Source organism: Candidatus Merdisoma sp. JLR.KK006 (assembly GCF_036941035.1).
Lineage (GTDB): Bacteria > Bacillota > Clostridia > Lachnospirales > Lachnospiraceae > Laedolimicola.
The window spans coordinates 1-115,343 of record NZ_JAYMNS010000009.1 but is presented as its reverse complement, the minus strand read 5'-3'; the positions used below and the strand labels follow the sequence as shown (position 1 = coordinate 115,343).

Sequence of the window (115,343 nt, the reverse complement as noted above, 5' to 3'; positions counted from 1 at the left end):
CTGTCTCCCCACAGGTCGTCCAGGATCTGGGAACGGGTAAGCACCAGCCCCTTATGCTCCACAAGCATCTTTAAAAGCTCTATCTCCTTTGGAGTAATATCAATTTTTCCGTTGTGGTCTTTTGCCGTATAGCCGGGAAAATTCACCGTCACATCCCCAAAGGTCATAATATCCGATGCCGCCCCTTTCCCGCTCCGCCGCAAAAGGGCCGTAATTCTCCGTCCCAGCAGGACCATGGAAAATGGCTTTGTAATGTAATCATCCGCCTGTTCATCAAAGCTTGCCACCTGTGTATATTCATCTTCAACTGCCGTAAGCATAAGGACGGGGACCGAACTTTTTTGCCGTATCTCATGCAGGATGGAAAGCCCTGATACTTTTGGGAGCATAATGTCCAGTACAACAAGATCCACATTTCCTCTGCCAAATAGCCCCAATGCCTCAGCGCCGTCATAGGCAGGAATGATATCATGCCCTGCCAAGCTTAAGTATTCACAGATTGCTTCATTTGTTTTTCTGTCGTCTTCCACGATAAGTAAAACTGCCATATAATAAATCCCCTTATCTCCCAATGTCATTAAGTTAAGCACCAAAAGGCTTGTGAAGGCTTCGGGCAAGAACCGCCACCCCTTAAAGGGGCGGCCCTCCTCCCCTACGCCGGTCAATTTTTGAAGCTTAACTTAATGACATTGCTTATCTCCTGCTTTTTTCACATCTTCTTTCCTTATAACTCCCGCAGCACCAACTCCGTAATCCCAGGGTTGTCCCCCATTGTAATGCGTTTTATTTTCGGCTCCCTTTCATATCCAAATTCTTCCCGAATGCCATCACGGATTCTGGTACCTCCGTGATATCCATGTATAACCCGAATCCGATATACACTTGCATTTGCCCTGTTCAACTGTTTTCTTATTTCCTTAAATGCTTCCTCAACATTTTTTCCATGAACATCAATTTCAATAATTCCTGACAGCATATGAACCATTCTCCTTAAAAAAGCTTCGCAGACTTTTTCTGCAACCCCATGCTTACTCTAAACCATGCAGATAAATCTGCCATGCCATACTGTTCTTTCAAATCAGTTCTCTCCCAGAATAATCCCTATTAATTCCTTATCCAGCATAATAGTCCGATTAAAGGGATTGATGATGATACCATTGATTCCATCGGTCCTTAGAGCTATCTCAAACAGTTGTTTCATGCTTCCCAAAAAAGCAGACATCACACGGCTGTTTCCTCTCATTTCCTCCTCAAAGCTGGTAAAGGCAGACCACCAGACGCCTCCATCCTCTGTTTTAATGGCCTGTGCATTCATCTGAGCATTCCCTTTTGACACATCCACCGCAACAACCAACTGGCCTCCATCATTCATCCGTCGGCGAATAACCGTCAGCACATGTGCCAGCATCTCCTGTGTTGGTTCCTGCTGCAAATCTGCGATTGCTCTTTCTATTTTCTCATTTTTCTGTAAATGTTCATCCAGTATCTGACTCATGTTTCCCCCTTATTCTGTCTTGTATTATCCGCCTTAAGCGGCGGCATGACCCCTGAATTGTTCGCCGCTCAATTTCCCGCACAGCAGCAATTCCGGTTTTCTCGTTCCACCCACAAGATTATATCATAGATATTGCAAATAATCTTTACTCTTTTTATATTTAATAATGAGAACTACAAAGTATTGATAAATATGAATGCCAGCCTGAACGTAACAAAATCACATCCCGGCTGGCTTCCCTGTAATATTCCCTAATTTTTGCTGATGCCTGCTGCAATACCTCCCACAAGCAAAATGAAAAAAGCTGCATAAAGCATCCCACTGACAGCCATTATAATTAATATCAGCGGCAGCAGCACAATGGTCACCAAAAACTTCGTTATTCCCCAAGTCGCTTTAAGACCAAACAAAAATAATTTTCCAAAAAACCAAATCATACATATTGCAAATAACAACGATAACATCTTTAACCTCCATCTGCCAGCCCGCACCGCTGGCTCACTAAAATGAGCTAAGTATTCCGGAAACGCTCTCTCAGCTCTTATCCTGCCTGAAATCCGATTTATTTCTGATTCCTATTTTTTTGCTGAATTCCGGATTCTGCTCCATTTTTTCAAGTATCCGAATTAACCGCATCCGTTTTTCCGTACCCATTCGCTCATCCCATTTCATATTTACTTGCCGTTTCCGCATGTTTTCAGTATAATGGGGAATAGGGTAAAAATACACACCGGGTAAAGGGATATAGCCTGGTATATTTCCCAACTTTCGAGAGATAAGGGAGTAATTTCTTATGGGCAAACAATCCGTACGGGAAAATAAAAACATTTATCAGCTCTGCCGGGAAGAACAGGGCCTGACACGTGAAAAGGCCAGCGAGAAGATGGCGGGCATCTCTGCCTCCAGAATTGAAAAAATCGAATACGAGCTGCAGGAACCCACGCCTTATGATATTGTTCAAATGGCAGATTGCTACAAAAGGCCGGACCTGTGCAATTACTACTGTTCCCATAAATGTACCATCGGCGCCCGCTATGTTCCGGAAATCGAGGTGTCGGAGTTATCCAATATCATTTTAGAAACCATCGCCAGCTTAAACGAGATCAATCCCTTAACCGGCCGCCTTATCCAGATTGCCCGGGATGGAAAGATAACGGATGACGAGATCAGGGACTTTGCATTTATCAGTAAAAAGCTGGATGAGGTATCCCTTGCCGTTGATTCCCTGAATCTGTGGGTGGATAAAACCGCCAGCGAAAATAACATAAATATTGCGTTATTAAATGCAGAAAAAGAGCGATTAAAATAATGGCTACTTAAAAGCTCTGCAGCCGTCTTAAGATATTTTCAACCTGCCGGATGGCTTCCGCAACCTGGACCCTTGCATTGTTGATCCTGTCCTGAACCATCCAGTCTACAAAAAATCCGTCAAAGAACCAGTCTGCAAAGGAAAGAAAATCTCCCGTTTCCATCTCCAGATTATAAGAGATGCTTACATCTCTCAATTCCCGGCTGAAATTTTGAAGTTCGTATTTTGCCTGATCCATATTTTGTTTTGCAGCATCCATTTTGGAACGCTTGATCATAGTAGAAAAAAATCCTCCGCCAAACATATCCCATAGGCCCCAACTTTTTGCACTGTTCAAATCGTTCTGCGCAGTCCTGAGACTGTTGAGAGCCCGGTATCCTGCGGCGATTGCTTCTCTTTTTTCTTTTTCCAAATCATATGCCATATGCATTTCCCCCTATTCCTGTGAGAAACAATTACTCCGTAACTTTGCTGTGTTGCAAATGGGGTATCATGTCCGCTTATTGACGTGCATCCCATTTAAAATGATTATATAATGTACTTGAGGGCTGGTAAACCACTATCTTGTAGAAATAGAAGATTCTATTTCTCGTTTTTTTCCATAATAAATGCCCTCGGACATCCTCCGAGAGCCATTTATTTTTATCCATATAAATTTATGCTTACGCCAACTGCTCCAATACCCATGCCTCATCATCTGTAGTCTTCAAGGTTTCCAATCTTGCCTCATCCTCCAAAAGCGTACACAGATTTCCTAAAAGATCCAGATGCTCATCGCCCACACCTGCAATACCAAACACAAGCTGAGCTTTCTCATCTCCAAAATCAACACCCTCGGGATACTGGAAGAATACAATACCGCTCTTCTTCACCGTGCCCTTTGCCTGGGTCGTTCCATGAGGAATGGCAACTCCCATCCCCATGTAGGTAGTAACAAGCTTTTCTCTCTCCTGCATAGCTGCCACATAGGTCCCGTCTACATAGCCAAGCTTCTCCAACAGCTCACCTGCCGCCTGGATAGCTTCTTCCTTTGTCACAGGCTTTTGTCCCAGCTTGATGCCCTCTTCCACAAGAATATTTTTCTTAATGGGCACATCCGGAATCACAATATCCGTGTTCTCTCCTGCAGGCGCCGCCGGCTGATCTCCTGTGGTCAGCTGTACATACAGAGCGTCCAGCGCCGGATCTGCCAGGAAGTTCCCGATAGTAATAAGCTGTGCCTGGGGCGCTGACTTCTTTGCCCGTTCAGCCAAAGTAGTCTGCACTACCGCAATATCGCAGTCTCCGGGAATATTATCCACAGAGGTATTAATTACTGTAATATCCGGGCGGTTGCCCTTGATGCGGTTGCGGAACTTGGTTGCGCCCATAGCGGAGGAACCCATGCCTGCGTCACAGGCAAAAACAATCTTTTTAACAGCCGAAGCTTTCTCAATGGTACCCGGAACTACTGCCTGCCCTTTGGCTTCTGCTTTTCTGGCCGCCATCTCACTCTGAGCTTCCTCCAGGCTCTTGCCGCCTGCCATCTTTACAAGTGGAGAGGCCACCGCAAAGGAAACACCTGCGGCAATCAGAACGCCCACAATCACCTTTACCATATCCGAACCCGGCGTCATCATCAGGTAAGCAATAATGGAGCCCGGTGATGCGGGACCGACCAGTCCTGCGCCCGTGATGGTGTACCAGAGAATCGCTGCCATATTTCCCAGAATGGGAGCAATGATAACAAGTGGATTCATTAGAATATATGGGAAATAAATCTCATGGATACCGCCTAAGAGATGGATGACGACCGCACCCGGAGCGGAATCCTTTGTTGTCTTATCCTTGCAGAAGAACATGTAGGCCAAGAGAACGCCAAGGCCCGGGCCCGGATTTGCCTCCAGCATATACATAATGGATTTTCCCGCATCTGCCGCCTGAAGCGTTGCAATGGGTGTAAATACACCATGGTTAATCGCATTATTCAAAAACAGGACCTTTGCAGGTTCAATGAATACGGCCGCCACGGGAAGCAGGCTGTGTTCTACCAAAAATGTAACTCCTGCGGCAAGAACTGCCAGAATGCCGCTCATAATCGGTCCAATCAGTATGTAACCCAGCATAGCCAGCAGCATACCCAGAATGCCGGCGGAAAAGTTATTAATCAGCATCTCAAAGCCGGCAGGCATATGGCCTTCCATAAACTGGTCAAACTTCTTAACGCAGAAGCCCGCCAAAGGCCCCATTACCATTGCCGCCATAAGCATGGTAATATCCGTATTGCTTAAAATGGCACCAATGACAGCGATAGCTCCAACCACCCGGCCTCTGTCTCCGCCAATCATACGGCCGCCGGTGGATGCAATCAGAATCGGTATCAGATAAGTCAGCATGGGGCCGACCATACTGTTGAAGCCCTTGTTGGGAATCCAGCCAGTATCTATAAATAATGCAGCAAGAAAACCAAAAGCAATCAGTGCGCCGATGTTCGGCATAACCATAGCTGATAAAAATTTGCCAAAACGCTGTACTTTATTCTTCAAAGTAGTCCCTCCTATTTAAAGTCCCGTAATATCCTGTCCGTACACCCTTATCTAGATCAATTTCCAGCCACAAAGAGATGTGTCTGTAAATTGATCTGTGCACTGACAGAATATTACTGATTTAAAGTCCCGTAATATCCTGTCCGTACACCCTTATCTAGATCAATTTCCAGCCACAAAGAGATGTGTCTGTAAATCGATCTGTGCACTGACAGGATATTACTGATTTAAGTTCCGCAACCTCTTCCCAGTACCATTTACCTAGAAGCATTTCCGGCCACAAGAACATCTGTCCGTAAATCCTTCTGGCACTGTCCTGAGGTTGCTGATTCCAGTTTTGCAACCTCTTTCCATTTTATAGGACGAACAATGAAAACACGTTTTTTACAATACCTCCACCTGATGCTTCCTGCATTCCTCCAGAAATTCCTGCGGAAGCTTCCCGTCCGAAACTACGATGTCAATCTCTTCCAAACCGCAGATGTGAAAGCTGGATTTCAGTCCAAGCTTGCTGGAATCCATCAGTACAATTACCTGATCCGACTGCCGGATTGCGGTTTTTTTGAGAATCGCTTCATCCCGGATGCCGCAGCTAAAGCCTGCGGTCGTGTGATAGCCTGTAATGCCCAGGAACACCTGATGAAAGTTCACACCCTCCAGCTCCTTGATGGCAGAAAAGCCAAAAACGCTTTGACTATAGCGGTTCAGCTTCCCGCCAGGAAGCATAACTGTAGGCCAGGACAGATTGGCAAGCTCCGTGGCACAGCTTAAGCCTGTGGTGTAGATCAGATTGGACTGATCGGGAAATTGCCGTGCAAACACCGTGGTCGTACTGCCGGAATCCAGAAATACAGTGGTATCCGGCCGCAACAGGGTCAATGCCTTCTCCGCAATCTTCTGTTTCTCCGGAATATTGCGGACAGATTTTTTATGCAGAAAATCATCGGTGCCGATGATCACCTGAACGGATTTTGCCCCTCCATGTATCCTTAAGATTCGTTTTGCCTCATCCAGAAGCTTTAAGTCCGTGCGCAGGGTCATTTCCGATACATTCGGAAATGCATCCTTAAGCTGGGAAAAGCTGATGGTTCCGTTTTCATTAATCAAATCTACAATGGCATTTCTTCGTGTTTCCATTGAATCCATATTCATTCCTCCAGTCCGGGCCAAGTAGCTCACGGACCGGAGCCCTTGACGGTTTTATTCGGTGATAAAGTTTTGAAATAAATATTCCTCTGCCTCCGGGCACCATAAGCCCTGATGTGCATCTACAATGTCCGCCAAAGCAACCAGACGCTTATCTTTCTGGGCCTCGCCCTTTGTGCGAAGCTCGGTCAGGGCGGTGAGGGGCATAGTCAAGTGGGTGTAAATGAGCTTTTTGCCGCCCGGAATCTTCGGCAGGTTCAGGGTGGTATCCACTACGGCATCCAGGCCCCCGATGTGTGTTACCATAACGGCCGGATTGATGCGTCCTGCTGCCGTAAGCTTTAAGGATTCCAGCATATCGTCCGTGTTTCCGCCGGTAGTTCCCATAACATGGGTGGAGTTGTAGTGTACGTCATAAAAGTTCATGGTTGCACTGAACTTGTTGTCCGTAGGACCCGCAAAGAAGTTCAGACAACCGTCACGGCCCAGAATTTCACTGGACTGCTGAATGACTACGGCAACCGGCGCATAGCAGAATACGTCATCAAAACCGGTTCCGCCAGAAATCTCACGAAGCTTTGCTACCGGATCTTCGTAATCGCTCATATTTACAAAGTGGAGCTCAATGCCCTCTTTTTTTGCCTCCTCTACAGGGAACAGCTCTTCTGCACGGGCCAGACGCTCCGCATTTACGTCAGTTACAACTACCATGGAGGAACGTGCATCCCGATGGAGGGCATAGGTGAGAGCGCCAAGTCCCATGGGGCCTGCGCCTGCCATGATAGCCAGCTTTCCGCCCTCTTTGATTCCCATTTCGTGGGTGTAAACGCCCATTTTTGTGTGGTAGGCTGCGTTAAATGCGCCGATGCTGCAGGACATGGGCTCTGCTAAGGATGCTTCATAGTAGGCACGGCCGGTGTACTCGAAGAGGCAGTTAAGCTCCATTACCTCTGCGGGGAGGATGCAGTAGGTGCAGTCTCCGCCGAAGAATTCGTAGGAGTATCCCGGGCTCCACATGGTTCCCTTGTAATTCAGGGCCGGCTGCAGGGTAAATTTCATTCCGGGTTTGAATTTGTCCTGATGATTTTTGCCTACCTTTACGATGTCTCCTGCAAATTCATGGCCCATGATGGCGGGATGGTCTGCTACGTCATCGTGGACACGCTTGTGATCGGCACCCAGGATGGCGCATTTGTAGGTGGACATGCAGATGCTGTCGGATACGACTTTGACGAGGATTTCGTCATCGGTGATCTCCGGGAGTTCGAACTCATCCAGTCTTAAATCGTTGGCTCCGTGTAATCTTACTGCTTTTGCTTTCATAATAAAAGTTCCTTTCTTTATGATATTTTAATTTGGGGGTGATTGCAACAGTTTTTGGGGGGACGGTTTTTCTAAAGGGGACGCCGCCAGGCAGAAAATGATCTACCTGCCCTGCTCCGCTCAGAGAGCTAACACGCCTGGCAGGTAGATCATTTTCTGCCTGGCGGCTGGCTTTGGCGGGGGCGTTTTGCCAAAAATTGTTGCTATTTTGGTGGGGCGGGCTGTACTGAGTATTCTGGGCTTGTGCAATTGGGAAAATGGACTGAAATATTTGCACAAGGGTTTTCAGTATGGACTACTAGTACAACGAAAATTAAGTTTTGGATAGTTTGACGCAGAATATTTTTTTGAGAGTGCTGCTTCACAAACGCAGTCGTAGCGGTGGCTACGGCGAGGCTTGGGGAGTAGTGCTATCAGGAAAATAGGCAAGTCAAACTGCCAATAACTTAATATTCGTTGTACTAGTTACAGCCTGCGGAATATGACTTTGGGTATCAGGGTTTTGATGGTGTCGTATTCGGCGGCTTGGGTTCCGCTACACATAACGTTGGCGGCTCCGGTGGCGGTGGAGAGGCGTACGGTATCTTCTAAGCTCTTTCCTGTTTCCTCGGATATGGCTAAGGCTGCTACTACGCTGTCTCCGGCTCCTACGGTGCTTTTTACCGGGACCTTTAAGCCTTCGGCGTAGAGGGTTTCTTCCTCTGTTATGTACAGGGCTCCGGCGCCTCCCATGGATATTACGATTTTTGCTATGGTGTGTTTTTCCATTAAGTCACGGGCAGCCTTTTCTAATTCCTCTGGTGTTTCCAGCTTTTCTCCTATGAGTGCTGAGAGCTCGTGGTTGTTGGGTTTTATGAGGTAAGGGGATGCTTTCAGGCCCTCCGCTAACAACTCTCCGTCCGCATCCAGAATTACCTTGGCTCCTGCTTTCTTACAGGCTCTCACCCAGACGGCATAGGTATCCTTGGGGGAACCTTTTGGCAGGCTGCCGGATAATACTACAATATCTCCCTCATTTACCTCCAGCAGCAGCTCCTGTAAAAGGCCGTTCAGGATTTCTTCGGATACGGTGACACCCGGTTCGTTGAGATCGGTGTTGGTATGGTTGGCCGGGTCGATGACTTTCAGGTTGGTTCGTGTCTCTCACTGATATGGACAAGACCACAAATTAAATTGTGAAGCGGGCTGCTGACATTTTGCACTTGCACTATGAAATAATAGAAAAAGGGGCAGGAAACCACAATAATGCGTGGTTTCCTGCCCCTTTTGTGCGTTTGAAAATTAGTCTCTAAAATCGCTTTTTCAATTCCTCAATCCAAATTCCAATCGTTTCAGCTAAGACAAATTGCTGACGCAAAACCGCCATACCGATTTCGGGAACCTCCGGCGCATTTTCTTTTTCTCGAAGGTTTTCTTCCAGATATGTTTTCAAATCCTGCATATTTTTTTCAATGCTGTCAACGCAGGATTTTTGCATTTCCAAAGGAACGTTGTCCAAATTTACAATCACAGCATTGAAATCCAGGAACATACGGATAGGCTGGGCGGAGAGTTCCCCCATCAGCCGTTCAAATTCCTGTTCACCGCTGGCCGTCAGCGAGTACACCGCTTTTTCCGGCATATTATTTTCCCGCATGGGGACACTTTGGAGCAGCCCCTTTTCCTCTAACTGAATGACCTTTTTGTAGATAGACGGTGTACTGATTTTTACCCATTTTGAAATATTGCGGTATTCTACCAGCTTTTGAATGTCGTAGGCACTCAACGGCTGCTTTTTAAGCATCCCAAGGACAATCAAATCTATTGTTGCCATGAAGATTTCCCCTTTCGCACTTGACAAGTACTATAAATTATAGTAGTATGTGTTGACTGGCAGCTACTATAAAGTATAGTACTTCGCATTACACTGGCTGTCAAGAGAAAGGAGCAATTTATGGACGGAAACAAAAAAATGGCGCTTCTGGGGAGTGCGCCAATTCCCAAAGCTCTCCTGGCGCTGGGCATCCCAACGATGATTGGTATGCTCATTAACGCCCTTTACAATCTGGTAGATACCTATTTTGTAGGTAGGCTGGGAACCGACCAGATGGGCGCGGTCACGGTCGCCTTTCCCCTGGGACAGATTGTTGTTGGCCTGGGCCTGCTATTCGGAAACGGCGCTGCCGCCTATCTCTCCAGGCTGCTGGGCCGGGGCGACAAGGATACGGCGAACAAGGTAGCGAGTACAGCCATTTACAGCGGCGTTTCCATTGGCGCAGTTGTGATTCTGCTCTCTGTTATCTTTCTGGAACCGATTTTGAAACAAGTTGGCGCAATCGAAAGCGTGATGCCTTATGCGATTACCTACACCCGCATCTATATCGTGTTCTCCATTTTCAACGTGTTCAACGTCACCATGAACAATATCGTTTCCAGCGAGGGCGCGGCGAAAACGGCTATGTGTGCGCTGATGGCTGGCGCGGTGCTGAATGTGATATTAGACCCTGTTTTCATCTACGTGCTGAACCTCGGCGTAGCTGGCGCGGCGATTGCGACAGCGATTTCCCAAATCGTTTCCACATTGGTTTATGTGTATTACATACTCCGGAAAAAGAGCGTGTTCAGCTTCAGCATTAAAGAATGTTGCTTAACAAAAGAGATTATGTCCGAAATATTGAAAATCGGTATTCCCACGTTGATTTTCCAACTTTTGACCAGCCTTTCCATCAGCATGATAAACAGTGCCGCCAAGGAATACGGAGGCTCCGCACTGGCCGCAATGGGGCCGGTCACAAAAATCATGTCCATGGGGACATTGATCGTGTTTGGTTTTCTGAAAGGCTTTCAGCCTATCGCCGGATTTAGCTATGGGGCAAAAAAGTTTGACCGGCTACGAGAAGCTATCAAAACTGCTATCCTCTGGTCTACTGCCTTTTGCGTGATTTTTGGTGTTTTTGCCGCTGTATTCTCTACGCAGATTGTATCCCTTTTCACAAAAGAAGATGCGGAGATGGTTCGTGTCGGTTCTACTGCGTTACGGGCAAACGGCCTCTCTTTTGTCCTTTTTGGTTTTTACACAGTCTATTCCTTCCTGTTCCTTGTGATGGGAAAGGCCACAGAGGGCTGCATCCTCGGCGCTTGCCGTCAGGGAATTTGTTTTGTTCCTGCTATTCTGATACTTCCAGCGGTTTGGGGATTAAGCGGTGTTCTCTACGCACAGCCGATAGCGGATATTATTTCAGCGATTGTCACCGCAGTAATGGCGGTTCGTCTGCACGGGGAACTGCGGATAGCAGAAACCCATGTTTCCACTCATCCCCAGAAGCATTGATAACATAAGGTGGTGCAAATGAACGCAACACAAAATTGTTCTCACTGGATATGCTGTCCTGCCTGCGGCGGAAAGACCCGAATAAAAGTATACGTAGATACAGTGCTTGAAAGATTTCCGTTGTATTGTCCCAAATGCAAGCAGGAAATGTTAATCAGCGTCCGACAACTGAATACGTCCATCATAGAGCCAGACGCACAGACGCAGAGCCGGTAACATATGGGAACCTTCCCCATGGTTATCGGCTTTGCATTTGAAAAGTCGTGGCTATGTCCGATAAAGAGCGGCGGCTTTGAGAAATCAGAGCCGTCGCTTTTTGTGTTTTGGCGGCAATAGGAGGATGCCGCCATGCGATTGCAAACAGATAGGTACATATCAAAAAAAGCCTAATCCTCACAGCGGCATCCCCTACCCAAGCTTGCGAAAATAGTAGTTTTTTGTCTGCCCATATCGCCACCCCCAACGCCCGAACAGCCTTGTGCTGTTCGGGCGTTTTTGCTTTTTCGGAGGGCTGTCCCATCCAGCCCCGGTGTCGCGGCCCGCCCCTCCTGTTCAGATTTCGCTTACCCCAAATCTGAACAGGAGGACAACAAGATGGAAATCACCATCAAGAGATACAGCCGCAAGATGACCTATGAGGACGCCGCCACCCTTGAGGAATTTTGGGAACTGGTCAAGCGCACCGAGCGGAGCCTTGACCGGGAACAGCGGCGGCATTGGGACGGGCGCGAGTGTGACGAATACATAATTGCCGCCCAGGGCGTTCTGCCCTACTGCGCCACCCCGGAGGAATTGGTCTGCCAGCGGGAGACGCTGGATGAAATTATGGCGGTGCTGGCCCTCTGTACCAAGACCCAGCGGGAGCGGTTTCTGCTCTATGCGCTGTACGATTACAGCTATGTGGAAATTGGGCATCTGTGCGGCTGCTCCAAGGCCGCAGTCCATGAAAGCATCGAGGGTGTTCGGAAAAAGTTTTTCAAATTTTACTGTTGACCGCCCTGACGATCACCCCGGCATGATGGCTACCAGGTGAGGGGCAATCGCCCTATCACCGGGAGGGACAAGCTGCTTCGGTGGCTTGTTTCTCCTATGCCAAGGAGGTCAGAATGTCAGCAGCAAATCAGCTTCAGCAGGAGTGCGTCCGTTTCTTACGGCGCACTTATACACCGTTCCGGTGTCGTGCGCCCTGCCGGGGGCGTTGCGTCCTTCGGACGCGATGGGGAGTTGCACTCCCCAACCCCCTTGCGCACCCGCAGGAAAGGAACACCCGCTTCGCGTCTGTTCCTTTCCTGCGGGTCAGGTATCGTCAACGCCAGATTGGCGCTCACGTTAAAAACGCCAAATTGACGTTTTTAGGATTTTGCCGGGAGAGCGTGTGAAATGACAGCGCCCGAAATCCCTCACATGACCTATCAGCAGTACCGCGCGGCCCGGAGGCTGGTACGGAAATGCTGCAACTATGATTGCGGAAACTGCCTGCTCCTGGATGGTGGCGAGGAATGTATCTGTCCGCAGAGTATCACCTATTCCGTAATCTGCAAATGGTTCCGCATAGCCGTCCTTCCCTTGGCCCCGGGACTATGTGCTGCCCTGTTCCCGGCCCCCTCTGTCAGACGGCGGCGGTGTCGGGAGTGCGGAAGGACATTTGCCCCGCCCAAGCACAACACGCTCTATTGCTCCACCTGTGCCGCAGAACGGGCGAAACGGAGCAAACGCACATGGGCCAGGAAAAACCGGGCTGATGTGTAGAAAAAGTACCCGCTGAAAACGCAGTAATATCAGGGCTTTCAAGACCGCCCTCAAAGGGGGCCTAATACATTTCCTTCCCGACCCCGAAAACGGGCCTCTAACGGCCCACAGCGGCGGTCTGACAGCCCCATACTAAGGAGGCTAATACCATGACTGACTACATAAAGATAACCACCGAATTGCCGCCCTATTTCTTCTTCCCCTGGTTCCTGATGGACATGGACTTGACCCTTACCGCCAAGCTGGCCTATGCCCTTTTGCTTGACCGGGCGCGGCTGTCCCAGCTTAACGGGTGGACGGACAAGGCTGGGAGAGTTTATATCATATTCCCGATTGAGAAGATAGCCGAAATGCTCGGCAAGAGCATGACCACTGCCAAGAATGTATTGGCTGAGTTGGAGGCGGCGGGTCTGATTGAGCGCAAACGGCAGCAGTTTTCCAAGCCCAATCATATCTATGTGAAACTGCCTGATGGACAAAAATTTAGCCGCCCCTGATGGATAAAAATTTGTCCTTCACCATGGCCGGAAAACTGTTCTTGTAATAGGGCAGAAACCCGGCTGACGCAGGCAAAAAACCTGGCCCCTAATAAGAACTATAAGAACAATAACAAGTATAAATAAAACGAGTGTGAGTAAATAGTGCCCACTTTTCGGACAAATGTCCACTATAAAAATTTTGAAAACAAGGAGTTGCCTATGGAGCATATCAGCTACAAGACGCAGATCGAGATCGCGACTTTCCAGGGCCGGGAAATCCCGCTGGAAAACCTCACGCCCATTCTCTCACCGGAACAGGAGGCGGCGAAACGCCGGGAGTTGGAGCAGCGGCTTTACGAGGTGTTTCGCAAGTACCAGCAGAGGGAGAAGCCCACCTCGTGATTTTTTCAGATAGAGATTGATTTGCGGGGCTGCTGACGGTATAATGAAGCTGTCAGCAGCTCCGTTTCTTTTCAGAAAGGGAGCGCAAAATGAACAACCGAATTGACGCGATTTATGCAAGACAATCCATCGACAAGAAGGACAGCATTTCCATCGAAAGTCAGATTGAGTTTTGCAAATATGAGTTGAGGGGTGGAAGCTGCCGGGAGTATCAAGACAAGGGGTACAGTGGTAAGAATACGGACAGGCCCCAGTTTCAAATGCTGGTGGAGGACATCAAGCGCGGATTGATTGCCAGGGTAGTTGTTTACAAACTCGACCGCATCAGCCGTTCCATTCTGGACTTCGCAAACATGATGGCGCTGTTCCAGGAGTACAACGTGGAATTTATTTCTTCCACGGAGAAGTTCGACACGTCCACACCGATGGGCCGGGCGATGCTGAACATCTGCATTGTGTTCGCACAGTTGGAGCGAGAAACCATCCAGAAACGGGTGCAGGACGCATGGTACGCCAGGTGTCAGCGCGGTTTCAAAATGGGTGGGCGTGCGCCTTATGGATTTCGGACGGAGCCTATCATCATTGACGGCATCCATACCAAGAAGCTGGTGATTGAGCCGACAGAAGCGGCGTTCGTGCGTAAGATGTACGAGATGTATATTGACCCCCAGGTGTCGCTTCACGACATCACCCGACAGCTTACCGAGCAGGGGATGCAGACATACTTCGGCAAACCGTTTTCCAGGGCGACCATCAGCATCATGCTTCGTAATCCGATTTACGCCATGGCTGACCTGGATATTTACGAGTTTTTCAAGAGCCAAGGGACGAACATCTACAACGATGCCGCCGACTTCGTAGGGACAAACGGATGTTACTACTACCGGAGCAAGGACAGCACCGAGAATAAGCACACGCACTTGGAAGGCCAGACGCTGGTGCTGGCCCCCAGCGAGGGCTTTATCCCGTCTGATTTGTGGCTTAGGGTTCGCAAGAAGATGATGGCGAACCAGACCTATCAACCGGCCAGGAAAGCCCGCAACACCTGGATGGCGGGGAAAATCAAGTGCGGCAAATGTGGCTATGCTCTGATGTCGGCCCACTCCTGCGGGTATCTCTATCTGCGCTGTACGAAACACGCTGACAGCAAGTTTTGTTCTGGCTGCGGTACAATCCGTCTCCGCGATTTAGAGGCGGTAGTATACCAGCAGATGGTGAAGAAGCTGGAGGACTACAAGACGCTGACGGGCCGCAAAAAGAAAAGAACCGCCAGCCCGAAACTGACGGCAAAACAGATGGAGCTGGCCCAGGTGGAAAGCGAGATTGAAAAGCTGCTGGACACGCTGACAGGCGCGACCCCGGTGCTGATCTCCTACGCCAACGCCAAGATTGAGGAATTGGACAGCCGCCGCCAGACCCTTGCCACCGAGATTGCCAAGCTGACCACAGAGGCGGTGTCCCCGGAGCAGATTGACACGATTTCCAATTATCTGGATGATTGGGAGAATGTCAGCTTTGAGGACAAGCAGCAGGTGGTGGATTTGATGATTACCGTTATTCGCGCCACCAGCGAGAAGCTGCAAATTGAGTGGAAAATCTGACGGTGGGCATACCGTCAGACCATTATCCTTTTATGCCCTTGTCCATCGTAGTTCCCTCTACGAACCAGAAGCCGGTTTTGATCCCCATGGCTTCTAAGGCGGAGGATATGGCCCGGCCTGTGGCTCCTCCCAGAATGCCTGTGGCCGTACTTTCGCCGCCCAGCTTCTTTATAACCTTGGACACGTTGATGCCTTTTCCGCCCGGGTCGGTCCGCATGGCAGTGATGCGGTTGACGCTGTCTACGGTCAGGGATGGAATCTCAACCGTTTTGTCCAGGGCCGGATTCAGTGTGACTGTGTAAATCATGGTAAAACCTCCTTTTTAAGTTGCTACGCAACGGTACTAAAGGGTAAAGTTGCTGTGCAACAGTATGAAAGGGTAAAGTCACGAAACTTTCATCCTTTTGAAACAACAATCGTCAATCTGTTGTTTTAACAACTTTAACTATATAATACCATAGTTTTAACAATTGTCAACTGTTATTTCAAAAGTTTTTTTCTAAAAATATTATCAGCTTCCAAAAATTCCTGCTTTCAGCATTTTTATGTTGATTTTTCAGCAATTCAGTTCCCATATCACGTATGATTTGTGTTATACTATATATAAGCCTGATCCCTGTATAGTTTCCACGGTTCAGGCACGCAATATCCCAGGCGGGATAAAAAGAAACACGTATTCCGTGAAAGGCTCCTATTCCTTCAAGCATATTATGCATGAAATGCAAACTCGGATTCCTATTGTAAAGCTGTAAGGATATTGCAAAACCAAACCAGGAGGTTATCAACAATGAAAAGATGCTTAAAAATCATGTTATCTCTGACAATGGCACTTGCTCTGGCAGGCTCCCTGTCCAATGCGGCTCTGGCTCATTCCGGCCATCATACTAGACGTGCAAAGAGCACTCATATGTCTTCCTACACGGCGGGCAGAAGCCAAGCCTCTGATACAGCAGATAATACCGATGCAGCAGGTGCCGCACCGGCAGCGCCGGAAGCCATATCGGCTCAGTCACCGGATACAGCACCGGCTTTTGCCGCCTGCTATGAAAACGGCTATTGCACAGGCAACAATCTCTGTGATGTGAACGGTGTCTGTCAGAACGGAGGCATTTGCAGCGGCTCACCCTGCACCAATGCTCCCTGTTATCAGAACGGAACCTGTATTCAGAATGGAAGCTGTGATATAAACGGCGTCTGTCAAAATGGGGGCAGCTGTTACGGAACTGTGAATCAGAGTAACAGCAGCGGCAATTACGGTCATCACGGCGGAGGACATCACGGAGGCCGTCACCACCGTTAGGCCTTGCTTTCATTGCTGCTTCCCCTCTTTGGTAATGTCTAAGGGGACAGAAAAGAGAGAGTTCCGAACTTCTTGTATCAAAACACAGGATATAGTAATATAAAATCAAAAATCTCAAGAGGGTTATCGAATGATAAATGAAACTTTCCAAATTCAATATCATTCTCTGGAAGAGGCTATCCATTCTGTTTATGGAAAGGATGCTGAGAAGATTAAAACCGAGCGTGTCCACGGCGGCGATATTAATGATGCCTGCCGAATCAGTCTTTCTATTGGAGAAACCGTTTTTGTAAAGACAAATTCCATACGGAATTTGAACTTTTTTATCACAGAAGCTCACGGGCTCACGGCTCTGAAAGCAGCAGGGACCATTGGCGTTCCCAAGGTGCTGGGAATGGGAATTGATGAGCAGCAAGGATTCTCCTTTCTGCTGTTAGAATGGCTCGAAAGCATCCCCCGCATCCGCAATTATTGGGAAACCTTCGGCCATGAACTTGCAAATTTACACAGAGCTACCCTCTTCCGGGCAGAGGAACCACAAACAGACAAGTACAGGCATTCATACTTCCGTGGGACAGACGGACAGCCTCTGTTAAGATACGGCTTCGAAGAGGACAATTTTATTGGGGCCAATCCGCAGAAAAATCGCCCTATGGCGTCCTGGATCGACTTTTATCGGGAATGCCGCCTGACGCCCCAGATAAAAATGGCGGAACATTATCTGGATTCCCAGCTGCAAAGAAAGATAACGTATCTTCTTGATCATCTCGATTCCTATTTAAGAGAACCGGAATTTCCCTCTCTGCTTCATGGTGATCTGTGGAGCGGAAATGTGCTGTGCGGACCAGACGGAAAAGCATGGATTCTGGATCCTGCCGCCTATGTAGGAGATTTTGAAACGGATCTGGCTATGACGCAGCTTTTCGGAAGCTTTCCTTCCCCATTTTACTCCGCTTATCAGGAAATCAATCCTATTGATAAAGGGTACGAGGAGCGGAAAGATCTGTATCACTTATATCACCTTCTGAATCATTTGAATCTGTTTGGCAGATCATATTTGGGAAGTGTTGCGGAAATTTTGAACGGGTATATATAAAAACCAGGGAACTTTAACGCAATCCTCTGGACAGCTGGTCATAAGAGCGCTAAAATAGAGATTGTGATTACATATGAGGAGTATTTATGATGAAAAACGATAATCGAACTTGGTTTTTAAAAGGGCTGCGGGATGGCATCCCTATTTCTTTGGGATACTTGGCTGTATCCTTCACCCTTGGAATCGCCGCTAAAAATGCCGGCTTTACCCCGTTTCAGGCCATGATCACCAGTCTGACCAACAATGCATCTGCAGGGCAGTTTGCCGGCTTTACTCTGATTGCCGCAGGAGCCGGGTATCTGGAATTGGCTGTCATGGAGTTGGTAGCCAATGCCCGGTATCTGCTTATGTCCTGCGCCATGAGCCAGAAGCTGGCTCCGGAAACGTCTGTTTTTCATCGGCTTTTGGTCAGCTTTGATGTAACAGACGAGATCTTCGGAGTCTCCATGAGTGTTCCGGGAAAATTAAATCCCTTCTATACTTATGGACTGATTGCCATTGCCGCTCCGGGCTGGGCCTCAGGTACTTATCTGGGTGTTCTTATGGGTAATCTGCTTCCCGTGAATATGGTTCGGGCTTTGAGCGTGGGGCTATACGGTATGTTTCTGGCTGTGATTATTCCCCCTGCAAGAAAAAGCCGGATTCTGGCAGTGGTGATTCTCATTTCCATGGCCGTAAGCTTCGCTTTTACCAAGCTGCCCCTCATATCCACACTCTCTACCGGTACACGAACCATTCTGTTGACAGTACTGCTTGCCGGAGGGGCTGCAGTTTTATTTCCTGTAAAGGAGGAACAAGCAGTATGACACACAATATTTATCTTTATATCCTGGTGATGGCCGCTGTTACCTATACCATCCGGATGCTTCCCTTAGTACTTATAAGGAAGGAAATAACGAATCGTTTTATTCGTTCCTTTCTTTACTATGTGCCTTATGTAACTTTGGCTGTGATGACCTTTCCGGCTATTTTGTCAGAAACCGGAAGTATCTGGTCGGCTTGGGCTGCATTGATTACCGGCATTGTGCTGGCATGGAAAGGAAAGAGTCTTTTGCAGGTATCTGTTTGCGCTTGTCTGATGGTTTTTGTGTTGGAATTGTTTCTTGTCTAATTCTCCAGCAGCCAGTCTGTTTTCTTGCAGGCTGGCTGTTGGCAAATACAATAATTATGTTAAAAATATGTATGATAAAAATTAACTTTTCCCCAAAGCCGCCGATAAATTTTATATAGACATAATTACCAAAACTCAAACATTCCTGGTGATTCAGGCCCTATGAACACACCCTGACACACAACTTCAGGGTGAACAGGCTTTGTCCGATAAAGGATACATAGAGGAGGGATTTCTGTGAATTTCTTTACAGTCCAATCATTAAACACCTACACCAAAAACATGGAAATGCAGATGAAATGGCAGAAGAAAAAGGCATCTGGCGACTTTACCGCCGACGGCGCCACCACAATAGCCGATTCTGTAAAGCAGCAGGCTGAAGAGATACGAAAGGCCAATCAGGACGGCACCACCAAAATGACCGCCCAGATCGAGCTAAAGCTGAACAGCGGCCAGAAGCTGACGGCTGAAGAGATGGAATATCTAAGGGACCATGATCCCCAGACTTATCAGCGTGTAAAAGCTACAGAGACGGAGCAAAAGCAATATGAGCAGGAATTAAAGCGCTGCAAGACCAAAGAAGAAGTACAGCGTGTAAAAATGGCTCATGCCGCCACTTCTCTGAACACAGTAAACGAGATTAAAAACAATCCCAACATCCCTGAAAGCAAAAAATTGGAACTGGTTTGGAATGAGCACCGAAAAAACATGGCCCTGCAGCAAAGCACCCAGGAATTTGTAGAAAGCGGCAAATATGCCAAGCTGCCCACCGAGGCAGAAAAGCAGAAAGCTGAAAAGGAACTTGAGGAAGCTAAGAAGGCCGAAATGGGCATTGAAGATCCCGCAAAAACCGATAAAGAAAAGGATCCGGAGGAAACATCCGGCACAGAAGATGCTTCAAAAGAGATTCCAGATGAATCTGATATGGAAGATGAAAAAGCCAGGGCTGTTCTAAACCATCGGGAAATAACACGGCAAGAAGCCGAATCCTCACCGGAAGCCCTGAAAGTAAAACGTGCCAAAGCCCAGGCTGCCTATCGTGAAGCACAGGCATCCGCAAAACCGGATATCCCTATGCCATCCCAAAAGCTGGACGTAACCGTAGATTAAAACAAAGTGTCCAAAAGTCCTTTGGAATACCGACTGCCGAGTAAGAGCAATTCTTCTTACTCGGCAGTGTCCGTCCTAACCCCCTGTCCTCTCTTCAAATCCCCCTCTTTTTCTTCCCATATTCCCTCAAAATCTCATGAAACTGGCTCCCGCACCGTTCCAGCTCTCCCAAAACAATATCAATTTTTTCATCCTCCAGAAACCAATTATCCCGGCTGATTCCCCTGGTTACAGCAGGACACACAATAAATTCTGTATCCGGATACAGAATCTCATAATATAAAAGAGCTCTTCTGGCATGGCATGCCTGGGGACAGAGGATTGCCCGTTCTATGGTAAGCCCCGCCGCATCCGTCACCTGGCGGGAATAAATCGCATTTTCATAAGTAAAGGTCGCCCTCTTCTCTTCCAGTACAGCCTCCCCAGGAACTCCTTGTTCCGTCAAAATATCCCGCAAAAATTCCCACTCTGTCTCATAACCGGGAATCATACAATGACCTACCGGCTTACTGAAACGTCCTGACGGCAAAATCAGCGGGGCATATCCTTCTCGAAAGAGCATTGCCGCTTTCACGGCAATGGCCCCCTGATTGCCTCCCGGAACAAAAATAATGTCCGCTTTCTGAGGCCGGTGCTCTACAAAAATAAAATCTGTAATATCCTGTATAAATTTCATGGCTCTCTCCTTGTCCTCTGTTCCAATGCAAACACACACAATCCCATTAAGCGCCTATGAGTCTTTTCACCAAAACCACAGCCTCTGCCGCATTAGAGCTATATCCATCTGCCCCAATCTCCTTTGCAAAATCCTCATTCACCGGAGTCCCCCCCACAATAATCTGAATCCGATCCCGAAATGCCTGTCCGTTCAGTCCGTGAACCGTCTCACGCATAGCGGGCAAGGTTGTAGTCAGAAGTGCTGACAGCGCTACAATGGACGCATCCGGATGCTTTTTAACTGCATCAATAAACTTCTGAGTAGATACATCAATTCCCAGATCCACCACCTCAAAGCCTGCATTTTCCAGCATCATGCTCACCAGATTTTTTCCGATATCATGAAGATCTCCAGCCACTGTTCCGATAATAACCTTCCCCAAAATCATCGGATGCTCCGATGCAAGGTAAGGCTTCAATACCTCCACGCCTTTCTTCATTGCCCGAGCTGCAAGAATCATCTCCGGAACAAAGATTTCTCCCCTCCGGTACTTCTCTCCCACATTTCCAAGAGCATCAATCATTCCTCTATTAAGAATCTCATTTGGGGAATCGCCTGCATGAAGCGCCTCCTGAATCAAAGGCATCACAAGCTTCACTTTCCCCTCTTCAATTGCCGCTGCAATCTCTTCTATCTTTGTCATCTTATTTTTATTCCTTTTTCATATTTCTATACAGGTATTATATTGAGAACCTAAAATAAGATCAAGTAATAATTCTATGTTACTGTAAACAGTAATAATTCTATACGTTGCAGTATTAAATTAATCCTTTTTTCATTTTCAATTCGCCAAAATCGTGCTATAATATATGAGAATATAATCTATGCCGGATATAAATTGAATTTCAGGGAGGAAACTGCATGAACAGACAAAGAGAAGCTGAACACAATCTGATTGGACATATTTTGTCTGCATTATATATTTCGGAACAAAATTCCGGCCATGAGAAAGCTTCCTCTCTTTCAGACAATGACTTTCTTCAAACTGCTCTGGAGTTAAGAGCTTTTATGAACGAGATGCCGGGAGGTTTCTTTATTTATCGAGCCGACGGAAATGAAGACATCCTCTATGCCAACAATGCCATGCTCCGTCTCTTTAACTGTGATAACATAGAGGAATTCCGCACTCTGACCGGAAACTCCTTTCGGGGCATTGTACACCCGGAGGATCTGGAGGCTGTCGAGAACAGTATCCGGGAGCAGATTGCGGAGAATCAATATGATCTGGATTATGTAGAATACAGGATTATTCAGAAAGGCGGACAGATCCGCTGGGTAGAAGATTATGGACATTTTGTTCACAGTGAGCTTACCGGGGATATTTTTTATGTATTTGCAGGGGATGCCACTGAAAAAAGAAAAAAACAGACAGAAGAACAGCAGCAGCGTTTGGAGATCATTGAGGGCCTCAGCTGCAACTACGAAACGATTCTTTATATCGATCTGAATACAGACAAGCTTCTGCCCTACCGTCTGAGCAGCCGGACCATGCAGCAGTTTGACTTGGAAGGTTCCCTTTCCTCTTACCTTCAATTTTGTTCCGACTATATAAATACCTGGGTATATCCGGAAGATCGAGAGCTTATTACCCAAGCTTTGGATCCCCCTCGGATTCAGAGAAAGCTTGCTTCCTCCAAAACATACTATGTGAATTATCGTGCTGTGGAACAGAACGAACTTTTGTACCTTCAGCTTCGCATCGTCGATGTAGGGAACCAGGTTTCTCCATCCCGGATTGTTTTGGGTTTCCGGCGGGTTGATGATGAGATTCGCTTTGAGATGGAACAGAAGAAGTTATATGAAGATGCCCTGAATCAGGCTAATCTTGCCAACATTGCTAAAAATACATTTCTCGCAAACATGTCCCATGACATACGCACACCCTTAAATGCCATTACAGGCTTTATTACCCTTGCCAAAAATCACATGCGGGAGCCGGAAAAGCTCACCGAGTATATAAACAAAATTCACTCTTCCAGTGAACAGCTTTTGTCCCTCATCAATGATATTCTGGAAATATCCCGAATGGAATCCGGAACCTTTCAGACAGAAGAAACTGCCTGCTATCTTCCGGATCTTATAAAAGAAGTCCAAAGCTCTCTGCTCCCGCAGGCAGAAAAAAAGCAGCTCACCCTCCTTGTTGATTTCTCCCGTCTTCAGCATCCTTATGCATACAGTGATCCGGAGAAACTAAAACAAATACTCCTATGTCTTGGAAGCAACGCCGTAAAGTACACACAAAACGGCGGTCAGGTACGCATTGCTATATTAGAAGAAAAGGCTCCTTCCAATAACTATGCTTCCTACCAATTCCGCATAGAGGATAACGGCATCGGAATTGAACCCGAATATTTGGAGCGTATTTTTGAACCCTTTGAACGAGTTCGAAATACTACCTTCAGCGGTTTCCATGGTACCGGACTTGGCCTGACCATCGTGAAACGTCTGGCCGAGATTATGGATGGCACCGTTGAAGCAGAGAGCACTCCCGGAAAGGGCAGCCGATTTACCGTCTCATTCAATCTGCGTATTCAAACGCAAAACTCCTTTCAGCCTGAGGATGTTGAAAAGCTTGTAGTAAGCCGTATGGCCGGACGTAAAATACTTCTTGTTGATGACAACGGACTGAATCTGGAACTGGAATCCGAACTATTAGAAGATCTGGGCTTTCTGGTAGAAACTGCCGAAGATGGTCAGGTTGCCATAAAGCTCCTTCAGGCTGATCCCGAAAGCTATGGATTGGTTTTGATGGACATTCAGATGCCGGTTATGAATGGCTATGAGACAGCTCAAATCATTCGGAGCCAAACGGATCCCCGCCTCTGCGGCATTCCCATTATAGCTGTGTCCGCCAATTCCTTCGATGAGGATCGGCGCAGATCAAGAAAGAGCGGCATGAACGCCCATTTGCCCAAGCCCCTTAATGTGGATCACCTTCTGGAATTGATGGTGAATATGATTTCGTAATCAGCTCTGGTTCAATAACCAGATGCTTTTCCACTTCCTCCCCATCCAGAATTCGGACAGCAGTCTCGTAGGCCAGACGGCCAATCTCCGAGCAGCGAATGGTAGCATCCAGGATTCCGCGTTCCACTAAGTCGAGTCCTCCCAGATTCCCGTTATAACCATCTACTCCCAGAAAACAGGTTCCCGTTACCCGGTATTGATTCTGAGCCAGATAAGCCCCATAAGCCATTTCATCATTAAATGCAAAGACTACATCGGCCTTCTGGCTCACCACCAGATAATCCTTCATCCGGTTTTCTGCCTTATCCCTAAGCCATTCCCCATTCAGATAATGAATCTGATCCTCCCCAATTCTTCCCGCAACCGCATCCTGAAAGCCCTGCAAGCGCCTGGCGGAAATAGTTGAGCTTGATGGTCCTGTAAGCACTACGATCTGATTTCCCCGGCGATACCGCTCCTCCAAAATATAAGAACCGGCCAGACGGCCAATCTCATAATCATTAAATTCAATAAAAGCAGTGTAGCTTTCCGTTCCCGGATCGATCCCCATCACCACCACAGGAATCTCACGGCTAATCTCCTTCAGCTTCTCCTTAAGAGACAAGGAATCCCCCGGCGCCGCAATCAGCAGATCCACGCCGCATTCCATCAGTTGGTCAATATCCTGCAGCTGTTTTTCCTGACTGCCGGCAGCATCCTTGAAGATAATATTCACCCGGCTGTCTGACAGATGCTCCTCTTCCATGCTGTCTATGGTGTGGCTGAGCCATGGCTCCATCACATTGGACAGGCTGACCCCAATCAGATATTCGTACTCATTTTCCTGTATAATCTCCTTCTCTTTACAGCCTCCCATCATGCACAGCAGAAGGCTCAGGCAGAGAATCTTAAGCTTCTTCCCCATAATGTCTCCCTCTTAAACAATATTTTTCCGATGCTCCGACGGAGAAATCCCCATACTGTTCTTAAATGCCGTGGAAAAATAATGCTGGCTCTTATACCCTACCATATCCGCAATCTCATTAATAGAGCGGCTGGTACTGCGCATCAGCACAATGGCCTCATTGATCCGCAGGCTGGTGAGAAAGTCCTTAAATGGCATCCCCAGCTCCTGCTTCATAAGGCGGCTCAGATAGGCCGGACTGATGCCGATGGACCGGGCCACCAGATTCAGATCAATGTCCGGATCCCGAAAATGTTCATAAAGGTACCTTTTCGCCTCCGTAACAACAGGACGGCATTCCAGCGCCCTCTGCACCTCTTTCAAAGCCTCCCCGTAAACCTCCGGAAAAAGTGCCTCTATGCAGCTTCGAATGACGATCGTGCAGGTTCCTCCTAAAATCTGTTCCAGACTTTCTTCCACATGCCGCCTGAGATTTCTCAGCTCCTGGTCTGCTCCCTGAAAAATCCCTGCCACATTTTGATAGCGATCCATAAAAAGATAGACCGGACCATATTTTTCCAAAAGCTCCCCCAGAATATTTTTCAGGGCAAATTGATAGACGTTGTCAGAAATATGACTTTCATCCATGCGCAGGCTTAAGGTTCGATTGTTCTGGGTGGATACCAGAATCAGGGCTGCTTCTTCTCCGATATCCACAGACAGCAGTTCTTTCTGTCCTTCCCGCTCACTGTCGCTGAGTCTTCCCTCGATCCAATCGTTGAAAAATACCCCCTGAAGGTATTCCCGGTGCTGTTCCAACTGATAATTGGCCAAATCAATAAAGCGCTGTTTGGCACGCTCCCTGCTCAGTTCTTCTATCAGGCTGCGGATTGCCTCATAAAGCTCTTCCTCTCCCACAGGCTTCAGAATATAGCTGTGTACTCCCAGAGTCAAAGCTTCCTTTGCATAAGTAAATTCATTGTACCCGGATACAATGATTGTCCGGCACTCCGGATGCACCTCCCGAATCCGTTCCAGAAGCTGCAACCCATTGAGTTTCGGCATACAGATATCCACCAGGACCATATCCGGTCGTTCCTCCTGGGTAAGCCGCAGGGCTTCCAATCCGTTTTTTGCCTCACCGCAGACCTTTAGAGGAAGCTCAAAGCTTTCCACCAGCTCCCGAAGTCCCTGGCGAATCTTCGGCTCATCATCGGCAATTACTATCTTCCACATTTCTTTTTCCCTCCATATCCCTGATATACCGGCTATTCAGCGGAAGCCTTATCTCCGCAACCGTTCCTCCCTCTGTCCTCGGACGATAAAAAAGGCCGTAAGACTCTCCATAGGAAAAGCGAATTCGATCATGAACATTCAATACTCCAAAGGCTCGAATTTCCTCCGGACGCTCTTCCATACGAAGAAGTCCATTCATTTGTTCGCATTCCTCCCGACTCATTCCCGCTCCGTCATCCGCCACAGAAATAAGAAGCCGATCTCCCTTTTCCCGGCAGGCGCAGATTCGAATATTTCCGCGCTCCCGGTCAGATTCCTTTATCCCATGATACAGGGCATTTTCCACCAGGGGCTGTAAAATCAGACGGGGCACCATGCAGTCAAGCAGCTGTTCGTCAAAGACCGGCTCATATTCAAACAAATCCTCATACCGGAACTTCTGCACATCCAGATAACTGAGAACCAGAGTCATTTCCTCCCGAAGTGTAATATATTCTTTTCCGCTGCTTAAGCTGATGCGGAAAAAATTCGAGAGGGCCCGAACCGTCTCCACAATATCCGTAGCCTGATATCTTTTTGCCATCCACTGAATGCTGTCCAGGGTATTATACAGAAAATGGGGCTTAATCTGCTCCCGAAGAATCTTCATCTCCGCCTCCCGCTTTTGCTTCTGTTCCGCATAAACGAGCTGCAAAAGCTCATTGATCTTGTCCACCATAGAGTTGAAGCTATCCCCTAACTGCCCGATCTCCCCCTGGTAATGGTTATCAAACCGCACGGACAAATCCCCGGTCTGAGCCCGTTTCATCAGCCGGGAAAGGTTGGATATGGGCGTGGTAATGGTTTTGGAAAAGAATGCGGACCATGCCAGGGCCGCCGCACAGCAGATAATCGCCAAAAGAAAGGACACACGCTGCACTCTGGAAACTCCCTCAATGGTTTTTCCCATATCATAGAGCCCAACTGTGGTCAATCTGGTATAATCCGACTGATTATAAATGATCCGGTACTCCCCCTCCTGAATCCGGCATTTAAAGCTTCCGCTGCCTGCTCCCTGAAACCATGCCGGATTGATCCGGTATACCACCTTATTCTCCGGAGTATACAGCACATTCCCTTTGCTGTCCATAATAAAGACAAAACCGGTCTGGCCCAATGTAATATCCCCTACTAAACCCTGAATACTCAGCTTGTCCAGATCAATCAGAACCACACCTATAAGCTCCCGGCTTTCTTTCCCATAGATGCCCTGAGCCACAGAAACATAGCTGTCCGAGCTGTAGTTCCTCCAGTCCTGCAGATTCCGCCCTATGGATGAGCTGATTACAACCGGCTTGCCCTCTGCCCTGACCGCATCCTGATACCATCCCTCCTCACTCAAATCCTGCTTCTGGATCCGGTAAGAATCATTGGAAAGATAATGGCCCCTGCTGCTGGCCAGTACAATATTCAGATAATCCTTATGGACCGCAGAGTATTCCAGCAAAAGGTTACGGACAGATGTTTCCAGCTCCACCCTTTTTCCCTGCTCCCGCTCCTCGTCTACCGTAAGATAACCCTGAACCTCTCTGCTTTCTCCCAAAAGCTTTAAGGTCTTCTCAATGTCCTCCAGCTTTAGATCCACGGATTTCTGCACCTGATTCTGCATCTCGGCAGTACTGGCATAAGCGTGCTCTTCTATGGAGTCAATATAGATCCTGCTGCCGGCCATGGTCAGCACGAGAGTCACGGAAATAACCGCTGTAAAGGTAAAGGCTAAAAAGGAGCGCCTTAAATTTTTTGTAAAAAGCAATTCCTGTATGTTTTTCATAAGCACCTGCCCTGTTATGCTTTTGTTTTCTAAAATGCGTACCATTATTATACTAAAAAACTTATGGAAAAAAAAGGCTCGCCTGCGGTACACAGACGAGCCTTATAAGCTCACAGGCAGTTTTTATGATTCTTATTCGCCGCCATATTTCTTCAACAAGTCAGGAGCCGTCTCCGGAGTGATGATCTCGGATTCCAGAGTAATCTCTTTCTCAAGCTCCTTGCCCTCTACCAGAAGCTGGTATGCACTCTCAATAGCCTCTGCGCCGCCGGTGGGATATACCATGGACAGGCTCAGTCTGCCGTCCATAACGCTGCGGATTCCTCCGTCAGGGGTGGGAAGTCCGTCGACGCCGATGAAGATAATGTCTTTCTCACGTCCGGCATTCTTTGCTGCAATGTAAGCACCCTCTGCCATGGGGTCATTCAGGCAGTAGAACAGATCGATCTCAGTATTGGTCTGGAGCATTTCCTCTGCAACGGTGATCGCTTTCTCACGAAGCCAGTCCGCATTGTTAGCCGCTACGATCTCTACCTTTGGATTTGCCTTGATTCCTTCACGGAATCCGTTGTCTCTGTCGATACCGCCGGAGGTTCCCTCAAGACCCTTGATCTCGCAAACCTTTCCTCCGTCTGGAAGAAGTGTGTTTGCCACATACTCGCCTACCTGTTTTCCGATTGCCACGTTATCTGCACCGATAAACTGTGTATAACCGTCTCCGTCAATCTTTCTGTCCAGAAGAATAACCGGGATTCCTGCCTCGTATGCAGCCGTAACCGCATTGGTCAGAGGAGTTGCCTCGTTGGGGGAGGTAATAATCAGATCCACGCCCATCTGTACAAAGTTCTCAATGTCTGCAATCTGCTTGGAGTTATCCTGTGCTGCGTCCGCATAGATAATTTCGAACTCCGGATGTGCTTCTGCTGCCGCCGCAATCTGATCGTTCATAGCTACACGCCAGGGCTCGCCCAGGTTACACTGTGACATGCCAATCACGTATTTGTCTTTTGCACCTGTCTCTGCGTCTGCCGCCGGTTCTTCGGGTGTCTCTGCAGGAGCTTCCGCTTCTTCTTCCGCCGGAGCAGCCGGAGCCTCAGCAGGCTCTTCTGTCTTGCCGCCGCAGCCAACCAGTAAGGTTGCAAGCATTGCCGTGCAAAGTACCACACTTAAAATTCTCTTTTTCATATTTCCCTCTTTCTTCGATAGTTTTTATTTTTTTAATCTGCAGGGAGCTGCTATCGATCAGCTCCGTACAGATTGCGCACAATTAATTATAAACGGCTCAGTCTTTCCGTTCCGCCTGCATAAACACGGCAATGATAATAAGGAAGCCCTTTACCATCAACTGCAGGTTGGAATTTACACCCTTTAAGCCCAGTACATTGTCCAGCATGCCTAAAATCAATGCTCCAATCAGGGTTCCCAGCATGGTTCCCTTGCCGCCCGCCAGACTGGTTCCGCCGATGGCACAGGCCGCCACCGCATTCAGCTCATAGCCGGAGCCCTCGTTAGGGCCGCCCTGGCTGATCTGCGCCGCATGGATCATGGCTGCTACGGATGCCAGCATAGAGCACAGCATAAAGGTAAACAGCTTAATCCGATCTACATTGATTCCTGCCAGATAGGAAGCCTGGCGGTTGCCGCCGATAGCGTAAAGCTGACGGCCAAACCTGGTCTTTGTCATAATAAAATGGAAAATCAGAAGCAGTACCAGAAAAATAATGGCCGGTACGGGAATCAGGCCGCTGATCCTCATCTGAAGCACCTCAAACTCCGGCGGAGCCAATCCCTCCCCCTTTCCGTAGGTCAGGGGAATTCCCACGCCGTTGGCCCAGAAGCGGGCAAGTCCCCTTGCAATATTCATACTTGCCAGCGTCACGATAAATGCCTGAAGCTTCAGCTTCGTAATGCAGATGCCGTTGAAGAATCCAAAGGCTGCGCCAATCAAAAGGCTGGCAAGGACTGCCGGTACAAAGGGAAGCCCATTCCATACCATCAGCGCCGCACAGCCGGTAGACACCAGACCCACAACGGAACCGACAGAAAGGTCTATATCACCCAAAATCAAAATCATGGTCATGCCAATGGCAATAATTCCGTTCTCCGACACGGCGCGGAGCACATTCATCAGGTTCCTGGCATCCAGGAACACGTTTTTTCCGTCCTGTACGCAAATTACGCTTGCAACGATAAATATCAGGATCAGCGCAATTATACTCTGCATCTTTTTTAACAATACTTTTGTCTGATCTGTTTTCATTTCTGCCTCTCCCCCTTATTTCGTAGCGCTGTGAAGCAGCTTTTCCTGGGTCGCCTCTTTCTGCTCAAACTCTCCGGTCAGCTCACCCTCACAGAACGTAACAATCCTGTCCGAGATTCCTATAACCTCCGGCAGCTCCGAGGATACCACAATAATCGCCATCCCTGTCTTTGCCAAATTATTGATCAGCTGGTAAATCTCTGCCTTGGCGCCTACGTCAATGCCTCTGGTGGGTTCATCCAAAAGCAGCAGTTTGGGCTTTGTAAGCAGCCACCTGGCCAGAATGACCTTCTGTTGGTTTCCGCCTGACAGGGAGCTTGCCAGTGTCTTGCTTCCGGGAGCCTTTACCTTAAGAGCTTCTATCTGCTCCTCCCAGGCCTTTCCCTCGTTTTTCAGATCCATAAACAAAAATTTGCTGAACTGCTTTAAAAGAGGGAGTGAAATATTCTCTCCTATGGATCGCTGCAATACCAGTCCGCTTCCTTTCCGATCCTCCGTGGCAAAAGAAATTCCTGCCCGAATGGCATCCCCGGGCCTGCGAATCACAACCAGCTTTCCCTCAATATAGATCTCCCCGGTTACTTCCTTTCCATGAACGCCTGCCACACATTCAAAAAATTCCGTTCTTCCGGCTCCGGCCAGCCCCGCTATCCCTAAGACCTCTCCATGACGGACCTGAAGAGAAATGTTTTTAAGAGAACGTCGGAAGCTTCCCTCCGGAGGCGTATAGGTAAGGTTCTTTACTTCAAAGGCTACGTCACCTTTTTCCGTGGGAGCCTTCGGATACTGTTCACTCACGTCACGGCCTACCATCATACGGATAATCTCGTCCGTGTCAGTCTCAGACGCATTGACCGTGCCTATGTATGCACCGTCACGCATAACGGTCAGACGGTCGGCAATCTTGAAAATCTCTTCCATCCGGTGGGTAATATAGATGATTCCCCGTCCCTCGCTTCGAAGCCTGCGGATAATGGCAAAAAGCTTTTCCGCCTCCTTTTCGCTGATAGCGGAGGTTGGCTCATCCATAACCAGAATCTTTGCATTCAGTGAAAGGGCTTTGGCAATCTCCACCAGCTGCTGCTCTCCAATGCGCAGATCCTTTACCTGCTGAGTGGGCTTTACATCCAGCTCCAGCATATCCAGATACTTTTGGGTTTCTGTTATCATACCCTGAAAGTCCACCATTGGAAGCTTCTTTTTAAACCAGCGTCCGAGGAAGATGTTCTCAGCCACATTAAGCTCCGGAACCACCTGAAGCTCCTGATGAATCTTGGCAATTCCATGCTTCTTCGCCGTCACCGGGTCTGTCACGTTCACTTTCCGGCCGTCCACATAGATTTCGCCCTCCTGGGGAAGCAGGGAACCGCTTAAAATGTTCATCAGCGTGGATTTCCCGGCACCGTTCTCGCCCATCAGGGCAAGCACCTCTCCCTCGTGCAAATCTATGGAAACGTCCTTTAGGGCCTGTACGGCTCCAAAGCTCTTACTGATATGCTTCATTTCCAAAAGAACTTTCCCCATCTTCTCACCTTCTTTGTGCATTTTTTCCTATTAACCTCATTATAGCTTTCATTTTTCCGTCTGTATTTATAATTTTCGTAAAAATAATTATAAAAAAGTGACTTTTTTGTCTATAATTACCTAAGGAGAGATTTCCTCTATTCTGTTATGTACATGACGCAAATATTCTCTGCAAAATCATTGATAATCGAGTTTCTCTGGCATGCATCACTTGCAATCATGATCTTCCCAGTCTTCTTCGCGGACTCTATTACCTTATCATAATTAAACGGTACAATACTCCTTGCAACAATAACCTCTGCACTGATGCCAAACTCCTTCTCAAAACGTTCTGCCGCCTTCAGCGCCCGGTATAAAGTTACACCAATGGTCAGAATTGTCAGGTCGTAGCCTGTGTGCTTCACATCCGGCTCCCCGATGGGAATCTCATAATATTCAGCCGGAAACTCCCTCTTCTTTGTGAAACAGCTCTCCCTGTCCATAGAGAGACTGGCTTTCCAAATAGATAACCGGATCGGTTCCTGCCATAGCCGTTATTATTAAAGTTAAAGAGCACCGGAAGTCCGCCCTTCTCATGGGCAACCTTCTTGCGCAGAGCGGCACCAGCTGCAATGGGTGCAGAACCTCCCACAATGGCATTATTGGGATATACGCCAAAGGGAATGAAAAATGCATGCATAGAATTGCCCAATCCTTTTGCAAATCCGTTCTCACGGCCAAAGATCTCTGCCATAATACCATACATATAGAAGCGTGCCGCCAGCTCCTGCTTTATTCCTCCGGAATCCTTAAACGACTATGAGCGCAAACAATCTATCGGCTCTCTTGCGGCCGCTCTGGTGAATGACGAAGATTTTATATTTCTGGGACCCGGATATACCTGTCTGGAAGCAGCTAAGAATCTGAAGGTAAAAAACCGTCTTGCTGTCACTACTATGAATGTGTCTGCCGCCATTGAACTGACGAACGCCCCGGAATTCAATGTCATGATGGTGCCTGGGGATTTTACAAAAGAAACGGAACCTATTATGTAACAGGTTCCGTATTGATTGACTATTTTTCTGATATTTATTTTGATAAAATCTTTCTTACCATGGACGGCATTTCTCTAACCAGAGGCTTTTCTGTTCTGGATGATGTCACTGCCCGTATTTTTCGAAAACTCCTGGAGCAGGCTTCACAGATCATTGTATGCGCCACCAGCAGCAAGTTCGGCAAAAACGCTATGGCTCCTTTCGGACCGCTGACAATTGCCAACACCATTGTTACGGATGGTCCTGTTCCGACAGATTATCAAGCATATTTTGATGGTCATGGGATTCAGGTGATCTATCCGGAATACTAATAAACTAATTTCCAATGATACAGCTATCTACTCCGCAAACAACACACTAAGCGCCGCACCGCATGCAGCCTCTTCCTGGAAAGCTGTTATCTCAAGCTCCGCCTGAAACATCTTTTTTAAGGTATCTCTCAAAACCTCATTTCTTCTGGCGCCGTTTCCGGAAGCTATCAGCTTCTCTGCCCGGATTCCAGTTCCCCGATAAATCTCCTGACAAATATCACAATACTCCCGGGCAATCCCCTGAATCGCACCAAGAACTAAATTCTCCGGAAGAAAATTCTCTTCACTAAGTCCGCTTATACTCCCTCTAACCTCAGGATTGACCCGTGTTCCCTTAAACTTTGTGATAACCTGAATTCCACCTGCATCTTCTCTGGCCGACTTAGCAAGCTTCTCCATAACCCCATACTGCTCTTTTGCATCAAGTCCCATAGCCACAGCACATCTTTGGAAAAACTGTTCTAAAATCGCATAAGCTCTGCCGGCGCAAAGCACTGCTCCGGTAAGAATATACTTCTTCTTCAGGAAAGGCCGGGCCTCAATCCCCGGAGCCTCAAAATGCTGTTCTGACAATACCGACAGCTGTCCTCCTGTTCCCACATTCACCTGCCACACATTCTCCTGCATTCCTACCGCACCGAGAAAGCTTGCCTGGTTATCTCCAAGTGCCACAAAAACCGGTATTTTGCAATATGTACCTAATTTTTTTACTTCTGTCGTCACCTCTGGCAGCATGGAAAGCTCCATGCCTGCATCTATAATCATTTCCTCCCGAAAGCGCCAATCCTTTGTATCATAAAAACCGATACTTGCCCCATTGCTTGCATGAACAAGCGGACTCTTTCTTCCGGTCAGCCACATCCCCAGGTAATCGGAAATCGTACACACAGCCATACTCCCCTCCGGAACCAGCCCCTTCTTCACATGATACAGATATGTCACCAGTCCGAACCCTGTGGCCGCAAAAATCCCATACTTCCTTGTAACCTGCGCCGCTATGGACTCCCCGTCAAATTCCGGCTGATCGCCGCTTCCGTCCTGCCATGTATATAATGGACTGATACACCGTCCTTCTCCATCCGTATACAGAATGCCGTGCATCTGCCCGGTCAGACCTATGGCTTCTGTGTCCGGATGCTGCACAATCAACTCATCCAGAATTTCCTTTGCCTTTTTCATAAGAAGCTTTACATCCTGAATGCGCTCCCACTCCCGCTCCGTCCTGATAAAGCTGCCGTTTGGAACAGTCTTAGAAGCAAGAAGCTTTCTCTTTTCTGTATCCATAACTACAGCACTGATTGTAGTGGTTCCTATATCAATCCCTATTGTCTTCATAACATAAGCCTTTCTTTATTTTCTATAAACGATCCTCTGAAACAACTTCATCCAGGTAACTCTTATTCTGATACCTTTGGGTCACATATTCCAGAAGGATCTCCACCAAAACCATCATATTTAAGCTGGAGCTATTTTCATGTATAAACACCCTGGCACGATCCTCGATTCCCGTTGTGAGAGAAAAATCCGCCAATTGCGCCATGGGACATTTAATAGCATCTGTCAAAGAGATGGTTATCATCTTCTTTTTTTCTGCCAACTGCATTTCCTTATATGTCTTTTTATCCTCTCCGGATCGGGAGATAAAGATTGCTACATCCTTCTCCTGTCCCAGATAGAGATTCTCAAAATCTGTTTCCGAATATCCGCCGCCGCTGCATCGTATCCCCTTTCTTGTAAGACGGTATATGATGTCACAGGCAATAATCTTTGCATATCCATTTCCGATTACAAAAACCGTGGAAGCCTCATCAATTGCTTTCGCACAGTTCTTGATTACTTCCGTATCCATATGCTTTGATATGGTCATAATATTATTTGTAATGGTTAAAATCCGTTCCTGGACAGAATCATAATTCTGGGCATCCTTCTCTTTATTCAAGGTCCAATTCTTTCCCATATCGTGAGAAAGCTGAATCTTCATCTGATAAAATCCCGCATAACCGATTCGTTTGCAAAATCGGACCACTGTTGCATCACTAACTCCGCTCAGCTCCGCAGTCTCCGATACATTTGCTTCCAGCGCCTGTCCGGGATTGTTCAAGATAAAGTCCGCCACCTTAGCCTCTGCTGCATATAAGCTCTCATAGTTATTCTTAATATTTTCCCATACTGTATACTCATCTGTCATGTTTATGTTATAACCCATGCCGTTCTCCCTTTGTATGCCTTAAATTTTTACTTCCATAAATATCCATATACGCCTTCATTATACTATGAATCAAAGATTCATAGTCAGCATTCGCCGTTCGCCGAATATGCAAGCATACTCTTCTCACTAACGCTCATTATAACACAAAAAACAGGAATATCAATTTAATCTGAATCATAAAATGGGAGACTGAAATCCAAACCAGAATCTCAGCCTCCCCATTTCATCCATTCATATCAAAATAGTATGCTTCATTAATCAGTCAGATACTGGTCTACATTTTCTGAAGTTACTAATACGAAAGGAATGTCTGTCTTATACATCTCAACGCCGTCAGTTTCTCCGGTCATAATTGCCCTTGCAATGGTATTGATTGCATAATCACACTGCGCAACGCCATCCTGGAATACAGTTGCACCCAGAGTTCCCTCTTTTACCATGGTCAAGGGTCCTTTATTACCATCAACGCCGATACATACAATGTCTTCTCTGTTTACGGAATTGCAGTATGCCTGAACTGCAGAAGACATATCGTCATTGTCGCACACAATAGCTTTCAGGTCATCGCCATACTGAGTCAATGCATCCGTTGCAAAACCTACAGCCTTCTCTGCCAGCCACTCTGCAGCAAAGTCTCCGCCGCTGGTCCAGCCCTTATCCTCTGTCATAGTGTTTGCAATGCCCTGGCCTCTGTCAATCTGTGCGGAGGATCCAAGTACGCCCTGCATATGAACGTATGTACCGCCGTCCGGAACCATCTCATTGATATAGTTGCCCATCATCTCGCCAGCCTGAACATCATCAGAACCTGAATATCCGGAAGCCTTCTCCATAGTAGACTCTGTGGTAGAATTAATAACTACAACAGGAACTCCCTCTTCTGCGCAGCGTGTAACAACGGGATCAGAGCCTGCTGCCTCACAGGGCTGCAGCAATACAAAATTAAATCCATTGTTAAGCGCATCTTCCAGCTCACTGCACTGCAGCACCGGGTCTGTAGTAGCATCAAACATCTGCCATTCAGAAATAAGTCCCTCTGCCTTCATAGCATCTAACTGATCAGCCACATAACCGTTCATAGTTACATGGAATGCGTCAACAACGTTCTTCGCCATATAAGCTACCTTAATATCACCAGATACCGCCGGAGCTGCTGTCGAAGGGTCACTCTCCCCTTCACTCTCTGCCGGTGCTTCTGTCTCTGCGGGAGCCGGAGTCTCTGCCGGTGCATCTGTCTTGCCTCCGCATGCTGCCAGCATGCCGGTTGCCATCACGGCCGCCAGAACAATCGCCAACACGTTTCTCTTTTTCATGATAAAAACCTCCTTCATTAATAGAATGATAAATAGTTTTATATTTACTGCTTTAGCAGGAAATATCAATTAACGCTTTTTATTTACTGCCTTATCCAGAAGAACTGCCAGAACAATCAGCAGGCCCTTACATACTGTCTGCCAATAAGACTGCACACCAATCAGATTCATACCATTGTAAATCAGTCCAATAATGATAATGCCTACCACCGTTCCGGGAATGGTTGACACGCCGCCTGCAAAGGAAGTACCGCCGATTACACAGGCTGCAATGGCATCTGTCTCATAACCCACACCGATATTCGGCTGAGACGCATTGATCTTTGCCGTCATAATTAAGGAAGAGATTCCTGTAAAAAGACCGGATATTACATAAGTCCATACTGTAACCCAATATACATTTACACCGGAAGCAATGGCTGCATTTTTATTTCCGCCGATTGCATATACATAACGCCCGAATTTGGTCCAATGCATCAAAATATATGCGATGATAATCAATGCCAGCAAAATAACGGCCGGAATGGGAATCACATTGAGTACCTTTCCCAAACCAATCTTTGTAAATGCAGATACTGCAATGGGAAAAGAAGCGCCGCCGCTCAATGCTGTGGCAAGTCCCCGAACCACCAGCTGCATGGCCAGTGTAGCCACAAACGGAAACAGATTAAACTGTGCAATCATCACGCCTGTAACCAGTCCCATAAGCGCTGATGTAATAACTGCGGCCAGACATGCAAGAGCAATGCTCTCTGTAGACTGCAGCACCAATCCTGCCACAATCGAGCCCCAGGCCAGAAGCGCTCCTACTGTCAGGTCAATGCCGCCGGCCGTAATTACTATACACATGCCAAGAGCAATACATCCATTAATAGAAATAGTGGAAAGTACATTCAAAATATTGTTGTAAGATAAGAAATTTTCAGTGGTAAAGGTAAGTAGCAGAATCATTCCAAACATAATAAAGACAATTCCATACCGTTTAAAAAACAACTGCCGCTGATAGTTTTTATCTCCCGCAAGCTTTTTTGTATCCATTATTCTTCCTCCTATCTTAAGTTGCTACGCAACGGTACTAAAGGGTAAAGTCACTTCGGCACACCTGTCATGAGAGAAACTTTCATTCGAAAGGGCACTCATGAAAATTCCTCTCGTGTGCCTTTGCGACTTTACCGTCCAGCAGAAAATATTTCTTAAAACACTTGACATTTCTTAGCTGGACTTTTTTTGTTCCGTAATTTCATTAATTTCCAAACTCTTTCGCCAGAATAGTCTCCTGAGTCACCTTTCCGCTCTTTATATCCTCCCGAAGAAGCTCCCCGTTGATCTTCCCTTCGTGATATACCAGAAGACGGTCGCTCATAGCCATAACCTCTGGCAGCTCTGAAGAAATCATAATGACTGCCAGCCCCTGCTTTGCAAATTCACACATCAGAGAATGAATCTCTGATTTGGCACCCACATCCACACCTCTGGTAGGCTCATCCAGAATGAGAACCTTTGGATTGGACATTAACCACTTCGCCAATACCACCTTTTGCTGATTGCCGCCGCTCAGCGCAATGGCATCTTCATCTAAAGAAGCAGCTTTCACTGTGAGCATTTTGGAGTATTTTCCATTTTCTTCTTTTTCCTTCCTTTTATTCAGAAGCAGCCCCTTCTGATAAACAGGAAGATTGGGAAGGGAGATGTTCTCACTGATGGAACGGTACAGGCACAGGCCGTATTCACGCCGGTCCTCATTTACCATGGCAATACCGTTGTTGATGGCCTGACGGGGATTCTTATTCACGATCTCTTTGCCATCCATATAGATCTTACCGGAATCCAGCGGATCCAGGCCAAAAATCGCCCGCATGGTTTCACTTCGCCCTGCGCCGGCTAACCCGGTTAATCCCAGAATCTCGCCTTTTCGAACCTCAAAGCTGATATTTTCGAAGCCTTTTCCTGTAAGCCCCTCTACCTTGAAAACCACATCTCCGATCTCACATTCTGTCTTTGGGAATACATTTTTTACTTCCCGTCCTACCATCATAGAAATCAGAGAATCCTGAGTCACTTCACTGATAGGCTTGCAGTCGATATACTGTCCGTCCCGGAATACGGAAACCGTATCGCAGATGCTGAAAATCTCCTCCATACGATGTGATATGTAAACAACGCTGACTCCCTTCTCCTTCAATTGGCGAATGGTTTTGAACAGCCGTTCTGTCTCTTCATTGTCCAGAGATGATGTGGGTTCATCCATGATCACCAGCTTGGCATCAGAGGATACCGCCTTCATAATCTCAATCATCTGAGCCTGGGCCAGCGACAAATCTCCTACCAGATGAGTCGGGCTGATATTAAAATCAAATTCCTTAAGAATCCTTTCCGCTCTTTCATTCGTTGCTTTTTTGTTCAGAAAAACTCCCTTCACATCCTCATTGTGAAGAAAAATATTCTCCGCAACTGTCAGATGGGGCTCCGGATTCAATTCCTGATGTATCATCGTAATGCCCTTTTTTATTGCCTCCGCCGGCCCGCTTACCTTATAAGGCTTTCCTTCAAAGGTAATGGTTCCGGAGTCAACCTTATGCAGACCAATAATCGCTTTCATCAGGGTTGACTTGCCTGCGCCATTCTCACCTACAAGGGCGTGAACCTCTCCACGTTTGATGTGCAGTTCCACATTCTGAAGCGCTTTTGTACCTCCGAAGGACTTCGACAGGCCCTGACATTCCAAAATGTAATCACTGCCTCCTGCAGCTTTTGCATTTTCTCCCATTTCTTCCGCTCCTTTTTTGTCTCTATGCTTTCCCTAAAGAATAAACCGTTGCTGTATTGGCTCCACGTCCGTCAGCGGAGTGATTAACGTGGCTGTGAAAAGTAATGAAAATCTTTCTTTGTATGAAATTATATTTCTTTATATCACTGTTGTCAACATGATTAAGAAAAAAATTTTATTGCATTCCTTTATTCTTTATTTATTCTATTTATTTATTAATCAAATTAATAATAATCCATTTTATATTTTATGTCAATATACTATTTGCATTTTTGTCGAAAACGCTTCATTTTTTGCATATATCTCCAATTTTGAGCTTTTATTTATATGCAAATTGCACAAAAAAATGGTTTGAAAAAAGTTCCTGCTTTTTCCAAACCATTTTAGCAATATTTCAACTATTACCAGTTCTTAAAATATTTTTTCTTAGCGAAACAATTCTGTGTGTACAAATGCATAATCAATAGCCAGTTCTGCCGCACCGATAAAAGCAGAATCCTTCTCAAAGGAGGTCAGACGTATCTCTGCCTGATTCAGCACCTTACGTTCTACTAACTGCCTGATATTATATCGAATCTCTTCTGGTACCTGTTCTCCAACCCGGCTCATCTCATCGCCAATGATAATCAAGCTCGGATTATAGCTGTAGATCAAATTGATTATTCCTGCGCTTAAATAGCGCATATTTACCTGAAACTCCTCATATATAACCGCGTCCTTCTGTCTCACAGGCTGGATCAAATCCTGAAACTGCTTAAAAGGCTGGCGTCCCGTATTTCTCATTCTCTGATTCACTCGTTCTGTAAATGCAAGCGTTGAAGCATAGCAGGTCAGGCATCCCCTATTGCCGCATTCACATCTTGGGCCATCCATATTGATACTGGCATGTCCAATTTCTCCTGCTATTCCTGTCGCTCCTCGAAAGATCTTCCCTTCATAATAGATCCCTGCTCCGATTCCCTGCCCTACAGCCAGATAAACCACAGTCTCATACAGATTCGGATCTATCCCAAAGGAACATTCGGCCAGTACGCCGGCATTGGCATCGTGATCTATCACTACCGGAAGATCCAATCCGTCTTGAAGCATCCTTTTAATGGATACATTCTCCCAATCCGTGAAAACTGCTTCAATCACGCCTTCCTCAAAATAATAGGGACCGGGAACTGCCATTCCCACTGCCAGAATCTTCTTTTCCGGATGATCTTCAATTAACCTTTGAATGTATTCCTGTATCTTTGGTATTACTACACTGGGTTTTGTATTTGTAATGTATTCTCGGTATTCTTCCTCTACCAGTTCCCCCATCAGAGTAAAAATTCCTACCTCAAAATATTTTCTGGACAGTCGGACGCCAATCACATAAAACCCTTCCGTCTTCAGACGGATTCCGATTGCCCTTCTCCCCTTGCAGCCCTCAATCAGGCCCGTTTCCTCCACAAGCTCCCAGGAAATAAAGTCATTGATAATGTTCGTGATGGTTGCCTGCTTTAATCCTGACTGCTCTGCCAGATTAGCCCTGGAACATATGTGATTCTGCTGTAGGAGTCTTAATAACAGCGTTCGATTCATGGCCTGTATTGCTTCCAGATTTTTTCCGCCCTGCTTCATGAATCTTTCCTCCGTGAATCCTTATAATCAAATTATCCTAATAATTTTTTATTCTATATTTGATATAAGAATAACATCTTGTGCTCTCCCATGTCAAATATATTTATTTTATTTAATCATTAATTGATTTAATATCAATATCTCTAAATTACGTGAATTACACAAAAACATTTTTCGTATATGTTTACTTTAAGAAAAAATATTTCTTGACACAGCGTATGAACAACCCCTATAATCATCTTGTAACCGTTCACTGTATTCAAAATTATATTATATTAATTTATTTATCGGATTAATATACAGACAGGAGGTTATCATGTCAAAAATCAAATACGGCAGCCAGACCTACCCCTGGCAAATGAATCTGAAAAAATTCCACGGACAGGTTCCTCATATGGTGGACGTTCTGCTGGAAGCAGGCTTCACCGGCATGGAAGCAGAGATCTGTATGCTGGAAGATTACTACAAGGATTGGAAAAAGCTAAAAGATCTATTGGATGAAAAGCAGGTTGTTTTTGCAGCTCTGGCCGTTCATGAAGACTGGCTTCTTCCAAAAGAGACCGATGAAGAGCGGGCAAGAGTGGATGAGGCAATCGAATTTCTGGCTCATTTCCCAACCTCCAAGCTGATGCTGGGACATGTGGCAGCAGATCCGGTCCGGGAACATAATCTCTATGAGAAGCAGGTCAATCAATTAAAGTGCATCTCAGCCATTGCACAAAGGGCGGCAGAAAACGGCATTGTAACGGTATTCCATCCAAACTCCGGAGAAAACTCTGTTTTCCGTTATGAGAGTGACTATCACATTATGTTTGATACGCTCTACACAAAGGGAATCGGTTATGCCCCTGATGTCGGCCATATGCTGAACGGCGGTATTGATCCCCTGAAGATAATCAAAGAGCACCGGGATATTGTGCAGCATGTTCATTTTAAGGACATGACGCCTGAGCATGTATGGGCCGCTATGGGTGAAGGTATTGGAGATTTCAAATCTATCGTAGATTTCCTGAAAGAAACAGACTATGAAGGCTGGATTATGACAGAGGATGAATCACCAGATGCAGAAAATGATTCTGATCGTGTTGTACTGGCTGACGGAAAATACATGAAGAGTATTCAGTAACAAATTAAATTTTACATAACCTAAGGGGGTATACTTTATGAAACACACAGTAGCAATTATGGGCCTTGGTGTGCGCGGAAAGACACACCTAAAGGGAATCCTGGAAAATCCGGACCGCTATGAGGTGGTAGGTCTCTGCGACATCCGCCAGGATGTGATGAAGACCGCAGCTGAAACCTTCAGTCTCACGGTTCCGCTTTTTACAGATGTGGAGCAGATGCTGACCGAGACAAAGCCTGAGGTATTTGTATTCGTCACCTATCCCAATCTTCGCCTTTCCATGATCGAGCTGGCTATTAAGCATGGCATCAAGGCCGTATCCTTTGAAAAGCCTATGGCGGAGGATATGCCGGAAGCCAAAAAAATGACGGATCTTTGTGTCCAGCATCATATCAAGGCTGTTGTCTGCCATCAGCAGAAATATCTTTCTCAGATGCAGGAATTAAAGAAAAAAGTAGATCGGGGCGATCTGGGTGAAGTAAAAAAGATTTTTGCAGAAACCCAGCCCTGGCTGGCACAGCTTGGCACTCACTATATGGATTACATTATCTGGGCCAACGGCGGCTGCCGGGCAAAATCAGTCGTAGGTCACGTGCATGGACCTGCTACCTTAAAGGATAACCATCCGTCACCGGATTTTCTTATGGGCGAAATCTTATTTGAAAACGGAACCAGAGGCTACATTGAATGCGGTTATTTCTCTGAGCGTCACAATCCGGAGATGTATGCAGATTCTGATAACCGGCTGACCGTATGGGGAACCAATGGATATGCCTATGCAGAGACTGATGGCTTTTGGGGTGAATGCAGCAAAGCTACAAAGGGAGAATTTATTACCGGAAAGAACCCCGGATGGTATCACCATCAGGAAAAGCAGATTCAGACGCCCTATTACACGGAGTATGCAGACTGGCTGGACGATGATTCCAAACCACATTCCTGCAATATCGAAACAGCCTTCCACGGCTATGAAATCCTGGAGGCTATCTGCTTAAGCGCTCTGAACAACACTCGTGTCGATCTGCCGCTGACTGATTTTAGCTATGAGCCGGTACTAGAGCGCATGGCAAAAGAGCTTCCTGAGTGCGGAACTGTACTTCGGGCATTATATACAGGAGAGGAGCCGAGAGAAGAACGTGACTAAACAGTGTAAATCAAATGGAATTACCATCAGCTATGAAGAAAGCGGTTCCGGAGAGCCTTTGATCCTTCTTATGGGGCTTGGTGCTCCCGGAAGCAAATGGGCTCCTCATATTGCGGCCTACGAAAAGCATTTTCATGTCTATGCCCTGGACAACAGGGGCGCCGGACTTTCCGACAAACCGGTTGCCTATGCCTATACCATTGAAGATATGGCAAAGGATACTGTGGGCATGATGGATGCCCTTGGTATCGAATCTGCACATTTTAACGGCATTTCCATGGGCGGCGCCATTGCGCAGTACCTTGCCGTCCACTATCCGGAGCGTGTACGTTCTGTTATTTTGACTAACACTTTTCCCAACTGCTGTGTAAGCTTTCGGCGTTCCATCGAGATTCTTCGGGAAGCCAATGGACAGCTTGATCCTGTTACCTCCCAAAGACTGACCCAGTGGATTATCTTTGCACAGCCTTTTCAGGAAGAACATGAGGATTTCATGCTGGAATCTGAGCTTAAAGATATGGCCTATGAACATCCCATGCCTTCCTATGCCTTTAAAGCGCAATGCAATGCAATTCTTGGCTTTGATATTCTCAAGGAGCTTCCTAAGATCAAGGCTCCAACCCTGGTGGCTGCCGGAGACAAGGATTTATTTGTACCTGCAGCTGTTTCCGAAGCAATGTGTAATGCCATTCCCGGTGCACAGCTTTATATGGCAAAGGATGGAGGACATGTTCAGCATTGGGAGCAGCTTGAGAAATACAATCAGGTAACCTTGGACTTCTTGTTGGAGCACAGAGACAGCTAATCGCTGCAGATATCCATGCAATCCGGGCTCTTTAACTTCATTGCCTTTCATATAGTCCAACTGCCCTGAAGGGTATGTATCAGGGGAAATTTTAACAAACATAAGGGGACTGCTTATATGCAGCCCCCTTATGTTTCCGGCTGGTTCATCCTGCTGTTTTAATTTCCAAGCATACTTTTTATCTCCGCCCTAAGCGAGTCACTGCTTCTAATGTATCTTTTCCCTTCTCGTAAATCTCCTTGTAGAGCAAATAATATTCTTCATACAAGGCATGGATATCCGCCCTTGGCTCAATCACAGCATCCTTATAGCGAACCATCTCCCTGCAGGCTGAGGGAATGTCCTCAAAATAGCCCGTTCCTACCGCCGCACCAATGGCTGCGCCAAATACTGCCTGTTCCTGATGACGGGTTGTTCTCAATTCCCTGTTAAAAATATCCGCCTGCATCTGCAGCCATGGGCCGCTCCTGCTTCCACCGCCAATGGCTGTCATAGAAGTAAACTCTGTTCCTGCCTTTTGACAAGCCTCCATGCAGGAATACAAGGCAAAAGTTACCCCTTCCATCACCGCCCGAGTCATCCGGGCTTTATCTGTGAGAAAACTCAGTCCCCAAAACACGCCGCTGATATCCGCATTCATTCTCGGACACCTCTCTCCGCTTAAATAGGGAAGAAAAATCAAACCGTCACAGCCGGGCCGAATCTGTGCCACCTCCTGATTCATTGCCTCATAGTCTGTCTGACCAAGAAGCTGATTCAGCCATCTTAAGCTGGAACCTGAATTGGTTGTAGCGCCCATTACATACCAGCGTTCTCTGTGATATCCCTGAAAGGTATTTAATCCAAGAGCAATATTTCCCTCAGGCTTGTCTGTCTGGATGCAGACCTGGCCTCCGCTTCCAATATTGACCGTGGCCTGACCTTTTACCACGGCGCCGCTGCCAATACTCTGCATGGCCTGATCTCCCCCGCCGAACACCACGGGGATTCCCGCCTCTATTCCCAGCTCCAACGCCGCTTTTTGCGTCACGCTTCCTGCTATCTCTATACTGTTTTTGCATGGCGGGAATATCTCTTTTGGAAGCTTAAGCTTATGCAGAATGTCATCTGACCATACTCCCTTTCGCAAATCAAAAGCCAGTGTAGCAGAAGCATCGGAATAGTCCGTTCCAATCTCTCCTGTAACTCGAAATCGAAGATAATCCTTGGGAAGCATTGTATAAGCCGTCTGTTCCAGGCTCTCCATCTCATTTTTCTTAAGCCACAAAAGTGTTGGAAGCATAATTCCCGGAGAAATTGGATTCATCAGTATCCTTTCTGCATCCGCTCCAAGCAGAGCTTGAATCTCCTCTACTTCTTTCCCCGTTCGCGCATCACAATGAATGACAGCCGGCCGTATTACCTGAAAATCCTTGTCTAATAATACAGTTCCATGCATCTGGCCTGAAAAACCTATAGCCTGAATATCCTTTACTTTACCCTCAATCTGATCTCTGACCATGGAAACTGCCTTTTTTAAAGCCTCCCACCAGGCATCTGGTTCCTGCTCTGCATACCCATTCTTTTCACAGATAATGGAATAAGGGCTGCTGGCCAGGCCGGCTATATCTCCTTTTTCATCTACTGCAATTACTTTCAGACTGGATGTTCCCACATCAATTCCTAAAAAGTGGGGCATTTCCTTTCCCCCTTTCTGTATCTATACCACATCTCCCTCACAGCAATATCTGCCAAAACCAGGCAGCCTCTATTTATACAAACAGTTCAACTTGTACCAATGTCATTAAGTTAAGCACCAAAAGGCTTGTGAAGGCTTCGGGCAAGAACCGCCACCCCTTAAAGGGGCGGCCCTCCTCCCCTACGCCGGTCAATTTTTGAAGCTTAACTTAATGACATTGCAACTTGTACGCTTGCTCCATTGCCAGCGGGAATAATTTGTACGTATATATTCAAGCATATGTGTCCGTATGTGTCAATACGATTTTTGTAAATCCCTTACTGTTTCCCGTTCTACCAGGCTGGGCTCAAAAAAAGCATCTGCACCTGAATTGGGATTTTTAATCAATTGCAAAAGATTCATGGCTGCCCTTTCCCCCTGTTCCACTGGCTCCTGACGGATACTTGTGAGTTTTTTCTCTCCAAACATACACATATAGGAATCGTCATACCCCATAACCGACATATCCTCCGGTACCCGAATCCCCTGTTTCTTTAAAAGCTCAATAATGCCAAGAGCCATCTCATCATTGAAACAGAACACGGCTGTGACCTTAGAAAGACAGCTTCCTATCAGTTCCTCATTTTCCAGAAAATCCTGAAAAGTCTCATATTCATACCATTGTGCCCATCCTGGTTCTTCCTTAATTCCGGCTTCCATAAGTGCCGACTGATAACCGGCATACCGCATGCAGCCGCTGCATTCTGTCCGGTTCATAATGGATGCGATTCGGGAATGTCCCTTGGCAATCAAATATTTTGCTGCCATTTTTCCGCCTTCATAGTCATCCATAATCACACACGGAAAGCCTGAATAAGGCAATTGACCTCCAAGAGTAATACAGGGGATTCTTAATTGGCGAATTTTTTTGTAAAGATACAGGTTTGCATAGATGCAAGCGCTCCGGGCCGGCACAAGCAGAATCCCGGCATAGCCTTTTTCTATGGCATCCTCCAGGCATCGGGCCTCATCCTCCGGCCGATTATCGGAAAAGGTGATATTTAAAGCGTAATCATTCTCCTTCAGCACGCTCTCTACTCCTGCAATATATTGGGAGAAAAAATAATGCTGGGCAAAAAGTGCTATGAACATGATTGTCTTTGAATTTTTCTCTCCGATACGAGAAGACTTTACAAAGCTGCCGCTCCCCTGAACCTTATGAACATAACCATCCTTGGCCAGTTCTTCTAACGCCTTGCGGATGGTCTGCCTGCTAAAACCGTATTGTTCCATTAGTTGAAGCTCAGAGGGCATCTTTTCCCCCCGTGCCATACGGCCGGACACAATCTCTTTTTTCATTTCTTCATATACAATCTGATACTTTGAAATTGTCTCTTTCATCTTCATTCCTGTTCTCCCAATTTATGCAAATTATTTTTCTTAATCATAAATCAGGTTTTGCAATCCTGCAAGCATGTTTCTACCGTATCCTTTGATTCTATTTCTGCATGGCCCCAATACTGTATTGGCTCCCAACTAATCAGCCCATTCCTTTTCTATTGACTTTTCTTCTGTCATCAGGTACAATACAACTGCAAACAACTTATACGTACATATTATTATACATGTGACTACAGATTTTTTCAAGATGAAGAAGGAGAGATTTCATGAATTCTATTTTCCAAACCAATTTTGACCACTTTAAAGAAGCAATAAATACTACATCCTCTGATTACTTTGCCCCGGCTCTGGAATGTATTGAGGCTACAAAGCAGGCAATTTTATCCGGCAATAAGATTCTGCTCTGCGGAAATGGCGGAAGTGCTTCTACCGCTTCCCATATTACCAATGACTTTATCGGCCATATGACAAACTGGCACCGAAAAGGGTATCCTGCTATTGCTCTCACTGCCGATATTTCTGTTTTAACTGCTCTAACCAATGATTTTGGCTATGATGCTGTCTTTTCCAGACAGGTGGAGACGTTGGGTGTAAGGGGAGATATTCTATGGGGGTTCAGTACAAGCGGCAACTCTCAAAATGTTATCCGTGCCGTTGAATCCTGCAAAGAAGCAGGCATCAAGACCGCTGTCTTTACCTGCAGATCAGGCGGAAAGCTGAAGGATATGGCAGATATCTGGATTCCGGTGAATACAGACGAGCCTATGCTGGCGGAGGCGCTCCATCTCTTTTATATTCACAGCATTGCAGAAAGTATTGAACTGGATCTGGATCCTGTTCAGTAAAATGTACACCTCGAAAGCTCCCAGTGGCTTTCTCCGCTGGGGGCTTATAGATAAAGCATATCCTTTCAGGGCTGGCGGACTTTGTCCGTTAAGATATATATTTTTTCGATATCATATTCCGGAGCAAGTGATTGAGCAATACGGCTGATTTCCTGGACCACTTTCAAATCTTCATCCAGAAATTCCGCTATTTCCTCCGGGGTTTTTCCTTTTTGGAGTGCTCTGCAGATCATCTGAATTTTTTCTTTTTCCCGTCCAATCTTCTCGCCTATCTTCTCGCCGCTTTCCCGTATCAGCCGCTCCCACTCTTCTGTTCTCATATATGCCGCCTCCATTTCTCCGCTTTGCTTAAGCTGGGCTATCTTGCTATGCAGACGCTTCAGGCGTTCGTCACAGTTCTCCGAAAGAATCTTTTCATCACTTTTCTCCACATAGTGAAGAAAATCGATTAATGACTGCTCGACCTCACTATTATTGCTGCCCTTGGTATTTAAAATTACCTTTTTGCATTCATCTCCAAGGGGCAGCCCTAACACCTCTTCACAATAATTACCGAAAGTATAGCGATATTTTCCGTGATGGTAAAGGTCAAAACCGCAGATAACCACAATGCAGGAGGGTCTTAAGTTATCAAAGCCTTTCTCCCCACTCTTCAAAAAAGGAGCGTCTAATAATGCCTGATAAAATCTGGTCCTCTTGGGAATGTTCCCTTCATTGCGTTTCTGCATTTCCACATCAATGAAATTTCCATCTCCGTCCTCCACGCAAAAGTCCATCCGTATCCCACGTTTTCCCGGCAGGTTGTGTACAACCTTCTGTCCTTCCTTCCACTTAATACTTCTCAAAGTAATTCCAAGAGAGAGCTCAATAATAATCTTGCATGCCTCCAGATCTGCAGTGGTTACATCAAAGAGAAAGTCATCGATCAGATTTAATTCCTTCAAAGGTTTAAAATCCGCCTTCTCCGGCATCTGCTTATTCAGTTGTTTTGTCTCTGTCATAGAATAATTCCTTTCTATTATAGTTAATTTTCTTATCTTTTGCAATCAAAGAACTGTCCTCTTACCTCCCTTTTCCTGTTCTCAGCATCATAATTTGGAAATATAGCCGAAATGGCTGTGAATAAAAATTTTGTCCTGTTTATGCAGAACTGATAGGAATAATTCTACTTGGTTATCTGCAGAAAGTCAACACATTATCCCCATATTTTGTAAATGCCAGCATTTCACAACGACACAGAAATTCTTTCTGGCAGAAAAGCCATACACAAAGTCCATGTGAAAGCCTAAAGGAAGTCCTGCTTCTTTTAGTGAAACATATATAACTGGAAAAAAAGACAAGAACTTCCCGATATAACTCCATACCAAATAATATTTTCCAAATCCCCTAATAGGTTCGGAGCATATTTCTATATTAAGAAAACTCATCCAAGAATTCCGCTGCCCCCAATGATCCCCACTACTTTTTCAATAGCCAAAACATCATACACCAGCGCAAACCTCACGTAACCCTCACCCAGATCGCCAAAAGCTGTTCCCGGTACTGCGATAACTCCGGTCTTTTCCATCAGGTCCAGAACAAACTGCTCGGAGCTCTGATAATTCTTCGGAATGGGCGCCCACACAAACATGGTTCCCTGGCTGTCCGGCACGTCCCAGCCAATGCTTCGAAATCCTCCGCAGAGAGCCCTGCTTCTGCGTTCATATTCCCTGCACTGCTCTTTTACCGCTTCCTGCGGACCAGTGAGGGCAGCAACAGCAGCTTTCTGAACAGGCAGGAAGATGCCATAGTCGATCTGAGAACGTACCTTTTTAAACTGCCGGATCACAGAAGCATTGCCAAGGGCGAAGGAAATGCGTGCGCCTGTCATATTATAGCTTTTGGACAGGGAATAGAATTCAATTCCCACTTCCTTTGCTCCCGGATAGGACAGAAAGGACTTTCCTTCTTTTCCCTGAAAAATAATATCGGAATAGGCATTGTCATGAAGAATGACAATGTTATATTTTTTTGCAAATGCAATCAACCTTTCATAAAATTCGTCCCCTGCCACAGAACACACAGGATTGGAGGGATAGGATACCAGCATCAGCTTTGCGGTCCGGGCTGTTTCCTCCGGGATATCCTCAAACACAGGCAGGAAATTATTCTCCGCATACAGGGGATAGGTTTCTATCCTTGCTCCGGAAAGCTCCGGACCATGGGCAAATACCGGATAGCCAGGGTTGGGGACAAGTACGATGTCACCCGGATCGCATAGAGGAATTGCTACATGGGCCATTCCCTCCTGAGAACCATAGAGGGACATGATTTCTTCTGTCTCCAGTTCTACACCGAAACGATTCCGGTAGAATCCTTGTACTGCCTCTAAAAGCTCCGGCTGGTCTGCCAGGGCATATTTATAATTTTCCGGGTTCTTTGCTGCCTGAGAAAGCGCCTCCATAATGTGGAGCTGAGGCTTAAAGTCTGGGGTTCCTACGGAGAAATTATATACCTCTCTGCCTTTATTCAGAAGCTCTGTTTTTTTGTTATTTAATATAGTGAAGATACCTTCTTCTATGGCTTCGGAGCGTTTTGAAAATTGTATTTCCATTATGTTTTCCTTCCTTTTCAACTGCGTATACAGACACTATTCTTATTTTATTCCGATTCATTTCTTTGTCAACGATTTTTTCGTTGTTTTCCTTGCTTTTCCCACTGTCTTCTGGTAGAGTAAGGGCATGGTTGTGATTCACTGATTCGTAAGATGGGAATTGCAGCAAGACTTGTAAATATTAATCTGGATAAAGTGAGGTATGAAGATGGGAATGGACAATAAATGTGATACAACTTCCTGCAATGGGAATTGTGATTCTTGTGACGGGAATATTACAGTGACGTTGACCTTGGATAATGATGAGCAGGTAGAATGTGCGATTCTGACGATTTTTCCAGTAAACGGACGGGATTATATTGCTCTTCTTCCTTTGGATGAGAACGGGGAGAATGAAGATGGTGAAGTGTTTATCTATCGGTATGATAACAGCCAGGGCTCTCCGGTCCTTGAGAATATTGAGGATGACGAAGAGTACGAGGCTGTGGCGGATGCTTTTGACGAGATGCTGGATGCGGCGGAGTACGACGAGCTGGTTGGGGAGGATGAATTGCAGTAAGCCAATGCATTTGACCGAACGGAACTGATGCGAAAAGAGCAGAAACTTATAAAAACATTCTGTCAATTCTTTTTGGCAGAATGTTTTTATTTTCCCAGCATCTTGGTCTTAACGAGTGTGTAAATAAAAATCTGTAAATATTGTTCTCCTAATGATAATGACTGGGACTGTCAAGTCAGCCCCTTTGTAGTTTTTATTCTGCTTCTAAATTCCTACTGCTTTTTCTCAAGCCGGGCCTGAATGTAATCCCTTACTTCTTCCTTTGGCATCTTAAGAGCAATGGACAATTCCGCATACAAATGATCCTCAGCAGCTTTAAAATAACGCTCGTCCACTGTGGTTGCTTTCTTTCCCTGTGCCCTGCGCTGTTCTCTTCTTAAATAAGAGGTCTTAATAATCTGAATCCACTCCTTTGGATTACAGCTTCGGATGGCCTCTTTGTAACGCAGCTCCCGCACCTTGTCATCCTTTTCCCAGAGTTCTTCAATGGTGGGAATGGCATCTACCAGCAAAGATGCTTCTTCCTCTGTCATAACCGCACGAATTACCACCTTCTCATTATCTACAGGTGTAAAGATCCGATTTCCCTTTTTAAAACAGGGATTTAATACATAATAAAGCCGATCCTCCGACACACCCTTGATATCCGGTGAGGTGATGTCTTCAATCTCACATACACCCGTGGTTCCGTAGACAATGTATCTTCCTTTCTCAAACATAGGCATTCCTCACTTATAAAAATGAAAAAAACCGCCTGCTGTCATAAACACAGCGAAACGGTTTGCGTTTTATAACCTCTGTTATCATTATAACAGAAAAATCGAAAAATTTCTAACAAATTTTTCTTGTTTTTCCTTTTTTGTTACATTTAACTGATAACTATAGGTGGATTTTTGGTTATTTTGCTACAGATTCAAGCTTTTTACGCAAAATTCTGCCCACAGACTCATTGATACGCTCCTCAGATATCCTCCCATCTGCAACAGCCCTTTGCATTCCCTCATAGGCCGAAAGAAAATCCTTTGGCATAAGCAGGAGATCCACGCCCGCCTCCACAGCCTTTACCGCCGCTTCATCCGATCCGTAATTCTCAGCGACTGCCCCCATATTCAGGGCATCCGTAATCACCAGACCCTCATATCCCAAGTCCTCTCGCAGAATCTCCGTTATCATCTTATAAGAGAGGGAGCATGGGGTATCGTCTCCAAGCAGATCCGGCAGGGAAATATGGGCTGCCATAACCATATCCACATCGTTCTCATTTGCCGCAGCAAAGGGAACCAGTTCGGCAGCCATTAATTCTTCATAGGTTCTTTTCGCATAGGCATATCCCTGATGGGTATCTGCTTCCGTTGCCCCGTGGCCGGGAAAATGCTTAAAGGTGCTCAAAATCCCCTGCGCATGCAAGCCATTGGACACGGCGGTTGCCAGACGTGTTACTGTCTGCGGATCGCTTCCAAAGGAGCGATCTCCTATAACCGTATTTTTTTCATTCGTTATCACATCCGCATCTGGCGCAAAATCTACATTGAAGCCCAGTTCCCGCAGATAACCTCCTATGACCATCCCTGCCTGATACGCTTCCTCTTCATCCGTTATCTGCCCCATGGGCCGGATATGCTCTACTTGAAAAACCGGATTTTTCCCCACACGGGCCACACGGCCGCCCTCTTCATCAACACAGAGAAATATAGGCAGATTCTCTGTTTCTTCTGCAAACTCCATGGTATTTGCCAACATTTCTTTTGTCTGATCCTCTGACACCAAATTCTGGGCAAAATAAATAAGTCCGCCCACCGGGTACTCCTCCAGCCTGCTTTTCGTCGTCTCCCCGGCTGCGGTAACGGGCGACGCTCCTGTCAACTGCTCCGGTGTGATAATGAACATCTGGCAGATTTTCTGCTCTAAGGTCATTTTATTAAGAAATGTTTCTATTTCCTGCTCTAAAAGCTCTTCTTCTGTGGACTCCGGAGGCTCAGGTTCCTGTGATTTTAAAGGCTCATGCCCCTGTTCGGATTCCTGTGGCTTCGACGCTCCTGTCTCCGTTCCTGCATTTTCCTCATCCGCCGGTTGGCTCTCTTTCCCGTCCTCTTGCGGCTCTGTCCTTGTCAATGAATACCTCCATGCAAATACACTGATACCTGCCAACAGGATAAGCGTCAGTCCTATGAGCAGCTTCCAATACAGTCTCCGTTTTCTCTTATATCTCTTTTTTCTACGTCTTTTCATTTTCCTTAAACCTTATTTTACACATCTTTAAAGCCTGTTTCCGTAATTTTCTCTTGTTCCTTGCGCCAAAAGAATTCTGTTGTCTTTTCAGAAAAATTCTGTTGCATAATTTATATTGAATCATTGTAACATTTAAAAACTATTTCTACAATCAAATTCTTTGATTGAGCGCATGGAGTTCCGGAACGGAATTCATACCATTGAGGCTGCCGCCGCACTTAAGCTTGGTACATGGGAATTTGAGCTTGTGACTTTAGATTACTTTCGATATCAGCAGGCAAAAAGAGCCGCAATCTTCTTGATTTTTCTATATTTCAGAAGACTGCGGCTTTTTTACTCTTTATTTTTCTCTACTCTCTGCTCTCTTTCTCCTGGATTCTCCGGGGGCATACCGGATCTTCCGCCCGGACCTCCATGAAAATTACCTTGCTGTCCGGAAAGCGTAGAGATACTATCCAATTGAATCTGAACGCTCTGCTCTCCTGCATACAAAGTATAAGTCTCTCCCTCCGCAAGCTCCGGGCAGCTAAAGACAACGGAATTACCCGATTTGGCCGCACTATGACTGTACAGAAGCGTTCCCTCGCTGTCAGCAATCCGAAATTCCTCTCCTGCCTCAAAGGACTCCGAAAAACTGTGGCAGAAAGAATACTGTGCGGATGCTTCATCAAAGGTTTCCGCCATGCCGGAGCTGCCAATTGCCAGAACGGTTCCGCCGCTAATCTGGCAGGTTCCGCCATTTTCGCTTCCGGAATCAATCGCTCCGTTTCCCGAGTCCACAGGGCCGTCTACCACAATCTCGCCGCCCTCCACCAAAATATTTCCGTTGGAATCCAGACCGTCGCCGCCTGCATTGATGGCAAGCTTTCCGCCTGTTATATGCAGATTGGGCATTTCTTCTGTGGTTGTATCGGATTCAATCATTCTGAGGCCGGAGCTTCCTCCATTGGCATTTATTCCGTCATCAGAGGACCGGACTGTAAGCTCTCCGTCCCGAATCAGGATCTGATTGGCCTCCAGGCCCTCATAACTTTTATCAATCTGAATGGAATCGCCCTCTATGGTAAGCTCCTGATTGGCATGAATTCCATCATCGCCGGATGCAATCACAAAATTTCCGCCTGTAATCCGGATGCTCCCGTCTGAATGAAAAGCATCATCCTGAGTATCTGCCGAAAAGCTTCCGCCTGAAATATTCATCTGGGTTTTGCATTTAAAGCCCTTTGTACTTACAGATTGATCCTCTTCCTCTTCTGCCTGACCGTCTGGTTTTATTCCCTCCTGGAATCGCTTTCCGCCTTCTTGATTAAATGGCTCACCTCCAGGAGTTGTATTGTTGTCCCCCTTATCCGGCTGTTCTCCCTGCCAGCCTGGTCTCTGCTCAAATCTATGAGAGTCACTTTCCATATCCAGTGAAGCTCCTTCTTCGAATTCCGGCGTCTCTTTTCCAAACTCCGGCGCTTCTTTGCCAAGCCTTGGTGACTCCCCGCCGAACTCCAGCGGCTCTTCACTAAATTCCGGCATTTCTCCGCCTGCAAATCCTGGTGGATTCTCCTCCTTCTTTAGCGTTTCCGAGGCATTTTCACTTCCTCCGCCTGTAACCACCTGATAGGTTCCGCCCGTTACCTCCAAGGCTGTCTCCGCCTGTACAGCATCTCCCTGACTCTCAATCTGAATAATCCCTCCTTCCAGAGAAATCCAACCATATTCTTCACTGGTATCATTATCCGATTTGATTCCGTCATTTCCGGCAAGAATAGTAAGGTCTCCGTCCCGAACAGTCACGGAAGCCTTCCCCTTGATTCCATGGTTCACTGCCTCCACCTGAATCGTCCCACCGTCAATTACCAGATTTCCCGTGGTATGAATACCATTATTGATATACCCTGAAACTGTCAGACTTCCGGTCCCCTGAATATTCAGATCACCGTCTGCATAAATAGCTCCCTTGCTTCCAGAGGGCTCTGATGCCCCATCCTCTTCTGGCGTAATATCCTGAACCTCTCCGCTTTGAATCCGATTTTTTGTCCCTTCTTCCAGTAAAAGCTCTGTCTGTCCCGTGCTCTCTATCTTGACAGCCGCTTCGGAAGCATTTGTCACCTCCACGTCTGCAAGCACCAGGGTCACTGTTTCCGCCTCCCCTGCTGCCACATGAATCTGCCCCTCCTTAAGGGTTCCTGCTATCCTGTAGATTCCTCCACTGGTAATCTCAATCCTGTTTCCAAAGAGCTCTGCGCCGCTGCCCTGAACACGGCTTCCATCCTGCTGCAACAAAATCTGCGTCTGGCCATCTTTAGCTCCTTCCATTCCAAAAGCCGCAGCGCTCTCTATCTTAGAGCTCCCCTGCCAGATTCCCCAAACCGCAGCAACAGACAGCATAAGGGTAAATCCCACAAAAAAGAAAATATTTTGCTTACTCCCTCTCTGAAACATCCTATTCTCCCGATCTATTTTTAAGAAAGCTGTCTTTCTTGTTTCCTTTTCTTTGAAGGATAGCAAAAAAATATGATTTTTTTGTGAAAAGCATATGAAACTTTCTTTAAATACTACGAAGCCTCCCCATTAATTACAGAAATCCTTGGTATCGCTTCCTCCAATACATCCAAAACAATCCGCACTGTATCCAGCGAAGTAAAAGTCGTCACCCCATTTTGCACCGCACACCTGCGTATTGCCACGCCATCCTCATAATGTACCCCAGAGAAAATGGATCTGGTATTAATGATATAGCTGACATACCCGGCTTTGATGGATTCCAGAATTTCATCACTGCCATCGCTGAGCTTTCCCCTGACTCTTGTACGAATCCCCTGATCTTTTAGAAATGCAGCCGTTCCCACTGTAGCTTCAATATTGAATCCCAGATTATAAAACCGCCTTACCAGCGGCAGAGCTTCCTCCTTATCCTCATCCGCCAGCGTCACCACCACCGTGCCGTAATCCTTCATCTTTATGCCGGAAGCCTGGAGCGCCTTATACAATGCCCGGTTCAACCTTCTGTCATAGCCGATAGCCTCACCGGTAGACTTCATTTCCGGGGACAAATAGGTGTCCATGCCTGTGAGCTTCTCGAAAGAAAACGCCGGCGCTTTCACGTACCACCATTTGCGTTCCTTTGGAATCATCTGTTCTATTCCCTGCTCCTGAAGGCTCTGGCCCAACATCACTCTGGTGGCTATATCTACCAGATTGAAGCCTGTAGACTTGGACAGGAAGGGGACACTTCTGGAAGCCCGGGGATTCACCTCTATCACATAAACCCGTTCCTCCTTATCCACAATAAACTGGATATTGAACAGTCCCACAATGCCAATGGCAAGCCCCAGCCTTGTGGTATAATCTGCTGCCAGCGCCTTTACCTTCCAGGATATGGAAAACGGCGGATACACACTGGTACTGTCACCGGAATGGACACCTGTACGCTCTACCAGTTCCATGATTCCGGGAAGAAATACCTGTTTTCCATCACATATGGCATCCACCTCAATCTCTTTTCCCACCAGATACCGATCAATCAATACCGGCCTGTCCTTGTCCGTTTCCACTGCATTTTTCAGATAATAGCGAAGCATTTCCTCATTGGCTGCGATTTCCATGGCCCTGCCTCCCAGAACAAAGCTGGGACGAGCCAGTACCGGATAGCCAATCTCCTTCGCTGCCCGGATGCCGCTCTCTATGTCTGTCACTGCGCGCCCCTGAGGATTTGGGATTCCTAAAGACTTGATCACCGTGTCAAAGGCATCCCGGTTCTCCGCCTTCTCGATTGCCGGACAGTCGGTTCCGATAATCCTCACACCCCTCCTTGCCAAGGGCTCTGCCAGATTCACCGCCGTCTGTCCTCCCAAGGTTACAATGACCCCTTCCGGCTTTTCCAGATGAACAATATTCATCACATCCTCGGCAGTCAATGGCTCAAAATACAGCTTATCCGCAGTTGTATAATCGGTGGAAACTGTCTCCGGATTGTTGTTGATTACAATAGCTTCATAGCCCATCTGCCGGATTGTCCTTACAGCATGAACAGTTGAATAATCAAACTCCACGCCCTGACCGATTCGGATCGGCCCGGATCCCAGCACAATGATCTTCCTGTGTTTCGTCACTACAGACTCATTTTCCTCCGCATAAGTAGAATAAAAATAGGGGACATAGCTGTCAAACTCACTGGCACAGGTGTCAATCATTTTGTAGACAGGGAACAGCTCCATTTCACAGCGCTTCTGATAGATCTCCTCCTCCTGCATATTCCAGAGCTCTGCCACATAGGCGTCGGAAAAGCCCATGCTTTTTGCCGCCTCAAGCAGTTTAAGAGAGCCCGGATTTTCCTCCATCTCCTTCTCAAAATCTACAATTTTCTTAATCTTATCCAGATAGAACATGTCAATCTGGGTAATATTGCAGATCTGAGCATAATCTACTCCCATCCACATTAACTGGGAAATGGCGTAGATCCGGTCATCCGTTCCTTCCTTAATATATTCTAACAGTTCATCCACAGACATGTGTTTGGAATCAAACTTCTCCATATGAATATGATTTTTTCCTTCCTCCAGAGAGCGGATTGCTTTCAGCAGGCTTTCCTCAAAGGTCCTCCCTACACTCATCACCTCTCCGGTGGCCTTCATCTGGGTAGACAGAGTATTCATTGCCGCCGGAAATTTGTCAAAGGGAAAACGGGGCATCTTGGTTACAACATAATCCAAAGACGGCTCAAAGCAGGCCGGCGTGTTGGCAAGCTGAATCTCGTGAAGATCCATGCCCACCGCAATTTTCGCAGAAACCCGGGCAATGGGATATCCGCTGGCTTTGGAAGCCAGGGCGGAGGACCGGGATACACGGGGATTTACCTCTATCACATAGTACTGGAAGGAATGGGGATCCAGTGCAAACTGTACGTTGCAGCCTCCTTTTACCTGTAAAGCCCGGATGATTTTCAGAGCGCTGTCCCGAAGCATATGATATTCCCTGTTGGTCAGGGTCTGGCTGGGCGCCGTCACAATGGAATCCCCGGTGTGAATGCCCACCGGATCCAGATTTTCCATATTGCAGACAGTGATTGCTGTGTCATTGGCATCTCGGATCACTTCATATTCAATCTCTTTATAACCCTTGATGCTCTTTTCAATCAACACCTGATGCACCGGGGAGAGGGCCAGGGCATTCTTCATCATCTCCTCAAGCTCTTCTTTCGTATGGGCAAATCCGCCCCCGGTTCCCCCCAAAGTAAAGGCCGGACGCAGGATCACCGGATAGCCAATCTCATTGGCCGCTTCCAGTGCCTCCTCTATGCTGTATGTAATCCGGGAGGGAACCACCGGTTCTCCAATATTCAGACACAGCTCCTTAAACAGCTCCCTGTCCTCTGCACATTCAATGCTTTTCACATCTGTTCCCAGAAGCTCTATCTCGCACTCCTCCAGTACTCCCTTTTTCGCCAGCTGCACAGCAAGGTTCAGCCCTGTCTGCCCTCCGATTCCCGGAACAATGGCGTCCGGACGCTCAAAGCGGCAGATGCGTGCCAGATATTCCAAGGTTAACGGCTCCATATAAACCTTGTCAGCCACAGAGGTGTCTGTCATAATCGTCGCCGGATTGGAGTTGGCTAAAATCACCTCATAGCCCTCCTCCTTCAGCGCCAGACATGCCTGAGTTCCGGCATAATCAAATTCTGCCGCCTGCCCAATCACAATGGGACCGGACCCAATCACTAATATTTTTTTCAAGTCTTCTCTCTTAGGCATCACCGAGCCTCCTTCATATATTTCACAAATGTTCCGAATAAATAGCTGCTGTCCTGAGGTCCAGGGGCGCTTTCCGGGTGATACTGTACACTGAATATCCGATCCTTCTCACAGGATAGCCCTTCCACCGTCTGATCCAGAAGGTTCCTGTGGGTTACAATAAGACCCGTTCCTTCAATGCTGCTCTCCTTTACTGCATAGCTGTGGTTTTGAGAGGTAATCTCAATCTTTCCGTTTTCCAGATTCATCACCGGATGGTTGCCGCCCCGGTGGCCGAATTTCAATTTATATGTCTCGGCACCATATGCCAGGGAAATGATTTGATGGCCCAGGCAGATTCCAAAAATCGGATATTCCCCTATGAGGCTTTTGATTGTCTCTATAACTGGATCCACATCTGTCGGATCCCCCGGCCCATTGGACAGAAAGATTCCGTCCGGCTTCATAAAGCGTATTTCCTCTGCCGAGGTATTGTAGGGAACTACCGTTACGTTACATCCGAACCGATTCAGGCTCCGAATAATGTTCAGCTTCACGCCGCAGTCAATGGCGACTACGTGGAACCGGGGATTTGCCGTTCGGGAATACCAGCGTTTTTTACAGCTGACTCTGGAAACTCCGTCATGGGGAACCGGGGTTCCATGAATGATCTCCAGTGCCTTTTTTACGGGCATGTCACTGGCTGTAAAAAGCACTCTCTGGTTTCCTTTGTCACGGATGCGGCGAGTTATCTGCCGGGTGTCAATTCCGGAGATTCCGGGGATCCCATTTTCCTCCAAATATTCGCAAAGTGTCTTTGTATATCGAAAATTGGAGGGTGCATCATTGTAATCATGGACAATCAGTCCGCCGATACTTGGAGTTTTGCACTCATAATCTTCATCTGTAACACCATAGTTTCCAATCAAAGGATAGGTCATCACTACAGCCTGGTCTGTATAGGAGGGATCTGACACAATCTCCTGATAACCTGCCATGGATGTGTTGAATACCAGCTCACATACCTGATCTGTCAAAGCTCCAAAGCCTAATCCGGAAAATGCACTGCCATCCTCTAACACAATTTTACGGTTCCTGTTCTTCATAGTCCCCTCCAAATCTTTTCTGAATCGTTTTTATGCAATAAAAAAGAGCAAAGGAGGATTCATATCAGAACCAAAGTTCTATATGAATGAACGCCTTTGCTCATCAATTTTAGAATATAACACATTGCCCTTCGTCTGTCAATGTTGCGGATCGCTTTTTCGTTTACATTTTGGGATGGGTGCAAATCATGAAAAGTTATGATTAAACCACATTTTCTGAACAGGCAGCCTTTATTCCATCTGCTGCTCTGCGAAGTTCTCCTAAGCCTCTTCCTTCCAGCATCATCTGATACATATCTAAAATCAATTTACTCAATCTGCTGCCGATTTCCAATTCAGAAACATTTCTCAATACGTCCTCTGCACATACAATATTTTGTTGCATACTGGCCGTTTCATCAATATAACGCCGCACACCTGCCGCTACTCCGATAGCAATGTAAGCCGGAACTACGTTCTGATCCATGGCCAGACAGGCAGCTCCAATCAGACGATCCTTCGGTGACAATTTACGTTCCGGATCTCTTCCCACCCGCCTGCAGGTATCCTTCAATGCTGTGTTGGCAAACCGGTAAAGTAAATCCATAATGTGCTTCATAATGTTTTCCAGTGGTACACCATATTCGGAAGAAAGTGCAGCAGCACTTTCTTCCATAGCATTTTTTACAATAATATAAATCTCATCCCGGTCAATAGACTGGTAAATATACTCCAATTCCAAAACATCTCCCAAATACGCACAGACAGCATGTCCCATATTGTGAACATAAAGCTTACGCTTAATGAAGAAGTCAAAAGGCTCAAAAGGAATCATATTTTTAATATCCGGTACTTCTCCCTTAAATGCTGCCCCATCTACCGGCAAAAAACCATAAGACTCCACACAGACACGTAAAGGGTCCCCATCCTTCATTTCCTCTGTCTGTATCGGAACCATACGACCAATAGATGCCTCCACCAGTCCTACATGTCCATCAAACCATTCAATCTCTTCTTTTGTTAACTCTGCTTTCACCATTCTTTCCAGAACACGATCCGCATCCATTAAATTCTCGCAAATGATAATATTCAAATTTTTACTGCTTGTTTGCATACGCCTGCGAATACCCGCCGCCAAATTAGGTGCAATTAATTTTAAAATTCGCGGGCCTACAGCTGTAGCCATAATATCACATTCCGCAATCGCATTGGCAGTCATTTCCATATCATTTCCGTTTATGGCAGTCACCGGCTTTATCATCATATCCTGATGCCCCTGACTGGCAACATAGCGCAAAGGATATTGTTTCTTTTCCTGAAGCTCCTTTACTACCTTCTCTGCTACATCCACAAAAATCACTTCGCAGCCGGATGCCGAAAACAGCATTCCAATAAAACCGCGCCCAATATTGCCAGCGCCATACATGACCGCTTTCATTCTTTCCCCTTCTTTCAAATATTTTGCAGCGTCAAGTCTGCTGTTTCCCTCAAAAATGCTTCTGTCTCTGCTGCAATTCCAAAAGCATCCAATCTATGTATGTGTAAAAGTTTTTTCGCATCCCCGGATTCTCCGAATATATCCGGAATCCCAACCATTTTAACCGGTATCGGATACCTCCCTGCCAGCACTTCACAGACAGCACTGCCCATTCCGCCCAACACTGTATGTTCTTCAACTGTAATTGCCTTTCCGGTCTTTGATGCTGCCTGAAAGATCAATTCCCTGTCCAGCGGCTTGATACTTGCCAGATTTACCACCTGAGCATCTATACTGCTTTCCATCAGCATTTCAGCCGCCTTTAAGCTTTCCTGTACACAAATGCCTGTGGCAAAGATCGTTATATCAGTTCCATCTCGTTCGATCCGGCCTTTACCAATGGTAAACGGCTCGCCTTCTTCATGGATCATATCTACTTCGAGCCTTCCAAACCGGATGTAAACCGGGCCTTCATAGATAAGTGCTGCCTTCAATGCCGCCTTTGCCTCAGCATCATCGCTGGGATTCAGAACCACCATACCCGGAATCGCACGCATTAATGCCATATCCTCGTTGCACTGATGAGTGGCTCCGTCTTCTCCTACAGAAATTCCTCCATGCGTGGCACAAATTTTCACATTCAAATGAGGATAGCCGATAGAATTACGTATCTGTTCAAAGGCGCGCCCTGCTGCAAACATGGCAAAAGTACTTACTACCGGAATATATCCCATGACAGACATGCCTGCTGCCATGCCCATCATATTACTTTCCGCAATTCCACAGTTGATATGGCGTTCTGAGTAAGCCTTCTGAAACATACAGGTTTTTGTTCCTGTAGTCAGATCCGAATCCAAAACTATCATTTGGGGAAATTCCTCTGCCAGAGAAATCAAGGCATTACCAAAGCTCTCTCTTGTAGCAATTTTCTTTACTTCCTGCACAAAGCTTCACCCGCCCTTTCCAATTCTCTCATGGCTTGCTTAAACTGTTCGGTATCCGGCACCTTTCCATGCCAGCCTGCCTGATCTTCCATGAAAGATACGCCTTTCCCCTTCACTGTCTTTGCAATCAGAGCAAATGGAACTCCTGAATATTTCTTTGCATCCCCAAAAGCTTCAACAAGCTCCTTCATGTTATGGCCATCTACTGTTTTCACCTGAAAATGGAATGCCTGCAATTTTTCATCAATAGGGTTCGGTGAATTAACCTCATCTAAATGTCCGTCACATTGCAGATCATTATTGTCAATGATAATCACCAGATTATCTAATTTTCTGTTGCCTGCAAACATCAAAGCTTCCCATACCTGACCTTCCTCCATCTCCCCATCCCCGAGCATGACATAAACACGAATAGGAAGTCCCTGCATTTTTGCTGCAAAGGCCATACCTACGGCTGTAGAAATGCCCTGTCCAAGAGAACCGCTGCTCATATCTACACCTGGCGTATGTTTGCAGTCCGGATGCCCCTGCAGGCGGGATCCCAGACGGCGAAAGGTCCGCAATTCATCTTTCGGGAAAAACCCAAACTCTGCCAGAGAGGCATAATAGGCCGGTGTTGCATGCCCTTTGGATAAGACAAACCGATCCCTGAATTTCCATTTCGGATTCTGCGGATCTATGCGCAGGATCTGCCCATAAAGGCAAGTAAAAATATCAGCTGCTGACAGTGAGCCTCCCAGATGGCCGGATTTTGCCTGGTAAACCATCTCTAAAATCAGGCGCCGGATTTCATTGGCTTTCTGCTTTAATTCTAATGTCTCCATGCTTATTCTCCTGCCACATTAATATGCAATCTCGATTGCTTTTTGTTGTTCATACGATTCCAGTGCCGCTGTAATCAAAGCGTGAGACATATGGGTGTGCTGTGGCTTTACACAGCCAAAATCCAGTTCTCTGCCCTCCAGCTCTGCCATATATGCTGCCCACATCTGTAAAATAGCATCCGAAAATCCAAACTCAAAATTTTCGCCTGTAATCGTGGGAATCATACTGCGGTATCCTACCAGAACACGGCACCAAGACTGGATCGCCCCCTCTGCATACAAATAGTGAAAAGCATCCGGATCCTCGGAAGTAAAGTAAACAGAAGCTTTTGTCCCATTTATTTTCAAATACCACTGGTCTGTGGCCCCAGGCTCAATACGCTTAGTCTCCAGAGTCATAGGGAACTCATAGCCTTCCATATGTTCAACACGGCAGAGCATGGTTGCATTATCCCAGGTATCACAGACAGAAGTACCTCCTTTGCCATCCGGCCTCTCTTTTACGATGTCACTCAGTACAGCATACACACTCTTTGGCTTCCATCCCAATGCAAATGGAACATGCTGAGTATGAAGCCCCAGATCACCCATGCAACCATAAATACCATTCACACTATTTTTCCGCTTCCAGTTAATAGGCTTATCGGGATTCAAGTCACTGGCATGGTTAAAGCCTGCCTTGACTTCAATGATCTGCCCCAGTCTCCCTTCCTTCACCCATGCAATCACACGCTGGCATGCCGGAAAAAAAGGAAACTCACTGGCGCAGCGGCAGAATACCTCTGGATGATTTTTTAAAGCCTCCAGAATAGCATCATTTTGTGCCTTATCCATACCAAAGGGCTTCTCTCCCATAAGATGCTTTCCTGCGTTAATGATATCGCTGTACACCTGTTGATGCATCACATGGGGAACTGCACAATACACAGCTTCCACTTCTTCACAAGTCAGCAGCTCATGATAATCCGTAAAATGATATTTCAACCCAGAAACAGCCTTATCAAACCACTCAAAAGCTGCCGGATTGGTATCACATACTGCAACAATCTCCGGTTTTGTAATTTCATCCTTCAGATGGCACCAGCGTAAAGCAGCACTTGCAAATTCTTTTCCCATAAGGCCGCAGCCAATGATGCCGAATTTTTTTGTTCTCATTACCATTCTTTCCTTACCCCCTTATCGATCTCCCAATCGTTCAATTTCATTTTCTGCTGCTGCCAGTTCCTCTGGGCCATCCAAAATTTCCAGTTCAATGTCTGTCTTATAAATTTCACCTGGCTCTAAATACTGAAGTTTGTTTTGCTCTTTTGCCTGAGCCCGCCCGATAGGATTTACATTGCCTGGCTCCAATCCCAATACATACTCGCTTTCCGCCAACATCTTCCATTCTGTCAGGCAAGGTAATTGCTCCCGGTTGAACTTCAAGGAAGCTCCTAACTCCAATTCTTCATTTATCAAAGCAATCCTTGTATTGCCTTCCTCGTCTGTCCTAAGTTCATGAAAATAGCAGCGCTCATTTTGCAGATGCATTGGCTCATGAAATTGCCCATATAGTCCCATTTCCTGTTCTGCTATTGAATCTGCTCCTCGTATAGCCCCAGAATTAACTATCAGTCGGCTCTTCTCACTCAAAAGAGGATAGCCAAAATTCATATGATACAGCAGCAGCAAAGCCTCGGCTGTATGGCCTTCGTTTTCAATTACATCATGAAGCCAAAACTTTTTTTTACCCAGCTTTGCGGTAATTGTTCTGCGCAAAACCAAATTTTCTCCATGTACGGCGCTCTGACGCATCTGTCCTTCTATAGTCATCACATATTCTTCACCTATCCAGTGTTCTTTACAGCACACTTGTGTAGCCGGAATATGTGCCAGACGTCCATGTAAGCCATAATTTTGTAAGCCGAAAATTCTTCGTTCCTCCTGGCAAGGACCTCCTGCATTGGAAAATCCACAGGTAGTCAGCATCCCGCCGTAGAAGCTTCGCAGCCATTCCATCCCTTCCCGTTCCAGATAAGCACCACTTGTCAGCTCTGCTTTGGACTGCCAGGATATGGGAATTCCTTTATAGCGTGTGCAATTCAGATCCATGCACCTTCCCGGAAGTACTGTGAATTCCAGACCGCTTCCGGTTACCACATCCACCGCTTCCACTCCTTTGGCCCTTCCTTCTGTCAGCTCATACCGCTTTAATCCGCCTACTTGGGAAATGCTTCCCAGATGTCGCAGCAGTTCTTTTTTATCAACATTCACTTTCCATTCTTTCATTTTGTTCCACCGCCCTATTCATGAATCTTTTGTTTCTGGCGGATAATATCAAGCATGACCGCTCCGCCTAAAATGCATCCGGTAAATACATCTGCCCAATAATTTGAGATGCCTATCATATTAATAATGTTGTTGATAACAAATACAACAAAAATGCCAAGAGCGACACCAATCGCATTTCCTACACCTCCTGTCAGACTGGCCCCGCCTACTACACAGGCTGCCACAGCTTTAAATTCCCAATTGCTTCCAGTAGATGGCTGTGCACTATTGATATCAATGGTTGCCATAATTCCTGCCAATGCTCCAAATGCACCCGAAATCAAATATGCTACCGTCTTAATCCTTTTAACGTTTACTCCCTGAAGCTCTGCTACTCCAGCATTATTTCCAACTGCATAAAGCCTGCGGCCAAAAACTGTTTTTTTCTGAACAAATGCCATAAACATGTAAATCAAAATAACAATCCAAAAAAACCAAGATACCCCCAAAGGGGTTGCTTGTGAAAATTCTCTCATTTCAGCAGGCAAAGTGATCACCGTTCCCCCATTAACCAGATAGCGCAGTCCTCCACAAATGTAAAGCGTTCCCATAGTAGCAATAAAGCTGCTCATCTTAATTCCTACTACCAAAAAAGCGTTCATTGCTCCTACTGCCATCCCTGTCAAAACAGCAATAAATACACTGGCTGTCAATGACTGACCCCTGACAATATAGAATAAGGCAAAAATCATACCGCAAAGTCCTGCTATTCGTCCTATAGAAATATCAATCTCTCCAACCAGCAATGGAAAACTTGCGCCAAGGGTTGCCAATGCCAAAAAAGGAATTGATTTTAATATGGATGCAATATTATTTCCTGTCAGAAAATTATGGTTAAAAATTTGTGTAATCACCATAAGCCCTGCCATGGGGATCAGTACCCCTGCCATAGAATTATTTTTCAAATAGAATTCCAAACCAAATTTTTTCTTTTCCATGCTTATGCCACCTTCTTTCTCTTAAAACGGAAATTCTTTTTAACCAAATCAAAGGCTACTGCAACCAGCAAAACGATACCAGTAACAACCATCTGATAATTACCATTTAGTCCTAAAGTTTGCAGACAATTTTTCAATGTCTGGTACATCAAAAGTCCTATGAATACGCCCCACATAGTTCCCTTTCCGCCTGTTGTGCTGACACCGCCAATTGCACAGCATATAATTGCAGGGAACTCATTTCCGATGCCGGTTACCGGAGAACCCGAAAGGCTGCTGATCGTTTGCAGAATTCCGCAAACAGCCGCCATGCCGCCTGCAAAAACCATACATAGACCTTTGATATATGTGACTTTCAGTCCTGCAATCCTACTGGCTTCTGGGCTGATTCCCACAGCATGAACTTTTCTACCCATTGGAGTAAACTGCATGAACATTCCCATAATGAAAATAATCCCTATAACGATAAACAACATCCAGCTTAAACCTAATGGTCTAGCTTTACTCATTGTCACAAAGCCTCCCTTTAAAGAAGCAATTGCTCCTCCCTTGGATATAATTGTCCCCAGACCTTTACAGATATATTGTGTAGATAATGTAGTGATCCATGAAGTCATACCTAATTTCAAAGTTATAAATGCATTTATAAGTCCGACCGCTATCCCTGTAAACAGCCCTGCTAAAATTGATGCAATGGGACTCCATCCCAATATGATAGAAGCATGTGCAAATACCAGTGAACAAAGGGTTGCGTTACAGCCAATAGATAAATCAATTTCTCCGCACATCAAGGCAAAAGCCTCTCCAACAGCCAAAGCACCAATAAAAGCACAATTACGTAAGATAATCTGAATATTTTTTACTGCAAAGAATGCCTGATTGACAGAATTTGTATAAACGCATAACACAATAAGTACAATCAACATGCTTATTTCCGGCGTCATTAAGACTTCTGCCATCGACATTCTCTGTTTTGCCATGGTACTCTTTTTATTATTCTTCATGACTGTACCTCCTAAAATTCTTTGAACGTCTGTGTAGCAAAATTCATAATTCCAGCCTCGGTAGCTTCTTCCTTGTTCAGTTCCCCACTGATACGTCCTTCCGCCATAACAAGAAAGCGATCGCTCATAGCCATCAGTTCCGGAAGTTCAGAAGAAATTAAAATAATTGCCACTCCTTGTCCTGCCAATTTATTAATTAACTCATATATTTCTGCCTTGGCCCCTATGTCAATCCCTTTTGTTGGTTCATCTAAAATCACAACCTTGGGCAATGCATTCAATGTTCGGGCAATTACCACCTTTTGTTGATTTCCTCCAGATAAACTTTCTACCAAGTCATTCATGGAAGTGGCTTTCACATGGAGCGCACTGTAATAATCCATGACATTTTCCGCTTCTTTTTTCCTGAAAATAAAACCATTTTTCACAATAGCTTTTAAGTTTGACAGCGAAATATTTTTTTTGATACTCCATCCAAAGTGAAGACCATATTTCTTTCTATCCTCTGTTACCATCCCAATCCCATAACGAATGGCATCTCCCGGATTTTTAATATCTACTTTCTGCCCGTCTATATAAATCCGGCCCTCACTGGGCTTTAATTCGCCATAAATACCCATGGCCGCCTCGGAACGGCCTGCGCCAACCAGTCCAGCCAGACCAACAACCTCTCCTGCATGAACGGCTAAATGAAAGCCATGTACCAGATAGCGTTCTGCAATATAAGGATGTTTGATACACAGATTTTCTACCCGAAGCTTTTCTTCCCCAATGGTTACCTGACGTTCCGGATACATGGTCGTCATCTTGCGTCCAATCATATCCTCGACAATCTTATTCTGATCGTAGTCCTTACGCTCATACCCCGAAATATTCTTTCCATCACGCATAACAGTTAACGAATCTGTCATCTCCATAATTTCTGCCAGCTTATGTGTCACGAAAAGAATTGCAACTCCTTTTTTCTTCAATGTTCGAATAACCTGGAAAAGCCTCTGTACATCCTGTCCTGACAAAGAAGTTGTCGGCTCGTCCAAAATTAAAACTTTCGGCTCTGTTGCCAATGCCCGGGCAATCATCAGCATTTGCTGCTGTCCCACAGATAACCGGCGAACATTTGCATTTGGCTCCAAATCAATACCTGTCTCTTTTAACAGCTTATTTGCACGAGCACACAGCTTTTTATGGTTAACCAATTTATCAGAATTCCCGTTTTTCAAATCAAATAGAAAGATATTTTCTGCCACGCTCATATCTGCCAGAACATTAATCTCCTGCGGTACAAAGCCAATTCCAAGCCTCATGGCTTCCTGCGAACTTTTCAGCTGAATCGTTTTTCCTTCAATCCGTATTTCACCTTCATAGGAATCATGCGGATACACGCCATTTAAGCATTTCAAAATTGTAGATTTCCCTGCTCCGTTTTCTCCGACCAGCCCCATAATCTCTCCTGCTTTAACATGAAGGCAGACGTGATCATTTGCTATGGTTCCTGGAAATATTTTTGTTATATTAATTGCTTCAATCAAATAAGGCTCCACGATACCACTCCTTCACTCCTTTTTTCTTTATTCACTGCATTTTAAAAAGTTGTGGGGAGCCTTTTAAGCTCCCCATGCAGTCATTCTTCCATCAGAATCAGCCACCAAAGGTACTGGATACACGATCCAAAATATTCTGATAATACTCAGGAGAATTTACGCCCTCACCACCTTCATACATCAAAGGTGCTTCAAGTGCTGTCCAATAGGGAACAGACTCTCCACGAAGCAAAGCATCAAAACTATATACTGCCTGATACGCCTCTTCATAAAGAGGCTGCGCAACCAGTGCTGTCACATAACCAGACTCCAATTCAGCCAAATTGTCAGCTGTATAATCCATAGATACAATAACTAAGTCACCCGCTTCAAGGCCGCATTTACGGGCCGCATTTGCCCAGGTCACCGGGCCGCTCCCTGTCCAAGATACCGCACCTACCAGATCTGAATTTGCCTGAATAATGGAAGCATTGACATCTGTGGATTCTGTTACATCTGTAGCACCTTCTACCATCGGATCCAGAACTGTGATGCCTTCCAGCTTGCCTTCTGCCTGCAGTTCTTTAATACGTGCAGTAAAGGCTGCGGAAGCCGCATCTTCATTAGTAGTGTAGCCTGCCTGAGTCAAAGCGATGCTTCCCGTTTTTCCCTCCAATTTCTCAGCCATATAATCCGCTACGGCTTCTGCGTAATCTGTGCATACACATGCCAGATTTACATCAAGTCCCGGTGCCTTACCTTCTTCCCACTGAAAATGCGGAACACAGGTATATACACCATAATCATTTTTCATTGTCTCAATACATGGAAGCATGGTTTCTGTTTGTGCCCAAAGAACAACTCCGCTGGCACCTGCCGCCGCTGCTGCTTCTGCTGCCGCAACAGTTTCATTTTCATCAGAAGATTCTGTACCAACAATCTGGTAGTTATATCCCAACTCTTCACATGCTTCAACAAATCCCAGCTGTACGCAGCGAAGAACTGGATGATTCATGAGAACTGTAGAAAAAACAAGCGTATGATCTGCCGGATTAAAATCCGTTGCTTCCTCTGCCGGCGTTTCTGCTTCTGCTTCCTCTGCCGGTTCTGCTGTCTGAGCGCCATCTGCTGTTTCTTCCTTGGAACCGCAGCCAATCATACCCACTGCCATCACGAGCGACAATAAAAGTGCGATTACTTTTTTCATTTTCTTTCCTCCGTTTTCTTTTTGGTGTTTTGTTATTGGGTTTTTATATGTTTCTGTGGAGCTCCTCACAGGAAACTACATTTTTTCGGCTTAATGAAGCAGCCCTGGCCGATGCAGGGTTAAATATTCTGCTTTCTGACTTATATATTTTTCACTGTTTGCAGGTACAAAGCTGCGAATGCTGCGTGAAATTTTTGTATTTGCGTCGTCCAAATCTAAAAAGATTCCTGAACCTATTCCTGCCAACAATGCTGCTCCCATGCAGGAAGCTTCTATTCCATTTTCAGACACATCAATCTGTTTTCCAGTAATATCTGCCCGCATCTGCATCCAACGACCGGATTTGGTTCCTCCTCCTGTCATCAGCAGTTTTTTAACGGAATATGAAAGCTTTTCCAATACCTGCAGGTTCAAATTCAGTTCACAGCAGATTCCTTCCTGTACTGCCTTGTATAAATCAGCTTTTGTTGCCCCTGCCGTAAGTCCTGTTATTTTACCTGTCTGGTATTCAGACCATTCCGGATTCATAGAACCGTAAATATGCGGTGTCACACAGATTCCGCTGGGTTCACTGTCTGTCATGGACTCCAGCAATTCAAAATAGCTGATGCCTTTTTCTCTGGCTGTTTGCTTTTCTGTCTGACAAAATGTATCTAGATACCATTTTGTCATCATGCCTGATACAAAAAAAGCCAATGTAATATATTGTTTTGGAAGTACATGGCAGTAAGAATTTAATCCATACTTCATGCCTTCCCTATTATTTAAAGGATTTCTTGTTCCAATAGCGGCACATTCATAGGAGCCTGCCGATACAGTGACCGTACCTTTTTCCACATTTCCCATGCCAATAGACGCACAAGGCTGATCATGTCCGCCTGCAACTGCCTTTACATTTTCGCCGAGTCCAAGCTCTGATGCAATCTCTTTCGGTATCATGCCCAAAAGCGTACCACTGCAAACCGGCTCCGAAAAAATACTTTTTTTCAGTCCTGCTGCTGCCAGAATTTCTTCTGACCACCTGTGTTTTTGTATATCGAAACCGCCAAAACGAGAGGCAACGGAATAATCTACCACATGAGGGAATCCCAGTTTTCTATATATGTAGTCATTCCCGGAATCATACTGTAAGACCTTTTGAGCCAGTTCCGGATGCTCCTTTTTTATCCACATCACTTTTGGAACCGGGAACTGCGGATGCATCATAGAACCAGTCAATCCATAAAGCTTTTCCTGTCCCAGTCTTTGAATTAATTCTTCTGACTGCTGCCTGCACCGACGATCCATGCTGAGCATGACAGGCATCAACGCCTGTCCATGTGCATCAATAGGAATTAAACTTTCACCATGGGAACTGACTGCTAATGCTTCAATCGGATCAGCAGCAGCCTCTGATGCCAGCTCCCGGATAATAGCTGCTGTGTTTTCCCAAAAGCAATCCGCCGAGATTTCTGCTGCACCATTATTTCCAAGAATTACTTGTTCTGCATAACTTAGCTGCTTCTGTGCCAACAGTTTTCCTTCTGCCGAAAGAACAATCCCCTTACATGTAGATGTTCCTACATCCAATCCTAAAATACTCATTTTCAGTCCCTATTTTCCCCGAACGGCTTCAATGCCCATAAACTTGCAGAACATTTCCAGCGCATCTGCCACTTTATCATCATGAATTAATGCTCCATGATGAATTATTCCTGTATCAATCATCTTCTGTTCCCAATCTTCAATATCATTCACTTTTACCCATCCGTAGGAGCCGCGAGTCTTGGGACCGATATCTACGATTTCACCCGTTCCAAAAAACATAGAATATTTCCCGTCATACTCTACCAAACGTGCACAGGTTACCGGTCCATTTTTCATACGAAATTCCATAGAGCCATAACAGGTCGGACTCCAGAGCCCCAAACGCTCGTTCATGGTCAAATGCTTCTGGCAGTCACCTGCGCATAATTCACAGGCAGCGTTACCGCAATGCCATGCCAGCCACACATTTTCTTCTGTTGGATGAAGATCCGTCCAATCAATAAAATCTGCCGGAATTGTCCCCAATGCGCAATGATTCATAATGGACATAGTAACTGCTCCCATAACATCTACTTCACATCCTACTGAATATCCCTGTGAATTCAACCGGGAAAATGTGGAACATGCGGCAATGCTGTACCTATGCTGCAAACTTTCCCAGCAGCTGGAAGCTATAATTCTGCAATGATGTTCCTCTGCTAAAGTTATCAATGTTTTTTCAAAACGAGCCTGATTCGTAATGGAGTTTGGTGTTTCCAACGTAATCAAGTCAGCTCCCCAGCGGATTTCTTCCGCAATCCTCAATACATCCGGATCATCCGCCGAAATAGCATCCATATATTCATAAGCGGTTGCCAGATCTACCGGAACAAGCACCTGGCTAAAATTCCTCATCATGTCTTCTTCACTGAAAAATTGGGATTCAAATTTAGTCGGACGTGTGCCTACCTGCAAAACTCTGGCTCCTTTAAAATGAGACACCGCATTGCATGCACGTGTAAAGGTTTCTACTTTTTCGGCAAAGCGGCTCTCCTCCGGTTCACAGGTAATAATATGTTCAAATTTAAATCCACGGCGGCGCAGAGCAGAACAAGTCATAAATTGCCCGCACCAGGTATCCGTCGAGCGATTTCCCTGAGAAGAAAAAGGACCGCTCCTTGTGGCAAAATGCAATACCGGCATATCTTTTGGCAGCTTTGATAAAAGTGCCCCAAGGGCAATCTCAAGGCCAAAGTTCATGTTGCCAATGATAATTCCCTGAACATTTTCTTTCAGAAATAAATCGGCAGTCGCCATTCCCTCTTCTACCGTTCCAACGCAGCCTTGATCTGTCAGCTCTTTGGATGGCACAACGATTTCCAGCCCCGGAACTTCATCAAATACCTTCATGCAGCGGTCACGCGTCTTTTCTGCCAGCTTTCCTGTATAGGCATTCCCATCCCAGGATTCCCAGGTTGACGGCACAAAACCAATTTTTACTGTCTCCATAACGATTCCTCCTAAATGTTAGTAATATTCTAAAATGAAGCGTTTCATTTTTGTTTTAAAAAAATATAGCTTGCGGTTGTTGAATATGCCTACTCCGGCATATTCAACTGTGCCAGAATACTACTCTTTAGTAATAAACTGGGGGCTACTTTTGTCTCCTCTTTATTTAACACTGCTTCTGTCAGATATTTGTACAATACATCAACAGCTACATCTCCTTGCTGCCAAAGATGCTGATCCAAAACAGCTACTACTGTTCCATCCTCTACATAAGGTCTTAAATCAGCCAAAATATCCGTGGCAATTACATGTACCTTCCCCTGCCGGCCATGAGCATGGATACACCTGCATACAGATTCGGAGTTTGCTGTTGCTACATAAATCAGACGCAAATCCGTGCATTTCTCCAAAAGCTCCGCTGTCAGTTCATAAGCTTCAACAGGATTTTCATGAGCCTCCCGCACTCCTGCAATGCGAACCCCTTGTTTCTTTGCCTGGTCCAGAAAGCTCTGCATCTTAATTCGATGTTCAATCATATCTTTATTTCCAATAAAAATCGCTACAGACTCGTCTTTCTCCAAAATAAGTTTTGACAAATCAACTGCTATCTTTCCGGATAATTTCGCATCTACATCCACACAGGCAAGACGTCCCGAATTCACCATATCAGACATTAACACAATCACGGGAATCCGTTTTTTCTGTAATTTTGCAATTCTTCCGCTATATTCGCACACACGGGAGGGACCCAGAATCAAGCCATCAATTCCTTCTTCTTCAAACTTATCCAGATATGCAATCACTTTTTCGTCATCATTATAATTTGCATAACGCTCAAACGTCGCACTAACCTTAAAATCACTTAGAGCAGCAACAGCGCTGCGAATCCCGTTCAACATCGGACGATAATACTCTTTAAACTCGGAAGGAAGCAATATCCCAAACCGCAAAGGCTTATGTGCCAGACTGCGTGCTACTTTGTTCACATTATAGTTTAACTCTCGTACAGCTTCTTCTACTGCCCGGCGATTACTCTCTTTTACGCTGCTGTCACCATTTAAAACTTTGCTGGCCGTCCCTAGTGATACATTTGCCCTTTGTGCAATATCTTTAATTGTTACTTTAGATGGTGCGTTTGACATGATTTCCCCCGGCAGATAAATTTACCTTTCAAAAATGAAGCGTTTCATATTTTTATAATACACATTTTAATCACCGTTGTCAATGATTTTGTAACGGAAATTTTTCACAAAAAACGGAAACTGTTTTTGTATGTAATTTACATTTATTCTTCGTTACTATTTACTATTTTCCTGATTTATCAAGATGCATTTCCCCGTCCGGTGGGATTCCTGGGCTGCAAAGATAACCCGCATAGCTTTTATCGCTTCTTCCCCATCTACTAAGGGCCTGGTATTATTCCGAATACTGTCCACAAACGAATCAATTACGCCGGAGTTAAACAGCTTTCCGGAGGTCTGATCCTCATTATTCCCCACGGTTCCCAATTCCAGACGTTCAACAGCGCCGTTCTTTTTCTCTGCAATCAGCGTATATTTGGGATCCGTATAGCAGCGGATAACGCCCTCGCTTCCCTGAATTACGACAGAATTAATCTCCTCCCCATACTGGGTCCAGCTTACATGCATGGTTCCCGTTATCCCACTGGCTGTCTGATAGAGACAAAAGGCATTGTCATCTACGGAAATCAGTCTGCCGTCCGGATATTTTTTATCTCTTGTCTCTAACATTGCATTTACCTTTACAATCGGCTCTCCCAGCAGATAATGCATCAGATCAGTTTTATGTACTCCCAGATCCGCCATCACCCCAAACACGGACTTCTGTTTGTCAAAAAACCATGGATTCGACTGACCGCACCATGCTTCCGGACCAGCATGTCCATACACCGTATCAAAGGACAGGATTTTACCGATGTCACCTCTTTCAATCCGCTTTCTTGCTTCCACATGAGCTGCTGCAAACCGCTGATTCTGTCCGATCATCAGCTTTTTGCCGTTACGCTTTGCCGCTTCCACCATGGCCTCACATTCTTCCAGGGTAACAGCCATGGGCTTCTCACAGAGTACATGGAGTCCGTGATCGAGGGCCTGAACGGACATGGACGCATGCAGGGCATTGGTCACGCAGACGCTGACCGCATCCAGTCCACTGTTCAAAAATGCTTCCAAATCTGTAAATGCTTTTCCGCCATAAGCTTCCGCTAGTTTTTCCGCTTTCCCTGGTGTTACGGAATAAAATGCCGCCAGTTCGCAATGTTCGTTTGCCGCAAATTCCGGAATATGCCGTACCTGGGCAATAGTGCCGCAACCTATAATTCCTATTTTTAACATGAAATAAATACCTCCTATTATAAGTCCCGCAACAGAATATATTTCAATAATACTTGCCTACTGCTTGCAGGCCGGATAGGCAAGCTGCTCCTGGCTGGATGCCGTGGCCTTGGCAAGCTGCAGTACAATCTCACTGAAATACCGGGGGCTTACCTCATTAAGCTTGTGCTGATTCTCTTTCTTAATGGTATCGTAGACATAGCTTCCCCGCTTTACCGTGCCTGCCCGATAGAAAGCAGCACCGTACACCGTAACCTCGTCGTTTTCATCTCCTACATAGCATCCGGAGAATTCAAGCTCTACGCCCATCTCCCCGTCTTCCCGGTAGAACGTGTAGTAAACTCCGGCATCCTGTACGGAGCCACGGTACCAGCCCATACCCTGGAGCTTGCCGGACAGTGACAGACCATTTAACAGCTTTCCGCCGAAGCGTGTCAGCTCTGCCTTTCCCGTCTCTTCCTCTGTGACCCGGTATACCGGACGTTCTAGCTGTTCAATGGGCTGAACAATCTCATAATCCGAAAGCTGCTCTTTCCAGACGGCCAGATCCTCCTGGGAAAGCTCAATGGGATGAACCAGGCCAATCTGTGCATCCTCGGGAAGCGTAAACTCATCCTCGTCCCTGGTATTGAAGCTGCCGTCCTCCATATAGCGGAACGTGTCCTTTAAGGCACCGTTTTCATAGGTTCCCCAGATAAGGCCGATGGCAAACTGATGCATCACGGGATTTTTCACAAAGAGCTCTTCCCATGCCCTGGAAGTCCAGAGCCTTTCTGCGGTCAGTGCCTGCTCCAGACGCATCTTCTGATTGGAAACCACGGTTTTCAGCTGCTTTTTCATCTGCTTGAATTCTGCGTAGGCTGCCGCCGCCTTTTCTTCCTCATCCCGTTTTCCCGGTGCCGGGAGATTCTTCAATTTTTTCTCCGATTCGCCAAAAATCTCCAACTCCAATGCTGTTGTCAGATACACGCTAAAGGAACGTGTTCCATAATCAAAGGTTCGCTTCAGGCTCTCGTCAAAACCAAGATTCGGCACAATGCGGTCCTCAAGCTCCGCCTTGCTGATTCCAAGGGTGGACGCCGCATATTCCAAGGCTTCGCCCGCCGCCGTCTTTACCTGGCGGAATTTAAACTTCCGGGAAATCTGATCCACATACAGGAGAGCCGAAGAGGTTCCGTTTAAAGCCAGTGCCTTTACCGCTTCCGCAGCCATGGCCCCCCTTGCATGCTGGGGCCACTCCTGAATCTGACGGCGGAATACGTCCACAATCGGCATTCCTCCATGAATCGAAGCCGCATAGAGCACCCATTTTTTCTTGGCTTCGGCCCCGGATTCCAGCCATTTGTCAAAAAGCTCCGCCATATAGGCACCAAGCTCCAACGGCTCCAAATCCGCCGCCAGGGCTGCCGCTTCGGGGCTCACTCCCGGCACGGACCGATCCGCATAGGCTGTCAGGATTGCCTGCAGATACTCTTCCTCCGCTTCGCTGCCGTCCTTTTTATGTACTGTCGGAAACGGCGTCTCATAGGCCCAGGCCACTTTCCGCTTTTTGCCACCCTTTAAGATCTCACGCACCAGGTCCGCCCCGGTATGAGGACCCTCTCCCTCTGCCGCTGTCTCCTGCTTCATGCCAAGGCTGTCCAAAAGAAGCTCTCGAAGCTTCTTACTCTTTTCCGTCTCCAATGCCTTTGCAAATGCATCCTCATAGTTCTTCACTCCCCAGAACTTCAAAACCCGGATGGCAAGTTCACGCTCCTGGGATTTCTTAGAGGTAAGCATGGAGAGCATCTCCGGCTCCCACTCCCTGTGGGCCGTGCAGATGGTTACAAGCTGCTCCCGAACCTGCTTGGAGCTGTCCAGTGCAGAAGCAAGGATTACTTCCTTTTCTTCCTGCCAGTGATCATCCAGGGCACGGACACAGATACACCGTCCGATGGCTGTGCTGTCCTTTGCCGCTTCCCGAATCTCGTCGGCACGCTCCCCCCATCTGGCGGAAAATGCCTGAGAAGCCGCATCCATCACCGCATTTTTATCCTTTTCCTGATAGCAGGCACTGTAGATGCCCTCCATGGCATCCGCCTGATAACGGATGGGCAGTTCTTCCTTTTCAAAGAGCTGTACCAGGCGTTCTATCTCCTCTTGAAGCTGCTTTTTATTGGCATTCCTGCCCCGAAGCCCTGGAAGCAAATAACCCGGGAAAAAGCTTCCCTCCATCCGAAGAGCTTCCAGCACCACACCTCTCCGATACAGACGGCCTTTATTCCGCTGCAGATTCTTAAGCTTCTGAAAACGCTGATAGCTGTAGCTACGGCTCCCTCTCCAGCTATTGACAAAGGGGTAGAGGGTGTCAAGGGATGTCTCTCCCAGCAGATATGCCTTGGCTTCCGCCTTTCCGATATTTACATTTGCCACCAGTTCTTCTGCCAGCTTCGCCTGATATTTGTCAGAATTATCTGCTTCCAGCTCCCGGCAAAGACCAGGATTGCTCTTTCTTGTCTGGGAGAGCAGGAATTGATACTCGTCTGTGGTAATTTGCCCGGCCACATAGCGGACAGCTTCCGGATGGCGGACTGCCATGCGGCATAAGCCCTCTTCCTCGCTGTTGGCCGTATACCAGCGGACAAAGGCTTCCGGCTTCACAGGAATCAGAGCTTCTAACTCTTCCAGATGCCTGTGGAACCAGGAATCCTTGTCATTTGGAAGACTTGTGAGATCTCTACAGGCCTTTAGGGTGATATCCAGGGACAGGCTCCCCGCTATCTGCAAAAAGGCGCAAAAGACAGGGGAATGCTCCACTGCCAGAAATGCTGCTCCGGACAAAAGGGTCAGCATATATTCCGTAAAGGTTCGCTTATTCAAAAGCTTCTGAAGCTCTGCCGGAAACGGCTGTTCTATGGGATGTTTCCGCACATAAGCCTGAAGCTCCTCCATCTGGCTCTTTCCCAGATCGTGCTTGATAAACATCTCGGGCATACTGGCTATGAGATTGTCCTCCAGAAACTTCAGAGTCTCCGATACTCCCTCCCTGCCAGGGGAAGTACCTTTGCCGAAGAGTCCTTTCAAAATACCGGGCCTTTTTTCTTCGCTTCGTTTGATGTTCAAATAAATGCCCGCCAGCAAAACCTTTGCATTATCATACCGGTGATAACACAGATCCATGGCCTTTCTTAAGACCTCCGGATCCTTTCTTCCTTGCTCATGGATGAACTTTGTGTTTCTGTAATTGACAGAATAGCTGTTCCAGACTATCCCCTCCACCTGAATTGCCACCGATTGCTCCGGGCTTAAATATTCACTGATGGAATTCAGGTTCCACCCAAAGCGGTTAAAGACGTAAAAGGCCGTAGAGCCCCCTGCCGATGCCTGAAAACGCACATAACGGCCAAGCTCTTCCTTTTTGTTCCGCTTTCTGAGATGCTCTACATAGTCGATGCTTTTCTGACGCTCCGCCTCGCCAAGGGCGGAAAAATCCTGGCGTTCGGTCTGCTTCAAGAGTTCTGTATGTTCCGGACTGCCGGTGTCCAGATATTCCTCCGCCAGCCTTCGGTTCTTTTCAGACAGCTTTAAAGCGTCTAAGGTGTCCATAAGTTTTTGATAGTTTCTTTCGTCGCTTAGGTTCATAGTAACATTCTCCTATATTATTAAAGTGTAAAGCCCATAAATGAATAAGACTTTACACTTTTTGCCTGCATGAATTGTTATGCCTTATATTTTAGCAGATTCGGTAATAGGTGTAAAGTCTCTCCAATTATAAATTCAGGTTTTACCGTTTTCATAATGGTTCATCTCCCACACCGCCCGATCCTGGGACACTTTCTCCAGACAAAGCTTCACATAGTCCATCACCCTTACCCACGTCTCCAATACCGGTTCCGGGTCAAATTCCATCTGATGCCGTTTATTTCCCAATGTCTTTTCCAAAAATCCCAGGTCTTCCTCTGCCCGGTGCAGGCCAAGGGTTCCGCCCTCTCCTGCCAGGCGGCCAAGGTTCTTTAAGGTTTCCTCCTGCAGGGAATTAAGACCGCTTTGAAACAAATCTCCAAGTGCTTCCCGAATTTCACCAAGAAAGCTCTCCATTCCCTGTAAAACATCCTTGTCCGGGCCATTGGAAGCAGATTTTCCCTGCAGCTTCGCCGGGGGACCGGCTATCTTTGCAGCGTGTTCCCCTGGTTCTTCCTGCTCCCGCAGATACTTCTCCAGTTCCTCCCGTCCATCAAAAAACCGTTCTCTCCCAAAAACCTCAATGGGATACAGACAAAGCTTCCCCTGCTCCAAATAGGGGATCCCGAAAAAGACCAGTGTCTGATCCGTTTCCTTTTTCAGTCTCTCACTCAATCTCTCCAGGACTCGAATCGTCAGCTTTTCCTCCTTGGAATAGGCAACGGCTACTGTAATCTTTCGTCCCTTTCCATCAGAAATTTCCATAGAAAACCGCTGATGCACCGTGTCAAAATTTCCCTCCTGACAGTGAAAGGCTCCCGCCAATACCAGACGCTCCCCCTCTTCTTCCTGTCCGCAGACTCCAAAGCAATCTTCCAAAAGCTTCTCATAATCCCAGAAGACGGCTTTTCGGATCTCATCGCTCCCAAAATCCCGGATTCCCACAATCTCGCTTTTTGTCTCCTGACTGACGGAAAGCTTTCCTCCTGCAGCTGCTTTGGCATGGGTAAGATAAAATTCCAGATCCATCATCTGCTCTCTGCAGCAATTTAAGCCCCAGGGAGCCTGAGCCTGCTCTCCCCCTCCCAGGGGACGTCTGCGGACACCCTCATAAAATACGGGACGGGCATCCGTCCAGGTATAAAAGCTTCCCTTTTCCGGTTCCAGAAAATAGTAGATTTCCCCCTCATATCCCGTCTTGCTGTGAAAGCTGCGGCTTCCCATGGCAGTTAAATGAAGACGGGATACGGGACGGTAAGTATCCCGAAAGCTTCCGGCCAAAGCACGCAGCTTCTCCGAATCCTTTGTGTGCTCCAGACTCTCCGCCATCTGATACAAGGTTAAAAGCTGCTCCAAAAGTCCCTCGGTCCGAAATGCCTGAGATCGCTCAAAATACAGCCGGTACTCAGAAGCTATCTTCCGAAGATTCGTCTCAAAGGCTGCAAGGCCCGCCCCATGGCTGATGACCGCCAGACGCTCCATGCTCTCCGCCGCTTCCGGTGACAGGCGGGACAGGCCCGTCATCAAATGGAGACGGATTCCCTCCTTGATCGAGGCCGCTGCCCGGGCAAACTCCTGATGATTCCATTCCTCATTGCTTTCGGTCAGCCTTTTAAGCTGTTCTAAGGTAACTGCCTTTCGGTGAAGCTGAAAAAGCAGGATTGCCTGTGCCTTATGGGAGCACAGCTCCCGGCTTTTGCAGGTGCAGGTGGAAAATTCCAGAGGGCTTAAGAGCTTGACTGCCGTATCCTCCCAGGGTACCTTTACCGTGATTATCGTTCCCTCCTGAATCTGGGGCTGCTCTCCTGCATGGAGGTAGTCCAGAAGCTCCCTGTATCTTTTGTTACCGCAGGCCCGCTTTAGCTTCTCGATTGGGTACTCGATAATCTCCTGCTCTAATGCCTGCTTTAAGGCTTCTTTTCCGAAAAGAATCTCCTGGCTTTCTTCCGCTGTCTTTGGTGGAGCTTTCTCTTCTTTTTCGTCCTCAGGCTGATTTTTTTTCAGATACAGAATCGCTGTGATGATGTGGCGGCAGATGCTTCGGGAGGGACAAGTGCAGGTACTTTCGCCCAGAGGCATGCGTATTCTGCATACTGCTTCTTTTAAGGTTACCTCTGTCTCCGTTTCCTGCCAGACCGCAGACGGTTTCTCCTGATCCAGATCCTTGTATGCACGTTTTACCGTTCCTTTGTTGCATAATCCGGTAAGATATTCATCATCTACCTGTAAAAGCATGTTCTTTAATGCTTCCATCTCTTTAACCTCTATTCTAAGTCGTTGGACTACTGCATGATTTTCCCCATAAAGTCTCCCAGCATCTCCGGTGTCATGGCTCCCACATGGGCTCCCAGATCGGCCAGCTTCTGTGCCGTATGTCGGTCATAGACGGGGTTGGAATCCCGATCCAGTGCCGTCAGGCAGATAAGCTTCGCACCGCTTTCCAGAATGTCCCGGCTTACTCCCAGAAGTCCTCCGATGCCGCCGCCCTCACAGAGATCGGATACCAGAACTACCATGGTTCTGCCCGGATTCTCTATGAGTGTCTCGCAGTACTGCAAGGCCCCTGCAATATATGTCCCGCCGCCCAGCTGAATGCTCATAAGGGTTTCCACCGGATCATCCAAATGGGCACTTAAGTCCACTACCTGGGTATCAAAAATCACAAGCCGGGTATCCAGCATGGGAAGTTTTGCAAAGATTCCTGCCATCACGGCACTGTGAATCACGGAGTCCAGCATGGAACCACTCTCATCCACTGCAATCACCACACGCCATTGGTTATATTTTCGGGTACGGCTGCTGAAATACACCTGCTCCAATACCAGCCGCTTTTCCTCTGGATCATAGTGAGACAGATTTTTGCGAATGGTCTTGCGGATGTCCAGATTCCGCATGGATTTTACGTGGCTGGGGGTATTCCGATCCAGGCTTCCAAGCAAGGATCTGCGGATCTCTCGGTTTAGCTTTTCGGCAATCTCCTCGGCCACCTTTTTTACAATCCGGCGGGCGGTATCAAGTACCTCCCCTTTCATCAAATGCTTTAACTGCAGAATCGTCTTTAATAAGTCCTGATTTGGTTCCAGCTTTTCCAGCACTTCCTTATCTGTCAGGAGCTCCTGCATCTCATATCGCTCCAGTGCGTGACGCTCCAGGATCTCCACCGTTTCCTTGGGAAACAGACGGCGGATCTTTGTAATCCAGCCGGCTGTCGTCAGCCTGCTCGCTCCTGTGCCGCCCTCTTTGCGTACATCCTCCCCATACTCCCGGGAATAGAGGAAATCCAAGGCTTCTTCCAAATCCTCATAGGAAACACCGTTTTCCATGTTGCCTGTGCTGCCGGTTCCAAAAGAAATCTGATCCTTTGCCTGGCTTCCCAGAATGAGACGCCAGCGGTTTAATTGTTTATTGTCGTTCATATTTTTGTACCTGTTTTCAGTTCTATGTTTTTCAGACATGCACACAGCTTGCTAAAGGCTGCCGCTATCCCCTTATGTTTATACCTAATTTCGGCAAATTGTTTAAGCTTATCGTTTCCAAAGTTCGTAACTGCTGCACTGCCAATTACCGAAGCAACTCCATTCTCTCTTTCTGCTTCTTTCCCTGATTAATCAAAACCACATTGTAGCTTTCCAGATTTGCAAGTACAAGTAATTGATTCAACGTTGCCACATCCCGCATATTTCCTTTAGCTTTTGGGTTTTCATCTTTCCATTGTTTTGCCGTTTTTCCAAACAAAACCACATTCAACATATCTGCTTCGTTGGCATAAGTGCAGGCTATCTGTGCAGCCGTTAATTCCGGAGGAATCCATGTTGCAAAAGACATGGCAATATCACTATGGGCATATGTCAGGTGTCATCACAAAACGATTTAACCCAGCCTCATTTTTAACCGCCTCGAATTGCACACGGTTAAAATCAGGATTATGCAATTCCTCCCAAACAGACAAAAATTCTATTGTATTCCGATTCCGCATCCAGTTTTGAATTACGAATCTCGGGTCATCTTCATTTCGATACTTTGCAATATCTGTTAATGAGATAAATTCATTTTCAAAGTTTGTTGTGTAAATGCCAATATCAATCCCTTTGGCGTGAATCGTTTCTTTTATAATTTTGGTCATACCATCCCCTCCTTAGAGATATAACACATTCAAAAGCATGTCAAATTTATATAATTTCTGTCTCATTTAATGATAGTTCAGAATCCTCAGTTTCACTCTCCCACATTTCCCGATATGCTTCTATAATAAAATGCAACACAACTTGGATAAACATATAAATATCTTCTACACACCTTTTTATACAACCCCAATATTTTTTCATCACATGCAAAATCCAGCAAATGGAATCAGCCATTGCAATATTGTGCAAAGAAATCATGACATACCCATTTTTCTATACAAGTTCCCCACAAACATAGTAAGACCCATAAATTCTTCAAACGTTCATCATCCAATGCAAATCCTTTCCTCATATATTCTTTTAAAATATTTGTTGCCCAGATTCTGAACTGTGTACCACGCTTGGATTTTACACGATAACCCGTAGAAATAATAACACTTCAGAAAAAACATTTTTTATATGTCTTGAAATCATTGATTTATCTCTTTGGAATAATTCAGCCATCTGATCAGTAGATAACCATACAGTATCTTCATCAAAAGTGGCTTCGATTTTTGCCAGACCATCTTCTGTTATATATAATAATATTCGATTTCTGCCCTGCATATTTTCGATTATTCACGCATACACCCCGCTTCTAAATTGTGCAACGTCACTTGGACATGAAATTAACAAATCATACGAAAATACTCCATCTCATCCATGTGACGTTCTACCTCGATATGTTGATCAGACCTAAGTTTTGAAAGTAAACTCACAACTTCCACATGAGTACCAAACAGAACATATCCCCACAAAATTGCATAATTAATGGTATCTCCCTCTATTTTAACTCTATAAATCTACTTTGATTTTTCTTCCAATTCAACCAAAAACTTATCATAATCAGACATAAATATTCTGTCTTGTACAGTACGATACTTTTCAAATTCTGTCTCTGCATAGAGTTTCGCCTGCTCCGCACTGATTTTACCTGCACCTGTGAGTATCTCATTTCCATTAAATTCAAGGAAACCATCCAATCGCTTCGCCCAATCTTCCATACTCATAGGAATTTGTCGTTCGGCCTGCAATTCTGCATAATCAAGATACAAAGAAACAATTCTTTCCATATAGGACATCTCTTCATCACTCAAATAATTTTTAGCAATTGAAACATCTGCTTTTATAATTTTTCCATTTGGTGCCGCTTCCCAGGTAATCAATCCCATATGTTCTTTTTCCGCATTCGCTCTCTCAACAATAAGTTCTGCCGCTGTATGCCTATGAACGGCCCAATGCATTTTGTTCTGTACTGTCTGGAAAAAACGCTTCGTAGTTTCAGCGTCTTTATCATAGTCAAAAGCTGTGGCATAAAGATCCGTGACTTTTTGATAAAATTTACGCTCAGAAAGACGTATTTCTCGAATATTCTGTAACTGCCGTTCAAAATATTCATCCGTAAACATATGTCCTCTTTTTAAACGTTCCTTATCCATTGTCCAACCCTGAATTGTATAATCCTTAACAATCTGTCCTGACCATTTGCGAAAACGGACTGCACGTTCATTATTTACCTTAAACCCGACTGCAATAATCATTTGTAAATTATAATGGACAAGCTCACGGCTCACCTGCCTTGCCCCCTCAGTTTGAACTATTCGGAATTTCCGAATAGTTGCCGATTCAGCAAGCTCACTATCCCCATATATTTTTTTAATATGTTCATTTATTGTTGGCAAGCTCACATCATAAAGCTGTGCCATCATTTTCTGTGTCAGCCATATATTTTCATCTTCATAACGCATTTCCATACTTTCATCCGTACCTCCAACAGCCGCAACATACGTCAAGTACTCAGCTGCTGAACTATGAATGGTTACTTCATCTTTCTTTTTTCCCATCTTCTCCCCCAAAGTTATTTTATCTTCACATTTTTCATTTCAATTTTCCCACCGAAAGTATCCTCTCCCCCGCATAAGCATCTAACGCCTCCCCATAAGCAAATTCCTCCGGGCTCACCCGTCTCTCTGTCAGTAGATCCCGTTTCTTCCTCCCATGAAGTGCCGCCGCCCGCCCGGCAATGCGATCCGTCTCCAAAGGCGTAAAATATCCGAAAGCCATGCGAAGCTCCGGCAAAAGCCGCAGAAATTCCTCACCGGAGAGCCGCCCTAAAAGCTCATCAATCAGGTTCAAAAACTCCCCGCTTACAAAGACAAAATCCCTTGCCGTAAAAAACAGCCCCCGAAGAAAAGCCGCACTCTTAGACAGCATTTCCCCGCTTCCCTGTATGTAGCCCCTGGCCGTCTCGGTAATCTGCCTGCCAAAGCCTCCCTCATACCCATAGAGAAGCCCCAGGACCGTTCCCTCCACTCCGGGATTAACCGAACCACGTCCAAGAAGCCCCTTAAGGGCCTCCATCAAAACAGGCTTTCGCTCATTGGCATTGTTTCTCCCTGCCGCCTGGTAAAGAAGCCGCAGGCTCTCCATGCATTCCTGCTGCCGTTCCTCCCCCACCTGCCCCATGGAGGGCAGAAGCTGAATAATTTTCTGAAAACACTGCTCTGTCACCTGGTCCAAATGAAGTGCATCCCGAACCTGGTACAGATCCTGAAGCTCCAACAGCATCAGCATATGAGAAAATCCTTTCGTAAGAGAAAAGAAATCCCCGTCCGCCGCCAATACCTCCGCCAGATGAACACTCATTTCGGCCTGTTCCTCTGACAACCCCATGAGAAATCCTTTTACCAGAAGCTCCGCTGCCTCCCTGCAGCCGGTACTCTCTCCAAACCGACTCTTAAGAAGAGAACGGGCCGCTTCTTCACAAGTTCCCCCGGATATGGACGCATCGATCAGGGCAGCCGTCACCTGCTCCGACCATTTATAGGTCCAGATCTCCCGAATGCGGTTCTGATCCTGCCTTTTCACCAGATCCGCCCCCTTTTTCCGCTTTGCAAAGCTGCAGTCCAAAAATTCCGCCTGGTAAAAAAAGCGGCTCATCCGAAGATGCTTTTCCTTTTTAAAGATTTCCAGGGTGACCGTCTGCTCCAGGGTAGAGTGAAGCTTCAGCCCAAAACTCCTGCAATGTTCCTCAAAATCCGACAGCAAGGGCGGCCTTGCGGCATCCTTGCAAAGCCGTCCAACCTGGGTCCCTGTCACAAGCTCCTTAAGCACCCGCAGGGCACCGTCCGTAGACAGATTCAATTCTCCTTTTACAAAAGAAGAACGGGCACTGTCCTTAAGCTCATAGAGTCCCGGCTCCCGCTTCCCCCGAAGAGCCGCCAGACCCCTGGCCATGGAAAAAGCACAGATCTCATCATAGGAAGAAACACTCTCTTCCTTTCTCCGGGCCTGTCTCCCTGACGATGCCAGAAAATGTAGCACCGCATCCTCATAAGCCCCTGCCGCCGATTCCCGTTCCTTTAGATTCTTCCAAACCCGCTGATAAAAGCCCGGAGACTGCATTCCGCTGGCATAGCCGTTCAGGGCATCCGCCGCTTCCATGGAATAGGCCATGGGATATACCTCCTGCTGCCCGTCCGCCTCCTTGTGAAGCTTCACCGGCTTTCCTGTAAAGGCATAAGTTCCGTCCTGCTCCTTAGACAGCAGTTCCCACAAGCCATAGCTGTGAAATCCCCCGGTGACCACCAGAATCTTTTTATAGGTTTTTGATGCCTCTGCAATCTGCTTTGCCATATACCGTTCCCGAAGAATCGTTCCGTCCTCCTCCAATTCTTCCTCCGGCGTATTCTTTCGGGATAAAATGCAATACGTAAGCATCTGCCGCATAAAGTCCGCCGTTGCTTCCGTAAGCCCCTGGATCTCAAAATACTTTTCCCACAACTCCTCAAAATCCCGAAGACCTGTCTTTTCACAGAGCAGGGCCAGATAGCGGCTCCGGCTCAGAAGATAATCATCATTATACGTCTGCTTGTTCCCCTCCCTGCGGATACCCTTTCCTGACGCAGTTCCAATCAGAATCTCTCCGTAGGACAGATCGATAAACCGGGCCGGAATCCCGTTGTCTTTCGCCTGCCGAAGTGCCGTCAGTTCAGGAGAACAATCAAGAAATGGGTAATAGCATTTGTAATCCCCTTTCTTTTCCGTCACCAGCCCTGCCCGATCCCGGTAAGCATAATACAGTGCCAGGGGCGGTTTCGTATCCTCATGAAGCAGTACGGATATCAAATTCCCGGCGTTTTCCGGTCCCTCAATCAAAATGAGATCCGGCTTATAATCCTCCGCCGCTTTCTCCAAATGAAAGGAGCAGGCCGGACTGTGATGGCGAACCGGAAAATAGAGGACGGAATGCTCCACATTGTACAAAAGCTCCGAGGGAATCTCCACCCCCTGATCCCCTGTTACCGCAGGTACTTCCTCGCTTCGTAATAGCTGCTCCATAAGCCGCCCTCTTTTCCTCCTTTATCACGAATCACAGTCTGAAAATAACTTTTCAGCTTTTCCAGATCCTCTTTATTTTCTTTCTGCACGGCTCCCACCAGATTCTGAACCAGGCAGCCCATATCCATGCGGGAATCTCCGTAATAGTAAGCCGTCATCATGGTCTGATAGTAGACGGATACCGCTTCCGCCGTACTCATGACCGCCGAGGGACGGTCGATCCGGTGTCCCAGAGAAGAAACGCCCTCCCGAAGCTCGTGGTAGGTGGAAGCCAGAAGCTCCGCCACATCCTCGTCCGGCTCCATCTCAATCTGATTCTCCCTTGCCAGATCCGAAACCTCGTTTAAGATAATCTGCTTTTCCAGGGCCGCATCCCGAATGGGGAGGACCGTTTCAAAGTTAAACCGCCGCTTCAGGGCACTGCTCATCTCATTGACACCCTTGTCCCTGGTATTGGCCGTTCCGATCACATTGAAGCCTGACCGGGCAAATAAAAGCCCCTCTTCTCCCAGCTCCGGCACATTCAGCACCTTGTCGCTTAAGACACTGATCAGGCTGTCCTGAATCTCCGCCGGTGTGCGGGTGATTTCCTCAAAACGGGTGAGGATTCCCTGCTCCATGCCCACATAGAGGGGTGAGGGAACAAGGGCCTCCCGGACAGGGCCTTTGGCAAGCAGCAGGGCATAGTTCCAGCTATATTTGATCATGTCTTCCGTAGTTCCCGCCGTTCCCTGAATGGTGTTGGTGCTGTTTCCGCTGATCGCCGCAGACAGAAGCTCCGAAAGCATGGTCTTGGCCGTTCCCGGCTCTCCCACCAGCATCAGGCCCCGGTTTCCCGCCAGAGTGATGATGCAGCGTTCCACCAAGGCATCATTTCCCAGATATTTTTTTCGGATGGTAATCTCATGACCCTGATAATGCAGCGGTTCCCTGCTTCCAAGAATGAAAGTCCGCACAGCCTTTGGGGACAGCTTCCAGTTCACAGGCCGTCTGCCTGTATCCAGAGCCGCCAGGGCTTCAAGTTCTTCCCGGTAACGCACCTCAACGGGCGGTTTGATTGCTGTTTTTTGTTCCACTTCTTATGTCCTCCTACTATAAGTTCCACAGTATCTTGTCAGCACACCCTTATATAGAAGAATTTACGTTCACAGGAACATGTGCCCATAAATTCTTCTGTGCACTGACGGGATACTGCTGTTTCAGTTCCGCAGTAGACTCCAGAGTGTCCGTTCATTCGACCGCACTTTTGATACTCTCTGATATTCATGCAAAGCACTTTTCAAGCGGCTGATATCGGAAAAATATTCTTTTACAAAGTCATAATTTTTAACACTTTTATGCTTCAAATTCGTCTTACAATATGTACTCGGCTTTAATTGCCGGTTTTTCCTTTTTTCTCTTTCGTACTCTTTATATTTTCCCTCGGCAAATATAATAAGCATTTCAATTTCCGGTGCTGTTATCACATTGACTACATCCACCTTATGCTTATACAGCTTGCTCAATTTAAATTCTTCGGTATGTGAATCTAATATACGATAAACTGTAATTTTTTCTGCAAATCCTTTTCTTAAATATCTTTGCTCAAACTCTGCCCCTTTTCTGCATCTCAGCACTTCCTCTTCAATTAAATCCTCTCTCTCAAAAATCAGCTCGCCATGATCCAGCAGCAGATCTAAAATTGCCCTTTCGGCACTGCCCTCACAAATACAGGCTGTATATTTTGCCATTCCTAATCCTCCTGTATTTCTATACTGGTCAGCACCTTTTTCAGAGCAATATATGCTTCATACACAGGAACCGTTCCCTCTAAAAAGCCGCTGTCATAAGCTTCACTCTTTTTAATGTCATTTCGTTTCAAAATATTGGCTAAATTCTCTGCCGTAATTCCACCTCTGTTCCGAACAATGTAAATACCGTCATTTCTGTCAAACTCATCTAAAAGTTCTGAATAATGTGTGGAAAACACAAGCACTCCACCCTTTTTATTCACTTTCTTATCCATGAAAAAACGTACAAGAGTAAAGACAATCTCCTCATTAAAATGATTTTCTATCTCATCAAGAATCAAATATCCCCCCTCGCAAAACGTAAATACAGCACTCATAAAGACACTTAAGCCTTTTATCGTTCCGGAAGAAAGATAATTTTCCAGGACTCTGGGATTATTTAAAATAATCTCCTTTTTATTATGAAACTTCAACTGGATATCTGCCTTTTTTCCGCTTAGCTTGCATTTGAGATATTCAATACTTGGATCCAGAAATGTTAATAGCTCCTCAGGGAATCTTCCCAGGACATTCAGCATATTATGGTTTGTCAATGACGACATATCAAACAGAAAAGAATCTGAATGATTATTTTTATTCTCTGCAATGATAATACTGATATCATCTGATAAATACTGTTCTTTTTGATCCCTTTTGACCTTTAAATCCTTTTCTTCAAACTCAAACAGGCTCTTTTTTGTTTTAACCTTTTTAATCTCTTTTGACCATAGCTTTTCATCTGTGATTATGAACTTTTCACTCCCGTCTACCTCATTCACCTTTTTCACAATCGTTGTTATCAGCTTATTTACAAAAAAATCTTTATAAAAAAACGCAGTAATCGTTACCGTTTGATTTTCTTTCAAATCTGTCAATATCTCTCTTGAATCAATCGAATTAATCGGTGTATTATTCAGCAGATTTATTTCAAAAGAAAGTGCTTTCAATATAGTGGTTTTTCCGGACGCATTAATTCCAATAAAGGAAAGCACTTTATTTACATAAATATTGGAAAAGACATGACAAAGCTGACCCTTATCATCTTCATCTACCCGCTGCTGTGCAAAAAAATTAATATCCAGCAGCTCCTTAAAATGTGGCAGTCCCTCAAACCTCACTCTCAAAATTTTCATATTTTCCTCCAAAAATACGTTTTTATTTTATATTATATCCAATATTTTGGAGATATTCAACATTTATTCACGTATATCTCGTTTTTATATTTTTCAATCATTACTGTGCAGCTGAAGCAGTAATGCAGGCAGAAAGGCAGCTCTCTGTCCAAATTATCTAAAGTACTTTTAAGAATCCATCACTCTACATTTATAAGTGGTCAGCACACCGTCTCATCCAACAGCCGTTTCAAAAGGTACTCCCTATGGTTGAGAAACATCTCCGTCACCTGGTAACTCTCTGTCTCTTCATATTCTATGGGATGCAGAGCTCCCTCATCAAAGGAGAGAATCGCTGCTTCCGGAAGTCCCAGGAGAATGGGCGAGTGAGTGGCAATGAGAAACTGACTACCCGCTTCTGCCAGACGATGCATACAGATAAGCAGGGTTAGCTGCCGCTGCGGGGAAAGAGCCGCTTCCGGCTCGTCCAGGAGATAGAAGCCCTGTCCCTGAAAGCGGTTCTGCATCAGAGCCAGGAAACTTTCCCCATGGGACTGCTCGTGGAGGGATCGGCCGCCGTACCGCCGGTAATAAATCTCCGGCTCATCCCCGTCCCGGTATTCCTCCACCTGGGTAGCCACATTGTAAAAGCTCTCGGCACGAAGAAAGAAATTATCCTTTGGCCGCCGATAACCCTTTTTCAGAACCATCCCCTCGTACAGAGCCGAATGGGTATCTCTGGTGGAGAACCGAAAGTCCCTGCTCCCTCCCTCCGGATTCATGCCGTAGGCCGATGCGATGGCCTCCAGCAAAGTAGATTTCCCTGTTCCGTTCTCTCCCACAAAAAACGTAACCGGTTTTTCAAAGCTTATGGAATTAACTCCATGTAAAGCCTCTATCTCATGCAGATAGGAATCGGGATCTATCTGATTCCAATCAATGGTTAATCCGTTTACAAAAAGACTGCCGTTCATGTTGTCCTCCATAGCCTGTCCCTATTCTGTAAATGCTCAGTCAGCAATACGGCTTTCGTAAAATCTCTGCTTTAATGCCAGTCTTTCATCAGCTCAAGAAGCTCTGTCTCATAATCTCCCAACAGTTCCTCCTGCCGTCCGCCGCTTCTGAGATTCGTCTCCACGCCCCGTTCCCCATCCTCAAACTCCCAGATGTGATAGGGGACACCCCGGTAATCAAAGTCAATACTCCCACAGCCGTCTTCCTCACTGTAGGTATACTCCCATCCCCGTTCCTGTATAAATGCTAATACCCGTTTTAAATGTGCTGCCTGTTCCATGGTTCCTCCCTGCATGAATTTCATCGCTTATTTACTCACTTTGTTTTTCGATTTATTTACTGCAATCCATTCTCTATTTGGTAAATTAACTATCTACTGATAGCACTCATTAATTCGTCTATCTTTGCCACAATTCTTCTCTGTTCTTCTATAGAAGTTAACAGGAAATACCAATTTTTTAATACACCAAATGGGTTTGATACCTTATCTTCTACAAAGAGTAAATAATCACTCCCCGTATTTCCTTAAATCTCCCACCAACATTATAAGCGCATAAATGCCATATATCAACAAAAACCATATATGAATATTCACAAGCACAATCTAAAGCAACTCTTTTCATACAGATTTTTCATGCTGCACACAGGCTGTATCTCAAGCCATGCTTCACGTCCTAATGACCCTTTTTATGTTCTTCCACCAGTTGTGCCTCTTCTTCACACACTTTTTCGCCCAGTGACTGTATTACGTTCCATACGCCCATTACAGGTTGGCGGCTGAAAATGCCGCCTTTCTAAATTTCCAACAGATAAATTTGTACTTATATATTGACATGGAGCGTACACCATAGTTTATTTTTATTTGAGGAGGTGCCCATATGAACTATACAACAAATGAGGCAGCGCAAAAACTAGGGATTACGAAAGACACATTATTTTATTATGAGAGGGAAGGTCTGTTACCCCAAATTGAACGGGATGAAATGAATAGACGGATTTATTCTGAATCGGATATTGAATGGATATTTTTAATCCGTTGTTTACGGGATACAGATATGCCGATGTGCAAAATAAAACAATATATTTCTCTACTTAAACATGGTGGGGAAAACTCTATACCAGAGCGAAAAAATATTTTAGTTGAGCATGAAGCTTTTATTATAGGGAAGATAAAGGCATACCAAGATTTATTATTGCTGATAAAAAAGAAGATTGAATTTTATGACGAAGTTTTAAATGATAAAAATACTGAATCTCAAAAGTGTATGGATTATCTCATGGAATGGGAACATTTCAAAGAACTTCTCGGAGGGATTGCATATGAAAAATAATAAAACAGCTTTGATAACAGGCTGTACAAGCGGAATAGGAAAGGCTCTGTCTGTCAAATTTGCACAGCAAGGTTACAACTTGATTTTGGTAGCAAAAAATAAGGATAAATTGAAAGAATTATCAAATCATCTGTCGCAGACTTTCCGCATAAAATCAGTTTTCATTGCTTATGGGCTAGAAAAGCCAGAAGCCGCTGAATATGTATTCCGCAGGGTACAGGAATTGAATCTGAAAATTGATGTGCTTGTTAATAATGCGGGTTTTAATGAGTTTGGAAGTTTTATTAAAACAAGCAGGAAAAAAGAGCATGATATGATGTACTTACATATGTTTTTTGTAACAGATATGATGAAATTATTCCTGCCCTCAATGGTAGATAAAAAGCAGGGAAAGATTTTAAATATTGGTTCAACAGGTTCTTATATATCATGTCCCTATGATGCCGTATATGCGGCAACGAAATCATATATTTTATCTGTGTCAAAAGGAATTAGTTCAGAACTCAAAGGCACTGGCGTAACAATCACAACTCTATGCCCAGGTTCTACAAAAACAGAATTTGCCGCTAAAGCAGGCATGGAAGATACTTTATTATTTAAATTGTTTGTTATGTCGCCAGAACGGGTTGCTGATATAGCTTATAAAGCTGTTATGAAAAGAAAAACGATAGTCGTGGCAGGAATTTACAATAAGATACTCGTTATGTCATCTTACATCCTACCAAATAGATTCGTTGATTATATTAGTAAGATGATGTTAGGAAAACAACGTCAAGCAGGTTAAATGAAAGACAAGATTCAGCAGAAAATTCACTCTTGCATATTAAGGGTGGCATAATTGCCTGCTTCCCGTGGTGGCTTTCCATAGAAAAACATATATAATGTTATTTTAGAGGTGATATATATGAATTTAGAAGAAAAATTACAAATGCTAAGGAAGAAGAATGGTTATTCCCAAGAGCAACTGGCAGATAAGATTGGGATAGCAAGGCAGACTGTAAGCAAATGGGAAAACGGACAGGCAATTCCAGAATTGAATGGCTTGATATTATTAAGCGAATTATATGGCGTAACCATTGACAGAATAGTGAAAGATGATGATGAGTGCAACATTTTATTATGCAAGAGTGCGGACATTGACCTCAATAAAGTTGTTTCCTTTTTGGTTTCGGCAAAAAAGAATACATATCCAGTCAATGAAAATAAAGTACAATCTTCCAGAATGAAATCCAGTGATTTTTGTTATGCAGAAAATGAGTATAAATATTATGATACATATTTAGGCGGAGAAAAATTTACTGGTGAAGAAGCGGTATGGTACTATGATAATCCTATTTGGTGCATGAATTATACTGGTCGGATTATAGGGGGTAATTTTAACAATGGCTTTTTGAAAGAAGTTTTGTTGCAGGTTACGGAAAAATTCCCTTATCGGGGACCACAAATGTATACAAAAGGCGATTACCATTATCATTGTAAAGTAGATGGTGAATTTGTTTGGTTTCAAGGGTACGAAGATATTTTTTATTTGGATGAAAAAATTTATGAATGTTATTTTCATGGAGGCGTGATTCAATAGATGGATATTATAGAACAAAAAATAAATACGAAGGACTATTTAACGAAATCAAATTTACCAGCAAGTGATTATGTGATAAATCCCTATGTCGGCTGTACTCATGCTTGTAAATACTGCTATGCAAGATTTATGAAAAGATTTACAGGGCATAAGGAAGAATGGGGGAAATTTATAGACATTAAGCAGTGTGAAAAACCTATTAACCTAAAGAGATTAAAGGGAAAATCTGTTTTTATGTCGTCTGTAACAGATTGTTATAATTCTTATGAGGAGAAATACGGCATCACAAGAAAGATATTAGAACAGCTTGTGAATGCAGATTGCCAACTTACAATTTCAACAAAATCAACGCTTATTTTGCGGGATATAGAATTATTGAAAAGGATGTCCAATCTCAAAGCGGCATTTTCAATCAACACTTTAGATGACAATTTTAGGGCGGATATGGATAAAGGCAGTTCCATAAAGGACAGGCTTCATGCGATAGAGAAATTACATAATGTGGGTATCCATACGGTTTTGTTTATGTCTCCTATTTTTCCGTATATCACAGAATGGAAAGACATCATTGATGGTACAAAGGAGAATGTATGTGAATATTGGTTTGAAAATCTGAATCTTAGAGGGGCATACAAAAGCAGTATCCTCTCTTATATCAATACACACTATCCAGACTTAAAAGAAAAATATGAAGCAATTTATTTAAATAAAGATAGTGCATATTGGAATACGTTGGCTGATTTGCTCAACACGTATTGTGATGAACTGGGATTAAATTATGTCAATTACTTTTACCATGAAAAACTTGTTAAGGAGAAATTAAATAATCAATAGATAAATTATGAGAAAGCAAATACGTCCATTGAATAAAAAAACGATGTTCGATGGGTTGTATTGCTGTACCTTAATTACCCTCTAAGAAAAAGTATGATATCCTCTCTTTATTTCATTGGAAATTCCTTCTGCAATTCTCTGTGCCAAACTTTCCTGATAATCGTCATCCAGCAGCTTTTGACTCTCAGAATAATTTGAGAGAAATCCCATTTCTACCAAAACAGCGGGCATTTGCGTGTTTCGCAAAACATAATAGCCCTCTGTTTTTGCGTACCTCGTTTCAATATCCTCACTTAGCGAAACTGCGTTGATGATACTTTCTGCATATCCTTTGCTTTCTGTCGCATTTGAATTGTTGTAATAACATTCCAAACCAGCTATCTGGGCACCCTTCTCATAATAATTGCAATGAAGACTGATAAAAAAATCTGCATTGGAGTCATTTGCAACGGAAGTACGCTCTGCAAGGCTTATATTTTCATCGGAGCTTCTGGTCAGAATAACTTCTATATTGTCATCCTCCAGAATAGCTTTCAGCTTCAATGCAACGGAAAGGTTAATATCCTTTTCTACTGCCTTGCCGCTGACAGTACCTCCGTCACTTCCTCCATGCCCTGCATCCACGACAACACAAAACCCCGGGGCATTATTCTCTGTTGAAGCAACAGGAGCAACATCGCTGCCTGCGTTTCTACCTGTGTATATATCCATGTATTTATTTACCTTTTCATCTTCCTTTGTAAATCTCTCGTATATGTAAAGACATCCGCAAACCATAAGTATCATCATTATAATTGGTATCAGTATGACGATTGCCCTCAGCAGATACGCAATCATAAGCCGCTTCATCTTTCTCTTTCTGAGTTTTTTCCTCTTTTGGTATTGTTTCCTGTTCATTGCCGCATTTGTTCCTCAATCTGGAATAAGTCAACACCCCCGCGGGAATCAATGGCTTTTTGGTAAAGCGATTTCCTCACCACTTTCTTTTGATAACACATAAATATTTTCCGTATCACAGGTAACAGACATTGCAGGTATATGACTGATCAATTCCTTGTTATTCCCGTCCTTGCCGCAGGAATACAAGTCTCCTCCGTCCGTCCTGGAAACATAATAGATTGACTGCTCATCCATGCAGAAATCATATGCAGCTATATTTTCATAAGTGTAAGTTTCATTACCGGAAACGTCATATCTTGTTAAAACCCCCTGTTCATTTTTGTAAAAGATGCTTTCCCCATCGAATGAAATATTTCCGTTTACAGGAATGTCGAGCTTTACAGTTTTTCCGGTATACCGGTTTACTTTTGTTATGCCGTCATTGCCAATGAAAAACAGGTTATCGTCATTCAGGAAAAAAGCGTGGTGAAAATCCAGGAACTTCCATTTATCCCCCGTTTCATAGTCAATGCCCAAAAGAGAACGCCCGGAATTCGTCATCTGCTCAAAGATTGTTTTTTCCTCAAAGGTATTCAGATTCAGCTCTACAACCGACACTTTCGTTATATTGCTGTTATAGTTTCCCACCCGGTTGACATAGCTTTCCATAACCGATGTAGTGTAATACAGATATGGCGGACACACATAAAACGCACATATTTCTTCTTCATCAGAAAATACCCCAAACATAGGAGAACGTGCTAAAGGATATGTTTCCCCCGTGGAAGTATTTTTGAGAGAATAATCAAAATCCCCTGCATCTTGTATGATTTCATATCCCATACAGTCATACCCTGCCGATGAATTATAGACAACGCTTCCCGTTTTTCCACGGCCTGAACATCCCGTCACTGCCAATGCCAGGCCAAACATGACAACGAAAGCCGCCCCACGCTTCTTTTGCTCTGATTTCATCAGCCATCTGTTAGAATTGCGCCGTAAAATCCAGACAACGGCCAAAGTACACAAAAGCACGGATACAAAGAGCAAGGTCAACAGCGTAACCGTACCAACCTCCGCAAAAACAATTTTCTCATCACCCGTCAGGGCATCGCTCATAACAATATCCCCTGCGAAAAAATCTGTTCCAAGCAGAAACGGCAGCGGCAGAGGCAGACGGTAAATGCCGGTTTTTGATAAGCCTATATAGGGAATCATCACGGACACCGCACCAGTCAGCAGGGTGACCGCATATTTTTTTGCTAAAACGGAAATAAACATCAGGAGTATCGCAAGAAACACACCGCCAAACATCCGGAGCAGCCCTATTGATACATATCCCTCCAGCAGCGACATATCCTTGCTGCTGTCTGCAAAGTAACGAATACTCTGAATCGGATAATCCCCATCCGGCAGTCCGTATTTGAACCTGTAAAATCCGTATTCAATAAGCGAAATGCAAAGCGACAGGAAAAGAACGGCCGTGGTAATAATGAGCAGCTTATACAGAGCGCTTTTTCGCCCCTCCCTTGCAGTCAGGATCAGGGTGTCCATCTGGCAGCTGTACTCAGAACAGAAAACAGGCGTAACAATCAGCAAAATGCCAAGGAAGAGAATGAAATTAAGCGTACCTTTGCCAAGAAGCCCCATCCATCCGTTTGTCCGGAGAAAACAGCGGTTCCCCGCATTTTCGCAGATATAGAGATATTGCTGATAGATAACCTCAAATCCATTTTGACGCTCCAGAACCTTCTCTATTTCCCGGCTCTCTTTTTTATATTCACTTTCACTGATCTTCCCGTCATAGTAGTTCTCCAAAAGGCTGTTCTGCCTCTCCTTCGCTTTTGCAATCCGCTCCGCCTCCTGCTCCAGATAAAGGGAAGATTCCTCGGTGCAGTATCCGTTTACCTTTTCCAGATACCAGTCATATTCATTTTTATACTGCTCCATCGCTATGTCTACAGGGTTGTCGGACAAGGCAAGCCAGACCGTGCCAAAAAGCAGGACAAGGGCAATATAGAACAGCCCCCTTTGCCAGAGCATAATCTTTTTTACTTCGTACATAAATCCAGACATTTTATCCTCCTATTTAAAGTCGCTGCGCGACAGCACTAAAGGGTAAAGTCACTTCGGCGCATATTTAATGAGAGGAACTTTCATTCGAAAGGGCACTCATGAAAGTTCCTCTCGTGCGCCTTTGCGACTTTACCATCCAGCAGAAAATATAAGAGTTCCTTTTAGAAAGCATCATCATTGCCGTTATGGAAACCACCCCTGCGGATATGGCAAAAATAATTGCTGCCTGGAAGCTCTGTATCGGATATCCTGCAAAATCAATAAACTCGGTCTTGCCAAATAGTATGCGGTTAGCAAGTAGCGAATATGGGTTTATAATCTTGAGCCAGGTATTACTGAAACAGCTCTGCGACGCACCTGTAATAATAAAACACAGGGCTGCTCCGAAATCAGCGACAAACGGAACAAGGACACTGTGCCCAAACAAGGAAATCAATAGAAACACCATGCTCATCGTCCATACGCCCACTGCCTTTGTCACTGCGGACAGAATCGCATATTGCCATAAATTACAGTTTACCGCAGCCGTGCTGAAATTGCTGACAGCATACAGCGGAAGATTTCCTCCTTCCGCCGTTCCGAAGAAATACACAAAGCCAATATAATCCACAACAGAAAACCATATGGCCACACTGATTACAAACAAAGAAGCCGCAGTAATTTTAGCAAATGTGGTCTTTTTACCGCCGCCCGGATTTGTCAGCAGCAGCATATCCATCTGTGTTTCCTTTTCGCAGACAAAGGTACTGACAACCCCGTACAGACAAAGAAATAAAACCAATATGACCGAAAAATCATAGTTCAGATAATAGTTATACATCTCCTCATAGGCAAAGTCTTTTATGCTCCGCCCTGAATAAAGGTGATAGATCACACTGTTTTTACGTACTTCTACAGTCTGCCCCCGTTCTTTGTAAACAGCGGCATTTTCCTTTGCCCTCTCTGCCACTTGAAGGGCATAAGTCCGATAATGATAGAAATATTCCATAGGCTCCACATAGTATTTTTCCAAGATATTCCGGTCACTGTATATATTCCCCGTCATCATATCCGGATTGTCTTTGGCTGTGCTTGCTGTCATATCAGCCGTAGCGTCTGCTAACGGCTGATATATGGAAAGAAGATGATTGATTTTTTCAGCAGTGATCTCCCCTCTGTAATCCTCATAAAGCTGCCAATACACGCTGTTCCAACTGCGGCTGTCATTTCCGTCCGCCAGGTAGGAATACGAGTGGAATTCGCTGTTTATTTTGAACAGGTTTATTACACTGAACAATAGGAATACAACAAGTATTGACCGCTTGCAGAATAATTTGTAAAATTCATATTTGATTAAGCGTGTCATATGATCTCTCCCTTAACTCATTGCCCGCGGAGGGTCTTGCGACTCTCGCGGCATTCGCCAAATGGACATGCAAGCATGTCCGCCTGGCTCATTGCCCGCGGAAGTAATACAGAAATACATCTTCCAGATTAGGGGAAACCTTTACTGCGTCTGAAGCAGGCAGCATATCGCTTACGATTCTTACCAAAAAGCGTTCCCCCTGCTGTTTCATATTGCTGACATAATATTCGCTTCCAAGTCTGGCGGCGTCTTCCCCGTTTACTGTCACCTCCCACACTTTCCCATAGATATTCTGTTCTAATGTGTCGGTAGTTCCCTGGGTTATTAAGGAGCCTTCCTTTAAGATCATAATCTCCTTTGCGATACACTCCACATCGGAAACGATATGGGTGGCCAGCAAAACTGTTCGTCCCTGTGCGAATTTTGAGATCAGGTTGCGGAAACGGATACGTTCACTGGGATCAAGCCCTGCTGTCGGCTCATCCAAAATAAGAATTTCAGGATCGCCCAGCATCGCCTGGACAATGCCGACCCTCTGCCGCATACCGCCGGAAAGAGCGCCAATCTTTTTCTCTTTCGCATCTGAAAGATTGACAATGCTAAGAAGCTCCAAAGCCCGTTTTTTCCCCTGTTCGTCAGGGATTCCTTTCAGTGCGCACATATACAGCAGAAAATCCATTACAGTAAAATCCCGGTAGAAGACAGGATATTGCGGCATATATCCGATTTTTGACAGGAAGTCCTTACCCAAAGTTCCTGCATCCTGTCCGTCAATCAAAACCGTTCCGCCATCGCTTCCCAAAATACCCACAAGTATATTGATCAGTGTCGTCTTTCCCGCACCGTTAGCGCCCAAAAGCCCATAGACACCCTCCGTAAGTTCCGTAGTGAAATCCTTCAGGGCATACTTGCCCTTATACTGCTTTGAAACATTTCGTAATGATATTTTCATAGGGAATCACCCCGCAAAGCCAAAGGTTGTTATCAAGGTGCTTACCTCGTCAATACCCCGTCCAAGCACAACGATACAGGTGCCGGATTCATCCAAAATCAAAATCTGTGGAACACGCAGGAAATAGGTACTGTTGCTGTCCTGAACGGTTTTCGTATGGATACGTTTTCCCGATGCCGTATCATAAATGTTGATTGTAACACTGCTTTCCTCCAAAATAGCAGCAGCCACATATTTTCCCTGCCCGGAGCAGTAAACACCGTCTTTTCCCTCACTGCGGCTTGAGAACGACATCGTATTTTCCGTATTGGATATGGTATCAAGCATCAGCAGGGTTCCATTATTTTCGTCAAAGCTCTGGGGCATAATAAGCAGGTTTCCGCCCTTTTGCACTTCTTCCGTATCTACCTTGTAATCCCCCTTTTTGGTAATCGTGAGCTTTGCGCTGTCTGTGGATACTGTACCATAAACACTGACCCCATCCCCGCCAATGGAGGTATCTGCAGCCATGCCTACATAGACTAAAGTGTTGTCCCCCGTAAAGGTAAGGCTGTCCATGGCTGCAATCTGCATATTACCTGCCGTGCCTTCTTCGGAATAGTTCAGAATGGTACGAACCTTCCGGGAAGAAACATCATAAAGGTAAAGCCCCTGAAGTCCGCCGAAAGCAACCTGTTTTCCGTCCTGTGAAATAGCTATCCCTGTGATCTGCGGGATAAAATCGTCACTTAATAATCCGCTAAAGGAAATGGTATCCTGAATAGCAAAGTCCTTATTCAGTATGTATCCATTGATTCCGTCGCTGTCTGATGCAGCAAATGAACCGTTGCTGTCTCCGCCGCCAGCCTTTCCCTGGCCCACAACAAAGTAGCCGTCTGTAAAGGTCTGTACGCATAAGTCTCCCATGGAAATATCCGCACTTGCGATTGTTTCGCTTTTCCCCGTATCGTAAAGATAAAGCTGATCCGCCGCAACGATAATCCGGCTTCCATCGGCATAATAGCAGCCTCTGACCTTTCCTGAAAAAGCGGAATCCTTGACCCCGCCGACCGCCATCATATTTTTATCCGTACCGTTATCCTGTTGATCAATCACGTTCATTTCGCTGCTTTCATTTCCGGTATTTTCCGATGAATCATCTTCTACGGATTGCGGCTCCATGTTTATGGCTCCATTTTCAGAGCTGTTCCCATTCTCCTGTCTATCCCCGCAGGCCGACAGAGGAAGCGCCAAAGCAAGCATAAGTATCATACACATCCATTTTGTTTTCATTTTTTAGTCCTCCTTGTATAATAAAATTGAACTGGTTTTACTTGTAACTGAATTTCCGTCCGCTGCGACGGCTGTCGCATAAAAAGTATTGAAACCATCCAGCTTAGCGGTATCTATGGTTGCTTCAATAATCCACACATTTCCTTTGCTTAATGTGACATCACGGGAAACCGCTCCCTCAAAAGATATGGGCTTATGGTTTAAGAAAAATGATATGCCATATCTTGCGCCTGGCGTTCCACAAAGGGTGTAGCGCACGGTAAGCGTATCTTTCCCGGTAAGGTTGATATTGTCATACACCACCTCGCCGTCATAGACAAGCGTCCAATAGACACTGTTATCCAGGGTATCCATCGTAACGCCATTCCATCCTGCTCTCACAAGCTCATTCTCAATAAAAGAGGAAGTGACTTTTTCCTCTGAAATGCTGACATCACGAAAAGCAGTTATACTTTCTCCATTGATGCTGTCATTTTCCGGAGCATCCTCATTAAAATGCAGTTTCAGCACTCTTTCGAAACTCTGATGATACCAGCCATAGCTTGAGGTTTCTTTCATATCAGGCTGGAAATCGGGCCTGGTGACACTCACGACCGTCATATTCAGGGTATCGCCTTTTTTCCCTGTGTCCGGTGTGAACACAAAGGAAAATTTCTCTTCGTGCTTTTCTGATGTCCGGAAGCAGTGGAGATACTCATATTCCGCTCCTGTGTCGTTCACCTTGTAGGCTTGCGGCTTTCCGTCCAAAAAAAGCAGGAAGCCAATGCTGTCCAATTTTCCTTCTGACACAAACTGATAGTCCAGGACAAATTCTCCGCCATGATACTCATAAGGCAAAACACTCTGGTCATCGGCTCTGGCAGGATCCGCTTCCCCATGACTGAGAAACCCTAAATCTCCGTCCTCCTGCGCCCCGGCGAATGGGTCTTCTTCTATAGTTTGCGGCGGGGCATTCTCGTCCGCAATGTTATACCCTTCGGGTCCCCCCGAATTCATGCCCTTACGGGCGGTCGGACAGCTTTCGCTGTCCGATAAAGTATAATTTCCGCAGGCCGCCACACAAAAGGGCAAAACAAGAATCATAGCTAATGATAAGAATCGCTTTCGCATCGTCTATCCTCCTATTCTAAGTCGCTGCGCGACAGCACTAAAGGGTAAAGCCGCTTCGACACACCGGTAATGAGAAAAACTTTTATTCGAAAGGACTCTCATAAAAGTTCCTCTCGTGCGCCTTTGCGGCTTTACTGTCCAGCAAAATTTATTTTTTCAAAACACTTGACATTTCTTAGCTGGACTACTTGTTTTAGATTCGGATTCTATTATCTAAATACCATTATAAAAACCAAAAGTCAAAATGTGGTCAAGTAATAGAAAAAAGTTTACGGAGAAACAGCTTAGTTCTTTACATAAAGAGAGCCAACAAACTGTAATTTCTCACAAGTCTGTTGGCTCTGGACTCAGTTATTCTGGCAGACAAACAGGAATTTGTTTTTAATCAAATCTTTTGAAAAAATTATATATAACCACGCAAAACCCTATTGGCGCTCCGAACAATACTCCGCCTATCAATATGCCCAAAATAAGTTGAGGTACAGAAAATAATTCTGAACTCAAAAAGAACCCAAACGGAATCCCCCTCCAGAATCAAAATTGTTCCAGCCAGATTTTGCACACAAATACGCAACAGATAAACTGTAATAAAAGCCAAAATCAGACAAATTTCGCACCATTAAAAAAGGTGTACCGCAGTGAAGTTTATTTCTTCCTTGCGGTACACCTTTATGTGTGCAATTATTCTTTATTTTTTGTCTTTGGTGTGTATACAGTTTTTGCTTTTTTCTAATCATATCTTTTCCCTTACTGATAGTCTATAAAAAAGAATGGCAGTTTTACATTCAAATAAAACCGCCATTCTTAAGCTCATGCGCTATATATTTTTCATAAAATTACCGTCAGCGTTTGCTTTGAATATTTATAAAGATAATTTTATGAATGCTTTGTAAAATATAAAAGTTATGTTTTGTATAATTTATGTAAAATACAGGTTTTTTAGGAAAACTGCACCACATCACTTTTATCTTGCTGAAAAATAATCTGTATAACCGTTCCTTGCCCCAGGCTGCTTTGCAGTTCAATCTTGCCATTCAAGTATTGTACAGCATGTTTTACAATAGATAGTCCTAATCCCGTTCCACCTGATTCCTTAGAGCGGCTCTTGTCTACACGGTAAAATCGTTCAAAGATTCTTGCCTGATGTTCCGGCGGTATGCCGATTCCCGAATCCTTCACCGTAATCGAGGCACTATTTTCCTGACTGCTTATAGCTACTTCTACCGTACCGCCGTTCTTATTATACTTGATAGCATTATCACAGAGGTTAAAAACAATTTCTGTTAAGAGCCGCCGGACACTTTTAATATAAACCTTTTTTCCTGTTAAAGCCACTTCAATATCTTTTGCCGCTGCTATATCTGCCAGTCCTGCCATCACCTCAGATGCGATCTCACATAAATCAACATTTTCAAACGGCATATCGCATCCCTCGTCTAATTGGGATAAACGGATAATATCATCAATTAATGTTACAAGCCGCCCTGCCTCTGTGCGGATATGCCCTACAAAACGTGTCATATCCTCCGATTTTACAAGACCGTTCTCCATTAACTCCGCACTCCCCATTATGGATTGCAGCGGAGTTTTCAATTCATGTGATACGTTGGCAGTAAACTCCCGTCTGTTCCTTTCTGCGAAAGCTGCTTCTGTTATATCAAAGGCAAGAACAACCGCCCCAATTACAATACCGTTAGATTCAATGCGGTTGACATGGATCTGATACTCTTTTCCCTCACGTTCTATGCGGATTTCGCTGTGTCCACTTGAAAATGCGTCCTGTATGGCGTGGCTCACATTATGGCTTCTCTCTACTGTCAGAAAATCTTTACCTATGCTGGAACGTTTCGTATGAAACAGCTTCAGCGCAGCAGGATTAATGTTCAGAATTATATTTTTCTCATTCAAAAGGACAAGCCCTTCCGTCATGCCATATGTAATCTGTGCAAATTCATCATTTTTCCTTTGGAGTTCCGACAACTGCATATCAATCTGCTTATGCTGTTTATTGATACGGTTTAATAGGGGAGCCAGCTCCTCATAAGTATCGTTTTCCAGCGGTTTTTCTAAATCAAGTCTGTTTAACGGCTCCATGATATGTTTAGAAATACGGCTTGCTAATACTCCTGATAAAATGAGTGTTACAACAACTACAATTAAAATCGGCTGTATCATCCCCAAAACAAGCACCCATATCGTAACGCTGCTGACAGAAATCCTTAATACTGAACCATCATTAAGCCGCCTTGCACAGTAAAGTGTTTTTTCTAAAAGAGTCGTGGAATAACGTGAGCTTTTTCCCTCTTTATTCCGCAGGGCTTCTTGAATTTCTTCCCTGTCCGCATGGTTTTCCATACTTTCCCCGTCAGACTGTGTATCATATATAACATCTCCATTTTCAGCAACCCATGTCAGACGGTACTCCCTTGACTGTAATTCCTCCAGATAGTTCCGTCCATCCTTTTCAACGGCTATGGCAGCTAAAGACAGTTCATCCTCCAACTGTTTTCCCTGAACATTACTGAAATAACTGTAAAGACATCCCATGATGATAACAAGGCTTGCAATCAGGACAGCCCCCGCTACAACCATAATTGATTTAAAAATTTTCTTTGTCATGCCTGCACCTCTAACCTATAACCAACACCACGCACTGTTTCAATCATTTTCCCATAATCCCCCAGTTTTACACGCAGAGTACGGATATGCATATCAACCGTTCTCGTTTCACTGACATAATCAGCTCCCCATATGTCATTAAAAAGCTGGTCACGGGAAAATGCGATGCCCGGACGGGAAAGGAACAGCCGGAGAAGTTCAAATTCTTTTAAGGTAAGCTGTATTCTTTCATTATCAATGGAAACTGTATGTTCGTCCAGATTGACAACAAGCCCCCCGGCTTTCAAAAGATGTTCTACCTCTGTAGGATTGCACCGGCGGAGTACCGCTTTCACACGGGAAACCATCTCCATCATCCCAAAAGGCTTTACAAGATAATCATCCGCACCTAAATCAAGGCTCTGGATTTTATCATACTCCATGCCTTTTGCAGTTGCCATGATGACGGGAATCCTGCAAGTGTCAGGGCTGTCTTTTAAAAATTTCAGCAGTTCCACGCCATCCTCTCCGGGCAGCATAATATCAAGAATTATCAAATCCGGCTTTTCCATAGATAAAGCGTCACGAAAGGCTATTGCATCCAAAAATCCTTTTGCTTCAAAATCAGTGGAATTAAGCGTATATACCTCAATATCCCGGATACTGTCATCATCTTCCACACACCATACTTTCATAATCATGCTCCTTTATGTTCTCCTGTCACGGAAAAAGCCACCCACTCTGCAATATTTACCGCATGATCCCCGATACGCTCAAAATATTTGGCAATCATCAGTAAATCCAGCGCATATCCTCCGTCTGTCGGTTTTTCTGCTATCAGCTTAATCAGAGATGACTTGACCTGTAAAAACAAATCGTCAACCACATCATCACGGTCAATCGCCGCACCAGCCAATACTACATCCTGTTTTACAAAAGCGTCAATGCTTTCTGTAACCATCTGGCTCGCCGCATCTGCCATAAACCGGATCTGTTCACATTCCCCTCCAGTCCTTCCGTCAAGAAACGTGATAATTTCCGCAATATCCGCCGCCTGTGTTCCAATACGCCCCATATCAGTAATCATTTTAAGGGCTGCAGATATTTGCCGTAAATCCCTTGCTACCGGCTGTTGCTGTAACAGCAGTTTCAAACACAGTGTTTCGATTGTGCGCTCCATCCGGTTAATCTCTCCATCAAGGGATAAAACCTTGTCTGCCAGCTTTATGTCGCCCATAGTTAATGCTTTTGAAGCAGCGGCAATCGCTTCCTCACACATTGCCCCCATTTGGGTAAGCTCTTTATTCAGCATAGCAAGCTGTTCATCAAAACGACTTCTCATTATCCAAACCTCCCCGTAATATAATCCTCCGTCCGCTTGTCCTTTGGTTGCTCAAACATCTTTTCCGTATTTCCATACTCAATTAAATTGCCAAGGAGAAAGAAAGCCGTATTATCGGAAATCCGCACAGCCTGTTGCATATTGTGCGTTACGATGATAATAGTATACTTTTCTTTAAGTTCCATTGCAAGTTCCTCTATTTTAGATGTGGAAATAGGGTCAAGTGCGCTTGTAGGCTCATCCATCAGAAGCACATCCGGCTCTACCGCTAATGCACGGGCAATGCAGAGCCGCTGCTGCTGACCGCCTGACAGTCCTAATGCCGATTTTTTCAGCCTGTCCTTTACTTCATCCCAGATTGCCGCCCCACGCAGAGAGCGTTCTATTATATCGTCCAATTTTGCCTTATTTTTCACTCCGTGTGTCCTCGGCCCGTAAGCAATATTGTCGTAGATGCTCATAGGAAAAGGATTCGGCTTTTGAAAAACCATGCCAATACTGCGGCGAAGCTCATTGACATCGACATCTGCATCAAAAATATTATCGCCCCTATAATACACTTCTCCTGTAATCCGTACACCAGCGATAAGGTCATTCATTCGGTTTAACGATTTAAGGAAAGTAGACTTCCCACACCCGGAGGGGCCAATCAGTGCCGTAATGCTCTGTCCTTCAATCTCAATATTTACATCTTTCAAAGCCTGTGTACTGCTATACCACAGGCACAGGTCTTTTACCACCATGGCAGGATTTTTGTCATGATTCATTATATTATTCATACATTTCTCCTTTTTTGGAAATATCTGCTCGCCAGTGTAGCCGACAGATTGATGAACATGGTCAAAATCATCAGGATAGCGGCAATTGCAAAGGCTATACCAAATTCCCCGTTTTCTTTTGCATAGACATATAATGCGACCGTCAATGTTGCCCCTGCACTGCCAAGCCCTTCAAGAATCCCGTTCAGGGCATGGGCAAAACCAGCCGTAAAAAGAAGTGCCGCTGATTCTCCCAAAATTCGCCCCACTGACAATATACAGCCTGTTATGACTCCATCAATACAACCTGGAAGCACAACGGTATAAATCACACGCCACTTTCCAGCTCCCAGCCCAAAAGCACCTTCACGGTAACTTTGCGGTACTGTTTTCAGGCTTTCCTGCGTTGTGCGCATAATCGTAGGCAGATTCATGATTACCAAAGTAAATGCCCCCGCTAAGAGGGAAGTTTTCATACCAAAAAACTGACAGAAAAACAGCATACCTACAAGTCCATAAATAATAGACGGAATCCCTGATAAGGTTTCGGCTGCATACTCAATCATTTCTACCAGTTTCTTATTTTTGGCATATTCTGTAAGATAAATCGCCGCACCAACTCCAAGCGGGAGAGCAAATACCAAAGTTGCCGCTACAATATAGACTGTGTTAAGAATATCCGGCAGTATCCCGATCCGGTCAGACAGATAACTCGGTTTCGTAGTAAGCAGCTCCCAAGATACATTCGGCAGCCCTTTCCACAATACATAACCAATCAAAAATAATACCAATGCACAAGTAATGCATACGGAAATCCCCATCAACACACGCATGGCTGTAATATATGTTTTCCTTCTAAGGGAAATTGATTGTTTTTCCATCTATATTTACTCCTTGCTTTGTTTCAAAAAGAAATTTAATACGGCATTTATCAGCATGATAAAGAGGAATAAAACCAACGCAATCGAAAATAATGCCTGTTTCTGTAAACTTCCGTCAGCCGCATAAGACATTTCACTTGCCACAGCGGTTGTAAGGAAACGGACGCTCTGAAAAATTTTCGGCATATTTGGGGCGTTCCCCGCCACCATCATAATAGCCATAGCCTCGCCGATAGCCCTGCCAACGCCTAACACAACAGCCGCCGCAATGCCGCTTTTTGCCGCCGGAACGGATACACGGAAGTATGTTTCAATCGGTGTCGAACCAAGCGCAAGGGAAGCATCCTCATATTCCTTTGGAACAGCTTCTAATGCCGTAAGCGACACTTTAATGATTGAGGGTAATATCATAATTGCAAGTACAATGATAGCAGCAAACAGGCTGGCTCCATCGGGGATATGGAAAACAATCCGTATCCCTGGCACAAGCACCATCATTCCCACAAGCCCATAAACTACCGACGGAATGCCAGCCAATAAACTTACCGCTGTTTCAATAACGGTTTTTATTTTTAACGGCGCAATCTTAGCAAGATAAACTGCTGTCATAAAGCCAATTGGCACTCCAAGTACGATTGCGCCAGCCGTACCATAAATACTGGTAAGGATAAACGGAAAAATCCCATATTGCGGCTGTGCTGCTGTAGAAGCCCATTTCTTCCCGAAAAGGAAATTCAAAACTCCTATTTTTCGGATAGCCGGAATCCCTGATATGACAAGGTAAACAGTAATCAGGAGTACACAGCCAACTGTAATCAGACCAAGTATCAGGAATATGCCATGTATGGCATTCTCCATGAACTGTTTTTTGTTCATTTGACTTCACCTTCCAAAACCTTTCATAATCCGCCGGATTATTTATTTACTGGTACTGCACCCGCAGATGAGATAATCTCACCTGCTTCAGATGAAGTAATATAATCAAAGAATTTCTGTGCAGTTGCCGAAAGCTCTGCGCCGCTCTTTGTCACTAACACAAACGGACGCTGCACCACATAGCTACCATCTTTTACCGTTTCCTCCGCAGGTACAATACCGCCGACAGAAAGGGTTTTTACCGTATCCTTTACAGATGCAAGGGAAGCATATCCGATTGCCGCCGGATTGCCTGCCACCGTTGTAATCACATCCCCGGTAGATGTAAGCTCCTGACGGTATTTGCAGGCATCCTCCGTGTCCGTAATGGATTCAAAGCCATCTCTTGTACCACTCCCGGCTTCACGTCCAATCAGGACAATTTCCAGATCATTGCCGCCTATATCCTGCCAGTTTGTTATTTCCCCTCTATAAATCCTGCTAATCGTTTCAAGGTCAAGGTCATTTACCGGATTATCCGGATTTACAATGACAGCAATCCCGTCAAGCGCAAGCACCGTTTCAGTCAATCCCTGCGCTTTTTCTTCTTCCTTTAAGTTACGGCTGGAAAGACCAATATCGCAGCGTCCTTCTGCCACAGCTGTAATTCCGGAGCCGGAACCGGTAGGGTTATATGTAAAGGTTACACCGGAATTGTTTTCCTCAAAAGCTTCGCCCAAAGCACCGATTACTTTTTCCATAGAGGTTGAGCCATCCGTAGATACTGTTTTGCTGTCCGCCTTCCCGCATCCGGTCATAGCTACGAGTGCAAGTGATAAAGTGGCAACAAAAGTAACAATTTTTTTCATAATAATTTTCTCCTTTTTTCTTTGTGATATTTTCTTCTACGCTTTTTATCATAAATACTGCTTGTAAAATCAAAAACATAACTTATGTCAAATTTTTGTAAAATGAACAGACTTGCCATAAAAACTGCATCATGGAAATGTGCATAACTGACTATTCCGTCATGGATAACTCTATTCACAGGACATGGAAAAGCAAAGTGCAGCTTTCCCACATCCTGCAAACAGAGTTACCCACAACTCCATAAGATAGCCAGTTATACGACATTTCCACAATGCCGATTACGGCGAAATCCCACTCATTCATTCCATTTTTTCATAAAACACAAATAAGAAAAGCTCTGCATCTCACAGAGCCTTTCTAACCTTTGATTATTCGCCAACTACCGTTCCATTTTCCTCACAAAAACAACATTATAGATATATCTCTGCCGCTTTTGCAAAAGTAGCTTTCCTCATGATAAGTTCCGACTGTTTTTCTTCCGGCAAACCCTCAAACACACCTTTATAGCCCTTCTCCAGCAACGGTGTGCCTTTTGCCAGTAAATACAGTTTTGTATTCAGCCATTCTTCCCACAAATCTTCAAATAGTTCCACACTGTCTGTAAAAGTTATGGCATCTTCAAAACCATGTGGCAGATTATAATATTTTAGCATTACAAAGCCATACCTGCCTACATCAAGCACTACGATATTCTACATCTCATACAGCTCTGCAAACGCATCTGCCACCTTTTGACACTTTGTCCGTTCTTCCTCTGTGATATAAATTTTCTTTTCCATATAGCCTTACCTCGTTTCTTATAAAATTTTACCATATTCATTTTATAAGAACCACCTGCACACCAGCTTTTCTTCCACTTGTTTTTGGCAAAACCCACTTTACTAACAATTCACTTCCCGAAACAAGTGCAATTTTCTTCTCCAATTACAAATATGAATGTGGCAAGCAAAAGCATAGGATAATAAATAAAAATATTATTTGACATCCAATGTCCATTTGTCATATGGTACGGAAGCCATTTATGTTCATACATCCACTTAGGGAAATTCCCAAGTGCCTCTTTAAACAAATGAAATGGCATATATATAGCAAGTGTGATAATAACAAAAGTTAACAATTTCATATTCATCTTCCTTTCATCAAGCATATAACAAACCAACAAGACGTGTCAGTCACTAATCATCCGTGTATTTTCATTTACCGCCGGATTTGAAGTTATCAAACTGAACATCTGTGGGCCTATAATTATCGAATTATCGCTTTTTGTGCAGAGGAAATATCAACCGTGTTATTTTTCATAAAAACATAAGCACTGACCGTCATCCGTATATGCTGCAAATTTATCAAATTGCGGAGTAACAATATAAAAATCCTCCAACAATCCATCAACTTCATTAAGTACATCGATCATAGTATCTATATATCCTTCATAAACCCAGCCATCAGAAAGAATCAGATAAATCTTTTTATTCCAATCATAAGATAACTGTTCTTTTATTTTTGCGAGCATACATTCCCACCCAATCGTTTCGCTAACACAACCGATCTCTTTCAGTTCCTGCCTAAACAATCCCGAATTTGCGACGAGGGAAACGCTTTCATCAGCGTTTCCCTAAATGGAACATATTACTTGGGGTCAGTTTCCTCGTTGAGGGGCTTATAGTTGCTGTCCATGTAGTTCTTTTTCCCAAAGGGAACATAATTTTCATCCAACAAAATCAAGTTTCCGTTTCCCAAATCAGGGAACTGCCGCGCAACCTCCTTGAGCACTTCCCATTCATCTTTTGCATTTTCTTTGTTGTCTTCCTCCACCTGTCTTAGCGCTTCTTGAATAGACTGCTGATCTGCCGTTCCCCAATAAAGAGGATGGGGCTGGAAGGAAGAATGGTAATCGCCGCCCTCATAGCAGAAAAAACAGGAGCAGGGGATTTTTTCAAATAGAATTTTTTGCGCCCCGTCAAGCTCCTTTACCTCCAGACAGCAGCATCCATTTACGGTTGCCGCGCCATCCCGCGCAGTCATGTTTGCGATTGCCATGATAGTAAGGGGTTCCGTTTTCACGATCATGCCGGGAACCAAAAGCCCCTCCTCGTACATTTCCCGTAAATATTCGTCAGAAAATTTTCCGACAGCCCGCCATAGGAAAAACAATGCAAGAAGGAAACAGATAACGGCGGGAACCCAGCTTTTAAACATAGAAATTCCTGCCATGCACAGGAAGCATACGCAGATTATCGCAGAGCTTCTCCGCTTTTTAACGACGGCTTTTATTATTTCATCTTTCTGCCGTATCCGGCTCACATCTGCGTGGATGCCGGATTTTACACTTGCCTCAAATTGTGAATAATCGACCATTTTTTCCTCCGTTTCTTACGTTTCTGTAGATTGCTGATATTTTTTATAGATATATTCGGTAAAAATCCGATACCTCGTTCCCATTTTGAAACAGCCGCACAATAGTCCATCTTTAAAAGCTTTACTATCGAGATATAGTCCCCACATAAAAGAAACCTCCGTTTGCCTCTTTGTCAATCACTTTTTTGATCCAAACCTTTTAATAAATAAAAATATCAATTCATTTTGTGGACTGCAAGTTTAATTGTTACACAAGCTCCACCAGAAGCAATATTTGAAAGTTCTAAACTTCCGCCGTGTTTCTGGCTAAGGACACGGCTTGTAGCCAATCCCAGGCCCATATGCTCTCCCGTTTTATCCTCAGAATAAAGAAAAGTGTTCTTTTTACGGAGCATTGCCCTTGAAAAGCCTTTGCCATCGTCTGATATGGTTATCATAAGCATATCATCTGTAAGGGAGTACCCGAAATTCACCTTGCTTTTGGCATATCGAACGGCATTGGAAAAGATATTCTCGACAATACGGTAAAAAATCTGCTCGTCTAATTTTACCTGACATTCGGATATGGCAGAATGGTATGCAATCTCCAGGCTACGCTGTTTGGCAAAAAACGAAAAACTTTCCGTAGCTCTTCTTAAAAAGTCCGGTAACTGAACTACGGAATACTTTGTTTCCGTTTCTTCAATCGCATTCAGGTCACGGATATAATCTGTATAATGTTCAAGCCGTTTTGCCGTTACCGCAAGGTTAGACAGTGTATGCCGTAATTCTTCGTCATTCAGATTTCCATCTGCCAGACATTGCTGCATATATTCCACATATCCCTCAACAATCGCAATGGGATTTCTAAGGTCATGTGCCACTGACGCCTGCAGGATTCTGCGCTGCTCGATCATGTTCCATAGCTGACGGTTGTTATCATAGAGCGCCTGCCGCATTTCTTCAAAAGCGGTGCAGAGCCTTCCTAATTCATCATTCCTGTTATAATCAACCGTAAAATCAAGGTCTTGCTCCCGGATATGTTTTGTCGCATCGGCAAGAACCTGAATGGGCGGCGACAGTTCTTTCCTGTAAAACCACCATGCGCACAGCATGATACCTGTAATGGAATAGACAAAAGGAAACAACACCATAGAAATGCCTGCCATTCTGTATACGAACTTTTGCTTTGGGCGAAGCGCCGCAAAGCCGGACTCGATTTTCTCTATTATGAATTCCGTATTCTCCAAAGTTACATCCACTCCGGTGGGAACGAGCATACCCACCTGGGCAGGTTCGTCAAGGATAACCCTCTGCCCTCCCTCTAATACCCTCCCGTCCGCTGTGACCGTCCGGATATTCAGCCAGACTTCCTGAGAATCGGGAAGTATCACTTTTTGTATACGGTAGCATCCATAAATCGTCAGGACAGATGCCGCAAAAACAAGAAACATTGTAGCAGCTACCGCACAGATAAAAGCTCTTTTCATTGATCCGGGTTTCCTCATTTTTTCCATCTGTACCCCATCCCCCAGACTGTTTCGATATATTCCCTGCCCGTAGCTTCCTTCAGTTTATTCCTGATCTTTCGGATATGCTCTTTTATGACTCCGCTGTCTCCTTCGGCATTCAGCCCCCACACGGCTTCATAGATCCGCTCCCTGTCGAATATCTGACCCACGTTACACATCAGAAACTCCACAATGTCAAACTCACGGTTTGACAGGCTCAGCGGCCTTTCCCCATAAAAACAAGTACGTTCCGCAAGATTTACGATCAAGCCCTGGGAAGAAACGATTTTAGGCGTACACTTGCTTCGTTCATCCCTCCGCAGGTGAGCCGCCACTCTTGCAGTCAACTCTTTCAGGCTGAACGGCTTGGTTATGTAATCATCACCTCCAGCCTGCAGGCCGTTTATTTTGTCCTGTTCCGTAATCCGGGCTGTCAGAAACAAAATGGGGCAGACGACATTCTGGCGGATCATTTTACATAGCTCCAGTCCATCTATTTCCGGCATATTGATGTCAAGCAGAATCAAATCCGGATAGACATTCAGCATGGATATTGTCTGCTGTGCATTTTCCGCTACAAAAGCCTCATATCCACACTTCCGTAAGTGACTTGACAATAACTCTGTCAGCATTTTTTCATCATCAACAATGAGTATTTTGTATGCCATAATAACCTCTCTCAGAATATGATACTGCAAATAAGTCAAAAAGTGGTCAATTTTCTGTTCATCAACTATACTGTTTTCCTTTTCGATATTCTCACTTCATCACTCTCCACTATCTGCAATAGAACAATACAACATATGAAAACCATGTTCTAAAAACTGGACTTTTGATAATCCCATTGCTTTTTTAATATATTCTTCTTTGTTTTCTGCAAGCTGAATAAGCCCGGACAACATACCCCAGAAAACAAAAATAGCAGGCATGATTTTCAGATCGTTTCGCAGATCGCCTTTATCTATGCCGGATATTAAAAATTCCTTTTTTTTCGGTGTACACTTTTCGGCTCTTTTTTTCTCCGTGCCACTGTCTGCATCCTCATAATTGAACTCAAGGTTAAATTATAAAACTCTTAAAGAATACTGTCAACTTTTTCACCTAAAATAATCTGGAAAATATTTGTCTGAATGAGATGCCTCCGGATTCCAGTCACTCCTCAATACAAGCGGTTCCCTGCCTTCATCAATCAGATTCAAGCTCACTACAATGGACTTGAAAGATGCGTCCATGCTTACAAGCGGAGCGGAGATTACCCCTTTTCCGCTTATTGTCGTGGAACCTTCACATGACACTACACTTGATAATGCCTTTCGATACTCATCCTCGTCAGGCTTTCCAACTAAACTCCCATGTCCTGCACACTTGACACCACCATAAATGAAACCTTTTGGGCAAGTC

The 115,343-nt window shown here is 45.3% G+C and carries 105 protein-coding genes and 2 pseudogenes (1 of these 107 running past the window's edge); 25 read left to right on the top strand and 82 right to left on the bottom strand.

The features are described from left to right. The 4 genes from VSQ61_RS09675 to VSQ61_RS09660 form a co-directional block, all read right to left on the bottom strand. A protein-coding gene (locus VSQ61_RS09675) for a response regulator transcription factor (protein ID WP_334344230.1) crosses the window boundary here: on the bottom strand, nucleotides 1-548 show its 5' portion. Its footprint begins 118 nt before the window's first position; 548 of the gene's 666 nt are visible here — the first part of the coding sequence; it begins with the start codon at nucleotides 546-548; its stop codon lies off the left edge, out of view. 176 nt (nucleotides 549-724) lie between these two features. After that, a complete protein-coding gene (locus tag VSQ61_RS09670; RefSeq protein ID WP_172540300.1) occupies nucleotides 725-976 on the bottom strand; it encodes a Smr/MutS family protein in 252 nt (83 codons plus the stop codon). Nucleotides 977-1,078: 102 nt separating this feature from the next. Then, complete coding sequence (locus tag VSQ61_RS09665; protein ID WP_334344229.1) at nucleotides 1,079-1,495, bottom strand: SseB family protein; 417 nt, start codon at nucleotides 1,493-1,495, stop codon at nucleotides 1,079-1,081. Nucleotides 1,496-1,746: 251 nt separating this feature from the next. After that, complete coding sequence (locus tag VSQ61_RS09660) at nucleotides 1,747-1,959, bottom strand: hypothetical protein (RefSeq protein ID WP_334344228.1); 213 nt, start codon at nucleotides 1,957-1,959, stop codon at nucleotides 1,747-1,749. A gap of 329 nt (nucleotides 1,960-2,288) precedes the next feature. On the opposite strand from VSQ61_RS09660, the gene VSQ61_RS09655 reads away from it, so the two are divergent. Continuing rightward, complete coding sequence (locus VSQ61_RS09655; protein ID WP_334344227.1) at nucleotides 2,289-2,804, top strand: helix-turn-helix domain-containing protein; 516 nt, start codon at nucleotides 2,289-2,291, stop codon at nucleotides 2,802-2,804. A 7-nt stretch (nucleotides 2,805-2,811) separates the two neighbouring features. Here the strand turns inward: VSQ61_RS09655 and VSQ61_RS09650 are convergent, their stop codons facing one another. The 6 genes and pseudogenes from VSQ61_RS09650 to VSQ61_RS09625 form a co-directional block, all read right to left on the bottom strand. Next, nucleotides 2,812-3,228 (bottom strand): hypothetical protein, encoded by a 417-nt coding sequence (locus tag VSQ61_RS09650; RefSeq protein ID WP_334344226.1) that lies wholly within the window; start codon nucleotides 3,226-3,228, stop codon nucleotides 2,812-2,814. A gap of 238 nt (nucleotides 3,229-3,466) precedes the next feature. After that, nucleotides 3,467-5,329 (bottom strand): PTS mannitol transporter subunit IICBA, encoded by a 1,863-nt coding sequence (locus VSQ61_RS09645; RefSeq protein ID WP_334344225.1) that lies wholly within the window; start codon nucleotides 5,327-5,329, stop codon nucleotides 3,467-3,469. Nucleotides 5,330-5,713: 384 nt separating this feature from the next. Then, nucleotides 5,714-6,475, bottom strand: a complete 762-nt coding sequence (locus VSQ61_RS09640; protein ID WP_334344224.1) for a DeoR/GlpR family DNA-binding transcription regulator — start codon at nucleotides 6,473-6,475, stop codon at nucleotides 5,714-5,716. A gap of 54 nt (nucleotides 6,476-6,529) precedes the next feature. Next, on the bottom strand, nucleotides 6,530-7,798 hold the full coding sequence (locus VSQ61_RS09635; RefSeq protein WP_334344223.1) for a zinc-binding dehydrogenase: 1,269 nt from the start codon (nucleotides 7,796-7,798) through the stop codon (nucleotides 6,530-6,532). A 465-nt stretch (nucleotides 7,799-8,263) separates the two neighbouring features. Further along, nucleotides 8,264-8,929, bottom strand: a pseudogene (locus VSQ61_RS09630) (1-phosphofructokinase family hexose kinase); the annotation flags it as partial. A gap of 157 nt (nucleotides 8,930-9,086) precedes the next feature. Next, nucleotides 9,087-9,611 (bottom strand): PadR family transcriptional regulator, encoded by a 525-nt coding sequence (locus tag VSQ61_RS09625; protein ID WP_334344222.1) that lies wholly within the window; start codon nucleotides 9,609-9,611, stop codon nucleotides 9,087-9,089. A 120-nt stretch (nucleotides 9,612-9,731) separates the two neighbouring features. On the opposite strand from VSQ61_RS09625, the gene VSQ61_RS09620 reads away from it, so the two are divergent. From VSQ61_RS09620 to VSQ61_RS09590, 7 genes are all read left to right on the top strand, one after another. Continuing rightward, nucleotides 9,732-11,108 (top strand): MATE family efflux transporter, encoded by a 1,377-nt coding sequence (locus VSQ61_RS09620; protein ID WP_334344221.1) that lies wholly within the window; start codon nucleotides 9,732-9,734, stop codon nucleotides 11,106-11,108. Between the two features lie 18 nt (nucleotides 11,109-11,126). Then, a complete protein-coding gene (locus VSQ61_RS09615) occupies nucleotides 11,127-11,324 on the top strand; it encodes a cysteine-rich KTR domain-containing protein (RefSeq protein WP_334344220.1) in 198 nt (65 codons plus the stop codon). A gap of 378 nt (nucleotides 11,325-11,702) precedes the next feature. After that, nucleotides 11,703-12,101 carry an RNA polymerase sigma factor gene (locus VSQ61_RS09610; RefSeq protein ID WP_334344219.1) on the top strand — a complete coding sequence of 133 codons (399 nt, stop codon included), beginning with the start codon at nucleotides 11,703-11,705 and terminating at the stop codon, nucleotides 12,099-12,101. Nucleotides 12,102-12,488: 387 nt separating this feature from the next. Beyond that, entirely contained in the window at nucleotides 12,489-12,857 is a 369-nt protein-coding gene (locus tag VSQ61_RS09605) for a cysteine-rich VLP domain-containing protein (protein ID WP_334344218.1), read from the top strand. Between the two features lie 149 nt (nucleotides 12,858-13,006). After that, entirely contained in the window at nucleotides 13,007-13,354 is a 348-nt protein-coding gene (locus tag VSQ61_RS09600; protein ID WP_334344217.1) for a replication initiator protein A, read from the top strand. Between the two features lie 201 nt (nucleotides 13,355-13,555). Continuing rightward, nucleotides 13,556-13,738: a hypothetical protein gene (locus tag VSQ61_RS09595; protein ID WP_334344216.1), complete on the top strand. Its 183-nt coding sequence runs from the start codon at nucleotides 13,556-13,558 to the stop codon at nucleotides 13,736-13,738. Nucleotides 13,739-13,827: 89 nt separating this feature from the next. After that, entirely contained in the window at nucleotides 13,828-15,339 is a 1,512-nt protein-coding gene (locus tag VSQ61_RS09590; RefSeq protein ID WP_334344215.1) for a recombinase family protein, read from the top strand. Between the two features lie 22 nt (nucleotides 15,340-15,361). On the opposite strand, the gene VSQ61_RS09585 is transcribed toward VSQ61_RS09590, so the two are convergent. Then, nucleotides 15,362-15,646, bottom strand: coding sequence for a PfkB family carbohydrate kinase (locus VSQ61_RS09585; protein WP_334344214.1), 285 nt, complete (start codon nucleotides 15,644-15,646; stop codon nucleotides 15,362-15,364). Nucleotides 15,647-16,126: 480 nt separating this feature from the next. Here VSQ61_RS09585 and VSQ61_RS09580 point away from each other — a divergent pair, with 480 nt between their 5' ends. From VSQ61_RS09580 to VSQ61_RS09560, 5 genes are all read left to right on the top strand, one after another. Next, nucleotides 16,127-16,639 (top strand): hypothetical protein, encoded by a 513-nt coding sequence (locus VSQ61_RS09580; RefSeq protein WP_334344213.1) that lies wholly within the window; start codon nucleotides 16,127-16,129, stop codon nucleotides 16,637-16,639. Nucleotides 16,640-16,769: 130 nt separating this feature from the next. Continuing rightward, complete coding sequence (locus VSQ61_RS09575; RefSeq protein WP_334344212.1) at nucleotides 16,770-17,735, top strand: fructosamine kinase family protein; 966 nt, start codon at nucleotides 16,770-16,772, stop codon at nucleotides 17,733-17,735. An 89-nt stretch (nucleotides 17,736-17,824) separates the two neighbouring features. Further along, on the top strand, nucleotides 17,825-18,541 hold the full coding sequence (locus VSQ61_RS09570; protein ID WP_334344246.1) for an AzlC family ABC transporter permease: 717 nt from the start codon (nucleotides 17,825-17,827) through the stop codon (nucleotides 18,539-18,541). Continuing rightward, on the top strand, nucleotides 18,538-18,846 hold the full coding sequence (locus VSQ61_RS09565) for an AzlD domain-containing protein (protein ID WP_334344211.1): 309 nt from the start codon (nucleotides 18,538-18,540) through the stop codon (nucleotides 18,844-18,846). Before VSQ61_RS09570 ends, VSQ61_RS09565 begins: the two co-directional genes overlap by 4 nt. A gap of 237 nt (nucleotides 18,847-19,083) precedes the next feature. Beyond that, nucleotides 19,084-19,956 (top strand): hypothetical protein, encoded by an 873-nt coding sequence (locus tag VSQ61_RS09560; protein ID WP_334344210.1) that lies wholly within the window; start codon nucleotides 19,084-19,086, stop codon nucleotides 19,954-19,956. Between the two features lie 94 nt (nucleotides 19,957-20,050). Here VSQ61_RS09560 and VSQ61_RS09555 read toward each other — a convergent pair whose 3' ends face one another. Further along, nucleotides 20,051-20,632, bottom strand: coding sequence for a YdcF family protein (locus tag VSQ61_RS09555; protein WP_334344209.1), 582 nt, complete (start codon nucleotides 20,630-20,632; stop codon nucleotides 20,051-20,053). A 46-nt stretch (nucleotides 20,633-20,678) separates the two neighbouring features. Next, entirely contained in the window at nucleotides 20,679-21,317 is a 639-nt protein-coding gene (locus VSQ61_RS09550; RefSeq protein ID WP_334344208.1) for a cobalamin B12-binding domain-containing protein, read from the bottom strand. A gap of 218 nt (nucleotides 21,318-21,535) precedes the next feature. On the opposite strand from VSQ61_RS09550, the gene VSQ61_RS09545 reads away from it, so the two are divergent. Beyond that, entirely contained in the window at nucleotides 21,536-23,641 is a 2,106-nt protein-coding gene (locus VSQ61_RS09545; protein WP_334344207.1) for a hybrid sensor histidine kinase/response regulator, read from the top strand. Here VSQ61_RS09545 and VSQ61_RS09540 read toward each other — a convergent pair. From VSQ61_RS09540 to VSQ61_RS09505, 8 genes are all read right to left on the bottom strand, one after another. Next, a complete protein-coding gene (locus VSQ61_RS09540; protein ID WP_334344206.1) occupies nucleotides 23,595-24,545 on the bottom strand; it encodes a substrate-binding domain-containing protein in 951 nt (316 codons plus the stop codon). The genes VSQ61_RS09545 and VSQ61_RS09540 overlap by 47 nt on opposite strands. 12 nt (nucleotides 24,546-24,557) lie before the next feature. Further along, entirely contained in the window at nucleotides 24,558-25,760 is a 1,203-nt protein-coding gene (locus VSQ61_RS09535; protein ID WP_334344205.1) for a response regulator, read from the bottom strand. After that, a complete protein-coding gene (locus tag VSQ61_RS09530) occupies nucleotides 25,735-27,570 on the bottom strand; it encodes a sensor histidine kinase family protein (protein ID WP_334344204.1) in 1,836 nt (611 codons plus the stop codon). The genes VSQ61_RS09535 and VSQ61_RS09530 overlap by 26 nt, the downstream gene beginning before the upstream one ends. 132 nt (nucleotides 27,571-27,702) lie before the next feature. Next, entirely contained in the window at nucleotides 27,703-28,755 is a 1,053-nt protein-coding gene (locus VSQ61_RS09525) for a substrate-binding domain-containing protein (protein ID WP_334344203.1), read from the bottom strand. 97 nt (nucleotides 28,756-28,852) lie between these two features. Next, nucleotides 28,853-29,830, bottom strand: coding sequence for an ABC transporter permease (locus VSQ61_RS09520; protein WP_334344202.1), 978 nt, complete (start codon nucleotides 29,828-29,830; stop codon nucleotides 28,853-28,855). 15 nt (nucleotides 29,831-29,845) lie between these two features. Continuing rightward, complete coding sequence (locus VSQ61_RS09515; RefSeq protein WP_334344201.1) at nucleotides 29,846-31,354, bottom strand: sugar ABC transporter ATP-binding protein; 1,509 nt, start codon at nucleotides 31,352-31,354, stop codon at nucleotides 29,846-29,848. 137 nt (nucleotides 31,355-31,491) lie between these two features. Next, on the bottom strand, nucleotides 31,492-31,758 hold the full coding sequence (locus VSQ61_RS09510) for a transketolase C-terminal domain-containing protein (protein ID WP_334344200.1): 267 nt from the start codon (nucleotides 31,756-31,758) through the stop codon (nucleotides 31,492-31,494). After that, a complete protein-coding gene (locus tag VSQ61_RS09505) occupies nucleotides 31,755-32,099 on the bottom strand; it encodes a hypothetical protein (RefSeq protein WP_334344199.1) in 345 nt (114 codons plus the stop codon). Before VSQ61_RS09505 ends, VSQ61_RS09510 begins: the two co-directional genes overlap by 4 nt. A 28-nt stretch (nucleotides 32,100-32,127) precedes the next feature. Between VSQ61_RS09505 and VSQ61_RS09500 the strand changes: the two genes are divergently transcribed. Continuing rightward, a complete protein-coding gene (locus VSQ61_RS09500; protein ID WP_334344245.1) occupies nucleotides 32,128-32,388 on the top strand; it encodes a sugar phosphate isomerase family in 261 nt (86 codons plus the stop codon). Between the two features lie 11 nt (nucleotides 32,389-32,399). Next, nucleotides 32,400-32,699 (top strand): DeoR/GlpR family DNA-binding transcription regulator, encoded by a 300-nt coding sequence (locus tag VSQ61_RS09495; protein ID WP_334344198.1) that lies wholly within the window; start codon nucleotides 32,400-32,402, stop codon nucleotides 32,697-32,699. A gap of 27 nt (nucleotides 32,700-32,726) precedes the next feature. Here VSQ61_RS09495 and VSQ61_RS09490 read toward each other — a convergent pair whose 3' ends face one another. The 6 genes from VSQ61_RS09490 to VSQ61_RS09465 form a co-directional block, all read right to left on the bottom strand. Further along, entirely contained in the window at nucleotides 32,727-34,034 is a 1,308-nt protein-coding gene (locus VSQ61_RS09490) for a sedoheptulokinase (protein WP_334344197.1), read from the bottom strand. 22 nt (nucleotides 34,035-34,056) lie between these two features. After that, nucleotides 34,057-34,905, bottom strand: a complete 849-nt coding sequence (locus tag VSQ61_RS09485; protein WP_334344196.1) for a MurR/RpiR family transcriptional regulator — start codon at nucleotides 34,903-34,905, stop codon at nucleotides 34,057-34,059. A 257-nt stretch (nucleotides 34,906-35,162) separates the two neighbouring features. Continuing rightward, on the bottom strand, nucleotides 35,163-36,221 hold the full coding sequence (locus VSQ61_RS09480; protein WP_334344195.1) for a substrate-binding domain-containing protein: 1,059 nt from the start codon (nucleotides 36,219-36,221) through the stop codon (nucleotides 35,163-35,165). Between the two features lie 69 nt (nucleotides 36,222-36,290). Further along, nucleotides 36,291-37,259: an ABC transporter permease gene (locus tag VSQ61_RS09475; RefSeq protein WP_334344194.1), complete on the bottom strand. Its 969-nt coding sequence runs from the start codon at nucleotides 37,257-37,259 to the stop codon at nucleotides 36,291-36,293. 205 nt (nucleotides 37,260-37,464) lie between these two features. After that, nucleotides 37,465-38,988 carry a sugar ABC transporter ATP-binding protein gene (locus VSQ61_RS09470; RefSeq protein WP_334344193.1) on the bottom strand — a complete coding sequence of 508 codons (1,524 nt, stop codon included), beginning with the start codon at nucleotides 38,986-38,988 and terminating at the stop codon, nucleotides 37,465-37,467. 426 nt (nucleotides 38,989-39,414) lie between these two features. Continuing rightward, on the bottom strand, nucleotides 39,415-40,599 hold the full coding sequence (locus VSQ61_RS09465; RefSeq protein WP_334344192.1) for an ROK family protein: 1,185 nt from the start codon (nucleotides 40,597-40,599) through the stop codon (nucleotides 39,415-39,417). 316 nt (nucleotides 40,600-40,915) lie between these two features. Between VSQ61_RS09465 and VSQ61_RS09460 the strand changes: the two genes are divergently transcribed. The 3 genes from VSQ61_RS09460 to VSQ61_RS09450 are packed head-to-tail and all read left to right on the top strand — an operon-like array spanning nucleotide 40,916 to nucleotide 43,674. Continuing rightward, a complete protein-coding gene (locus VSQ61_RS09460; protein WP_334344191.1) occupies nucleotides 40,916-41,725 on the top strand; it encodes a sugar phosphate isomerase/epimerase family protein in 810 nt (269 codons plus the stop codon). Nucleotides 41,726-41,762: 37 nt separating this feature from the next. Beyond that, nucleotides 41,763-42,869: a Gfo/Idh/MocA family protein gene (locus VSQ61_RS09455; RefSeq protein WP_334344190.1), complete on the top strand. Its 1,107-nt coding sequence runs from the start codon at nucleotides 41,763-41,765 to the stop codon at nucleotides 42,867-42,869. Next, complete coding sequence (locus VSQ61_RS09450; protein ID WP_334344189.1) at nucleotides 42,862-43,674, top strand: alpha/beta fold hydrolase; 813 nt, start codon at nucleotides 42,862-42,864, stop codon at nucleotides 43,672-43,674. Before VSQ61_RS09455 ends, VSQ61_RS09450 begins: the two co-directional genes overlap by 8 nt. 178 nt (nucleotides 43,675-43,852) lie before the next feature. Here VSQ61_RS09450 and xylB read toward each other — a convergent pair whose 3' ends face one another. Both xylB and VSQ61_RS09440 read right to left on the bottom strand, forming a co-directional pair. Continuing rightward, nucleotides 43,853-45,352, bottom strand: coding sequence for a xylulokinase (gene xylB / locus VSQ61_RS09445; protein WP_334344188.1), 1,500 nt, complete (start codon nucleotides 45,350-45,352; stop codon nucleotides 43,853-43,855). 294 nt (nucleotides 45,353-45,646) lie between these two features. Further along, complete coding sequence (locus VSQ61_RS09440) at nucleotides 45,647-46,738, bottom strand: GntR family transcriptional regulator (protein WP_334344187.1); 1,092 nt, start codon at nucleotides 46,736-46,738, stop codon at nucleotides 45,647-45,649. Nucleotides 46,739-46,998: 260 nt separating this feature from the next. Here VSQ61_RS09440 and VSQ61_RS09435 point away from each other — a divergent pair, with 260 nt between their 5' ends. Continuing rightward, on the top strand, nucleotides 46,999-47,577 hold the full coding sequence (locus VSQ61_RS09435; RefSeq protein WP_334344186.1) for a D-sedoheptulose-7-phosphate isomerase: 579 nt from the start codon (nucleotides 46,999-47,001) through the stop codon (nucleotides 47,575-47,577). Between the two features lie 65 nt (nucleotides 47,578-47,642). On the opposite strand, the gene VSQ61_RS09430 is transcribed toward VSQ61_RS09435, so the two are convergent. Together VSQ61_RS09430 and VSQ61_RS09425 are read right to left on the bottom strand one after the other, a co-directional pair. Continuing rightward, on the bottom strand, nucleotides 47,643-48,578 hold the full coding sequence (locus VSQ61_RS09430; RefSeq protein ID WP_334344185.1) for an Rpn family recombination-promoting nuclease/putative transposase: 936 nt from the start codon (nucleotides 48,576-48,578) through the stop codon (nucleotides 47,643-47,645). Nucleotides 48,579-49,000: 422 nt separating this feature from the next. Further along, entirely contained in the window at nucleotides 49,001-50,170 is a 1,170-nt protein-coding gene (locus tag VSQ61_RS09425) for an aminotransferase class I/II-fold pyridoxal phosphate-dependent enzyme (protein ID WP_334344184.1), read from the bottom strand. Between the two features lie 214 nt (nucleotides 50,171-50,384). Here VSQ61_RS09425 and VSQ61_RS09420 point away from each other — a divergent pair, with 214 nt between their 5' ends. Then, nucleotides 50,385-50,729 (top strand): DUF1292 domain-containing protein, encoded by a 345-nt coding sequence (locus tag VSQ61_RS09420; RefSeq protein ID WP_334344244.1) that lies wholly within the window; start codon nucleotides 50,385-50,387, stop codon nucleotides 50,727-50,729. Between the two features lie 212 nt (nucleotides 50,730-50,941). Here the strand turns inward: VSQ61_RS09420 and VSQ61_RS09415 are convergent, their stop codons facing one another. The 31 genes and pseudogenes from VSQ61_RS09415 to VSQ61_RS09270 all read right to left on the bottom strand — a co-directional run bounded on the left by VSQ61_RS09415 (nucleotide 50,942) and on the right by VSQ61_RS09270 (nucleotide 91,695). After that, nucleotides 50,942-51,448, bottom strand: coding sequence for a CarD family transcriptional regulator (locus VSQ61_RS09415; protein ID WP_334344183.1), 507 nt, complete (start codon nucleotides 51,446-51,448; stop codon nucleotides 50,942-50,944). Nucleotides 51,449-51,626: 178 nt separating this feature from the next. Continuing rightward, nucleotides 51,627-52,958, bottom strand: a complete 1,332-nt coding sequence (locus VSQ61_RS09410) for a glycoside hydrolase family 3 protein (RefSeq protein WP_334344182.1) — start codon at nucleotides 52,956-52,958, stop codon at nucleotides 51,627-51,629. A 333-nt stretch (nucleotides 52,959-53,291) separates the two neighbouring features. Then, a complete protein-coding gene (locus tag VSQ61_RS09405; protein ID WP_334344181.1) occupies nucleotides 53,292-55,391 on the bottom strand; it encodes a carbohydrate-binding domain-containing protein in 2,100 nt (699 codons plus the stop codon). 113 nt (nucleotides 55,392-55,504) lie between these two features. Beyond that, complete coding sequence (carB, locus tag VSQ61_RS09400; protein ID WP_334344180.1) at nucleotides 55,505-58,699, bottom strand: carbamoyl-phosphate synthase large subunit; 3,195 nt, start codon at nucleotides 58,697-58,699, stop codon at nucleotides 55,505-55,507. Next, on the bottom strand, nucleotides 58,699-59,784 hold the full coding sequence (carA, locus tag VSQ61_RS09395; protein WP_334344179.1) for a glutamine-hydrolyzing carbamoyl-phosphate synthase small subunit: 1,086 nt from the start codon (nucleotides 59,782-59,784) through the stop codon (nucleotides 58,699-58,701). Before carA ends, carB begins: the two co-directional genes overlap by 1 nt. Nucleotides 59,785-59,986: 202 nt before the next feature. After that, nucleotides 59,987-61,201 carry a mannitol dehydrogenase family protein gene (locus VSQ61_RS09390; protein ID WP_334344178.1) on the bottom strand — a complete coding sequence of 405 codons (1,215 nt, stop codon included), beginning with the start codon at nucleotides 61,199-61,201 and terminating at the stop codon, nucleotides 59,987-59,989. 14 nt (nucleotides 61,202-61,215) lie between these two features. Then, complete coding sequence (locus VSQ61_RS09385) at nucleotides 61,216-62,184, bottom strand: transketolase family protein (RefSeq protein WP_334344177.1); 969 nt, start codon at nucleotides 62,182-62,184, stop codon at nucleotides 61,216-61,218. After that, nucleotides 62,172-63,008 carry a transketolase gene (locus VSQ61_RS09380; RefSeq protein ID WP_334344176.1) on the bottom strand — a complete coding sequence of 279 codons (837 nt, stop codon included), beginning with the start codon at nucleotides 63,006-63,008 and terminating at the stop codon, nucleotides 62,172-62,174. The genes VSQ61_RS09385 and VSQ61_RS09380 overlap by 13 nt, the downstream gene beginning before the upstream one ends. Before the next feature lie 18 nt (nucleotides 63,009-63,026). Further along, entirely contained in the window at nucleotides 63,027-64,169 is a 1,143-nt protein-coding gene (locus tag VSQ61_RS09375) for a Gfo/Idh/MocA family protein (protein ID WP_334344175.1), read from the bottom strand. 15 nt (nucleotides 64,170-64,184) lie between these two features. After that, nucleotides 64,185-65,276, bottom strand: a complete 1,092-nt coding sequence (locus VSQ61_RS09370) for an aldose 1-epimerase family protein (protein ID WP_334344174.1) — start codon at nucleotides 65,274-65,276, stop codon at nucleotides 64,185-64,187. 14 nt (nucleotides 65,277-65,290) lie between these two features. Then, the gene (locus VSQ61_RS09365; RefSeq protein WP_334344173.1) at nucleotides 65,291-66,256 is read right to left on the bottom strand and encodes an ABC transporter permease; all 966 of its coding nucleotides are present in this window, start codon (nucleotides 66,254-66,256) and stop codon (nucleotides 65,291-65,293) included. Nucleotides 66,257-66,258: 2 nt separating this feature from the next. Then, entirely contained in the window at nucleotides 66,259-67,260 is a 1,002-nt protein-coding gene (locus VSQ61_RS09360; protein ID WP_334344172.1) for an ABC transporter permease, read from the bottom strand. An 11-nt stretch (nucleotides 67,261-67,271) separates the two neighbouring features. Beyond that, a complete protein-coding gene (locus VSQ61_RS09355; RefSeq protein WP_334344171.1) occupies nucleotides 67,272-68,801 on the bottom strand; it encodes a sugar ABC transporter ATP-binding protein in 1,530 nt (509 codons plus the stop codon). Nucleotides 68,802-68,898: 97 nt separating this feature from the next. Then, nucleotides 68,899-69,987 (bottom strand): sugar ABC transporter substrate-binding protein, encoded by a 1,089-nt coding sequence (locus VSQ61_RS09350; protein WP_334344170.1) that lies wholly within the window; start codon nucleotides 69,985-69,987, stop codon nucleotides 68,899-68,901. A gap of 90 nt (nucleotides 69,988-70,077) precedes the next feature. Beyond that, complete coding sequence (locus VSQ61_RS09345) at nucleotides 70,078-71,571, bottom strand: FGGY-family carbohydrate kinase (RefSeq protein ID WP_334344169.1); 1,494 nt, start codon at nucleotides 71,569-71,571, stop codon at nucleotides 70,078-70,080. Nucleotides 71,572-71,580: 9 nt separating this feature from the next. After that, the gene (locus tag VSQ61_RS09340; RefSeq protein ID WP_334344168.1) at nucleotides 71,581-73,002 is read right to left on the bottom strand and encodes an L-fucose/L-arabinose isomerase family protein; all 1,422 of its coding nucleotides are present in this window, start codon (nucleotides 73,000-73,002) and stop codon (nucleotides 71,581-71,583) included. Nucleotides 73,003-73,091: 89 nt separating this feature from the next. Continuing rightward, a complete protein-coding gene (locus tag VSQ61_RS09335; RefSeq protein ID WP_334344167.1) occupies nucleotides 73,092-74,144 on the bottom strand; it encodes a LacI family DNA-binding transcriptional regulator in 1,053 nt (350 codons plus the stop codon). Between the two features lie 156 nt (nucleotides 74,145-74,300). Continuing rightward, nucleotides 74,301-75,356 (bottom strand): Gfo/Idh/MocA family protein, encoded by a 1,056-nt coding sequence (locus VSQ61_RS09330; protein WP_334344166.1) that lies wholly within the window; start codon nucleotides 75,354-75,356, stop codon nucleotides 74,301-74,303. 57 nt (nucleotides 75,357-75,413) lie between these two features. Further along, nucleotides 75,414-78,977: a DUF4132 domain-containing protein gene (locus VSQ61_RS09325; protein WP_334344165.1), complete on the bottom strand. Its 3,564-nt coding sequence runs from the start codon at nucleotides 78,975-78,977 to the stop codon at nucleotides 75,414-75,416. Between the two features lie 135 nt (nucleotides 78,978-79,112). Next, nucleotides 79,113-81,269, bottom strand: a complete 2,157-nt coding sequence (locus VSQ61_RS09320; protein WP_334344164.1) for an SWIM zinc finger family protein — start codon at nucleotides 81,267-81,269, stop codon at nucleotides 79,113-79,115. Between the two features lie 29 nt (nucleotides 81,270-81,298). Next, on the bottom strand, nucleotides 81,299-82,432 hold the full coding sequence (locus tag VSQ61_RS09315) for a VWA domain-containing protein (protein ID WP_334344163.1): 1,134 nt from the start codon (nucleotides 82,430-82,432) through the stop codon (nucleotides 81,299-81,301). 145 nt (nucleotides 82,433-82,577) lie between these two features. Then, entirely contained in the window at nucleotides 82,578-82,841 is a 264-nt protein-coding gene (locus VSQ61_RS22925) for a hypothetical protein (protein WP_502877027.1), read from the bottom strand. Nucleotides 82,842-82,851: 10 nt separating this feature from the next. After that, nucleotides 82,852-83,139: a KilA-N domain-containing protein gene (locus VSQ61_RS22920; RefSeq protein WP_502877026.1), complete on the bottom strand. Its 288-nt coding sequence runs from the start codon at nucleotides 83,137-83,139 to the stop codon at nucleotides 82,852-82,854. Between the two features lie 308 nt (nucleotides 83,140-83,447). Then, nucleotides 83,448-83,746, bottom strand: a pseudogene (gene rhuM, locus VSQ61_RS09305) (RhuM family protein); the annotation flags it as partial. A 236-nt stretch (nucleotides 83,747-83,982) separates the two neighbouring features. Further along, the gene (locus VSQ61_RS09300) at nucleotides 83,983-85,023 is read right to left on the bottom strand and encodes a virulence RhuM family protein (RefSeq protein WP_334344162.1); all 1,041 of its coding nucleotides are present in this window, start codon (nucleotides 85,021-85,023) and stop codon (nucleotides 83,983-83,985) included. Between the two features lie 34 nt (nucleotides 85,024-85,057). Next, complete coding sequence (locus tag VSQ61_RS09295) at nucleotides 85,058-87,520, bottom strand: DUF5682 family protein (RefSeq protein WP_334344161.1); 2,463 nt, start codon at nucleotides 87,518-87,520, stop codon at nucleotides 85,058-85,060. Next, on the bottom strand, nucleotides 87,481-88,596 hold the full coding sequence (locus VSQ61_RS09290; RefSeq protein ID WP_334344160.1) for an ATP-binding protein: 1,116 nt from the start codon (nucleotides 88,594-88,596) through the stop codon (nucleotides 87,481-87,483). Before VSQ61_RS09290 ends, VSQ61_RS09295 begins: the two co-directional genes overlap by 40 nt. Before the next feature lie 123 nt (nucleotides 88,597-88,719). After that, entirely contained in the window at nucleotides 88,720-89,250 is a 531-nt protein-coding gene (locus tag VSQ61_RS09285; RefSeq protein WP_334344159.1) for a hypothetical protein, read from the bottom strand. Between the two features lie 2 nt (nucleotides 89,251-89,252). Next, nucleotides 89,253-90,422 (bottom strand): AAA family ATPase, encoded by a 1,170-nt coding sequence (locus VSQ61_RS09280; RefSeq protein ID WP_334344158.1) that lies wholly within the window; start codon nucleotides 90,420-90,422, stop codon nucleotides 89,253-89,255. A 200-nt stretch (nucleotides 90,423-90,622) separates the two neighbouring features. Next, the gene (locus tag VSQ61_RS09275) at nucleotides 90,623-91,375 is read right to left on the bottom strand and encodes an AAA family ATPase (RefSeq protein ID WP_334344157.1); all 753 of its coding nucleotides are present in this window, start codon (nucleotides 91,373-91,375) and stop codon (nucleotides 90,623-90,625) included. A 71-nt stretch (nucleotides 91,376-91,446) separates the two neighbouring features. Beyond that, nucleotides 91,447-91,695: a kinase gene (locus VSQ61_RS09270; protein ID WP_334344156.1), complete on the bottom strand. Its 249-nt coding sequence runs from the start codon at nucleotides 91,693-91,695 to the stop codon at nucleotides 91,447-91,449. Between the two features lie 598 nt (nucleotides 91,696-92,293). On the opposite strand from VSQ61_RS09270, the gene VSQ61_RS09265 reads away from it, so the two are divergent. From VSQ61_RS09265 to VSQ61_RS09250, 4 genes are all read left to right on the top strand, one after another. Then, nucleotides 92,294-92,746, top strand: coding sequence for a MerR family transcriptional regulator (locus VSQ61_RS09265; protein ID WP_334344155.1), 453 nt, complete (start codon nucleotides 92,294-92,296; stop codon nucleotides 92,744-92,746). After that, complete coding sequence (locus VSQ61_RS09260) at nucleotides 92,736-93,530, top strand: SDR family NAD(P)-dependent oxidoreductase (RefSeq protein ID WP_334344154.1); 795 nt, start codon at nucleotides 92,736-92,738, stop codon at nucleotides 93,528-93,530. Before VSQ61_RS09265 ends, VSQ61_RS09260 begins: the two co-directional genes overlap by 11 nt. A 120-nt stretch (nucleotides 93,531-93,650) precedes the next feature. Then, nucleotides 93,651-94,325 carry a DUF5680 domain-containing protein gene (locus VSQ61_RS09255; protein WP_334344153.1) on the top strand — a complete coding sequence of 225 codons (675 nt, stop codon included), beginning with the start codon at nucleotides 93,651-93,653 and terminating at the stop codon, nucleotides 94,323-94,325. Further along, nucleotides 94,326-95,159 carry a radical SAM protein gene (locus VSQ61_RS09250; protein WP_334344152.1) on the top strand — a complete coding sequence of 278 codons (834 nt, stop codon included), beginning with the start codon at nucleotides 94,326-94,328 and terminating at the stop codon, nucleotides 95,157-95,159. Nucleotides 95,160-95,240: 81 nt separating this feature from the next. Here VSQ61_RS09250 and VSQ61_RS09245 read toward each other — a convergent pair whose 3' ends face one another. From VSQ61_RS09245 to VSQ61_RS09150, 20 genes are all read right to left on the bottom strand, one after another. Continuing rightward, entirely contained in the window at nucleotides 95,241-96,056 is an 816-nt protein-coding gene (locus VSQ61_RS09245) for an N-acetylmuramoyl-L-alanine amidase (RefSeq protein WP_334344151.1), read from the bottom strand. Between the two features lie 48 nt (nucleotides 96,057-96,104). Further along, complete coding sequence (locus VSQ61_RS09240) at nucleotides 96,105-98,114, bottom strand: DUF5050 domain-containing protein (RefSeq protein WP_334344150.1); 2,010 nt, start codon at nucleotides 98,112-98,114, stop codon at nucleotides 96,105-96,107. Nucleotides 98,115-98,178: 64 nt separating this feature from the next. Next, complete coding sequence (locus VSQ61_RS09235; RefSeq protein ID WP_334344149.1) at nucleotides 98,179-99,459, bottom strand: ABC transporter permease; 1,281 nt, start codon at nucleotides 99,457-99,459, stop codon at nucleotides 98,179-98,181. An 88-nt stretch (nucleotides 99,460-99,547) separates the two neighbouring features. Further along, the gene (locus tag VSQ61_RS09230; RefSeq protein WP_172544281.1) at nucleotides 99,548-100,411 is read right to left on the bottom strand and encodes an ABC transporter ATP-binding protein; all 864 of its coding nucleotides are present in this window, start codon (nucleotides 100,409-100,411) and stop codon (nucleotides 99,548-99,550) included. Between the two features lie 6 nt (nucleotides 100,412-100,417). Beyond that, nucleotides 100,418-101,683, bottom strand: coding sequence for a hypothetical protein (locus VSQ61_RS09225; protein WP_334336128.1), 1,266 nt, complete (start codon nucleotides 101,681-101,683; stop codon nucleotides 100,418-100,420). Between the two features lie 3 nt (nucleotides 101,684-101,686). Further along, on the bottom strand, nucleotides 101,687-102,793 hold the full coding sequence (locus VSQ61_RS09220; RefSeq protein ID WP_172544279.1) for a hypothetical protein: 1,107 nt from the start codon (nucleotides 102,791-102,793) through the stop codon (nucleotides 101,687-101,689). 500 nt (nucleotides 102,794-103,293) lie between these two features. Beyond that, complete coding sequence (locus tag VSQ61_RS09215; protein ID WP_334344148.1) at nucleotides 103,294-103,530, bottom strand: hypothetical protein; 237 nt, start codon at nucleotides 103,528-103,530, stop codon at nucleotides 103,294-103,296. 202 nt (nucleotides 103,531-103,732) lie between these two features. Then, complete coding sequence (locus VSQ61_RS09210; RefSeq protein ID WP_334344147.1) at nucleotides 103,733-105,412, bottom strand: sensor histidine kinase; 1,680 nt, start codon at nucleotides 105,410-105,412, stop codon at nucleotides 103,733-103,735. Continuing rightward, complete coding sequence (locus VSQ61_RS09205) at nucleotides 105,409-106,086, bottom strand: winged helix-turn-helix domain-containing protein (RefSeq protein WP_016230362.1); 678 nt, start codon at nucleotides 106,084-106,086, stop codon at nucleotides 105,409-105,411. The genes VSQ61_RS09210 and VSQ61_RS09205 overlap by 4 nt, the downstream gene beginning before the upstream one ends. 2 nt (nucleotides 106,087-106,088) lie before the next feature. Next, nucleotides 106,089-106,733, bottom strand: a complete 645-nt coding sequence (gene phoU / locus VSQ61_RS09200; protein WP_334344146.1) for a phosphate signaling complex protein PhoU — start codon at nucleotides 106,731-106,733, stop codon at nucleotides 106,089-106,091. After that, nucleotides 106,733-107,512, bottom strand: coding sequence for a phosphate ABC transporter ATP-binding protein PstB (gene pstB, locus VSQ61_RS09195; protein ID WP_004057100.1), 780 nt, complete (start codon nucleotides 107,510-107,512; stop codon nucleotides 106,733-106,735). The genes phoU and pstB overlap by 1 nt, the downstream gene beginning before the upstream one ends. Then, nucleotides 107,509-108,372, bottom strand: a complete 864-nt coding sequence (gene pstA, locus VSQ61_RS09190; RefSeq protein ID WP_334344145.1) for a phosphate ABC transporter permease PstA — start codon at nucleotides 108,370-108,372, stop codon at nucleotides 107,509-107,511. Before pstA ends, pstB begins: the two co-directional genes overlap by 4 nt. Nucleotides 108,373-108,378: 6 nt before the next feature. Next, nucleotides 108,379-109,248, bottom strand: a complete 870-nt coding sequence (pstC, locus tag VSQ61_RS09185) for a phosphate ABC transporter permease subunit PstC (protein ID WP_004057104.1) — start codon at nucleotides 109,246-109,248, stop codon at nucleotides 108,379-108,381. Between the two features lie 38 nt (nucleotides 109,249-109,286). Further along, nucleotides 109,287-110,096: a phosphate ABC transporter substrate-binding protein gene (locus VSQ61_RS09180; RefSeq protein ID WP_016230359.1), complete on the bottom strand. Its 810-nt coding sequence runs from the start codon at nucleotides 110,094-110,096 to the stop codon at nucleotides 109,287-109,289. 411 nt (nucleotides 110,097-110,507) lie between these two features. Continuing rightward, the gene (locus VSQ61_RS09175; RefSeq protein WP_334344143.1) at nucleotides 110,508-110,750 is read right to left on the bottom strand and encodes a hypothetical protein; all 243 of its coding nucleotides are present in this window, start codon (nucleotides 110,748-110,750) and stop codon (nucleotides 110,508-110,510) included. A 635-nt stretch (nucleotides 110,751-111,385) separates the two neighbouring features. After that, nucleotides 111,386-111,607, bottom strand: a complete 222-nt coding sequence (locus VSQ61_RS09170; RefSeq protein ID WP_334344142.1) for a DUF6756 family protein — start codon at nucleotides 111,605-111,607, stop codon at nucleotides 111,386-111,388. A 116-nt stretch (nucleotides 111,608-111,723) separates the two neighbouring features. Continuing rightward, nucleotides 111,724-112,452: a DUF3239 domain-containing protein gene (locus tag VSQ61_RS09165; protein ID WP_172544367.1), complete on the bottom strand. Its 729-nt coding sequence runs from the start codon at nucleotides 112,450-112,452 to the stop codon at nucleotides 111,724-111,726. A gap of 215 nt (nucleotides 112,453-112,667) precedes the next feature. Further along, entirely contained in the window at nucleotides 112,668-113,921 is a 1,254-nt protein-coding gene (locus VSQ61_RS09160) for a HAMP domain-containing sensor histidine kinase (protein WP_334344141.1), read from the bottom strand. Between the two features lie 14 nt (nucleotides 113,922-113,935). Next, nucleotides 113,936-114,610 carry a response regulator transcription factor gene (locus VSQ61_RS09155; RefSeq protein WP_334344140.1) on the bottom strand — a complete coding sequence of 225 codons (675 nt, stop codon included), beginning with the start codon at nucleotides 114,608-114,610 and terminating at the stop codon, nucleotides 113,936-113,938. A gap of 429 nt (nucleotides 114,611-115,039) precedes the next feature. After that, a partial coding sequence (locus VSQ61_RS09150; RefSeq protein WP_334344139.1) for a hypothetical protein occupies nucleotides 115,040-115,343 on the bottom strand: 304 nt, incomplete at its 5' end.

Coding starts and splice junctions, on each gene's coding strand:
- VSQ61_RS09670 (WP_172540300.1), bottom strand. CDS start 976: ATGCTGTCAGGAATTATTGAAATTGATGTTCATGGAAAAAATGTTGAG.
- VSQ61_RS09665 (WP_334344229.1), bottom strand. CDS start 1,495: ATGAGTCAGATACTGGATGAACATTTACAGAAAAATGAGAAAATAGAA.
- VSQ61_RS09660 (WP_334344228.1), bottom strand. CDS start 1,959: ATGTTATCGTTGTTATTTGCAATATGTATGATTTGGTTTTTTGGAAAA.
- VSQ61_RS09655 (WP_334344227.1), top strand. CDS start 2,289: ATGGGCAAACAATCCGTACGGGAAAATAAAAACATTTATCAGCTCTGC.
- VSQ61_RS09650 (WP_334344226.1), bottom strand. CDS start 3,228: ATGGCATATGATTTGGAAAAAGAAAAAAGAGAAGCAATCGCCGCAGGA.
- VSQ61_RS09640 (WP_334344224.1), bottom strand. CDS start 6,475: ATGGATTCAATGGAAACACGAAGAAATGCCATTGTAGATTTGATTAAT.
- VSQ61_RS09635 (WP_334344223.1), bottom strand. CDS start 7,798: ATGAAAGCAAAAGCAGTAAGATTACACGGAGCCAACGATTTAAGACTG.
- VSQ61_RS09625 (WP_334344222.1), bottom strand. CDS start 9,611: ATGGCAACAATAGATTTGATTGTCCTTGGGATGCTTAAAAAGCAGCCG.
- VSQ61_RS09620 (WP_334344221.1), top strand. CDS start 9,732: ATGGACGGAAACAAAAAAATGGCGCTTCTGGGGAGTGCGCCAATTCCC.
- VSQ61_RS09615 (WP_334344220.1), top strand. CDS start 11,127: ATGAACGCAACACAAAATTGTTCTCACTGGATATGCTGTCCTGCCTGC.
- VSQ61_RS09610 (WP_334344219.1), top strand. CDS start 11,703: ATGGAAATCACCATCAAGAGATACAGCCGCAAGATGACCTATGAGGAC.
- VSQ61_RS09605 (WP_334344218.1), top strand. CDS start 12,489: ATGACAGCGCCCGAAATCCCTCACATGACCTATCAGCAGTACCGCGCG.
- VSQ61_RS09600 (WP_334344217.1), top strand. CDS start 13,007: ATGACTGACTACATAAAGATAACCACCGAATTGCCGCCCTATTTCTTC.
- VSQ61_RS09595 (WP_334344216.1), top strand. CDS start 13,556: ATGGAGCATATCAGCTACAAGACGCAGATCGAGATCGCGACTTTCCAG.
- VSQ61_RS09590 (WP_334344215.1), top strand. CDS start 13,828: ATGAACAACCGAATTGACGCGATTTATGCAAGACAATCCATCGACAAG.
- VSQ61_RS09585 (WP_334344214.1), bottom strand. CDS start 15,646: ATGATTTACACAGTCACACTGAATCCGGCCCTGGACAAAACGGTTGAG.
- VSQ61_RS09580 (WP_334344213.1), top strand. CDS start 16,127: ATGAAAAGATGCTTAAAAATCATGTTATCTCTGACAATGGCACTTGCT.
- VSQ61_RS09575 (WP_334344212.1), top strand. CDS start 16,770: ATGATAAATGAAACTTTCCAAATTCAATATCATTCTCTGGAAGAGGCT.
- VSQ61_RS09570 (WP_334344246.1), top strand. CDS start 17,825: ATGAAAAACGATAATCGAACTTGGTTTTTAAAAGGGCTGCGGGATGGC.
- VSQ61_RS09565 (WP_334344211.1), top strand. CDS start 18,538: ATGACACACAATATTTATCTTTATATCCTGGTGATGGCCGCTGTTACC.
- VSQ61_RS09555 (WP_334344209.1), bottom strand. CDS start 20,632: ATGAAATTTATACAGGATATTACAGATTTTATTTTTGTAGAGCACCGG.
- VSQ61_RS09550 (WP_334344208.1), bottom strand. CDS start 21,317: ATGACAAAGATAGAAGAGATTGCAGCGGCAATTGAAGAGGGGAAAGTG.
- VSQ61_RS09545 (WP_334344207.1), top strand. CDS start 21,536: ATGAACAGACAAAGAGAAGCTGAACACAATCTGATTGGACATATTTTG.
- VSQ61_RS09540 (WP_334344206.1), bottom strand. CDS start 24,545: ATGGGGAAGAAGCTTAAGATTCTCTGCCTGAGCCTTCTGCTGTGCATG.
- VSQ61_RS09535 (WP_334344205.1), bottom strand. CDS start 25,760: ATGTGGAAGATAGTAATTGCCGATGATGAGCCGAAGATTCGCCAGGGA.
- VSQ61_RS09530 (WP_334344204.1), bottom strand. CDS start 27,570: ATGAAAAACATACAGGAATTGCTTTTTACAAAAAATTTAAGGCGCTCC.
- VSQ61_RS09525 (WP_334344203.1), bottom strand. CDS start 28,755: ATGAAAAAGAGAATTTTAAGTGTGGTACTTTGCACGGCAATGCTTGCA.
- VSQ61_RS09520 (WP_334344202.1), bottom strand. CDS start 29,830: ATGAAAACAGATCAGACAAAAGTATTGTTAAAAAAGATGCAGAGTATA.
- VSQ61_RS09515 (WP_334344201.1), bottom strand. CDS start 31,354: ATGGGGAAAGTTCTTTTGGAAATGAAGCATATCAGTAAGAGCTTTGGA.
- VSQ61_RS09505 (WP_334344199.1), bottom strand. CDS start 32,099: ATGTATGGTATTATGGCAGAGATCTTTGGCCGTGAGAACGGATTTGCA.
- VSQ61_RS09490 (WP_334344197.1), bottom strand. CDS start 34,034: ATGAAGACAATAGGGATTGATATAGGAACCACTACAATCAGTGCTGTA.
- VSQ61_RS09485 (WP_334344196.1), bottom strand. CDS start 34,905: ATGGGTTATAACATAAACATGACAGATGAGTATACAGTATGGGAAAAT.
- VSQ61_RS09480 (WP_334344195.1), bottom strand. CDS start 36,221: ATGAAAAAGAGAAACGTGTTGGCGATTGTTCTGGCGGCCGTGATGGCA.
- VSQ61_RS09475 (WP_334344194.1), bottom strand. CDS start 37,259: ATGGATACAAAAAAGCTTGCGGGAGATAAAAACTATCAGCGGCAGTTG.
- VSQ61_RS09470 (WP_334344193.1), bottom strand. CDS start 38,988: ATGGGAGAAAATGCAAAAGCTGCAGGAGGCAGTGATTACATTTTGGAA.
- VSQ61_RS09465 (WP_334344192.1), bottom strand. CDS start 40,599: ATGAAGCAGGGCGGAAAAAATCTGGAAGCAATACAGGCCATGAATCGA.
- VSQ61_RS09460 (WP_334344191.1), top strand. CDS start 40,916: ATGTCAAAAATCAAATACGGCAGCCAGACCTACCCCTGGCAAATGAAT.
- VSQ61_RS09455 (WP_334344190.1), top strand. CDS start 41,763: ATGAAACACACAGTAGCAATTATGGGCCTTGGTGTGCGCGGAAAGACA.
- xylB (WP_334344188.1), bottom strand. CDS start 45,352: ATGCCCCACTTTTTAGGAATTGATGTGGGAACATCCAGTCTGAAAGTA.
- VSQ61_RS09440 (WP_334344187.1), bottom strand. CDS start 46,738: ATGAAGATGAAAGAGACAATTTCAAAGTATCAGATTGTATATGAAGAA.
- VSQ61_RS09435 (WP_334344186.1), top strand. CDS start 46,999: ATGAATTCTATTTTCCAAACCAATTTTGACCACTTTAAAGAAGCAATA.
- VSQ61_RS09430 (WP_334344185.1), bottom strand. CDS start 48,578: ATGACAGAGACAAAACAACTGAATAAGCAGATGCCGGAGAAGGCGGAT.
- VSQ61_RS09425 (WP_334344184.1), bottom strand. CDS start 50,170: ATGGAAATACAATTTTCAAAACGCTCCGAAGCCATAGAAGAAGGTATC.
- VSQ61_RS09420 (WP_334344244.1), top strand. CDS start 50,385: ATGGACAATAAATGTGATACAACTTCCTGCAATGGGAATTGTGATTCT.
- VSQ61_RS09415 (WP_334344183.1), bottom strand. CDS start 51,448: ATGTTTGAGAAAGGAAGATACATTGTCTACGGAACCACGGGTGTATGT.
- VSQ61_RS09410 (WP_334344182.1), bottom strand. CDS start 52,958: ATGAAAAGACGTAGAAAAAAGAGATATAAGAGAAAACGGAGACTGTAT.
- VSQ61_RS09405 (WP_334344181.1), bottom strand. CDS start 55,391: ATGTTTCAGAGAGGGAGTAAGCAAAATATTTTCTTTTTTGTGGGATTT.
- carB (WP_334344180.1), bottom strand. CDS start 58,699: ATGCCTAAGAGAGAAGACTTGAAAAAAATATTAGTGATTGGGTCCGGT.
- carA (WP_334344179.1), bottom strand. CDS start 59,784: ATGAAGAACAGGAACCGTAAAATTGTGTTAGAGGATGGCAGTGCATTT.
- VSQ61_RS09390 (WP_334344178.1), bottom strand. CDS start 61,201: ATGAAAGCGGTCATGTATGGCGCTGGCAATATTGGGCGCGGTTTTATT.
- VSQ61_RS09380 (WP_334344176.1), bottom strand. CDS start 63,008: ATGGAGACATTAGAATTAAAGCAGAAAGCCAATGAAATCCGGCGCCTG.
- VSQ61_RS09375 (WP_334344175.1), bottom strand. CDS start 64,169: ATGGTAATGAGAACAAAAAAATTCGGCATCATTGGCTGCGGCCTTATG.
- VSQ61_RS09370 (WP_334344174.1), bottom strand. CDS start 65,276: ATGAAAGAATGGAAAGTGAATGTTGATAAAAAAGAACTGCTGCGACAT.
- VSQ61_RS09365 (WP_334344173.1), bottom strand. CDS start 66,256: ATGGAAAAGAAAAAATTTGGTTTGGAATTCTATTTGAAAAATAATTCT.
- VSQ61_RS09360 (WP_334344172.1), bottom strand. CDS start 67,260: ATGAAGAATAATAAAAAGAGTACCATGGCAAAACAGAGAATGTCGATG.
- VSQ61_RS09350 (WP_334344170.1), bottom strand. CDS start 69,987: ATGAAAAAAGTAATCGCACTTTTATTGTCGCTCGTGATGGCAGTGGGT.
- VSQ61_RS09345 (WP_334344169.1), bottom strand. CDS start 71,571: ATGAGTATTTTAGGATTGGATGTAGGAACATCTACATGTAAGGGGATT.
- VSQ61_RS09340 (WP_334344168.1), bottom strand. CDS start 73,002: ATGGAGACAGTAAAAATTGGTTTTGTGCCGTCAACCTGGGAATCCTGG.
- VSQ61_RS09335 (WP_334344167.1), bottom strand. CDS start 74,144: ATGTCAAACGCACCATCTAAAGTAACAATTAAAGATATTGCACAAAGG.
- VSQ61_RS09330 (WP_334344166.1), bottom strand. CDS start 75,356: ATGTTAAAAATAGGAATTATAGGTTGCGGCACTATTGCCCAGGTACGG.
- VSQ61_RS09325 (WP_334344165.1), bottom strand. CDS start 78,977: ATGAACCTAAGCGACGAAAGAAACTATCAAAAACTTATGGACACCTTA.
- VSQ61_RS09320 (WP_334344164.1), bottom strand. CDS start 81,269: ATGGAAGCATTAAAGAACATGCTTTTACAGGTAGATGATGAATATCTT.
- VSQ61_RS09315 (WP_334344163.1), bottom strand. CDS start 82,432: ATGAACGACAATAAACAATTAAACCGCTGGCGTCTCATTCTGGGAAGC.
- VSQ61_RS22925 (WP_502877027.1), bottom strand. CDS start 82,841: ATGTCTTTTGCAACATGGATTCCTCCGGAATTAACGGCTGCACAGATA.
- VSQ61_RS22920 (WP_502877026.1), bottom strand. CDS start 83,139: ATGACCAAAATTATAAAAGAAACGATTCACGCCAAAGGGATTGATATT.
- VSQ61_RS09300 (WP_334344162.1), bottom strand. CDS start 85,023: ATGGGAAAAAAGAAAGATGAAGTAACCATTCATAGTTCAGCAGCTGAG.
- VSQ61_RS09295 (WP_334344161.1), bottom strand. CDS start 87,520: ATGGAGCAGCTATTACGAAGCGAGGAAGTACCTGCGGTAACAGGGGAT.
- VSQ61_RS09285 (WP_334344159.1), bottom strand. CDS start 89,250: ATGGCAAAATATACAGCCTGTATTTGTGAGGGCAGTGCCGAAAGGGCA.
- VSQ61_RS09280 (WP_334344158.1), bottom strand. CDS start 90,422: ATGAAAATTTTGAGAGTGAGGTTTGAGGGACTGCCACATTTTAAGGAG.
- VSQ61_RS09275 (WP_334344157.1), bottom strand. CDS start 91,375: ATGAACGGCAGTCTTTTTGTAAACGGATTAACCATTGATTGGAATCAG.
- VSQ61_RS09270 (WP_334344156.1), bottom strand. CDS start 91,695: ATGGAACAGGCAGCACATTTAAAACGGGTATTAGCATTTATACAGGAA.
- VSQ61_RS09265 (WP_334344155.1), top strand. CDS start 92,294: ATGAACTATACAACAAATGAGGCAGCGCAAAAACTAGGGATTACGAAA.
- VSQ61_RS09260 (WP_334344154.1), top strand. CDS start 92,736: ATGAAAAATAATAAAACAGCTTTGATAACAGGCTGTACAAGCGGAATA.
- VSQ61_RS09255 (WP_334344153.1), top strand. CDS start 93,651: ATGAATTTAGAAGAAAAATTACAAATGCTAAGGAAGAAGAATGGTTAT.
- VSQ61_RS09250 (WP_334344152.1), top strand. CDS start 94,326: ATGGATATTATAGAACAAAAAATAAATACGAAGGACTATTTAACGAAA.
- VSQ61_RS09245 (WP_334344151.1), bottom strand. CDS start 96,056: ATGAACAGGAAACAATACCAAAAGAGGAAAAAACTCAGAAAGAGAAAG.
- VSQ61_RS09240 (WP_334344150.1), bottom strand. CDS start 98,114: ATGTCTGGATTTATGTACGAAGTAAAAAAGATTATGCTCTGGCAAAGG.
- VSQ61_RS09235 (WP_334344149.1), bottom strand. CDS start 99,459: ATGACACGCTTAATCAAATATGAATTTTACAAATTATTCTGCAAGCGG.
- VSQ61_RS09230 (WP_172544281.1), bottom strand. CDS start 100,411: ATGAAAATATCATTACGAAATGTTTCAAAGCAGTATAAGGGCAAGTAT.
- VSQ61_RS09225 (WP_334336128.1), bottom strand. CDS start 101,683: ATGAAAACAAAATGGATGTGTATGATACTTATGCTTGCTTTGGCGCTT.
- VSQ61_RS09220 (WP_172544279.1), bottom strand. CDS start 102,793: ATGCGAAAGCGATTCTTATCATTAGCTATGATTCTTGTTTTGCCCTTT.
- VSQ61_RS09215 (WP_334344148.1), bottom strand. CDS start 103,530: ATGATTAGAAAAAAGCAAAAACTGTATACACACCAAAGACAAAAAATA.
- VSQ61_RS09210 (WP_334344147.1), bottom strand. CDS start 105,412: ATGACAAAGAAAATTTTTAAATCAATTATGGTTGTAGCGGGGGCTGTC.
- VSQ61_RS09205 (WP_016230362.1), bottom strand. CDS start 106,086: ATGAAAGTATGGTGTGTGGAAGATGATGACAGTATCCGGGATATTGAG.
- phoU (WP_334344146.1), bottom strand. CDS start 106,733: ATGAGAAGTCGTTTTGATGAACAGCTTGCTATGCTGAATAAAGAGCTT.
- pstB (WP_004057100.1), bottom strand. CDS start 107,512: ATGAATAATATAATGAATCATGACAAAAATCCTGCCATGGTGGTAAAA.
- pstA (WP_334344145.1), bottom strand. CDS start 108,372: ATGGAAAAACAATCAATTTCCCTTAGAAGGAAAACATATATTACAGCC.
- pstC (WP_004057104.1), bottom strand. CDS start 109,248: ATGAACAAAAAACAGTTCATGGAGAATGCCATACATGGCATATTCCTG.
- VSQ61_RS09180 (WP_016230359.1), bottom strand. CDS start 110,096: ATGAAAAAAATTGTTACTTTTGTTGCCACTTTATCACTTGCACTCGTA.
- VSQ61_RS09175 (WP_334344143.1), bottom strand. CDS start 110,750: ATGCTAAAATATTATAATCTGCCACATGGTTTTGAAGATGCCATAACT.
- VSQ61_RS09170 (WP_334344142.1), bottom strand. CDS start 111,607: ATGCTCGCAAAAATAAAAGAACAGTTATCTTATGATTGGAATAAAAAG.
- VSQ61_RS09165 (WP_172544367.1), bottom strand. CDS start 112,452: ATGGTCGATTATTCACAATTTGAGGCAAGTGTAAAATCCGGCATCCAC.
- VSQ61_RS09160 (WP_334344141.1), bottom strand. CDS start 113,921: ATGAAAAGAGCTTTTATCTGTGCGGTAGCTGCTACAATGTTTCTTGTT.
- VSQ61_RS09155 (WP_334344140.1), bottom strand. CDS start 114,610: ATGGCATACAAAATACTCATTGTTGATGATGAAAAAATGCTGACAGAG.